The 115343-nt window shown below is 42.9% G+C and carries 91 protein-coding genes and 1 pseudogene (1 of these 92 running past the window's edge); 47 read left to right on the top strand and 45 right to left on the bottom strand.

Annotated features, from left to right (window positions below; genetic code table 11):
* The 8 genes from BM090_RS10850 to BM090_RS10815 form a co-directional block, all read right to left on the bottom strand.
* Positions 1 to 900: the 5' portion of a DUF4271 domain-containing protein gene (locus BM090_RS10850; RefSeq protein WP_091512399.1), read on the bottom strand. The gene continues 276 nt to the left of window position 1, outside the view; the window shows 900 of its 1176 coding nt (coding positions 1-900); it begins with the start codon at positions 898 to 900; the stop codon falls past the left edge of the window.
* Positions 900 to 1958 (bottom strand): MraY family glycosyltransferase, encoded by a 1059-nt coding sequence (locus tag BM090_RS10845; protein ID WP_245756716.1) that lies wholly within the window; start codon positions 1956 to 1958, stop codon positions 900 to 902. The genes BM090_RS10850 and BM090_RS10845 overlap by 1 nt, the downstream gene beginning before the upstream one ends.
* A gap of 124 nt (positions 1959 to 2082) precedes the next feature.
* Entirely contained in the window at positions 2083 to 3552 is a 1470-nt protein-coding gene (locus BM090_RS10840) for a BamA/TamA family outer membrane protein (protein WP_091512395.1), read from the bottom strand.
* 4 nt (positions 3553 to 3556) lie between these two features.
* Positions 3557 to 3886, bottom strand: a complete 330-nt coding sequence (locus BM090_RS10835) for an MGMT family protein (RefSeq protein ID WP_091512391.1) — start codon at positions 3884 to 3886, stop codon at positions 3557 to 3559.
* Positions 3887 to 3889: 3 nt separating this feature from the next.
* Positions 3890 to 4597 carry a type IX secretion system protein PorG gene (porG, locus tag BM090_RS10830; RefSeq protein ID WP_091512386.1) on the bottom strand — a complete coding sequence of 236 codons (708 nt, stop codon included), beginning with the start codon at positions 4595 to 4597 and terminating at the stop codon, positions 3890 to 3892.
* A gap of 29 nt (positions 4598 to 4626) precedes the next feature.
* Positions 4627 to 5676 carry a DUF6089 family protein gene (locus BM090_RS10825; RefSeq protein WP_177199910.1) on the bottom strand — a complete coding sequence of 350 codons (1050 nt, stop codon included), beginning with the start codon at positions 5674 to 5676 and terminating at the stop codon, positions 4627 to 4629.
* 120 nt (positions 5677 to 5796) lie between these two features.
* Complete coding sequence (locus tag BM090_RS10820) at positions 5797 to 6672, bottom strand: NAD kinase (protein ID WP_091512378.1); 876 nt, start codon at positions 6670 to 6672, stop codon at positions 5797 to 5799.
* Between the two features lie 127 nt (positions 6673 to 6799).
* Positions 6800 to 7933: a DegT/DnrJ/EryC1/StrS family aminotransferase gene (locus tag BM090_RS10815; RefSeq protein ID WP_091512375.1), complete on the bottom strand. Its 1134-nt coding sequence runs from the start codon at positions 7931 to 7933 to the stop codon at positions 6800 to 6802.
* Between the two features lie 223 nt (positions 7934 to 8156).
* On the opposite strand from BM090_RS10815, the gene paaA reads away from it, so the two are divergent.
* The 4 genes from paaA to BM090_RS10795 all read left to right on the top strand — a co-directional run bounded on the left by paaA (position 8157) and on the right by BM090_RS10795 (position 11934).
* Complete coding sequence (gene paaA / locus BM090_RS10810; RefSeq protein WP_091512370.1) at positions 8157 to 9146, top strand: 1,2-phenylacetyl-CoA epoxidase subunit PaaA; 990 nt, start codon at positions 8157 to 8159, stop codon at positions 9144 to 9146.
* 95 nt (positions 9147 to 9241) lie between these two features.
* Entirely contained in the window at positions 9242 to 9733 is a 492-nt protein-coding gene (locus BM090_RS10805; protein ID WP_091512367.1) for a YkgJ family cysteine cluster protein, read from the top strand.
* A 185-nt stretch (positions 9734 to 9918) separates the two neighbouring features.
* A complete protein-coding gene (locus BM090_RS10800) occupies positions 9919 to 10488 on the top strand; it encodes a hypothetical protein (RefSeq protein ID WP_091512363.1) in 570 nt (189 codons plus the stop codon).
* Between the two features lie 15 nt (positions 10489 to 10503).
* Positions 10504 to 11934, top strand: a complete 1431-nt coding sequence (locus BM090_RS10795) for a T9SS type A sorting domain-containing protein (RefSeq protein ID WP_091512359.1) — start codon at positions 10504 to 10506, stop codon at positions 11932 to 11934.
* Between the two features lie 221 nt (positions 11935 to 12155).
* Here the strand turns inward: BM090_RS10795 and prfA are convergent, their stop codons facing one another.
* A complete protein-coding gene (gene prfA, locus BM090_RS10790; protein ID WP_091512355.1) occupies positions 12156 to 13232 on the bottom strand; it encodes a peptide chain release factor 1 in 1077 nt (358 codons plus the stop codon).
* Between the two features lie 247 nt (positions 13233 to 13479).
* On the opposite strand from prfA, the gene pyrR reads away from it, so the two are divergent.
* On the top strand, positions 13480 to 14031 hold the full coding sequence (pyrR, locus tag BM090_RS10785) for a bifunctional pyr operon transcriptional regulator/uracil phosphoribosyltransferase PyrR (RefSeq protein WP_091512351.1): 552 nt from the start codon (positions 13480 to 13482) through the stop codon (positions 14029 to 14031).
* Between the two features lie 128 nt (positions 14032 to 14159).
* Here pyrR and BM090_RS10780 read toward each other — a convergent pair whose 3' ends face one another.
* From BM090_RS10780 to rsmI, 3 genes are all read right to left on the bottom strand, one after another.
* Positions 14160 to 14735: a thioredoxin family protein gene (locus tag BM090_RS10780; protein ID WP_091512348.1), complete on the bottom strand. Its 576-nt coding sequence runs from the start codon at positions 14733 to 14735 to the stop codon at positions 14160 to 14162.
* A 191-nt stretch (positions 14736 to 14926) separates the two neighbouring features.
* Positions 14927 to 15100, bottom strand: a complete 174-nt coding sequence (locus BM090_RS18395) for a hypothetical protein (protein ID WP_177199909.1) — start codon at positions 15098 to 15100, stop codon at positions 14927 to 14929.
* 546 nt (positions 15101 to 15646) lie between these two features.
* Complete coding sequence (gene rsmI / locus BM090_RS10770; RefSeq protein ID WP_091512341.1) at positions 15647 to 16327, bottom strand: 16S rRNA (cytidine(1402)-2'-O)-methyltransferase; 681 nt, start codon at positions 16325 to 16327, stop codon at positions 15647 to 15649.
* 176 nt (positions 16328 to 16503) lie between these two features.
* On the opposite strand from rsmI, the pseudogene BM090_RS18915 reads away from it, so the two are divergent.
* The 7 genes and pseudogenes from BM090_RS18915 to BM090_RS10740 form a co-directional block, all read left to right on the top strand.
* Positions 16504 to 17301, top strand: a pseudogene (locus BM090_RS18915) (leucine-rich repeat domain-containing protein); the annotation flags it as partial.
* 111 nt (positions 17302 to 17412) lie between these two features.
* Entirely contained in the window at positions 17413 to 19473 is a 2061-nt protein-coding gene (locus BM090_RS10765) for a COR domain-containing protein (RefSeq protein ID WP_245756715.1), read from the top strand.
* 245 nt (positions 19474 to 19718) lie between these two features.
* Positions 19719 to 20216, top strand: a complete 498-nt coding sequence (locus tag BM090_RS10760; RefSeq protein WP_091512334.1) for a TlpA family protein disulfide reductase — start codon at positions 19719 to 19721, stop codon at positions 20214 to 20216.
* Positions 20217 to 20247: 31 nt separating this feature from the next.
* Entirely contained in the window at positions 20248 to 20871 is a 624-nt protein-coding gene (locus BM090_RS10755) for a thioredoxin family protein (protein WP_091512331.1), read from the top strand.
* Positions 20872 to 21260: 389 nt separating this feature from the next.
* Positions 21261 to 25610: a DNA-directed RNA polymerase subunit beta' gene (gene rpoC, locus BM090_RS10750; RefSeq protein ID WP_091512327.1), complete on the top strand. Its 4350-nt coding sequence runs from the start codon at positions 21261 to 21263 to the stop codon at positions 25608 to 25610.
* A gap of 123 nt (positions 25611 to 25733) precedes the next feature.
* Positions 25734 to 26045, top strand: a complete 312-nt coding sequence (locus BM090_RS10745; protein WP_091512323.1) for a DUF3467 domain-containing protein — start codon at positions 25734 to 25736, stop codon at positions 26043 to 26045.
* Positions 26046 to 26269: 224 nt separating this feature from the next.
* Positions 26270 to 27388: a pyridoxal phosphate-dependent aminotransferase gene (locus BM090_RS10740; protein WP_091512320.1), complete on the top strand. Its 1119-nt coding sequence runs from the start codon at positions 26270 to 26272 to the stop codon at positions 27386 to 27388.
* A gap of 49 nt (positions 27389 to 27437) precedes the next feature.
* Here BM090_RS10740 and BM090_RS10735 read toward each other — a convergent pair whose 3' ends face one another.
* The 3 genes from BM090_RS10735 to BM090_RS10725 form a co-directional block, all read right to left on the bottom strand.
* Positions 27438 to 28184 carry an acyl-CoA desaturase gene (locus BM090_RS10735; protein WP_091512316.1) on the bottom strand — a complete coding sequence of 249 codons (747 nt, stop codon included), beginning with the start codon at positions 28182 to 28184 and terminating at the stop codon, positions 27438 to 27440.
* Between the two features lie 208 nt (positions 28185 to 28392).
* Positions 28393 to 29055 (bottom strand): hypothetical protein, encoded by a 663-nt coding sequence (locus BM090_RS10730; protein ID WP_091512312.1) that lies wholly within the window; start codon positions 29053 to 29055, stop codon positions 28393 to 28395.
* Between the two features lie 140 nt (positions 29056 to 29195).
* Positions 29196 to 30086, bottom strand: coding sequence for a Ppx/GppA phosphatase family protein (locus tag BM090_RS10725; RefSeq protein WP_091512308.1), 891 nt, complete (start codon positions 30084 to 30086; stop codon positions 29196 to 29198).
* Positions 30087 to 30338: 252 nt separating this feature from the next.
* Here BM090_RS10725 and BM090_RS10720 point away from each other — a divergent pair, with 252 nt between their 5' ends.
* The 9 genes from BM090_RS10720 to BM090_RS10680 all read left to right on the top strand — a co-directional run bounded on the left by BM090_RS10720 (position 30339) and on the right by BM090_RS10680 (position 38970).
* Positions 30339 to 32462 (top strand): S9 family peptidase, encoded by a 2124-nt coding sequence (locus BM090_RS10720; RefSeq protein ID WP_221405382.1) that lies wholly within the window; start codon positions 30339 to 30341, stop codon positions 32460 to 32462.
* Positions 32463 to 32567: 105 nt separating this feature from the next.
* On the top strand, positions 32568 to 33560 hold the full coding sequence (locus tag BM090_RS10715) for an acyltransferase family protein (protein ID WP_091512301.1): 993 nt from the start codon (positions 32568 to 32570) through the stop codon (positions 33558 to 33560).
* A gap of 255 nt (positions 33561 to 33815) precedes the next feature.
* A complete protein-coding gene (locus BM090_RS10710; RefSeq protein ID WP_245756714.1) occupies positions 33816 to 34670 on the top strand; it encodes a serine hydrolase domain-containing protein in 855 nt (284 codons plus the stop codon).
* 41 nt (positions 34671 to 34711) lie between these two features.
* The gene (locus BM090_RS10705; protein ID WP_091512293.1) at positions 34712 to 35437 is read left to right on the top strand and encodes an ABC transporter ATP-binding protein; all 726 of its coding nucleotides are present in this window, start codon (positions 34712 to 34714) and stop codon (positions 35435 to 35437) included.
* 10 nt (positions 35438 to 35447) lie between these two features.
* Positions 35448 to 36212 (top strand): alpha/beta fold hydrolase, encoded by a 765-nt coding sequence (locus tag BM090_RS10700; protein ID WP_091512289.1) that lies wholly within the window; start codon positions 35448 to 35450, stop codon positions 36210 to 36212.
* Between the two features lie 33 nt (positions 36213 to 36245).
* Positions 36246 to 37031: a YwqG family protein gene (locus tag BM090_RS10695; RefSeq protein ID WP_091512286.1), complete on the top strand. Its 786-nt coding sequence runs from the start codon at positions 36246 to 36248 to the stop codon at positions 37029 to 37031.
* Between the two features lie 55 nt (positions 37032 to 37086).
* A complete protein-coding gene (locus tag BM090_RS10690; RefSeq protein ID WP_091512856.1) occupies positions 37087 to 37881 on the top strand; it encodes a thymidylate synthase in 795 nt (264 codons plus the stop codon).
* Positions 37882 to 37907: 26 nt separating this feature from the next.
* Positions 37908 to 38456 (top strand): GtrA family protein, encoded by a 549-nt coding sequence (locus BM090_RS10685; RefSeq protein WP_091512282.1) that lies wholly within the window; start codon positions 37908 to 37910, stop codon positions 38454 to 38456.
* Between the two features lie 163 nt (positions 38457 to 38619).
* On the top strand, positions 38620 to 38970 hold the full coding sequence (locus tag BM090_RS10680) for an Hpt domain-containing protein (protein WP_091512279.1): 351 nt from the start codon (positions 38620 to 38622) through the stop codon (positions 38968 to 38970).
* On the opposite strand, the gene BM090_RS10675 is transcribed toward BM090_RS10680, so the two are convergent.
* The 9 genes from BM090_RS10675 to BM090_RS10635 form a co-directional block, all read right to left on the bottom strand.
* Entirely contained in the window at positions 38962 to 39618 is a 657-nt protein-coding gene (locus tag BM090_RS10675) for a 3-hydroxyacyl-CoA dehydrogenase family protein (protein WP_091512276.1), read from the bottom strand. The genes BM090_RS10680 and BM090_RS10675 overlap by 9 nt on opposite strands.
* Positions 39615 to 40649: a glycosyltransferase family 9 protein gene (locus BM090_RS10670; protein ID WP_091512273.1), complete on the bottom strand. Its 1035-nt coding sequence runs from the start codon at positions 40647 to 40649 to the stop codon at positions 39615 to 39617. Before BM090_RS10670 ends, BM090_RS10675 begins: the two co-directional genes overlap by 4 nt.
* 43 nt (positions 40650 to 40692) lie before the next feature.
* Entirely contained in the window at positions 40693 to 41445 is a 753-nt protein-coding gene (locus tag BM090_RS10665; protein WP_091512269.1) for a DUF6089 family protein, read from the bottom strand.
* 75 nt (positions 41446 to 41520) lie between these two features.
* The gene (locus BM090_RS10660) at positions 41521 to 42033 is read right to left on the bottom strand and encodes an SPOR domain-containing protein (protein ID WP_091512265.1); all 513 of its coding nucleotides are present in this window, start codon (positions 42031 to 42033) and stop codon (positions 41521 to 41523) included.
* Positions 42034 to 42187: 154 nt separating this feature from the next.
* Positions 42188 to 47131: a T9SS type A sorting domain-containing protein gene (locus BM090_RS10655; protein WP_091512263.1), complete on the bottom strand. Its 4944-nt coding sequence runs from the start codon at positions 47129 to 47131 to the stop codon at positions 42188 to 42190.
* Between the two features lie 372 nt (positions 47132 to 47503).
* Positions 47504 to 48613 (bottom strand): complex I subunit 1/NuoH family protein, encoded by a 1110-nt coding sequence (locus BM090_RS10650; RefSeq protein WP_091512260.1) that lies wholly within the window; start codon positions 48611 to 48613, stop codon positions 47504 to 47506.
* A gap of 126 nt (positions 48614 to 48739) precedes the next feature.
* Complete coding sequence (locus BM090_RS10645; protein ID WP_091512257.1) at positions 48740 to 50995, bottom strand: S46 family peptidase; 2256 nt, start codon at positions 50993 to 50995, stop codon at positions 48740 to 48742.
* 213 nt (positions 50996 to 51208) lie between these two features.
* Entirely contained in the window at positions 51209 to 52621 is a 1413-nt protein-coding gene (locus BM090_RS10640) for an APC family permease (RefSeq protein ID WP_221405381.1), read from the bottom strand.
* 41 nt (positions 52622 to 52662) lie between these two features.
* The gene (locus BM090_RS10635) at positions 52663 to 53067 is read right to left on the bottom strand and encodes an OsmC family protein (RefSeq protein ID WP_091512254.1); all 405 of its coding nucleotides are present in this window, start codon (positions 53065 to 53067) and stop codon (positions 52663 to 52665) included.
* A gap of 199 nt (positions 53068 to 53266) precedes the next feature.
* Between BM090_RS10635 and BM090_RS10630 the strand changes: the two genes are divergently transcribed.
* Together BM090_RS10630 and BM090_RS10625 are read left to right on the top strand one after the other, a co-directional pair.
* Entirely contained in the window at positions 53267 to 54022 is a 756-nt protein-coding gene (locus tag BM090_RS10630; RefSeq protein WP_143083945.1) for a hypothetical protein, read from the top strand.
* Between the two features lie 60 nt (positions 54023 to 54082).
* The gene (locus tag BM090_RS10625) at positions 54083 to 55162 is read left to right on the top strand and encodes an LptF/LptG family permease (RefSeq protein WP_091512247.1); all 1080 of its coding nucleotides are present in this window, start codon (positions 54083 to 54085) and stop codon (positions 55160 to 55162) included.
* A gap of 75 nt (positions 55163 to 55237) precedes the next feature.
* Here the strand turns inward: BM090_RS10625 and BM090_RS10620 are convergent, their stop codons facing one another.
* The gene (locus tag BM090_RS10620; RefSeq protein ID WP_091512244.1) at positions 55238 to 55816 is read right to left on the bottom strand and encodes a hypothetical protein; all 579 of its coding nucleotides are present in this window, start codon (positions 55814 to 55816) and stop codon (positions 55238 to 55240) included.
* Between the two features lie 247 nt (positions 55817 to 56063).
* On the opposite strand from BM090_RS10620, the gene rpoB reads away from it, so the two are divergent.
* Positions 56064 to 59936, top strand: a complete 3873-nt coding sequence (rpoB, locus tag BM090_RS10615) for a DNA-directed RNA polymerase subunit beta (RefSeq protein ID WP_091512240.1) — start codon at positions 56064 to 56066, stop codon at positions 59934 to 59936.
* A 118-nt stretch (positions 59937 to 60054) separates the two neighbouring features.
* Here the strand turns inward: rpoB and BM090_RS10610 are convergent, their stop codons facing one another.
* From BM090_RS10610 to BM090_RS10600, 3 genes are read right to left on the bottom strand one after another with little or no spacing between them, the layout of a single operon-like run.
* The gene (locus tag BM090_RS10610) at positions 60055 to 60513 is read right to left on the bottom strand and encodes a MarR family winged helix-turn-helix transcriptional regulator (protein ID WP_091512236.1); all 459 of its coding nucleotides are present in this window, start codon (positions 60511 to 60513) and stop codon (positions 60055 to 60057) included.
* Positions 60506 to 60949 (bottom strand): EVE domain-containing protein, encoded by a 444-nt coding sequence (locus BM090_RS10605; RefSeq protein ID WP_091512233.1) that lies wholly within the window; start codon positions 60947 to 60949, stop codon positions 60506 to 60508. Before BM090_RS10605 ends, BM090_RS10610 begins: the two co-directional genes overlap by 8 nt.
* Complete coding sequence (locus BM090_RS10600) at positions 60946 to 61365, bottom strand: SRPBCC family protein (RefSeq protein ID WP_091512849.1); 420 nt, start codon at positions 61363 to 61365, stop codon at positions 60946 to 60948. Before BM090_RS10600 ends, BM090_RS10605 begins: the two co-directional genes overlap by 4 nt.
* 298 nt (positions 61366 to 61663) lie before the next feature.
* Between BM090_RS10600 and BM090_RS10595 the strand changes: the two genes are divergently transcribed.
* Positions 61664 to 63721 (top strand): M13 family metallopeptidase, encoded by a 2058-nt coding sequence (locus tag BM090_RS10595; RefSeq protein ID WP_091512229.1) that lies wholly within the window; start codon positions 61664 to 61666, stop codon positions 63719 to 63721.
* Between the two features lie 212 nt (positions 63722 to 63933).
* Here the strand turns inward: BM090_RS10595 and BM090_RS10590 are convergent, their stop codons facing one another.
* On the bottom strand, positions 63934 to 65259 hold the full coding sequence (locus BM090_RS10590) for a glycosyltransferase (RefSeq protein WP_091512226.1): 1326 nt from the start codon (positions 65257 to 65259) through the stop codon (positions 63934 to 63936).
* Between the two features lie 247 nt (positions 65260 to 65506).
* On the opposite strand from BM090_RS10590, the gene BM090_RS10585 reads away from it, so the two are divergent.
* Together BM090_RS10585 and aspS are read left to right on the top strand one after the other, a co-directional pair.
* Positions 65507 to 67786: a TonB-dependent receptor gene (locus BM090_RS10585; RefSeq protein WP_091512223.1), complete on the top strand. Its 2280-nt coding sequence runs from the start codon at positions 65507 to 65509 to the stop codon at positions 67784 to 67786.
* Between the two features lie 213 nt (positions 67787 to 67999).
* On the top strand, positions 68000 to 69787 hold the full coding sequence (aspS, locus tag BM090_RS10580; protein WP_091512220.1) for an aspartate--tRNA ligase: 1788 nt from the start codon (positions 68000 to 68002) through the stop codon (positions 69785 to 69787).
* 72 nt (positions 69788 to 69859) lie between these two features.
* On the opposite strand, the gene BM090_RS10575 is transcribed toward aspS, so the two are convergent.
* The 4 genes from BM090_RS10575 to BM090_RS18390 form a co-directional block, all read right to left on the bottom strand.
* Positions 69860 to 70834 (bottom strand): polysaccharide deacetylase family protein, encoded by a 975-nt coding sequence (locus BM090_RS10575; protein ID WP_091512219.1) that lies wholly within the window; start codon positions 70832 to 70834, stop codon positions 69860 to 69862.
* A 234-nt stretch (positions 70835 to 71068) separates the two neighbouring features.
* Entirely contained in the window at positions 71069 to 71800 is a 732-nt protein-coding gene (locus BM090_RS10570; RefSeq protein ID WP_091512216.1) for a LytR/AlgR family response regulator transcription factor, read from the bottom strand.
* Positions 71797 to 72855 carry a sensor histidine kinase gene (locus BM090_RS10565; protein WP_091512213.1) on the bottom strand — a complete coding sequence of 353 codons (1059 nt, stop codon included), beginning with the start codon at positions 72853 to 72855 and terminating at the stop codon, positions 71797 to 71799. The genes BM090_RS10570 and BM090_RS10565 overlap by 4 nt, the downstream gene beginning before the upstream one ends.
* Positions 72856 to 72991: 136 nt before the next feature.
* A complete protein-coding gene (locus BM090_RS18390; RefSeq protein ID WP_177199907.1) occupies positions 72992 to 73138 on the bottom strand; it encodes a hypothetical protein in 147 nt (48 codons plus the stop codon).
* Between the two features lie 42 nt (positions 73139 to 73180).
* On the opposite strand from BM090_RS18390, the gene BM090_RS10560 reads away from it, so the two are divergent.
* The 5 genes from BM090_RS10560 (at position 73181) to purD (ending at position 81052) form a co-directional block, all read left to right on the top strand.
* Positions 73181 to 74356 (top strand): efflux RND transporter periplasmic adaptor subunit, encoded by a 1176-nt coding sequence (locus BM090_RS10560; RefSeq protein ID WP_091512211.1) that lies wholly within the window; start codon positions 73181 to 73183, stop codon positions 74354 to 74356.
* 3 nt (positions 74357 to 74359) lie between these two features.
* A complete protein-coding gene (locus BM090_RS10555; RefSeq protein WP_091512209.1) occupies positions 74360 to 77521 on the top strand; it encodes an efflux RND transporter permease subunit in 3162 nt (1053 codons plus the stop codon).
* Positions 77522 to 77551: 30 nt separating this feature from the next.
* Positions 77552 to 78967 (top strand): efflux transporter outer membrane subunit, encoded by a 1416-nt coding sequence (locus BM090_RS10550; RefSeq protein WP_091512205.1) that lies wholly within the window; start codon positions 77552 to 77554, stop codon positions 78965 to 78967.
* Positions 78968 to 79139: 172 nt separating this feature from the next.
* Positions 79140 to 79568 carry an FKBP-type peptidyl-prolyl cis-trans isomerase gene (locus BM090_RS10545; RefSeq protein WP_091512202.1) on the top strand — a complete coding sequence of 143 codons (429 nt, stop codon included), beginning with the start codon at positions 79140 to 79142 and terminating at the stop codon, positions 79566 to 79568.
* Positions 79569 to 79729: 161 nt separating this feature from the next.
* On the top strand, positions 79730 to 81052 hold the full coding sequence (purD, locus tag BM090_RS10540; protein WP_091512845.1) for a phosphoribosylamine--glycine ligase: 1323 nt from the start codon (positions 79730 to 79732) through the stop codon (positions 81050 to 81052).
* On the opposite strand, the gene BM090_RS10535 is transcribed toward purD, so the two are convergent.
* Both BM090_RS10535 and BM090_RS10530 read right to left on the bottom strand, forming a co-directional pair.
* Positions 81049 to 82062, bottom strand: coding sequence for a glycosyltransferase family protein (locus tag BM090_RS10535; RefSeq protein ID WP_091512198.1), 1014 nt, complete (start codon positions 82060 to 82062; stop codon positions 81049 to 81051). The two genes, purD and BM090_RS10535, sit on opposite strands and share 4 nt — an antisense overlap.
* 38 nt (positions 82063 to 82100) lie before the next feature.
* Positions 82101 to 82925, bottom strand: coding sequence for a UDP-2,3-diacylglucosamine diphosphatase (locus BM090_RS10530; protein ID WP_091512195.1), 825 nt, complete (start codon positions 82923 to 82925; stop codon positions 82101 to 82103).
* A gap of 288 nt (positions 82926 to 83213) precedes the next feature.
* Between BM090_RS10530 and BM090_RS10525 the strand changes: the two genes are divergently transcribed.
* Both BM090_RS10525 and BM090_RS10520 read left to right on the top strand, forming a co-directional pair.
* Positions 83214 to 84638: a hypothetical protein gene (locus BM090_RS10525; RefSeq protein ID WP_091512191.1), complete on the top strand. Its 1425-nt coding sequence runs from the start codon at positions 83214 to 83216 to the stop codon at positions 84636 to 84638.
* Positions 84619 to 85161: a WcaF family extracellular polysaccharide biosynthesis acetyltransferase gene (locus BM090_RS10520; RefSeq protein WP_091512188.1), complete on the top strand. Its 543-nt coding sequence runs from the start codon at positions 84619 to 84621 to the stop codon at positions 85159 to 85161. The genes BM090_RS10525 and BM090_RS10520 overlap by 20 nt, the downstream gene beginning before the upstream one ends.
* On the opposite strand, the gene BM090_RS10515 is transcribed toward BM090_RS10520, so the two are convergent.
* Positions 85158 to 86366: an S-adenosylmethionine:tRNA ribosyltransferase-isomerase gene (locus BM090_RS10515; protein WP_091512185.1), complete on the bottom strand. Its 1209-nt coding sequence runs from the start codon at positions 86364 to 86366 to the stop codon at positions 85158 to 85160. The genes BM090_RS10520 and BM090_RS10515 overlap by 4 nt on opposite strands.
* Positions 86367 to 86499: 133 nt before the next feature.
* On the opposite strand from BM090_RS10515, the gene BM090_RS10510 reads away from it, so the two are divergent.
* The 5 genes from BM090_RS10510 (at position 86500) to BM090_RS10490 (ending at position 89942) form a co-directional block, all read left to right on the top strand.
* Positions 86500 to 86955 (top strand): GNAT family N-acetyltransferase, encoded by a 456-nt coding sequence (locus tag BM090_RS10510; protein ID WP_091512181.1) that lies wholly within the window; start codon positions 86500 to 86502, stop codon positions 86953 to 86955.
* Between the two features lie 213 nt (positions 86956 to 87168).
* Positions 87169 to 87561 (top strand): type III secretion system chaperone family protein, encoded by a 393-nt coding sequence (locus BM090_RS10505; protein WP_091512178.1) that lies wholly within the window; start codon positions 87169 to 87171, stop codon positions 87559 to 87561.
* 55 nt (positions 87562 to 87616) lie between these two features.
* Complete coding sequence (locus BM090_RS10500) at positions 87617 to 88816, top strand: M20 metallopeptidase family protein (RefSeq protein WP_091512175.1); 1200 nt, start codon at positions 87617 to 87619, stop codon at positions 88814 to 88816.
* Positions 88816 to 89268, top strand: a complete 453-nt coding sequence (dtd, locus tag BM090_RS10495; protein WP_091512172.1) for a D-aminoacyl-tRNA deacylase — start codon at positions 88816 to 88818, stop codon at positions 89266 to 89268. The genes BM090_RS10500 and dtd overlap by 1 nt, the downstream gene beginning before the upstream one ends.
* Positions 89269 to 89273: 5 nt before the next feature.
* Entirely contained in the window at positions 89274 to 89942 is a 669-nt protein-coding gene (locus BM090_RS10490; protein ID WP_091512169.1) for a class I SAM-dependent methyltransferase, read from the top strand.
* A 79-nt stretch (positions 89943 to 90021) separates the two neighbouring features.
* Here BM090_RS10490 and BM090_RS10485 read toward each other — a convergent pair whose 3' ends face one another.
* The 7 genes from BM090_RS10485 to BM090_RS10455 all read right to left on the bottom strand — a co-directional run bounded on the left by BM090_RS10485 (position 90022) and on the right by BM090_RS10455 (position 98502).
* Positions 90022 to 91500, bottom strand: a complete 1479-nt coding sequence (locus tag BM090_RS10485) for a Do family serine endopeptidase (RefSeq protein WP_091512165.1) — start codon at positions 91498 to 91500, stop codon at positions 90022 to 90024.
* A gap of 229 nt (positions 91501 to 91729) precedes the next feature.
* On the bottom strand, positions 91730 to 92308 hold the full coding sequence (gene scpB / locus BM090_RS10480; protein ID WP_091512842.1) for an SMC-Scp complex subunit ScpB: 579 nt from the start codon (positions 92306 to 92308) through the stop codon (positions 91730 to 91732).
* Positions 92309 to 92450: 142 nt separating this feature from the next.
* Complete coding sequence (locus tag BM090_RS10475; protein WP_143083944.1) at positions 92451 to 93293, bottom strand: hypothetical protein; 843 nt, start codon at positions 93291 to 93293, stop codon at positions 92451 to 92453.
* A 558-nt stretch (positions 93294 to 93851) separates the two neighbouring features.
* Positions 93852 to 94799, bottom strand: coding sequence for a bifunctional riboflavin kinase/FAD synthetase (locus BM090_RS10470; RefSeq protein ID WP_091512839.1), 948 nt, complete (start codon positions 94797 to 94799; stop codon positions 93852 to 93854).
* Positions 94800 to 94824: 25 nt separating this feature from the next.
* Positions 94825 to 95331, bottom strand: coding sequence for a dihydrofolate reductase (locus tag BM090_RS10465; protein ID WP_091512159.1), 507 nt, complete (start codon positions 95329 to 95331; stop codon positions 94825 to 94827).
* Between the two features lie 64 nt (positions 95332 to 95395).
* A complete protein-coding gene (locus BM090_RS10460; protein ID WP_091512155.1) occupies positions 95396 to 97300 on the bottom strand; it encodes an AAA domain-containing protein in 1905 nt (634 codons plus the stop codon).
* Positions 97301 to 97320: 20 nt separating this feature from the next.
* The gene (locus BM090_RS10455) at positions 97321 to 98502 is read right to left on the bottom strand and encodes a class I SAM-dependent methyltransferase (protein ID WP_091512152.1); all 1182 of its coding nucleotides are present in this window, start codon (positions 98500 to 98502) and stop codon (positions 97321 to 97323) included.
* Between the two features lie 164 nt (positions 98503 to 98666).
* Between BM090_RS10455 and BM090_RS10450 the strand changes: the two genes are divergently transcribed.
* The 7 genes from BM090_RS10450 to tamL all read left to right on the top strand — a co-directional run bounded on the left by BM090_RS10450 (position 98667) and on the right by tamL (position 108961).
* Positions 98667 to 99557 carry a hypothetical protein gene (locus BM090_RS10450; RefSeq protein ID WP_091512149.1) on the top strand — a complete coding sequence of 297 codons (891 nt, stop codon included), beginning with the start codon at positions 98667 to 98669 and terminating at the stop codon, positions 99555 to 99557.
* Between the two features lie 178 nt (positions 99558 to 99735).
* On the top strand, positions 99736 to 102774 hold the full coding sequence (locus tag BM090_RS10445) for an ATP-binding cassette domain-containing protein (RefSeq protein ID WP_091512145.1): 3039 nt from the start codon (positions 99736 to 99738) through the stop codon (positions 102772 to 102774).
* 52 nt (positions 102775 to 102826) lie between these two features.
* On the top strand, positions 102827 to 104023 hold the full coding sequence (locus tag BM090_RS10440; RefSeq protein WP_091512141.1) for a class I SAM-dependent rRNA methyltransferase: 1197 nt from the start codon (positions 102827 to 102829) through the stop codon (positions 104021 to 104023).
* Between the two features lie 155 nt (positions 104024 to 104178).
* Entirely contained in the window at positions 104179 to 104961 is a 783-nt protein-coding gene (locus BM090_RS10435; RefSeq protein WP_221405380.1) for an outer membrane protein assembly factor BamD, read from the top strand.
* Positions 104962 to 104992: 31 nt separating this feature from the next.
* Positions 104993 to 105373, top strand: coding sequence for a DNA-directed RNA polymerase subunit omega (locus BM090_RS10430; protein ID WP_091512134.1), 381 nt, complete (start codon positions 104993 to 104995; stop codon positions 105371 to 105373).
* Between the two features lie 136 nt (positions 105374 to 105509).
* The gene (rfbA, locus tag BM090_RS10425; RefSeq protein ID WP_091512131.1) at positions 105510 to 106376 is read left to right on the top strand and encodes a glucose-1-phosphate thymidylyltransferase RfbA; all 867 of its coding nucleotides are present in this window, start codon (positions 105510 to 105512) and stop codon (positions 106374 to 106376) included.
* A gap of 134 nt (positions 106377 to 106510) precedes the next feature.
* On the top strand, positions 106511 to 108961 hold the full coding sequence (gene tamL, locus BM090_RS10420) for a translocation and assembly module lipoprotein TamL (RefSeq protein ID WP_091512127.1): 2451 nt from the start codon (positions 106511 to 106513) through the stop codon (positions 108959 to 108961).
* Positions 108962 to 109011: 50 nt separating this feature from the next.
* Here tamL and BM090_RS10415 read toward each other — a convergent pair whose 3' ends face one another.
* Positions 109012 to 110301 (bottom strand): aminopeptidase P family protein, encoded by a 1290-nt coding sequence (locus tag BM090_RS10415; RefSeq protein ID WP_091512836.1) that lies wholly within the window; start codon positions 110299 to 110301, stop codon positions 109012 to 109014.
* Between the two features lie 443 nt (positions 110302 to 110744).
* Here BM090_RS10415 and BM090_RS10410 point away from each other — a divergent pair, with 443 nt between their 5' ends.
* Positions 110745 to 112586: a glycosyltransferase gene (locus tag BM090_RS10410; RefSeq protein ID WP_091512123.1), complete on the top strand. Its 1842-nt coding sequence runs from the start codon at positions 110745 to 110747 to the stop codon at positions 112584 to 112586.
* A gap of 73 nt (positions 112587 to 112659) precedes the next feature.
* Here BM090_RS10410 and BM090_RS18835 read toward each other — a convergent pair whose 3' ends face one another.
* Entirely contained in the window at positions 112660 to 114873 is a 2214-nt protein-coding gene (locus BM090_RS18835; RefSeq protein ID WP_091512120.1) for a TonB-dependent receptor plug domain-containing protein, read from the bottom strand.
* Positions 114874 to 115343: the final 470 nt, after the last annotated feature.

Genomic DNA, 115343 nt, shown 5'->3' with positions numbered 1-115343 from the left:
ACCACTAACTTTAGACAAATTAAAAATATAACCTATAATATTGATTAACAAATATTTAGACACAAAATATAAGAAAGCAACCAACCAATAGTACGGTATGCGAAAAAAGTACCACTCATTGGTAGCCAAGCCTAATCCTTCTGCCGAAAATGAAAGAATTTGGCTTTGATGTTCATTTTGTACGACAAAAAAACTAAACCCGATACACAAACTATCCACCACAATCACCAACAAATTGAATAGTGTCCAGGCCTTACGAATAGCAGTATTGTATTCATCCATATTGCTTATTATCAATGCTTTAACATCAATAAATTTCACAAAATCTTTGGCCAAAACATTTTTCACAAAAACCAACAAACCGATTACCACCAAAAAACCAATCACATACACTTCCATGAAAGATTCTTTGCGCATGGCCAAATTATAAGTGTCTTGGTTGTTTTTGGCTAATGTTTGCCGTTGGGTCGGTGCTTCTTGCATTTGCTTAGGATTAACCAAAACAAGTGAAAGAGATTGCCGCAAGCCCTCAGGCTGATAAAATGTTACAAATGATTTTTTTGATTTATTCCGAAAAATTTCTGAAAAAGAAAGATATACCGTATCCTGTTTGTCGAATACCTGATATAATTTTTGGTCAAAATAAATACAAAGTTTGGGTTGGGTAATGACGCGCAACTGATAAGAACTATCGCGGTCGGCATACAGCCATAAGTTTGCAGTATTCACAATGCCATGTTCGCGCAATACATACGGAACGTAACCATCATATTCTTTGTCAAAAACCAGCCAATCCGCCGATAAATTGCGTACAACATACGGCTGTTGGCCAGCCTTTGCCCCAAAAACAGCTAAAAACACCCACAGGCCTACCAAAAATATCCCTCTAATTCCGCTCATTATTCTTGTGGCTGTTGTATAGGTTGGGCAACGCGATGTTTTCGGTCAATCATTTCTAAAGTAACACTGCTCAACACAAAGAAAAGCACCAACATCATCAGTAAAATATTATCGCCCACGGAAGCAAAATACACCGTTACCAATACTGATATAACATTGACAAAGCCCAGCGTAATTACGGTTTGTAACTGCGTGAGTCCCATGCGCATCAGAATATGATGAATGTGATTTTTGTCTGGAGAAAAAGGCGAACGACCGCTCAAAATTCTGATAGCAAACACACGTGCCGTATCAAAAACAGGCACAACCAACGTAGCCACCGCCACAGAAGGCGAAGATTCTACGCTGTGCATTTCTATAAACTGAATGGACAATACCGCCACCAAAAAGCCGCAAACCAATGACCCAGTATCACCCATAAAAATAATGGCTTTGTGCATATTATAACGCAAAAACCCAATAATACCGCCTACCAAGCATACTGCAAGTTTCGCGTATGGGTGAAAATTCACGGAATCCGATTTATAAAAATAATAGCCAAAAACAACGGAAATAATCGTAATAATCGTGCCAGCCAAACCGTCCAAGCCATCTATCAAATTAATGGCGTTCGTAATGCCGACCACCACCAAAAAGGTAATTCCGTAGCTAATGCCAGCCTCCAATTCATAAATTCCCATAAAACCCTGAAAACTGGTGATACGCACATCTCCAATAAACATGATAATACCAGTGGCTAAGATTTGTACAAAAAATTTCTTAAAAACAGAAATAGAAACGATATCATCTTTTAGACCAATAAAAAATAACACGATACAACCTGCCAAAACACGTTGGATAGAGTCGCTCACATCGCCAAAAATGGTAATGGCCGACATAAAACCTGCAAAAATCGCAAGGCCTCCCAAACGCGGTGTAAGCGACGCGTGAACTGTTCTGAAATTCGGTTCGTCAAGTAAGTTCTTGACGTGAGCCACGCGCACAATAGACGGTATGCCAAACACCGAAATCATAAAAGCCCACAAAAAAGAAAGTATTATATCTATTTCCAATATCATAAAAACGTGTTTCTGTATTCTGGCAAACGTAATTTCAATACATTATTCCGCAACAATCCAAATTTTATGCCGCGTTCCTGCCTTTCAATGAAAAGGCTGCAATTTATGACAATTATCCACAAATTTAAAACCTTGCCACATAACCAAAATGTATTTTTGCATTGTTAAAACTCAAAGGCTGGTCCGCAGAATTGCCTAACGCGTAAGTGAGACTAAACAAACCGCCTTGCGTAGTGAAACAAATGCCCGTCCCCACGCCCCAAGGATTGGCAGACCATTGGCCATCTACCACTTTATACGACAATGCCCCTTGTTCGTAAAAGGCAAATAAATACGATTTTTCTTCCCAAAAATACCGATACTCCGAAGTAAAAACGCCGTAAGTGCTGGCATAAAATCTATTTTCGTTAAAACCGCGCAACGACAACAAGCCCCCTACCCTACTCAACTCATTTATATACAAAATATTAGCATCTAAATACGACATTTTCAGTCTGAACAAAAGCACATTTTTGCGATAAAAATGCGTATAAAATTCACCCAATAATTTACCTGAAACCTGAAAAGAATTGGCTTCTACGGCATATCTCCGATATGTTTTATTGCCCGCCGTTGCTTCCGTTTGTACGCGCCAACCTTTGTGAGGATAATTAAAATCATCTAAAAAAGCCCACTCATATTGTAAGCCATACGCCCAATAATTCGTTGCTCCAACAGGTACGGCAGTGTTTGCATTGGTTGGTGCTTGCGCAAAAGACCTAACAGACTTCACCAAAAAACCTATTTTTTGCGAAGATGTAAGCGCGTATTTTATCGAAAATTCGATGTTACGATTCAGAAACGAAGTATCTTCTTTGAGCAAATTCAAGCCAAATTGCCACTCCAACGGCGCACGCTTCCAGCCCAACGGATTGGTATAAAGAATATTCATTTGCTGCGTGGCCTTCCGAATACGTTGCCAGTCTGCCGTCAAGGACTTGCCTCTTTTAAATAAATTATTGATTTTCAGGTTAAATTGACCCGTAAGCGTTAGTTTATTACTGGCCTCTTCGTTGGGCAAAAAGCCAACAACTCCATCTGTTTGGTTCGCATTCTGCTTTTGCAAATGCAGGCTTACCACAGCCTTACCATCTTTGAAAATAACAGCAGGCTGCTGCGCCAAATGAGCATAAGGCAATTGATTTATTTTTGCTTCGATTTCATTTACTCGTTTCTGCGAAAATGGTTCATCTTTCAGAATGCGTAAATAATTGGCCAAAAACTTTGTATTAATCGGAACATTTCCAGCAACTTGTATCGTGTCAAACGCAATATATAAGTTTGGAGAAAAAGTGATTGTAGCCGAAATAAGAACCGAATCGCCCGCAAGCGAATCCAAACGCAAGGAAGCAAACGGATAACCATTATTTTCAGCATAGGTTATCCATTGTTTTTGTATTTTTTGCCAATCGGCTACCGAAACATTGAGGGGTGCGGAATAGCCCAAACCTTCAAGCCATTCTTTGTGCTGATAAATGTGTAGTCGTAAAGTCTGGGCATTAGCCACCGAAAAACTCCAAAGACACAAGCCTAACAAGACTTTACGCCACTTCATATTTTTATAATGCTAATTCCGTTACTGGATTCCAATATACTTTCTCAAAATCTTGTACGGCTTCATTTTTCACTATAATTCCTTCTTTTTCAAGCAATTGCTGCATCAAGTCGGGTGTTGCGAAATGCGCTTTCCCTGTTAATAACCCCTTAGTATTCACCACCCTATGCGCTGGAACATCTGGCAAAGTGTGCGCCGCGTTCATTGCCCAGCCGACCATTCGGGCACTCAATCCATTACCCAAATACCGCGCAATTGCACCGTAACTCGTTACGCGTCCGTGCGGAATGAGTTTCACTACCTCATAAACCTGCGAAAAAAAGTCAGTTTTCATGGTTTAATATTGGTAGCTGCTAAAGTTAGGGCACTCTATAGTATAAATAGTATAGCTCAACGAAAGTCCCGTAAACATATACCAATCCTTGTCTTGGATAAAGCCGCGTTGCAAGCCTGTACTTGCGTCTTTGTCGCTTACATTGTCAAGGTAGTCTGTAAAAGTGCAACGTGCACCAAACTCTGCACCCAAATTCCAATTCTTGGACAACTTATACTTTACACCAATACCAATGGGAATGGCAGGTTGTATCGGAGAAACGCCCCCACCTGATTCAGCGGATTTTGGTTGAAAATAAAAAGCTGTAATCCCGCCAAACAAATACGGAGTCCAACGAATACGCTCTTTAGGGTCTCTAAAATTCAAAAAATTATATTCGCCCATTACCGACAAATCCAACAACATGGTTTTGAAAGAATTAGGCTGAACATTCGCAATGTAACGGTTATTAGACGAAGAACCATTTGCCGCAAGTCTGCCCGCTGCAAAATTAAAACGCATAGCCACCGCAGGACTGAAATTTCTTCTATAAAAAATTTCGCCAGCAGGACGCACAAATTTAAAATTGTATCCAGAAGAAATATCTCCTTTATACAAATGCGTACCAAGCCCCAACCCAAATTCATTTTTTTGAGCCAAAGCATTAAAGCAAACAGCTATCAAAAAAACAGGAAAGAAACATAGTTCTTTCCTGAATCTGCATTTTATCATGCGCTTAAAATTTATTGTCCGAAAACCTATTATCTGAATTTAGGCGCACGCGAGCGAGCATCTAAAATATAAGTCAAATGGAAAGCTGTAACAATATAATAATCTTTTCCACCAGAGTTGCCACGAGGTGAAGAACCATGCTCATTTCCTTGTACATAAGGCAGACCACTATTAGGATCTGTTACAATTGGATAAGGGCTTATTTGGTCAATATTTCTATTCTTACCTGCACTTGCCGCAGTGGCTTCAGCCGAACGATTTGCCATTACACGAGCAAGATCATTTTTCAATGTGGATGTGTTTTCTACATATTCAGTACTTACGTCATCCAAGTAATCAGTGAACGTCCAACGATAGCCAACTTCAAAAGATAAATCAAGTTTATCACCCAAACGATAACGAGCACCAATACCCATTGGAATACCAAGCTGAATAGTTGAATATTTCTTACCTTCTGTTTGGAGAGGCTGAAGGGCAACCCATTTACCAGCAGAACCTTCACAACCAGGACAAACATCTGGGGCTTTGGCTTTAGGATTATTTGTAAACACCGAAAGACCAATAAAACCGTACCCATTCAAGAAGTTACGACGCATATAGCCTTTTTCAGTTGGAAGCAAATCGCCAATAGCTGTGATGCTAAACTCTTTTACGTCATTTCTAAACGAAAGGCCACGAATATAACGTCCTCTCTCCTCCTCGCTTCTCGAAGGCTTGGCCGAATAATCATCTCCTCTCAAACGCGCCCAAGCTAAACTTGCTCTAAACGACAAATAAGGAGAATAACGGCGCGTAATCACACCACTAACGAAAGTGCGTGTCATTTTAATATCCGAACTAAAACGATTGAGGCGCGGAGCCAAATCGCCAAAATAGTTCGCAGCACCAATACCACCGCCCACAGAAATATATTTCATGTGTTTAGGGAATTTCTTTTTTAATGTATAATGCGTAATTGGCCTGCTTTTGCTTCTGTCCGCAGCTCGTTTGGCTCGTTTGCCAATAGGGGACTGTGCCAGTACATCATTGGATACACTAAGCGTTACAACTAAAAGTAACAGAGATAAGACTTTTTTCATACACCTTGATTTTTAGCAACGATACACTGAGTTATTACATACAAATGCAACGTAATATATGCCTCTTTCGTAACATTCGGACAAAAATAAAAATTTTATCAGAAAATCGAAAAAAAACTTTTAATTTCTTGAATCTAAGCCCCAATTTAATTTCGCTCTTAACGTATGAAGGAAATTTTGACCTGCCAATTTTATTAGCCTAGCCTTAAAATGTTCCTTGCGAACTGTAAGTTTGATAGTAGCATCCACCACTTTTGATCGAGAATCCAACGACACCAAAAAGTTTTTACTTCGCCCTTCTATCTGAAACGACAAAACACTGTTATCTGATACAATCATTGGCCTTACGTTCAAATTATGTGGACTTACTGGCGAAATAATAAAATTGCCTGAATCTGGCATCACCAACGGCCCACCGCAACTCAAAGAATATCCCGTCGAACCTGTCGGCGTAGCAACTATCAGACCATCAGCCCAATAAGAGTTTAAATATTCTCCATCAATATAAGTATTTACCACAATCATCGACGAAGTATCGCGCTTGGTAATCGTAAATTCGTTGAGTGCAAAATTCACTCCTCCGAAAAGTTCACGGTTCGCGTCTAAGTGCAAAAGTGTGCGGTCATCGTAGCGGTATTCGCCCGCAAACAACTGATTGAGTGCAATATCAATATCCGAACACAGCGTACCCGCCAAAAAACCCAACCGTCCCGCATTGATGCCCAATATCGGAATTTGCCTGTCACCCACAAACGTAAGCGTTTCCAGTAGCGTTCCGTCTCCGCCAATGCTAAAGAAAAAATCCACGTCCGTAATTTGTTCGGGGCGATTGAAAACCGAAAAATCTTCGGGTGCAATACCTAAGCGAGTAACAAAATGCCCAAAAGGTTCGTACACCTGAACGGACACGCCACGACGTTTTAATTCACTGAATATATGTTGAACACAAGGTATTGCCGCTTCTTTTAGCGGCCTTCCGTGAAGTGCAATTTTCATTTGTAACGGCTATTAAGGTGTAGAAAAGATATTGCCATGAAAAAATATTTTTCCACAGACTTCAATCCTAACCAAAGATATAAAAATTAGTCAATAAACGCGATAATATTCCTATATTTTATTTGTGTTACGACTTTAAAGCCAATTTTAACTGTTCCACAATATAGGCTTGTTGCTCTTCTGTCAGTTCCGTATGCATTGGCAAAGCAAGCACTCTTTCGCAAAAACTTTCCGACAAAGGCAACGAACCCTTCTCATAACCTAAATAACTGTACGCCTGTTGCAAATGCAGCGGCGAAGGATAATAACTCATACTCGGAACACCCACTTCGGCCAAAGTCGCTTTCACGCGGTCGCGGACTGTTTTATTTTCCAATAACAAGGTGTATTGATGAAAAACGTGCGTGCTTCCTGTACGCCTTGCAGGGATTTGCACATTCGGAACATTGCTCAAATGCTCATCATAAAAATCTGCTGCCTTTTGGCGTGCTGCCGTATAAGCTGTCAAATATTTGAGTTTCACCCGCAAAATAGCCGCCTGAATCGTGTCCAAGCGTGAATTAATACCAACAATTTGGTACGTGTATTTTTGCTTTTGTCCGTGATTAGCAATCATTTGCATTTGAGTGGCCAAAGCATCATCGTTGGTAAAAATCGCGCCACCGTCACCCATACAACCCAAATTTTTGGAAGGAAAAAATGACGTAGTTCCCACGTGGCCAATACCGCCCAAAGGCTGCGCTGTCCCGTCCGAAAACGTAAATTTCGCGCCAATAGATTGCGCCGTATCTTCTATTACTACAAGTTGATGACGCGAGGCAATTTGCATTACTTGTTCCAGGTCTGCGCCTTGTCCGAACAAATGCACTGGCAAAATGGCAACGGTTTTTGGGGTAATCAAAGCCTCAATTTGTGCCGTATCCAAACAAAAATAATTGGGTTCAACTTCCACAAAAACAGGCACTAAGCCCATCAGCGCAATTACTTCCACAGCCGCCACGTAGTTAAACGACGGCACAATAATTTCGCTGCCCTTCGGGAAATTGTAGGCCATCAGCACGATTTGCAAAGCATCCGTACCGTTGGCGCACGGAATCACGTGTTTGATGCCCAAATAGGCCGCCAATTCTTGCGCAAACTGCTTTACTTGCGCACCACCAATAAACGCCGCGCTTTCCAACACTTCGGCAATGGCCGTATCTATTTCAGATTTGATTTGCTGATATTGTGCCTGCAAATCAACCATTTGTATTTTATTCATTCTTCAAAATTATTTCTATAAAAGCTCAACAATAGCCATCTGTAAGCACTAACGCAAAAGTGTTACTTTTTTGATAGGAATACTTACTTAAAAGCAAAAATTTAATCACAATCCCGTTGAGTTATTTTACAAAAGTCTGCCCGCAAATGGCTACCTTTGTTGTAGCTTAACACAAGCTCCAATACACATACCAAATTAACATTTAACCAAAAAAATTACGACCATGTACGGAGGAGGCAATACCTTTGAAGCTCCCAAACCTGAGGAGTTAGAAACCAACGAAGACCCCCAACTTTTGGCGGCTTTTGAAGCACGCATCGCCAGAGGTGAGAAAATAGAGCCGCACGACTGGATGCCCGCCCTTTATCGCAAACAACTGATTCGCATGATAGAGCAACACGCTCATTCTGAAATCATTGGAGCTTTGCCAGAAGGTACGTGGATTACGCGCGCGCCGAGTTTCAAACGCAAAATGGCTTTGATGGCCAAAGTACAAGACGAAGTAGGACACGCGCAACTGCTTTACGGGGCAGCCGAAACACTCGGCAAAAGCCGCGAAGCAATGCTCCACGACCTAATTACGGGCAAGTCCAAATATTCCAACATTTTCAATTATCCTGCGTTTACGTGGGCAGACTCGACGGTCATTTCTTGGCTCGTGGACGCGGGGGCTATCGTGAACCAAACGGCCAATGCCAAAGGCAGTTACGCACCTTATTGTAGAGCTTTGGAGCGTATTTGCGCCGAAGAATCCTTTCACCTAAAATACGGCCACGATGCCGTCGTACATTTGGCCACAGGCACACCCCTACAACGCCAAATGGTGCAGGAAGCCCTTAATCGTTGGTGGCCACCGATTATGCACTTTTTTGGCCCTCCCGACAAAATGTCGGTACACACGGAAGTGCTCGTGCGCTGGAAAGTAAAAATGGCTACCAACGACGAATGCCGTCAGCAGTTTATGGACATGTACGTGCCGAAAATTTGGGAGCTGGGACTTACGCTACCAGACCCGAATTTGCGCAAAAACGCCGAAACAGGCGTTTGGGAATATACCGAACCCGATTGGGAGGAATTTAAACGCGTAATCAATGGCGACGGCCCTTGTAACAAAGAACGTTTGGCCGTGCGCAGAACCGCCGAAGAACGCGGGGCATGGGTAAGAAAAGCATTGTTATCGCCAAAAATGCAATACGTTGCGCCTTTGGCTTAAATTTTAGTAACAGATTTTAGAACACTTGATTTTGTAAAACACAGAAACAGTCTGCAACTTTGCGGGCTGTTTTCTTATTTTTTATATTCCTGAAAATGAACGAGATATTTAAAGCATGGCGCAATTTGGGTCAGAAACAAAAAGATAAAACATTGCTTTTTCTGAAAAGACTCAAAACCAAAGACGAGAAAAAAATAGACAAACTCGTAGTAAAGCTCAACGACGAAGTTTTTGAAAAAGTAGATTGTTTGCAATGTGCCAACTGCTGCAAAACATTGAGTCCTATTGTGAAAACGCCTGATATAGAACGCATTTCCTCGCATCTGAAAATGCGCCAGTCGGTTTTTATTGACAAATACATGAAAATAGACGAAGACGGCGATTATGTGTTCAACTCCACGCCTTGCCCGTTTCTGGACGCAGAAAATTACTGTCTCATTTATGACGTTCGGCCACGCGACTGCCGCGACTATCCACACACTGACCGACAAGGTTTTACGCGCCGTGTGTACGTCAATACCGAAAATACCGTGAGTTGCCCCGCAGTTTTTCAAATTGTGGAAGAATTAAAAAAAGTACAATTATAAGGAAACAAGAGAAAAGAAATAGTCATATCCAAATCATATTCTATTCATTACAAATAAAACAAAATATAATTTGGATAGTTTAATTTTTTTTAATTAAAATGATATAAGCATTGGTTTTATACAAATGTTATAACTACATTTGAGAGTAAATTTCTTTTTATAACCAATTGTAAATCCTTTTAATAATGAAAAAACACTTCCCTCTGCTGGCAGGGATACTACTAAGTATTCCTTTAGTAACTAATGCCCAAATTTATACAGGGCACAACAAAGCGAAAATTAGTTTGGCTGGCCAACAGCAAGCACTCGAATACGAAAGCAATAGCATCACCTCGTATTTGAACATGAACAGCCACAGCCTTAACTTTTATGCAAAAGCCTATACGTTTGTGATGGACAGGCCAGATAATACTGAAAAAACATTGCTCATCAATGCCTTGCAGATGAATAATGATAATGCGTCTGTTCTTGAGTTTACCGCACAACTTCCCCAAAACTTTAAAGTACCTACCGCTGGACAAACGCAAAAAATAAGCATAAATGGCCTTATGCAATTGGCGGGTGTGCGCAAAAGCCTACAACTTCCTGTAGAAGTACGCGCCGACAAAAACGGAGATTTGAGCTATACGGCTTCTGCTGTCATTGACCTGAACCAATGGAATGGAGAACTAAGCGCAGAAATCAAAACCCAAACTACTGGCCTTATGCGCCTTGAACTAACCAATGCTCCTATTCATCTTATCAACTATCGCTAAAACTATTCTCTCTTTATGAAAAAGTCATTACTTCTATTAGCCTCGCTTTTAGGCTTCATAACTACCAACGTAAATGCACAATGTGGATCAGGCAATACGTTGAAACCTTCTCAAAATTGTCGTGGGGCTATTCCTATTTGCCAATTATCCATCACCTACCCCAGTGGCTATATTTGTGGGCCAGGGGAAATACCTGGCGAAATTCCTTCGAGTTCTTGCTTGGCAAGCAACGAAAAAAACACAACTTGGTTTGTTTTTAAAGTATATAAATCAGGTAAATTAAAATTTAAAATTAGGCCACTTGACGTTATAGGTACAAATAATGGCGGAACTGATTATGATTGGGCTTTATTCAAATTACCTGCTGGACAACAAAATACACCTACCATTTGTGAGCAACTGAAAAACAATTTTTCTTGGCAATTTAGCTGTAATTATGCCGCAGGACAAGGAGTAACAGGAATGTATGATACAACAGGAACACAGCAGTTAGACGTACAGAACGCAGGCGGGACAAAATTTAACAAAACTAAAAATGTAAGTATTGGTGAATATTATGTGCTAGCGATAGACAATTTCAGTGGCGGTACTTTAACTGGTTATACGATCAATTTTGCAGATCCATCTAATCTTTTACACTTAGACGCAGCCGACATTAGTCCATCCGAAGACACTATCGTAATGTCATCTATATCGCAAGTACCTAATTGCACGAGCAATAGTCTAATCTTTAGTTTCAGTTCTCCAGTGAGATGTGACTCCGTGAATGCCTCCAAATTTGAAATTAAAGGCGCGAACCCTCCCTATACTATCCAAAGTGTTCTTCCCTTGAATGCAAGCACTTGCAGCCTTAATGGCCAGACCGAAACGTACAAACTTCTTTTCACGCCTGCGCTTGTAGATCCTAACTATAAGCTCATCCTCAAAAAAACAGTCAAAGATCTTTGCCAAAATGAAGTAAAGTTAGACAGTATTAATTTTGCTATTGTACCTTCGTTTACGGTCTCTATTAGCAGCGTCAATGGCTTATTAATAGGAACTTATATAGAAGGAGCAACTTATCAATGGTCATTAAATGGAATGCCTATCCAAGGGGCGACGCAGCCTAGCTACTCTCCTGTTACTAATGGAGTCTATGCTGTAACTGTTACTAAAGGAACTTGTGTACAAATGGGAAGCATAACATTTAACACAATTGGAGTCAAGGAGAATATTTCTAATTTAGTAAAAGTATATCCTAACCCAAGCAAAGGGGTTTTCCAGCTAAAAGTAACCGAAAAAACAAACTGTACGGTATCGGACATTACAGGTAAAGTCCTTTGGCAAAAAAATAGCGTGGAAACGGGGGAAACAATCGACCTTAGCAATCAACCAGAAGGTGTTTATTTCTTAAAAGTCAAAACCTTATCTGGCTCAGAAACCATAAAATTAATAGTCCAACAATAATCTTTACCAAACCTAACCCCTTCTTTTTCCTGCATCTAAACCCAAAAGCCGCTACCATAAAAAGTAGCGGCTTTCTTTAGGAAAATAAGCCAAAATAATATTTAATCATCTAGCGAATGGCTTACTTTCTCCGTACAGTAATTCTGTTCTGTACTTAAAAAAAGAAAAAGGACAAACCTTTGCGGGTTTGTCCTTTTCTTTTTTATTCCTCAAAGCGTGAATTATTCACTCATTACGCCTTCTTTGAGTCTTTCGGCGTTGTCGGCCAAACGTAATTGGTCGATAAAATCGCCAATATCGCCATCCATTACAGCAGGCAAGTTATAAACCGTCATGCCGATACGGTGGTCGGTTACGCGGCTTTGCGGATAGTTGTACGTGCGGATTTTGTCCGAACGGTCACCACTGCCCACCATTGAGCGGCGTTGTGCGCCTACTTCTTGGTTGTGCTTTTCCAACTCAATTTCATATAAGCGCGAACGCAATACTTTCAGGGCTTTATCAAAGTTTTTAATCTGCGATTTTTCGTCTTGGCATTGCACCACAAGTCCCGTAGGAATGTGCGTAAGACGAATGGCCGAGTAAGTCGTGTTTACCGACTGACCACCAGGTCCCGACGAACAGAATGTATCTTTACGAATATCGTTCATATTGATTTCCACGTCCACTTCTTCCATTTCTGGGAGCACGGCCACCGAAGCCACCGACGTGTGAATACGGCCTTGTGTTTCGGTGGCTGGTACGCGTTGCACACGATGAACGCCCGATTCGTATTTCATCATGCCGTACACGTCTTCGCCCGAAACCGAACAAATAATCTCTTTATAGCCACCCGAAGTACCGTCTGTATAGTCAATCAATTCCATGCGCCAACCTTTCACCTCCGCAAAACGTTGGTACATACGATGCAAATCGCCTGCAAAAATACTGGCCTCGTCGCCACCTGCACCCGCTCTGATTTCCAAAATGATGTTTTTGCTGTCGTTCGGGTCTTTGGGGATAAGCATGGTTCTGATTTCCTCTTCCATGGCTTCTTTGGCTGGATACAAGTCGTCCAACTCGGCTTTGGCCATGTCGCGAAAATCGGGATCTTTTTCCGTTTCCAACAAACTTTTGGCACTGTCGATGTTTTCGAGTAAGTGCTTGTATTCGTTGTATTTCTCTACGATTTTGTTAAGTTCTTTGTATTCTTTGTTTAATTTAGAATAGCGTTTCATGTCGCCCATAGTTTCAGGCAAAATGATTAGCTGTGCAACCTCATCAAATCGTTCTTTGATGGCTTCTAATTTATCTATCATATAGGATTGGAAATTACAAAGTGAGAATCAAAATGGAACGTAATTAGTTCCGTTTTGCAAAGTTACGAAAAATATTAGGGGCAATGCAATGCCCTAAGCCACCAGTTTTTGCAATACTTGTATGATTGCTTTATATCTATACGAATTTAGCGACACAAAACCCACGAAATCCCCGAAATATTTTGTAGCATTGCACAAGCTATGAGCGAGTTTTTTTCTTAGAATATCCAACATAGATTTTTTTGCCGTGAATCGTCGTATTTTGCTTTCCAACAAGGATTTAGAAATTACTTTATTGCGTTTGTGTCATCAACTTGTCGAAAATCATGAAGATTTCGATAACACTGTACTGATTGGTATGCAGCCTCGCGGCTCCTATTTGGCCAAACGTATTCATGCACTTTTGGGCAATATTTTGGGCAAAGATATTCCGTTGGGTTTGCTGGACAGCACCTTTCATCGCGACGACTTCCGCCGCCGCAATATGCCTTTGCAAGCCAATGCCACACAAGTGCCTTTTCTTATCGAAAATAAAAAAGTAGTGCTCGTGGACGATGTGCTTTATACGGGGCGTTCGGTGCGAGCGGCACTTGATGCCATGACTGCTTTTGGTCGCCCACAATCCGTTGAACTGCTGGTGCTTATAGACCGAAAATATACCCGCGAATTGCCCATTGCGGCGCGTTATGTGGGCAAAAGTATTGACTCGGTGCAGTCCCAACGCGTAAAAGTAGAATGGACAAACGAGGCCGACAATATATCCGAAGATGCCGTTTGGCTCATTTCCGACCAAGCCTAAAAGCGCATTTTACGAATGTAAAAAATCTTAGAAGCAACTCAACCCTTATAGATTTTGAACACCTATAAGGGTTGGAGTATGCAATGCCTGCACGTTGTGGGGTATTTTGGGCTAGTTACCCGTAAAGCCTATTTAATTTCAGATTTGAATTCGACTTTGAACTCTTCCCATTTTTCTTTCTTGTACTTGTTTTCGGCAAAGAAATGCAAGATGGCATCGTATTCTTTGGCCTCATGGAAACCTGGTACGGCCTGAATCACCTTTAATTTTTCATCCAAATATACTACTGACGGATAACTCATTTGCCCAGAAAGTAGCGTAATGGCCAAATTATGCGAACGCCCTTGCTCGTTGAACGTATAAACTTGGTCGTTAAAAATGATGTTGTCACGCTTTTCGGCGTTCATTTTTACGGCATAAAAGTTTTCGTTAATGTACTCAGCAATAGCAGGATGCGAGAATGTTTTTTTGTCCATTACCTTGCACCAGCCACACCAATCCGTATAGATATCTATCAAGATTTTCTTACGTTTTTTCTTGGCGCGTTTCACGGCCTCCTCAATGTCAAGCCATTCGATTTTGGCTTCATCTTTGGCGTTTAGCTCTGCAACAGGGCGTTTGGCGGCTGTCGTCGGTTTGGTTTTGGCCTCTACACTCACGCAGGCAAGCCATAGCCCTAAGCCCAACAAAATTATTTTTTTCATGTCAAAATCAAATTTTAGGAAAACAAAATAATCACGAATATAACTTGTATTTGTACACAACAAAATACACAAGTCTTTGAGTTTAGTGAAGCTAACAAAAACCGTACAGTTTTCTATCCAACAAAACGAAAGGCTTTCCTATTTTTTTAAGATACGGACGGACGGCCGTATTTACTTGGCGGAAGAAATGGCTAGAAGGATATGTGGTTTGTGAGGACACAAAACCATGGAGGAGTCGCAGGTCGGATAACAGAAGTCGCAGGTCGAATAACAGAAGTCGCAGGTCGGATAACAGAAGTCGCAGGTCGGATAACAGAAGTCGCAGGTCGGATAACAGAAATCACAGGTCGGATAACAGAAATCACAGGTCGGATAACAGAAATCGCAGGTTGGATAACAGAAATCGCAGGTTGGATAACAGAAATCGCAGGTCGGATAACAGAAGTCGCGGATCAGATAACAGAAGTCGCAGGTCGGATAACAGAAGTCGCAGGTCGGATAACAGAAGTCGCGGGTCGGATAACAGAAGTCGCAGGTCAGATAACAGAAGTCGCAGGTCGGATAACAGAAGTCGCAGGTCGGATAACAGAAGTCGCGGGTCGGATAACAGAAGTCGCAGGATAGAAATATTAAAAACCCCTCCTAAATCCTCCCCTTGGGGAGGACTTGAACATAAATCAGTTATGGATATGTGGTTTGTAAGGACACAAACCACGGAGGAGGAGGACACAAACGAAGTCGCGGGGTAGAAATATTAAAAACCCCTCCTAAATCCTCCCCAAGGGGAGGACTTGAACATAAATCAGTTATGGGTATGTGGTTTGTGTCCTTACAAACCACGTAGAACAATGTGGGTGTGGAGAGAGATACGCACAATAGTGCGTATCTAAAATGTTTGTATCAGCCTTTTATTATTCCGACCCTTCCACGATAAGCACAATTTCGCCTTTAGCGGGCTTGGTGGTGTAGTGCGCCAACAAATTGATTAGCGTATCGTTGCGGGTTTCTTCAAACATTTTGGTCAGCTCGCGCGAAACGGAAGCCTGACGTTCTGCCCCAAAAATACCCACGAACTGTTCCAGTGTCTTGTTGAGGCGGTGCGGCGATTCGTAAAAAACCATAGTGCGCGATTCGGTGGCTAAGGCTTGCAGGCGCGTTTGGCGGCCTTTTTTCACGGGCAAAAATCCCTCGAAAACGAAGCGGTCGGACGGCAGCCCCGATTTGACCAAGGCAGGCACAAAGGCCGTCGGGCCGGGCAGACATTCCACACTAAGTTCGTGTTTGAGGCACTCGCGCACCAACAAAAACCCAGGGTCGGAAATGGCAGGCGTACCCGCATCGGACACCAGCGCGAAACGCTCGCCCGTCTGCATTCGCTTAATGATTTGGGCTAAGGCGTGATGCTCATTGAAGGCGTGGTAGCTCTGCAAAGGCTTGTTGATTTGGAGGTGTTTGAGCAAGATGCCCGACGTGCGCGTGTCTTCGGCCAAAATGGTATCAGCTTCGCGCAGTACCCGAATGGCACGCAAAGTAATGTCTTCTAAATTGCCGATGGGCGTCGGGACAAGGGTAAGGGCTGGCAATGGATTCATGGGGTATAAATGCGGCGGCTGTTGCGCCTTTAGATAAAAACCAACGATTAGGGCAACAAAGGTAAGATACCCCACCAATAACACAACGCCTTGCCTTGCAAAGCACTCGGAAAAGAGGAAAGAAACTGTATTTTTGCATACTTAATCGTTTCATTTTCTTCATTCCCAAACCCCCAATGCCAATGCCCATGACCACCGCCCCCCAACCACACCCCGCCGCTATCCTACAACTGGCCGAAATATTAAAGGTAGAACCCAAGAGAGTAAAAAATGTTGATGATGAATATTATTTAAAAGTTGAAGTTTTTGAGTATGAAACAAATTTTCAAGAAGAAGTAATTGGATTAAAAATAGTCCACATATCAATATCAGTACAAACATTAAGTTTTATCTGTTATAGATTTCAGAAATTACAAAAAATAAATTTTAGTTATAATTTGATTTTTGGTATATATCCTGTCCAAAAACTAACCCATTTGGAGCTGGTTAATTTTAGTCATAACCGAATATCTGACATATCCTATATTCAAAATTTAACAAATTTACTACAAATTGATTTTAGTAATAATCAAATATCTGATATATCTCCAATTAAACAGTTAACAAATTTACTACAAATTGATTTTAGTGATAATCAAATATCAGATATATCTCCAATTAAACAGTTAACAAATTTACAAGAAATTGATTTTAGTAGTAATAAAATATCAGATATATCTCCAATTCAAAGTTTAACTAATTTAGAAGGAATTTATTTTGATTTTAATAAAATATCAAATATATCTCCAATTCAGCAGCTAACTAATTTACAAGTAATTTATTTTGGTTTTAATCAAATATCAAATATATCTCCTATTCAACAGTTAAATAATTTACAATATATTAATTTTAGTTATAATCAAATATCAGATATATCTCCTATTCAACTGCTAAGTAATTTACAAGAAATTCATTTCAATCATAATAAAATCAAAAAATTACCTGAATGGATTATTGATTCTCCTATTAATAATTTAGGTGTATTTATCGATGATAATCCCATCGAAAGCCCACCCGTCGAAATTATTCGGCAAGGCAAAGAGGCCATGCGGGCATGGTTTGAGGCCGATAAAAAAGCCCTCAAAGAAATAAAAGTGATTTTGATAGGCGATGCCGAAACGGGTAAAACGTCTTTGTTGCGCCGCCTCAAAGATGACACTTACAATGCCAAAGAGCCACAAACCGACGGCATTTTGATAGAAGAATTTGCCTTTGACAAACTCAAAACCTTTCAGAAACAAAAGCAATTGTTGGCACGAAAAGCGTATTTCTGGGACTTTGGCGGCCAAGAGATTATGAGCGCGACCCATCAGTTTTTCCTGACCAAACGCAGCGTGTATATGTTGCTGTTGGAGGCGCGGCGCGACAAAAATCCCGACCAACAAGCCCGCGAATGGTTGGAGCGAATCAACACGTCGGGCGGCAACTCGCCCGTGATTATCGTGGCGAATAAAATAGACCTCAATCACTCTTTTGGCTTCAATACCACAGACTTACAAAAAGATTTTCCGCAAATAGTGGGCATTGTGAATGTCTCGTGCAAAAGCCGTAAGGGGTTGCTGAAGCTCAAAACATTGTTGGCGGAAGCCATCGACAAAGCCGAATTATTCCAGACCGAAATAGACACGCGCTGGCACGGCATCAAAGACCATTTGCGCGAACTGACCGCCCAAAAACAATACATTCGGCAGGCCGATTTTGTGGAAATATGCGACAAGTGCCAGTTGCCAGACCACGAACAACAGCAGCAAGCCATTCGGTTTCTGAACGATTTGGGCATCGTGCTGCATTTCGATGATTTGCGCACCAGCGACTATTTTGTATTAGACCCGTATTGGGTGGTTACGGGCGTGTATCGGGTCATTACCTCCGAGCGAGCCGCCAAAAATAAAGGCAATATTAGTTACGAGGATTTGCATTATATTTTCCAAAAAGAAAAGCCGAAAGCCAAGGCTTACGCCTCCGAAAAACAAAAAAGTTTGCGGTACATCGGCCAAGAAATAGATTATATTGCGGAAATAATGGCGCGTTTTAAACTGTGTTATTTTATGGAAAATCGGGAAAGAATTTTAATTCCTGATTTGCTCGACCCTGATATGCCTGCCAAAATATTAGACTATTTTGAACAGAAACAACCGCTACAATTTATGTACTCGTATGGCTATTTGCCTACTTCTACGATTCATTTTCTGATGGTAGATATGCAAAAAGACATACAATCGCAATGGCGCACGGGTATGTATCTGAAATCCGATAATAATATCCAAGCGGAAGCCTTTGTATATGCCAGTGATAATAAAATTAAGATTTTGGTATTAGGCCACAATAAAGGAAAATATTTGTCGCTTATTCGGTATTTTCTGTCGAAAATTAACCAACGATTAAATACCAGAATAGAAGAATTTATTCCTGTAGAAGGTAAAAATATTTCTTATCATGAATTAGTAAATATGAAAGCTGATGGGGAGAAATCCTATAAAGATTATACGTCCAAACCGACTAAAGTGTATTCTATTGCTGAATTATTAGAAGGGATTTCGGATAGCGTTGTAATTGAAAAAATGATCCCCACAGTAGCCGACCAATATAAAGTTGATATTTCTTCCAAAACCATGAAAACACTTCCCGAAAATACCCGAAAAGTAAAAGTCTTTTTTTCGTATTCGCATAAAGATGAGGCTATTAAAGATGAACTATATAAGCACTTTAGTACACTTAGCCGTCTTGGAAAAACAGAGCCTTGGCATGACCGAAAACTAATGGGCGGCCAAGACTGGGACGCGACTATCAAAAAAGAACTGAAGGAAGCCGATGTTATTTTATTGATGATTAGTGCCAATTTTATTGCTTCCAATTACATCTGGGACATAGAGCTGAAAGAGGCCATCGCAAGACATCACAGCGGCGAGGCTGTAGTGATACCGATTTTTGCTAAACCCTGCGATTTTAGTGGCTTGCCGTTTGCGGGATTGCAGGGCTATCCGAGAGATGCCAAATTCATCTCCACGCAAACCAATAAAGATGCTGCCTATACTGAAGTAGCCAAAGAAGTTCGCAAAAACATAGAAACATTGTTTGACAAACTCAACCCTGAGCAAGGTTTATAAAATTTCCTAAGCCCTTATGGATTTTCGGCAATCTATAAGGGCTTTTTTAGTTGGTAAATCGCGTTTGGACGTAATGCTCGGTAGGCAAAAGCCGAAATATTGAATTCTTTTATATAATCAAATAAACTCTTTTGAATGTTTTCAGGAAATAGCAACAAGATGCGAATTATTTTCTTACGTTTTTTGTTGCTTTGGTACAAGTTTTGAGTTAAATTTAATGGACTAAAAACTAAAAATGACGGTTTATGCGTTTTATAATCAGAAAGTTAGTGTTTGTGGCTTTGTTATTAGGCGGGTTTGGAGCGCAAGCGCAGCATAACGTAAGAGTGGTGCGTTTTCCAGAACTTCAAAAGCTCCTCAAATCCAAACAAGACACGCTATTGGTCATAAACTTCTGGGCAACTTGGTGCAAACCTTGTGTACGTGAACTTCCTCATTTTCAGAAGGCTTACGACGGTTTCAAAGAAAAACCAGTACGTTTTTTGTTGGTAAGTCTCGATGATGCCAAAGAGCTGAAAACGCGCCTTGAGCCATTTGTCCAACGCCATAACATGACTACACCCGTTTGGCTGCTCAATGAGTCGGATTACAACTCGTTCATAGACAAAGTGGACGAAAGTTGGCAAGGTTCGTTGCCTGCCACACTTTTTCTGAACAATCACCGCGAGCAGCGCGTTTTTCACGAAAAAGAATTGACCGAAGCGCAGCTAAACCAAACAATTCGGAATCTTTTACCCAACTAATTACAAGTTTTAACCTTTAAAAATTTTTGCTATGAAAAAGAAATTATATGTATGGCTACCCGCTTTGTTGTTGGTATGCTCTTTGATGGCCATGAAAACATTGCGCACGCAAGGCTATCAGGTCGGCGATAAAGTCAAAGATTTTAGCCTAAAAAATATTGATGGCCAAATGGTTTCGCTCAAAACCAATGCGGCGGCAAAAGGCTTTATCGTAACATTTACTTGCAACCATTGCCCGTTTGCGGTCAAATACCAAGATCGCGTGGTGGCTTTACATAAAAAATACGCGCCGTTGGGCTATCCTGTTTTGGCCATTAATCCCAACGATCCCGCCAAAGAGCCAGAAGATAGTTTTGACAACATGAAAGCGCGTGCCAAAGAGAAAAATTTCACGTTCCCTTATGTGTTCGACGAAACGCAAGAAGTGGCCAAAGCGTTTGGCGCGGCTCGCACGCCACATATTTATATAGTGCGCAAAGTGGGTGCTGATTTTGTGGTAGAATACATCGGCGCGATAGACGACAACGCCAACGATGCAAGCAAAGTGCAGAAAAAATATGTAGAAGAGGCTATCAATGAGCTACTTGCAGGCAAGTCAGTGGCTACCAACCAAACCAAAGCGATTGGTTGTACAATTAAATGGAAAGATGCCTAATTGTCCATAAAGTATAAAATATAGAGAAGGAGATTTCTTCCGAAATCTCCTTTTTTGTTGTGTGCGGGTGGTGCATAAAAATAAATTTAGAAAAAACCAAATATTTTTTTTGTAAAATATAGTTTTATTGAAAATGATTCCATAGCTTTGCAGGCTGAATTTTACCCATCTGGCTTTTGCTGGACGAGGGTAGTTCTCGAAGTCAAAAATACGTTCACCGAGATACTTACGATGCCCCCAACGAAACAGTTTTCTGACTTGTTAGGTACAAGATTATAGCAATTATTGTCTAAATCTGTGTGTTTTAACAGGTCTTTTTTGTTTTGTGTTGAAATTGTAAATATAACGTGGACACTGTATCTGTAATGTGTAAACACTGTTCCTAAATTATGGCATTCAGAAAAAACAACAAGCCAAGTCAAGACTTTTCAAAAGTTACGATTAGCTTGGCTTCGCCAGAGTCTATTTTGGCGAATTCAAGGGGCGAAGTAAGGCAGCCCGAAACCATCAATTACCGCACCTATAAGCCCGAAACAGATGGTCTGTTTTGTGAGCGTATCTTTGGTCCTGTAAAAGATTGGGAATGTCACTGTGGTAAATACAAACGTATTCGTTATAAGGGTATTGTTTGCGACCACTGCGGCGTGGAAGTAACCGAAAAGAAAGTACGCCGTGAACGCATGGGACACATCGAATTGGTGGTTCCTGTGGCGCATATCTGGTACTTCAAATCGTTGCCTAACAAAATAGGCTACCTGTTGGGTATGCCAACCAAAAAACTCGACCAAGTTGTTTATTATGAACGCTTTGTCGTGATTCAGCCAGGTATTTGGGCTGAACAAGGAAGCGGAGCAGGAACAAAGGCCTTAGACCTTATCAGCGAAGATGAATACTTGGATATTATGGACAAGTTGCCGCGCGAAAACCAAATGCTCGACGACGAAGACCCTAATAAATTCCTCGCTAAGATGGGCGCAGAGGCTTTGATGATTTTGCTTGGCCGCACTAATCTTGATGACCTTTCTTACTCGCTTCGTCACTCTGCCGCTACCGATACGTCGCAGCAACGCAAAGCCGAAGCCCTCAAACGCTTAAAAGTAGTAGAAGCATTCCGTGAAGCGGAATCGCGTGGTGTGCCTAACAAACCAGAATGGATGATTATCCGTATGGTGCCTGTTATTCCGCCAGAATTGCGCCCACTTGTACCTTTGGACGGTGGCCGTTTTGCTACTTCTGACCTTAACGACTTGTACCGTCGCGTAATTATTCGTAACAACCGCCTAAAACGCCTTATCGAGATTAAAGCTCCTGAGGTGATTTTGCGTAACGAAAAGCGTATGTTGCAAGAGGCTGTGGACTCTTTGTTTGATAACTCACGCAAAGTAAACGCCGTTCGTGCCGAAGGTAACCGCGCCCTCAAATCCCTTTCGGATATGTTGAAAGGTAAACAAGGCCGTTTCCGTCAAAACTTGTTGGGTAAACGTGTGGACTACTCTGGCCGTTCGGTTATTGTGGTAGGTCCTGAGCTCAAATTGCATGAGTGCGGTTTGCCTAAAGATATGGCGGCAGAATTGTTTAAGCCGTTTATTATTCGCAAGCTGATTGAAAGAGGTATCGTGAAAACGGTAAAATCAGCCAAGAAAATTGTAGATAGAAAAGACCCTGTAGTTTGGGATATTTTGGAAAACGTATTGAAAGGACACCCTGTTCTTTTGAACCGTGCCCCTACGCTTCACCGTTTGGGTATTCAGGCTTTCCAACCAAAACTAATCGAAGGAAAAGCTATCCAATTGCACCCGTTAGTGTGTACGGCCTTCAACGCCGACTTTGACGGTGACCAAATGGCGGTTCACGTGCCACTCGGCCACGAAGCCATTTTGGAAGCCTCTATGTTGATGTTGGCTGCGCACAACATCTTGAACCCTGCTAACGGTGCGCCTATTACGGTACCTTCTCAAGACATGGTTTTGGGCTTGTACTATGTAACTAAAGGCCGTCGTAGCACGCCTAAACACCCGATTTTGGGTGAAGATATGTCGTTCTATTCGGCAGAAGAAGTTATCATTGCCATCAACGAAGGTCGCTTGTCGAAACACGCCTTTATTAAAGTGCGTACGACAGTGAAAAACGAAAAAGGCGAATTAGTACCGAAACTCGTAGAAACTGTAGCGGGTCGTGTGCTTTTCAACCAATTCGTTCCTGCGGAAGTTGGTTATGTAAACACGCTTTTGAGTAAGAAAGAACTTCAAAAAATCATCTCTTTGGTGTTCAAAACTTCGGGTATGGCTCGCGCCGCCCAATTCTTGGACGACATCAAAGAACTTGGTTTCAAGATGGCCTTCAAAGGTGGTTTGTCTATCGGCTTGGACGATGTGAAAATTCCAGACAACAAACACACACTCATCGCCAAAGCGAAAGAAGAAGTGGAAGTGGTTTGGCAAAACTACCAAATGGGTCTTATTACCGATAACGAACGTTATAACCAAATCATTGATATTTGGACTCGTATCACTTCGGAAATCACAGGTATTTTGATGAAAGAACTGGAAGAAGACGAACAGGGCTTTAACTCAATTTACATGATGATGCACTCTGGCGCACGTGGTTCTCGCGAACAAATCCGTCAGTTGGGTGGTATGCGTGGTTTGATGGCTAAACCTCAAAAGAACTTACAAGGTTCGGTAGGTGAAATCATCGAAAACCCAATTCTTTCGAACTTTAAAGAAGGTTTGGACGTGTTGGAGTACTTCATTTCTACACACGGTGCGCGTAAAGGTCTGGCCGATACGGCTCTTAAAACTGCCGATGCGGGTTATTTGACTCGTCGTTTGGTGGACGTGGCACAAGACGTAATTATTAATGAAGTGGATTGCGGTACGTTGCGCGGTTTGGCAGTTACTGCCCTCAAAGACAACGAAGACATCGTAGAACCTTTGTCTGAACGTATTTTGGGTCGCGTATCCGTACACGACGTGTACGACCCACGCACTAACGAATTGTTATTGTCTGCTGGTCAAGAAATTACAGAAGATATTGCTGCGGCGATTGATGCGACAAGCATTGAAGAAGTAGAGATTCGTTCGGTATTGACTTGTGAGTCGCGTCGTGGTGTGTGTGCTAAATGTTACGGACGTAACTTGGCTACAGGCCGCATGGTACAAAAAGGCGAATCGGTAGGGGTAATTGCAGCTCAGTCTATCGGTGAACCTGGTACACAGCTTACACTTCGTACCTTCCACGTGGGTGGTACGGCTTCTAACATCGCGGTAGAGGCAAGTGTAAGAGCTAAATTTGATGGTATCGTACAATACGACGAAATTCGTACTATCCCGACTGTAACTAACGACGGCAACGAAGTAGATGTAGTAATGGGTCGTTCGGGTGAAATCAAGATTGTAGAAGAAGGAACTCAAAAAGTATTGATTAGTAACCTTGCGCCTTACGGCTCTTTCTTGAAAGTAAAAGAAGGCCAAAAAGTAACAAAAGGCGACGAAATGTGCTATTGGGATCCATACAACGCCGTTATCTTGTCTGAATTTGAAGGTAAAGTATTCTTTGATTCGATTGAAGAAAACATTACTTACAAAGAAGAGTTTGACGACCAAACAGGTCACCGTGAGAAAGTTATTATTGAAACAAAAGACAAAGCGAAAAACCCTGCTATCCGCGTGGAAGGTCGCAATGGCGAAGTGAAAGTATATAGCTTACCTGTGGGAGCCCACTTGGCCGTAGAAGATGGCGTTTTGATTAAACAAGGTCAAATCCTTACCAAAATCCCTCGCGCTGTTGGTAAAACACGCGATATTACGGGTGGTTTGCCTCGTGTAACCGAATTGTTCGAAGCCCGTAACCCTTCAAATCCTGCCGTTGTGTCGGAGATTGACGGTGTAGTTACTTATGGCGGTATCAAACGCGGTAACCGTGAGGTATTCATTGAGTCGAAAGACGGCGTGAAGAAGAAATATCTTGTGCCACTTTCTAAACACATCTTGGTACAGGACAACGACTTCGTGCGTGCTGGTATGCCATTGTCGGACGGTGCGATTACGCCTTCAGACATCTTGGCTATCAAAGGGCCGACTTCGGTACAAGAATATTTGGTGAACGAAATCCAAGAGGTTTACCGCGTACAAGGGGTAAAAATCAACGATAAACACATCGAGTGTATCGTGCGCCAAATGATGCAAAAAGTGGATATCCTCGATGGAGGTGATACTAACTTCTTGCAAAATCAAATCGTAGATAAATTCACGTTCCGTAACGAAAACGATGAAATTATCGGCAAAAAAGTGGTTACGGACGCTGGCGACTCGGAAAACTTCAAGCCTGGCCAAATCGTAACAGCTCGACGCCTACGCGACGAAAACTCAAGCCTAAAACGCCGCGATTTGAAACTAGTACAAGTGCGTGATGCAGACCCTGCGGTTTCTCGTCCGATTTTGCAAGGTATCACACAAGCCTCATTGGGTACGGAAAGCTTTATTTCGGCTGCTTCGTTCCAAGAGACAACCAAAGTATTGAGCGAAGCCTCGATTCGTGGTAAAGTGGATTACTTGCTTGGTCTGAAAGAAAACGTAATCGTAGGACACTTGATCCCTGCGGGTACAGGTCAGCGCGAGTTTACCAACATTATCGTTGGCTCGAAAGAAGAATACGAAAGAATGGCGGCTGCGGAAGCGTCGGCATCGGCTCCATCTTCTGGCTCACGTCGTTCTAAAAAAGAAGCACAAAACTTATAATCAACTATTAGTTTTTGCTAAAAAATAAGAATAGAACTAATCAGCTTACCACATTGGTATTTTGATTAGTTCTATTTTTTTATTGTAACTTTACAACCTTAGAAATTTTAAAAACCTACAGTTATGGCAAACGAACCAAATCCTGAGAATCAGTTAAACATTGAACTTCCAGAAGAGATTGCAGAAGGAATTTATTCTAACTTGGTACTGATTGCGCATTCAAATACAGAATTTGTATTTGATTTTATCCGCATGATGCCTGGTGTACCCAAAGCAAAAGTAAAATCTCGTATCGTGATGACACCCGAACACGCACGCCGCCTTTTGGCTGCTTTGGCCGAAAACATAGAGCGTTACGAACAGGCTTTTGGCGGTATTCAAGAAGGCAAAACAAACATTCCTTTCAATTTTGGCGGCACGATGGGGCAAGCCTAAAATTTGAAAAAAGAACTTTATTTTTAAAAGGCTGATATTTTGTAACACTGCAAAGTATCAGCCTTTTATTTTGCTATCAAAAAAATATACAGGAAAAATATTTGCTTTGTGAGAAGAAAAAAAATGTATATGCCCAAGAAACCTTGTATTTTAGGCACACCAATTACCGACTATACCTGTTATACCAAAAGAATATTATTTTTTAGTAAGAAAACATTGTTGTAATGCAAACCATCGTAATGACTTTGGGCGAGCTTTCGGGCAAAACGTATCCGCCTATTATCCGTGCAGGAATAGAAGCCATCGAACAAGGCCTAACCCAATACTCGCCAGTAGAGGGGATTTATGAATTACGCGAAGCCATTGCGGCACATTATGCCCCGAATCAGGCCACGATTGGCCCGCAAAATGTGATGGTAACGGCTGGTGTGCGGCAGGCAGTTTTTAATGTCCTGACCAATATATTAAGCCCAGACGATGAGGTAATTTTGCCTGCGCCGTATTGGTTTGCATTTCCGAGCCTCGTGGAACGTGCTGGAGGTAAGTTAGTTACCTTGCCAACGCACGCCGCCGACAATTATACGCTGCACCCCAAGCAACTGGAAAAACTCATTACTCCCAAAACCCGACTTTTTATTTTTAATAATCCTTGCAACCCCAGTGGCAGGGTGTATAATGAAGCTGAAATAGATGCAATTGTGGCAGTTTTGGAGAAAAACCCGCACGTGTATGTGCTTTCAGACGAAATTTACGAATACATCAACTATTCCAAAGATTTTAGAAGTTTGGAAACGTGGCAATCCATTGCCGACCGCCTCATTACGGTAAGCGGATTTTCAAAGGCTTTTAGTATGTCGGGGTGGCGCGTGGGCTACATCGTGGCTGCCGAAAATTTGATTCTGACATTCCGCGAATATCAGCAAGTTACACTTTCGGGCGTGAGTATTTTTACGCAAAAAGCGGCCTTAGAAGCATTGCGTCAGCGCGATAATTATTTGCCGCCGCTGCTGGCCGAATTAGATGAAAAAGTAACGTTGGCCGCCGAGCTAATGAACACAGTTCCGAATATCGCTTGTCCCAAACCGCAAGGCGCGTATTACTTGTTCCCTGACGTGTCGGCGTATTTCGGGACGGTTTCGCCCAAAGGCCGCAACGTGGACAGTGCCGCCACCATGGTAGCGTATTTGTACATAGAGGCTGGCGTACAGGTATTTGCGGGCGATATGTTTGGCGAACCGCGTTGTTTGCGTATTTCGTTGGTGCTCGAAAAAGAGCAAATGCTCGAAGGTCTGAACCGCATCAAAAATGCGTTGTTGGAACTCAAACCCAAACAAACAGCATAAAAAAACGCATAAAAAAGCCTCTTACGTGATTGCAAGAGGCTTTTTTATTTTACATATAGTTCAAGTCATTATTGAGTTTGAGCTTAATTACGTGCGTCCAATTCAGGATTAAGATAATAGGATAAGTTGGGTCAAATTCATGCCAACGAATACCAAAATTAGCACGACCACCCAATTTGTGGTGGTTGTTGTGGTAAGATTCGCCCATCATCAAAAAGTCGAACGGAAGCAAATTTTTAGCTGTATCGTTTACTTTGAAATTGATGTAGCCGTATTTGTGTGCGTACCAGTTGATAATAGCACCGTGTACAGGCCCCATTAGGAAATGGATTGGCAAAAGCAAAAACATCCACCATTCGGTAGCAAAGTAAATGTAAAAAAGTGTATACGCTGTTCCCCAAGCCAAACGCGAAATCCACAAATCACCCAATTTCTCAATTGGAGCCCAATAAGGCACATTCTTTTTGAACTTTGGCTCGATGTCGGCGCGGTCGTTGAGAATGTCGTTGTAACGGTTTTTCGTTTTCCACATCATATCAAACAAATTGTCTGAGTAGCTTGGTGAATGTGGATCTTTTTCGGTGTCTGCGTAAGCGTGGTGCAGACGGTGCATAATGCCGTAAGCCTTCGGACTCAAGAAAGATGAGCCTTGAAATAAATAAGTCAGTACATAGAAGACCTTTTCGGCAGTAGGCGACATCGTAAACATCTGATGGGCAGCGTAACGATGTAAAAAGAATGTTTGCGCGAAAAGGGATAAGTACCAGTGTGCGACGAAGAAAATAAGAATAATCATGTAGGGTAGTGTTATTAGATAATTTACTAAAAAGATGCTTTTTCCATTCTTAAGCTCTACAAAAATATCAGTGCAAAATGGCTACCCGAATGACAAATATCACGCCGCGCCTTGATGTATTTACAGCCTTTTTGTTGAGTTTTTGGGAAGTAAAAAATCCTTAGTATAGGCATACTAAGGATTGACAATCTGTGTATTATAAATGAAATCACTTTTCGTCATCCGTAAATCCTATTAAAGCAACTCCGACTCCGACATAATAGCCCGAAAAATCGCGAGCTGTCCCGAAACGAGCATCCCCGAACGTCCAGCGATATTGCGCCTTAGAGGTAACATAAACATCGGGATAATGATTATGCGAATATACTTTCACAGCGGCCTCAAGCCCTGCTGCTAACATATAAAAGTAATTTGCCGCTACCTTTTTGGGGGACTTGCTGTAACCGTATTGTGTCCAGTATTTTTCTTGATTTGCATTATCGCCGAGTCGGCCAACGACTACACCGTTATTAAGATTAAAGCCTAACCTAAATTTATCTTTCTGCACCAAATCGTATTGGTTTGCCCACGCGATTTCGTAATAACCTAACACGGGTTTTTGGGCGGAATAGCCCGCAGGATTGCTGATTTTGTGTTGTGCTACCGAAAATGAAACGCCAGTAGCCCATTTTTGTTTGGGGTAATACTGAATATCAAAGTTTACGCCGTAGTAGTTTTTGGACATGATTGGCGTAGTGAAAGCACCCAAATCAAAGGCAATTTCGTGTTTGGGTTTGGCGGTTGGAGTGCTCACTTCTACGGAATTTTGCGCAAAAGTGAGTGTTTGAGTGGCAAGCAAAAGACTTGAAGCCAATAAGCATACCTTTTTCATGGAATAATAAGTTTTAATAGAATAAGTAAAATGTATGTTAACGAGAAGGAGATTAGGTAAAAACTAAGTTAATGCAAGTTAATTTTTATTTTGAATAAAACGAAAAATGCACCTGCGGTTTGCAAGTGCATTTCATTTATTTACAGCAATTTATGTTTGTTTTTCTCGAACAAAACTTCAATCATGCCGTCTTTGAGACCTACGTCTGGCACAATGATTTTCTTGGCTTTGGCGCGGCGCATAACGTGCAAATAAATCTCGGCAGCAGGAACAATCACGTCGGCGCGGTCGGGATTGAGCATCAGGTTATTGATACGCTCATCCATCGAAAGTTTGCTAATCATGCCTTGTACTTGCTCCACTTCCGCCAACGTCATGGTTTTGGCCTTTTTATTTTTCTTGTTGGCCAGCTCATAAATCTTGTTGATGTTGCCGCCTGTACCAACCGCCGTAATGTAGTGCATATCCGCCGAAATATGTTGCTGCACCCAATCTTCGATATTTTGCCAAATTTCAGGGGCAGTGTAGCTGTTCATGAGCCTTACCGAACCCATCGGGAACGATTCAGACGCAATTTTTTCATGATTTTTATAAATATTTAGTTCCGTACTGCCGCCGCCAACGTCGATGTGTAAGTAGGGTTTTTCGTCCAAATATTTAACAATGGCTTTGTTGATAAGGTCGGCTTCGGCTTGGCCGTCTATTACGTCAATGCTCAACCCTACGTTGTCGCGCACGTGTGCCACGATGTCGCGGCCATTCGAGGACTCGCGCAGCGCGGAAGTTGCACAAATCTTGTAGTCTTCTACTTCGTAAAGCTCTATGAGCAACTTAAACGCCTGCATGAGCTTCACAAATTTGGCTTCGAGTGCGGGCGTAATCGCGCCTTTATCAAAAACATCTTTGCCCAAACGAAGCGGAAAGCGCACATACTCTAACTTTTTGACCGTGAATTTACCTTCGTACAGCACTACGTTAGAAATCTGCATTCTGATGGCATTAGAGCCAATATCTACAACAGCAAGTTTCAAAGTGGATAACAGATATAGTTGAAAAAAAATAACCAGTAGATTAAATTGTTATGCAAGTTTACAAAAAACAAGGCACAGTATTTACAAATCGCTAAAAAGAGGGTTCTTTTTATGAAAAAAATATTACACAGCCCTTTTGTTGGCTCTTTCTCAAAAACGCGCATACAAAAGCCTTTTATCACAAAACACAACGCGATATAAACCAAACGATTTACTTTGCAGTTCGTTTCTATACATTTGAATCAAAGCGATATGATGAACAAAATTACTTTGGGGGCATTGTTGGCGTTGGGTTGTGTAAGCCTTGAGGCCACCGCCCAAACCAAAACCCTCAGCATAGAAGATGCCATGCTCAATCCGCAACTTGCACCCGCCAACTTGCGCCAATTGCAATGGATAAAAGCCTCTGATGCGTTTAGCTACGCTGCGCCATTTGGCAAAACAGAATATTTACTCAAAGGTACAGCCGCCAGCACGCACCGCGACACGTTGGCCAAAGCCTCTGCCCTACCCAACGCGCCGAAACGTTTGCCGTTTTTTAGTTGGATTTCGGAGCAAAAAGCATGGTACGCCGCAGGCAACGATTATTATTACTACGATGTGGCCAGCCAAAAAGCGACCGTTTTTAGTACACTGCCCGACGACGCCGACAACGCAGACGTAGCCGAAAACAACCAGTACATTGCTTACACTCGCGCCCAAAACTTGTTTGTGGCCATTGGCACAGAGCAAATACAAGTAACCAACGAACCAAACAAAGCTATAGTAAACGGACAGGCCGCACACCGCAACGAGTTCGGCATTACAAAAGGAACGTTTTGGTCGCCGAAAGCTAACTTATTGGCTTTCTATCGTTTAGACCAAACAATGGTAACGGATTATCCGCTCGTGAATACTACGCCGATTCCTGCCGAAGCCAATCTTATCAAATATCCGATGGCGGGCGACAAAAGCCACCATGCCACTGTAGGCGTTTTTGATTTGAAGAAAAAAACAACCGTGTTTTTGCAAACGGGCGAGCCTGCCGAACAATATTTAACCAACATTACGTGGAGTCCTGACGAGAAATCAATTTATATCGCGGTGCTAAATCGTGACCAAAACCACCTCAAACTCAATCAGTACGACGTGGCTACGGGCAAATTCTTGAAAACTTTGTTTGAAGAAAAACACGATAAATACGTAGAACCTGAGCATGAACTTTTGTTTTTACCCAACAATGCAAACCAATTTATTTGGCAGTCCGACCGCGACGGTTTCAGCCATTTGTATTTGTACAACACCGACGGCAAGCAACTGAAGCAACTCACCAAAGGCAATTTTGAGGTAACGGCCACACTCGGATTTGATGCCAAAGGCGAAAAGCTTTTCTTGCAAACCACAGGTAATCAGGGCTTAGACCGCCATTTGGCCAGTGTTACGGTGTCTGGCAAATTTGCGCAACTAACCCAAACGTCTGGCACGCACAATGTGAGCGTAAGCGAGAAAAGTAATTTTGTATTAGATAATTTCAGCAATTTAAGCACGCCGCGCCGCATCAGCGTATTGGCTTCATCGGGCAAAGAACAAAGTCTTTTGTTGGAAGCGGCCAACCCGCTCAAAGATTTTACGTTGGGTAAAATTGAATTTGTAACACTGCAAGCCCAAGACGGCACGCCGCTCAACGCACGCCTCATCACACCGCCCAATTTGGAAGCTGGCAAAAAATACAAAGCCGTGGTGTATGTTTACGGAGGCCCTCACGCACAGTTGGTTACAAACAACTGGCTCGGAGGCGCAAACCTTTGGATGCACTACATGGCGCAACAAGGCTACGTGATGTTTACGATAGACAATAGAGGTTCGGAACACAGGGGCCGCGCTTTTGAGCAAGCTACGTTCAGGCAATTGGGTACGGCGGAAATGGCCGACCAACTCGCAGGCCTTAAATATTTGAAAAATTTGGCTTTCGTGGATAGCTCGCGCGTAGGCGTACACGGTTGGAGTTTTGGCGGTTTTATGACTACCAGCCTGATGACACGCACGCCCAACGCCTTCAAAGTTGGCGTAGCGGGTGGCCCAGTGATTGACTGGCGTATGTACGAAATTATGTACACGGAACGCTACATGGATACGCCAGCCACCAACGAACAAGGTTACAAAACCAATAATCTGTTGGAATATGTGCCCAATCTGAAAGGTAAATTAATGCTGATTCATGGCACAGACGACGACGTGGTGGTATGGCAACACAGCCTCAAATACGTGCAAAAAGCCGTAGAAACAGGCAAACTCATCGATTATTTTGTGTACCCTGGCCACAAACACAACGTACAAGGGCGCGACCGCTTACACCTGATGCGGAAAATCACCCAGTATTTTGAAGATTATTTGTAAAAAACGCAAGTCCCCAATTTTCTACGGAAGGTTGGGGATTTTTATTAAAATATTTTGCTAATTTGAAACCAAGATTACACCATAACACTCAATAACAAGACAAACATGAAAAGAAGTTATACCATTGATTTAGTACGATTTATCGCCGCTTTTTGCGTAATGACTTTGCATACGCCGCTGCCCAGTATGGGGCATGATGTTGGCTCTATTGTGCGAATTGCGGGGCGTTGGGCTGTGCCGTTTTTTTTCATGGCAACAGGCTATTTTTTGGGCAAAAAAATTACGACAGACAACAAATTGCCGATGCAAAGCATTGAAAAAAACATGGTGAAATTATTCTCCGTCTTTTTTGTCTCGTCTCTGGTGTATATGGCTTATAGTTACTTAGTTACGCCTACCATTTCGTTTAATGATATTGCGCTTTTGGTCAAAGGCACTTACGGACATTTGTGGTTTGTGGGATCGATGATTGTGGCCTACATTTTCATTTGGTACATGTACGCCATCGGCCAAAGTAAAGTACTGCCAATCATTTCGTTAGCCTTGCTTGTGTTGGTGGTGTACGCTGATGCTTATGATTTAATATCGGGCAAAACCGTGATTTATCAGCAGTTGCCGCGATTTCTGAGTTCCATTCCGTTTATGTACATGGGGCTTTATTTGTCGGATAAAAAACTGCCTGAAAAAAGCCTGCCTCTTTGGATTGTGGTCTTTGTCGTGGGCTTTCTTTTACAATATGGAGAGGCATTTTATTTTGAGAAAATGTATAAATATTCGGCCTATCAACCGCAAACACTTATCGGAACTATTTTCGCAGCTATTGGCATATTTAATATTTGTTTATTGGTGCAAACCAATGAAAATAAATGTGCTATTTATGGTCAAAAATATTCGCTGTTCATTTATCTGTATCATTTAATTGGTTACTGGTTTGTTCAAAAACTAATGACTTGGCTCGATGTGGTTTCTACCGATTATATCAGATTGTTTTTGCCTGCGTATAGCTTCGGATTTATGCTTACGACTGCGATTCTGATAGATAAATTTTTGCCAAAAATATTTGCCATTCTTAATGGTGATATCAATACGTCAAAATAATATTTATATATGAAAAATATATTTAAAATATTACCTATTATATTCCTACTTAGTTCTTGCCAAATTGGGCGATTTGTTTTTTATAATTTTGCGGATATTCGAGACTATAAAAAATTTCCGAATAGAAAATTACAAGCAGATTCCACGCATAAGTATTTTTTTGCTAAAGCAGAAAAAGGGAAATTTCCTGTTTCCATAAAAAATAAGGAACAAAAGGAAATTAGCTTTGACACATTTTTGAAAAAAACAAAAACAGTGGCATTTCTGATTATTAAAAACGATACCATACAATACGAAAAATATTTTGGTAAATACAATCAAGAAAGCATAGTTCCTTCATTTTCAATGGCCAAATCCGTTACATCCATTTTAATTGGCTGTGCCATAGATGACAAACTGATTCAGTCTGTGGACGAACCTATTACTAATTATATTCCAGAATTAAAGAAAAATGGATTGGAAAAAGTAACGATTAAACAATTACTTCAGATGACCGCTGGCGTAAAATTTAATGAAAGTTACTATAGTCCTTTTTCGGATGCAGCGGGCTTTTATTATGGCCGAAATCTTCGCAAAAAAATCGCTAAAATGAAAACAAATAATCAATCTAAAGCTACATTTAAATACCTAAGTGGAAATACACAATTGTTGGGCTTGGTGCTGGAAAGAGCCTTAAAAAACAAAACAATTACAGCGTATTTACAAGAAAAAATCTGGACACCATTGGGCATGGAATATGACGCTTCTTGGAGTATTGATAAGAAAAATAATGGCATAGAAAAAACGTTTTGTTGCCTGAATGCACGCGCAAGAGATTTTGCAAAAATTGGCCGATTGTATCAGAATAAAGGCCGTTGGAATGGGCAGCAAATTGTTTCGGAAAAATGGGTGCAAGAGTCCACAAAAATAGATACAAGCAACGGGAGCGCGGCTTATTATCAGTATCAATGGTGGTTGCCGACACGCAACGGCGATTTTATGGCCGAAGGTTTTTTGGGACAATTTATTTACGTAAATCCTGCTAAAAATGTGGTTATTGTACGTTTGGGCAAACGTGAAGGCGATGCCAATTGGTGGGAAATTCTACCTTCGTTGGCTAATCAATATTGAACCATATTTTAACTTGTTATTGACCATCAAAAAAATAAAAATTGAATCTCCTCGAAGCCCAACATTTGACGGCTGGCTATGGCCAACGTTCCGTATTAGATAACATGTCGTTTTGTTGTCCGCCAACCCGATTTTTGGCGGTGTTGGGGCATAATGGCACAGGCAAATCCACTTTTTTTAAAATCCTGAGTCAAGCCCTTTCCTATACAGGAAGTTTGCGACTACTCGGCCAAGAAATACAGAAAATCAGCAACTTACCGCAGCAAGTGGCCATTTTGGAACAAAAAAACAATGTCGTTTTTTCGGTGAAGGTTGCCGATTTGGTACTGGCGGGAGCTTTTGCACGCAAAGCATTTTGGGAAGACTACTCCCCTACCGACCACGCGGAAGCCGCACAACTGCTCGCGCAACTAGACATCAGCCATTTAGCAGACAAAGATTTTACGCAACTCTCTGGCGGTGAGCAACAAATGGTTTGGCTGGCGCAAATGATGATGCAAAAAACACCTGTCTGCCTACTCGACGAGCCTACGCAACACCTCGATTTGCATAACCGTAAAAAAGTGTTTGAACTTATGCGCACTTGGACGCGCCACGACAAAACCGTAATTTGTATTACCCACGACATACAGTATTTGGGTATGATGGAGGGTTTTTTGCTAAATTTGTCCGCCCTTGAAGTGGGCATAGAACCGATTACGCCCCAAAACATTGCCAAACACACCGCATTGTTGGAAGCAATCAATCCATTTCATCTAACACAATAAACTGATTTACATGAAATTAGCATACAGAACCATTGGCGAAGGTCAGCCGCTTGTTATTTTGCACGGCTTGTTTGGTTCGGGCGACAACTGGCTCACGATTTCTAAGGTTTTAAGCGACAGGCATCAAATATTTTTGGTTGATCAGCGCAATCATGGCCGCTCGCCGCACAGCGACGAATGGACTTACAAGGCGATGGCCGACGATTTGTATGCGTTTTTGCAAGAACATAATCTCCAAAATCCGATACTAATCGGCCATTCGATGGGCGGAAAAACCGTGATGCAATTTGCGATTACTTACCCAAATGTTGCCCGCAAAATCGTGGTGGTGGACATTGCGCCAAAACTTTATCCTCCTCATCATCAGGATGTTTTGGCGGGACTTCACGCCGTAGATTTGGCCAATATCACCAGCCGCAACGATGCGGAAGCAGCCATGGCAACAGCCATCAAAGAAGCAGATGTACGACAATTTTTACTTAAAAACTTGTATCGCAACGAAAACGGACAGTTTGCTTGGCGCGTAAATTTGCCGCTCATTACCCAAAAAATTGAAGAAATTGGCGTAACCCAAACCAGCCCAACGCCTGTGCAAATTCCTGCGTTGTTTGTTCGTGGTGCGCTTTCAAAATACATAAAAGACGCAGATTTGGCTCTGATTCAGAACCTTTTCCCAAATAGCGAGCTAAAAACCATCGAAGGGGCAGGCCACTGGGTACAAGCCGAAAAACCTGCCGAATTTGTACAAGCTGTGCAACCTTTTCTTTACGAATAATTAATAATTTCATTTTCAGATATTTACAAAGTCATGGCAATTCAAGTTCCAAGTATTTTTGCGGCCTACGAGCAAGCGATACAGCAATCTGTACGGCCATTTGTACACATTACAGCCACGCCCGAAGCAAGCACTTCGGCCACTCAAAGCAAGTTTGGGGGTGTGCCTTATTTGCCCGTAGATGCAGCCTACCCGACCAATGCAGAAGGGCAGCCGTTGGCTTTTGTGGCGCAAATTAATTTGGAAGAAATGCCCGCATTGCCAGACTGGCCGAGCAAAGGAATTTTGTTGTTTTTCATAGACTCAAAAGATAATTTGTTGGGGCTAAATTTTGATAATCGTACCGACCAAAATGGCTTTAAGATTTTGTATTTTAATGAAATAGAACAAGATAGCGGTAAATTATTGGCCACTTTGCCTGCCGATGCACCTGTTTTTGTAGAAAAAGAAAGTCGCATTACTTTTGAACAAAAAGAAGCACCAGTAAGTACAGGAGATTGTCATTTTGAGCAGCTTATCGGCGAAAGTATTTATGACTTTGTGGACAAGTTTGAAGACCCCGACGAGGCCGAACAACAATACAAAGATTTGGCGCAGCAAGCAGGCCACAAGTTAGGCGGCTACCCAGATTTTGCGCAAGAAGACCCGCGTTATGAGTCGGAAGAAAGTGCAGAATATGTGCTTTTGTTTCAGGCAGATACAGACGGAAATATCGGCCTGATGTGGGGTGATATGGGTGTGGCTAACTTTTTTATTAAACCAGAAGATTTGAAAGCAGCCAATTTTACGGGTGTATATTACAACTGGGATTGCGCCTGATTTTTTTATTCAAGAAATTATAACGAATTTGCAACTTAATGTTGCTCAGTTTTTTATGAAACAATATCACGATTTACTCAATCATATTCTGGACAATGGTACGGCCAAAGAAGACCGCACAGGAACGGGAACTTTGAGTGTGTTTGGATACCAAATGCGATTTGATTTACAAGAAGGTTTCCCTCTTTTGACAACCAAAAAATTACATACAAAATCCATTATTCATGAGCTTTTGTGGTTTTTGAAAGGCGATACCAATATTAAATACCTGAAAGACAATGGTGTAAGCATTTGGGACGAATGGGCAGATGCCAGCGGAAACTTAGGCCCTGTGTACGGACACCAATGGCGTTCGTGGGCGGGAGCGGATGGCCAAACCATCGACCAAATTACAGAGGTGGTACGCACGATTCGCACCAACCCAGATTCGCGCCGAATGATTGTGAGTGCTTGGAACGTGGCCGACATCAACAAAATGAAATTGCCGCCTTGCCATGCTTTGTTTCAGTTTTATGTGGCCAATGGCAAACTTTCGTGCCAATTGTACCAACGTAGTGCCGACGTGTTTTTGGGCGTACCTTTCAATATTGCGTCTTATGCGTTGCTTACTTGCATGATGGCGCAGGTTTGTGGCCTAGAAGTGGGCGAATTTATTTGGACGGGAGGCGACACGCATTTGTACACCAATCACTTAGAACAAACACGTTTGCAACTCACGCGCACGCCGAAGCCTTTGCCGCGTTTGCAAATGAATGCGAATGTGAAAGAAATCTTTGATTTTGTTTTTGAAGATTTCCAAATACTTGATTACGAACCACATCCGAGCATAAAAGCTCCAGTAGCAGTCTAATTTTATCCGCGATTTATTTTATATTCATGTTCCAAAAATTAAAAAACTTTATCAAACACCCAGAGTTTAAGCATTTTGTTTTATACCTGATTATGGCCATTATTGGCTTTGCCACCAATGTTGGTTCTCGCGTTTTTTATCGGGAGACATTAGGCATTGATTTTGGTGTAAGTGTCGTGTTAGCCTATTTTACAGGTATGATTGTAGGCTTCGTATTGTCAAAATTATTTGTCTTTAAAGCCCAAGAAAACGGCAATATTTGGCGCGAAATGATAAAGTTTACGATGGTTTCTGTCGTAGCAATGCTTGTAACGCTGGCAGGTTCGCTGATTGCACTACGTGTATTTAACTGGTATTTTTTGGCAAATCCAGAACAACATCAATTAGCTTCAGATCTTATCGCCAATACATTTCATCTTAAAGCAATTAACCGAGAATTAGCCTCACATTTGTCAGGAACTTGCGTTGGTTTTTTTGCTAATTTCTTTGGTCATAAATTATTCACCTTCCGCACAACTGGCTATTGGGACAAAATAGTTGCAGCCAAAACCCAATATATTAGCAAGAAAGCATAATTTAATTACAAAAGTTATGTTATAGCAGTGGTATTTGATGTCTATAACATAACTTCTACTATAAAATGGGCTTGTAAGTAACAGTTTTCGGTAAGTATATATTTTATTATGATGAAATGATGTATTTTTGTAATAGAAACTCGCACTACTAATAAACATAAAAATGGCTAATACTCAATACATTAATCTCAATTATTTGCAAGACATCTCGGGCGGAGACGAGGAGTTTGTACGCGACCTGCTGGAGACTTTTGTAAGCAACAGCCCTCAAGACATTCAGATTATTACGGATGCTTTAGCGGCGCACCAATGGGATACTATTTGGAAAATGGGGCATAAATTAAAGTCTTCGTCCAAATTTATGGGTGCAGAACACATGGCTGAAGCTGCCGCAGAAATTGAATGTTATTGCAAGCAAGTCGACAAGATAGAAATCCCTCATATACAAATACTTATCAAAAATCTAGAACAGCAATTTGCTTTAGCCCAAACCGAAATACAAGGGTTATTGTAACAATAGCATTTCTGTTTTGAGCAAAGGGCAAATGCGATACCGCTCATCGTGTGTATCCTGATAGGCAGCTTCCAAAATTTGGTAAACATGATCCAAACCAATCTTTTTAGCCCACTCAAAAGGGCCATAAGGGTAGTTTGTGCCTAACTTCATACCCGTATCTATGTCCTGACGCGAAGCCGTACCTTCCTGAAGCGTATAATAAGCCTCATTGATAATCATGGCAATGACACGCGGTGTAACCATGCCTACGCGATCGGTAACCCATGCATAATCTTTTGTAAAATGCGATAGTGTTTTATCCAAAATTTCTTTGTCTGTATCGCGCATAACCGATAATTCCATTACCGAATTTTCCCAAAAAGCAGGCAAACCATTAAATCCACCCAACGCAAAATGTGTTGGGTGAGGAGCTATGCTAGCCAACTGTTTTAATGGGCTGTTTATCAAAACATTGAGGTGTACGTACTGATTGTAAAAGCGTAGATTTTGCTCTAAATCATTGGTTTCAAAATCAAAAATGAGGTTAATTTCTTGCCAGTTACCTGTAAAAAAATGAGGGCTTGGTGTGGTAAATACAGTCAGATTAGGGAATTTTTGGTTAAATAACTGTTGATAATGTGTAGAGGCAACAACTAGGATTTTCATGGTGTATTAGAGGAAATTGGTGTATTAAATTTATTGTGTAGCGATTGCGGCCATTTTTGAATAATAGCCAATACTTTTTGTTCTGATAAGGTTTGTAAGCATTGACAAGTAGCTCCATTCTGACATTTTGTACAATGTTTTTTCTCTACCAATACTGAAGCCTTATTGCCCGCAGGCTTTTGATTGGTCGGCGTATAAGGGTACGCATTATTATACAATCCTAGTGCTTTTTTTTGCAAGGCAGAAACTATTTGCAGCTCAATCGTATTGGTGGCTACGATCCCATCGGCAGCAGCGAGGAGCGTCATCGTGTCCGCCAAATCCAAACGCCCTGTCAGATTATGAATATAAGAAGGGAACTGAGACAATTCGTATTGTTTTTCTGCAATAATAATAACATTAAACGCCTTATTATCAAGGCATTTGCAAAGCGATTCAAATTTAGCCAAAGGCCATTGTAAGTTTGCAATAGGATTGGATAGTTGCAAAACCAAATTAAATTTTTGGGGGTCAATTTTATTGGCAATTTCTGGCGAGGGTAATGAAATTTTGCTTAGACCTGTTATGCCATTAAGCATCTCAGCAGAAAAATAAACGTTCGTTTTAAACACTTTAGCCAAAGCAACAATGCGTTGCATTTGGTGGCGCACAAGCTTTCCTTTCAGCACACTAATATTAACCAACTTATTGGCATTAAACCAATTACGCCAGTAATTTCTATCCCCTACACGCACAGGAATCTGTACTTTTTTGGCCAGCTTCGCAACCGAAACATCATTGTTGGCCGAAATAAATATTTGCGCTTTGTATTGTTGCAAAAGTGTGGGGTCTGCCAATACCATTTCTTTACTCAAAAAAAAATCTATCCACTCGCAGGCCTGCACCAAAGGGCGTGCTTGCTCATTAGCCACAAACACAATTTTACATTGATTTTCTTTGTGTTGGCGCATCACATACACCAACGGGAGTGTGAAGAATACTTCTAAAAGTGTTCCTGTTTGGCTAATTACAATGGTGGATAGTTGTTTCAATGATAATGAGAGTCTTATACTGATGATATTTGGCAAAAGGCTTTTATTTATTTCTCAAATAACTTTTGTATTTGAAGAAAGAGGTGATTTCTACATTTACTTTTAACCGAAAGGATACAAAACTATCATTTCCTCCTTTATTCTTAGGATCAGAGATTCCGTCTAAAAAATCTGTCTGCGTTAAATGATAAGTAGCTTCTGCACCTGCACTAATATTGTCGAAAAGATATGTATTAAATCCAACAGAAACAGGAATGAATACGGAAGTATTAGTAATTTTTTTTTGGCCTACGGGTTGAGGCAGCAAACGTAACTTCTCTTTTGTTTTTTGGTCGCGAGGCTCAAAATACATAAAACCTACTCCTGCAGTAACATAAGGATTTAGTTTATAATCCTGATAAGGCACATCTCCTTTGGGCAAAAAATAATGTACCAAAGAGAAGTTAGCCTGTCCGTTATGCGAATAAAAAGATACGTCTCCGTCTTTGGCATTGAGTTTAAAATACCCTACCCCTAGCCTAGCACTAATATATTCGGTAAGGTGATAATAACCATTGACATTGACCAATGGATTAAGTCCAAAACTCTGGTCTCCAAAGCCAGTAAATCCACTTAATTCTCCCGAATACATTGAAGTTCCTAGCCCTACATCATATGCCCAATTACTAAAGGTAGGCCGCGTATAGGGACGAAAATAACGCCACTTGCGTTTGGCAAAAACCTGAGTATCTGCCAAGAAAATAATCCCCAACAGCAATGCAAGTACGGCTATTTTTTTATTAAAATTCACGTTCATCAATCTAACGAAAGTTGTATAATTTAAAGTTGTATTCCGCAATGCACGCAGGCATCAGCACAGACGCTCAAAATATTAACGATGAATAATAATTTCGTCTTCGATCACTAACACATTCGGAAAATTATTACGCAATTGATTATACATTTTTTGCGCTTCCAAACGCGTAAAGAAATCGCCTACTTTTACTTTAAAGCTCGGCTGTTTGTAGGTGGTATAAACATCTATATCAGGAAAACGCTTATAGATCTTCTCCTTTACTTTGTTAGCATCTTCGCGATTAATGCCCGAATAAACAATTACCCGATAGCCCATTGCTTTATCTATAAATTTATTATAATAAGCAATACTATCTAATAAAGTATTGATTTGTAGGTTAATAGAATTAGTGGCAGGAATTTCGGAAGCACTTGACGATGCCGAAGCATTCGCCGCAGTTTCTGGAACAAAACGCGGTCTCCAAGTAGAGGAAACACTAGTATTGGTGTTTTTTTTGTTCGTAACCGTATTATTTCCAGCTTTACAGCCCACAATCAAGAACAATCCCATCAAAAAAACATAAAAATAAACACGTATTCTTGTATTCATGACTGCAAACAATTAGCTAATTAATAATCTCAATATTTTTTGATTAGAAGCAGCAAAGGTAACGAGAAATTATATTTCATAACACAAATATTACAAAAAAAGAAAAGCCGCTTTTAAGAATAAAAACGGCTTTTCTTTTGTATAATTTTAATTTCTACTGATAAAGAATTTTCTGCATTTGTGTATGTCCGTCTTCAAAATGTAGGACTACAAAATAAACGCCCTTGGCATGGCCTGCTACATTTAGCTCGATATCTTGACTATAAGTAGCATCTGTTACAACGATTTCCTTACCTTGTGCATTTTGTATCTGCACTTTTACAATCGCACTCTCTCCTACATAATGTACCGCAAATCGGCCTGTTTGTGTTGGATTTGGGTACAACTGAGCAGTGATTTGCGCTTTTGTTAGCGTCTGTTTCACTACCTCAATTGGAGAATAAGTGTGTGTGCCATCCACATCCATCATACGCAAACGATAGTAAGAAGTACCTTCTAGCGGGGCGAAATCAACAAAATTATAATTTAATTTTTGGTCGCTGAAATAGGCGGCTTTTACTTGCCCAATGTCTTCAAAATGCTTTCTGTCCGAAGAACGTTCGATTACAAAATAATCAGAATTGCGCTCCGAATAGGTTTGCCAAGTTACATTTACCGTTTTATCAGATTGCAATTTCGCTTTAAAATTATTGAGCGATACGGGAAGTACGCTACTGCCTGCGTGCAAGAACAAATAGCTAAAGCCTGGTACTAAGAAGTCGGCGTAATAAACGTTAGAAGTAGTTGTAATACCAGCAGGAATCACACCAGAGGCAATTTGTGTATGGAATGAAGCTCCAGAAACACTGCTAATATTTGGTGTGCCTACCCCATCTACCGAAACGTTGGCATCAGGAATACGTGTTAGGTTAATGTCTGCCACCGTTACGCTTTGTCCCATGGCCGAAGCAAGAGAATTTAGTTCTGTTTGCGTAAAATACACACGAACCTTTGCTGGGCCATTTACAGTCGGACTTACCTTAAAATAGCGTTGCAAAATTTTATAAGTATAAAAACTCTGAACCGTTGGAGCAATATATACGGTTGCACTAGTATTGCCTAAAGCATCCACATCACCTGCACCCGAATAGTCATTTAATCCCATAATCGGTAAATAACTAATGTCAGAGCCAATTGTAGCCATTGCATCGTTATTTTCAAAGTAACAAGAACCTGTAAGGCTATTCGTAGCCAACGGAGCGGCTGGGCGCACAAACAATGTTTGGGTAGCATCAGCACCAGTCGAGCCATTTACTAGCGTCTCGCAGTTGTATGACTTTACGGAAGTTATGGTATAAGTAGTTGTGGTAGAAGGATTTACCATATAGGTTTTAGGGCCTTCACCATCAGGCAAATCTACAATGTAAAAAGTACCATCCGAACCACTAACAGAAATCATATACGGGCCAGAGCCTAACGCATCAAAATTCAGTGGCGCAAATGCTCCCACACATATAGATTGGTCAGGACCAGCTGATACTGTAGGTGCAAGATAAGTCGTACGATTAAAAAACCACTGACCATTGGCACTGTTACTCACATTATCACTATTTCCACCCGTTACAAAACTAACGCCTGCCGCTGTAACATCCTGTACACGAATATAGTCAAAACAAAGGTTAGGGCCGCTCGTTTTAGTGATACGAGCCTTTGAGCCGTTGGCGGTGCTTTCTAATGTAATAAACGAACCCGCCAAACCTGTTGCAATCAACTTACCATTTGGGCTGCTAATCGCTTGAGTAGAGGTAGCTTGTAAATCATACGTTTTGCCAGGGAATAATTCTAAATAGTTATAAGTATTATTTCCATAAATTGCATTGTTTCCTCTTAACAATACACTATCTGCGGTATAATAACCAAGACTTGCGGTAGTCGTAGTTGGCGAAGAAAATTCGATGATATTAAAAATTTTATACCCCCCTCGGAATGAACCTCCAGTAGCACTATTGAATATGATTTTACCTTTGCTACTGCTCTGTGAAAAGGTCAGAGACGTAGTTGTTGTACTGCCAAAATCCAGACTGCTACTTAATGTTACCAAAGATTGGCCTAAAGCAATGCTACGCGTAAAGCCACTAGTCGAAGCAAAAGAGGACAAAGTCATTGTTTTGTTGTTGCTATTGAATGAGCCTTTATTAACCCTGAATGTAGTACCAGACCCACTTAAGTTATTAGCCAAAGTCCATGTACCGCCGTCGCCATCTAAAGCCATTACACAACTAATTGCTTTATTGCCTGGATCTATTACTTGGCTATTATTGGCCGTAAACGTCATTTGGCCAGAGTAGCCATTGATAGTAAAAGCCCCCGAACTTGGTAAAAGCAACGAGCCAGAGATTATTAAATTTTGATTACCAATAATATTATTCGATGAACTTGGATTAACTATAAAATTAGCACAAGCAGCTGTCGCATCAATGGTTACATTTTTACTTGCTCCACTCCATGAAAGGCTATCAAATACCACATTATCAAAAGCACTTGGAATGCATAAACTATCGCCTTGTAGTTTAGAACGACTATCCGCCCAAAAACCTCTATCGCTCCAATTACCTACATAAGTAGCTATCGAGCCTTTTTTCTTACGCCAATAATACGTTTTAGGAGCAGATGTAGAGAATACCCAATTGTCATTTCCGCCAGAATTGATGGAGTTTACAGCCACATAACTACCCGTCGTTTGGCCTTTTAGTCCAGATAAAATAGTATAAGCAACGTCTGTTGCCCCTGCTGTAACGTCTATTTGGTTACCATTTACAGCCGAAATATTGATTGGGCTTGCATCGCAAGTACTTTTTGCGGTAAATATTCCGCCCACTCTTAACCAACGAGGTGTAGTAGAAGCCGTCGTCATCATACCACTTGGCAATAGATAATTCTTACCAGAAGCCATTATAAGATTGCCGAGCACTCGCACAGAATCCACAAATACGGACAAACCTGTTCCTCCTTGTAAGCTCGCATGGCCATTCAATGTCAAATTTCCTAATACCCTAAATCCTCCAGCTCTATTCTCAACTGCCAAAGTAGTATTAGCTCCTTGTTGTACCAGTGGCGGAGTTACAACGGTCATTCTGTCACTGGTGTACATTGTAATTGTCCCTGATGTAGCCGTTAGGTTCATTACATTTGTTCCTGTCTGGATGTAGTTAGGAACAGCATATTGTGAATATGGCCCAGTACTTGACAAATTAATAGTTGTATTATTCATTTTCCAACGGACATTTGAGGCCGTAGTAAAAAGGTTTTGAGCGTATATGGTAATACCTGATGTTTTCAAGGAATCCGCACCCGCCAAACCAAATTGATTATATACCCTAAAATTATCATTTAATCGATAATTTGACTTTGGCATAAATGTGATGGTACGCGAAAAAGTTGCCCCATTGGTCGTAATACTGCTATTTAGTCCATAAAAGAATACATCTCTTGTGGTACTTGACGAATACGCACTGATCGTATTAGCGTTTTGTAATACGCAGTTCCCAAAAATATGTAAGTTGTTATCTATCTGCATTTTAGCAGCAGCATTGGCTCCAGACCAAGTAAGTGAGTTACATTGATAAGAGTCGCCTGATGTTGGGGTGTTTAATAGTGCTGTAAAGGCTACCCCTAATGGGCTACTACTGTTGGCATCAAAAATCACGTTATCGGCCATAGAGGGAATACAATCCGCTCCTATACTAGCTCCGCCAGAAGTATAAGACCAATGTGCCCTAGATTCCCAATCTCCATTTCCTCCAACCCAATACATTGTGCGTGGAGTAACTGTTGTTACATTCATGTTAGCCCCTGTAGGCCAATTATTTCCACCCAAATCCACATAATTAGTAATATTATAAATATTGGTAGCATTTGTTCTGGCAAATTTTATATCTCTAAGTGCTATTTTATCAATCGTAACATTGCTTGTACCTGTCGTAATAGTTCTTTGTGTATTAGCAGAAGTACTACTTACATACGCATAGCCACAAGAAGCAATTACCTGAATAGTGTCTATAAAAATATTGCCCGCAATCATATAATTACGGTTACCATAGATTATTAATTTATTGATTCTATAAGCGATAATAGAGGAAATTTCTGCTCCAGCTGAATTGGGGGCAATTGCTAATTTTTTGACCACAGTACCCGCAGAAGTAGAAAAACGAGCATTCACATTGGCCGTGCCAGCGGTATTTACAAAATTCACAAAATTAAAACTAGCTACTCCCACATTAGTAAAACCTCCCGTTACGCTCATCATCCGTATTTCAGAAGTCCCTGCCTCCAACTGCGTTACAACAGTAAAGTTAGAAAACCAAGGTTGTGAGTTAGTTTCTGCACTAGAAGTGGCAGCAGGCGCAAAGTTGGCAGTACCATACAATACCACTAATGAACTGCCTAACTTTAGCTTACGGCTTGTTTCGCTATTGTTCGAATAAAACATATAAGCAGTTACTTTTTGCCCATTAGTATTAAGAATCCCTTTACTTAAACGAATACGGCCTAACGTATTACTTGAGATGCTGGTACGCAACGAATCTTGGAATACCCATTCGGCAGAAGCTCCACCATTAAAGTTAATCTCATTTTTAAGAATCTGCCCTGTAAATTTAATATTATAAGTGCCCGCCGAAGCTGCCGCAAATGTCAAAATACCATTTACATCCCAAATAATATTAGGACGTAAAGACATTCCACCATACACATTCAGTGTATAAGTCGCAACACCAGTAAGTTTCGGAGTTTTGGTAAGGCTAAGCGTATCGTCCCAATACATATCCCTGCACACCGAGTTTTGGTCTAAAGTAATGACAGTGTTAGTTGCTGCGGCAATATTGGCATCAAGAAAATATACGTTATCAACTGTACGAGGAGACTGTAGCGGAATTGTGTCAGTTCCCGAAATTTGATAATCCGTTCCTAGTACACCGCCAGAAAAACGCCGCCACGAAAAACGGTCATTCCAATTGCCACTTTTCGTGGTCGTATTAGTCCCAACCCACTTAAGTGTAAGCTGTGCGTAACTATAATTCAAACAAAACAGTGATACAAAAAGAATAAGCAATCGTTTCATGACTTTCCTAGCAGAAGATTATTGTTATTTTAATATTATTTAGAGGCAAATAAATGGTGATAATATATGGATAGCATAATAAATACAGATGTCAAAAGAAACAAATCCTTCTTTGGTTTGAGCGACCTTTGATAGTTGTGAGATTGGATTCAAATGCGTTACTACTTAATTCGGATATAAAAGTAGTAAAACATAAGATTTCTTACAAGAGATTAGGTCAGTGTAAGTTTTTTCTCGGCAAAAGATATGTTCTATGCGATATAAATTTCGTCGAGGATACCATTTTAATAGGAATTCAAACGTCTTTCTGGCAGCGAATATACAATATATTAAAGAAATATATTTTTACGAATACGTTATTTTTTTGACAATCTACATTAATAATCGCCATATACCAGTAATTACTACCAGTACGAGACCTGCTGGTGTCAGTACTTTCCAGCACAAAAACATCAATTGATCTGTACGCAAACGTGGGTACGTCCAACGAACCCATATTTGCGAAAACGCCCAAAGTAACGTTTTGGAAATGAACCAAAATAAACCCCATATAATTCCTGCAAGCGTTGTAGGTGCGCCGCTGGTCATATAGGCCAAAGGTATATTTTCGCCTAAATTGGGCAAAGGAGTATTCCAACCACCCAAAAATAAAATCACGCCTACCGCCGAGACTAGTATCATCATAGCGTATTCGGCCAAGAAAAACACCGCCCAACGAAACCCAGAATACTCTGTGTGAAAACCACCTACCAACTCTGATTCGCCTTCGGGCAAGTCAAATGGCGCACGATTACACTCGGCTAAGGTAGCTATGTAATAAATCACTAATAACACGACAAAAAATGGCATTCTTACGATATTCCAAGTCAAAAAACCGCCAATTTGCGTTACATCGAAACCTAACGATTTTACTCCAAATAAATAATTACATTTTTCTATATTTTGTATGGAAGAAAAATGATTTATCCAAATACCTTGTTGGTAACAAATCTCCTGTAAATCAAGTGTTTGCGAAAACATCGTAACCGCCAGCACACTAAGTCCCACAGGTATTTCGTAAGATATTATTTGAGAAATAGCACGCATCGCCCCAATCATGGAGTACTTATTATTAGAACTCCAACCCGAAAGCATTATACCAATCACATCTGCCGATACAATTGAAAGCAGAAAAAACACACCTGTCGGCAACTGCACAGGCTGCCAGTCTGGCGCAACTGGCACCACAGAAAAGCCCGCGAAAATGACGATAAAAATAATAAGTGGTGCCATACGATACAGCTTGGCATCTGCTCCTATGGGCATCAAATCTTCTTTCTGCAAAAGTTTTAGTAAATCTGCAAAAGCCTGTAAAACACCGTAATATCCTACTTCCATCGGCCCTAAGCGGTCTTGCATGAACGCCGCTAATTTACGTTCGGCATAAAAAACAATTAGCACGCACAAAAGCAAACCCAAAAGGTATCCGATGAGGTATAACATTACGCTGTTTATTCGTTAGATGAAAAATTGAATGGCACAAAAATAGCGTATAAACCACACAAAACTCATAAAAGTTAAATGTGATTTATACGCTATGTTATTTTAACTAAAAAGACTAGCCGTTAATTACTTTTTAGCAGCAGCTTTCTTAGCTGGCGCAGCGGCCTTTTTCGGTGCTGCAGCTTTCGCTGGCGTATCGCGTACCAAAGTCATTTCTTTGATAAGGTGCGTAGCTCCCGCGTATTTGTCGATGATAAACAAAATGTAACGAATGTCCACGCTGATTGTACGTTGCAATGCTGGTTCGAAAGCAATATCTCCGCTCATTGCTTCCCAGTTGCCATCAAAAGCACAACCGATTAGTTCGCCTTTGGCGTTAATCACAGGGCTACCAGAGTTGCCGCCCGTAATGTCATTGTTAGAAATAAAACCAACTTTCAACACACCATTTTCGGCATATTGGCCGTAGTCTTTTTTCTCGTAAAGCTCACGCAAACGCGCAGGTACTACAAACTCATCGTTGGTATTGTCTTCTTTTTCCATGATGCCGTCGATGGTCGTGAAATATTTGTAAGAAACCGCATCGCGAGGCACGTAAGCCAACACATTACCGTAAGTCATACGCATGGTAGAGTTAGCGTTCGGATAGAATTTGCGTGTATCTTTTTCCATTTCCATCGTGCCGCCTACATACAAACGGTTTCCGCGTTCGACTACGGCACTAGCCGCACGCAACGCAGGCACGATGTTTCCGCGATAGTTGTCCACTACGGAAGTAATAAGCTGGTAAACAGGATCTTTTGTGATACTGTCCGCGCTATTGAAGGCAAGCAACGCTTTTACTTTGTCTTTAGATGTAAAGCGAGATTTGGTATAAACGTAGTCCGCGAATTTCGAGAAATCTTTGTTATACTTATCTGCAATTGTTTTTAAAGCGGCTGGTTGCTGGTCGGCTGGTACGTTTTGGTAAAACATTTTCAACATTTCTGCAAAAAGTTTCTTGTCTGTACCTAAGTTAAAATCTTTGAAAAGCTCGTCCAAACCTGCTTCGATTTCTTCTTTAGCAGCTTTTACGGCTTCGTCTTTGCGCGGCGTAGCGGCCAATGCGTCAACCAATGGTTTTGTGCTCATAGCCAAACCGTTTACTTCAGCAGCCATCGCGGCTTCTTGCATGTACACTTCCGACATTTTGTATTTGTTGGCATCTTCAAAAGCCTTTGCAATGTCGGCGAGAGCTTGGCCGTATTTGGCTTTGCGTGCTTCGTCTTTGTTTACCCAAGCCGTGAAAGCTGCTTCTTCCGCCGCTTTTTTGTCAGCAACTTTAAGGCGTTTTAGCCCTTGCGATTGGCCAATAAAATATTTCCAGTAGTTGCTGATAGAAGCGTATTTAGAAGCGTATTGGATACGAACTGCGTCCGAAGCGTCCATGTCTTCTTTCATAATATCCAATTTACGACCTCTGATTTTCACGCGGTTAGGGTTCACCAAATCCAAGGCTTGTTTCACGCCAAACGAAGTAAGGTAACGATTTGTGCGACCTGGGTAACCAAAAATCATTGAGAAATCGCCTTCTTTCACGCCGCTCAACGACACTGGCAAATAATGACGTGGCGTAAGTGGTACGTTGTCTTTAGAATAATCGGCTGGCTTGCCATCTTTGCCCATGTACACACGGAACATCGAGAAATCGCCCGTATGACGTGGCCACATCCAATTGTCTGTATCGCCACCAAATTTGCCGATAGACGAAGGCGGCGCACCTACTAAGCGTACATCTCGGAACGTCTCGTAAACGAACAAATAATATTCGTTGCCATCAAAAAACGCTTTTACGTTTGCGTTGTAGTGTGTTCCTTTTTCGGCTTCTTCTTTGATTTGCTTCATTACTTCCGCAATTTTCTTGGCGCGCTCAGGCTCAGACATTCCGTCGTTTACGGCTGCCAATACTTTTGCGGTTACGTCTTCCATGCGCACCAAAAACGCAGCCGTCAGGCCTTTGTTCGGAAGTTCGTCTTCGCGTTTCATTGCCCAAAAACCATCGGTCAAATAATCGTGCTCCACGCTGCTGTGCGTCTGGATCGCGTCATAGCCGCAGTGGTGATTGGTGAGCATCAAACCTTCTTTAGAAATAATTTCGCCTGTACAGAAGCCACCCAAAGAAACGATAGCGTCTTTCAGGCTGGAATTATTGATACTGTAAAGTTCTTCGGCAGAAAGTTTAAGGCCTGCTTTCTTCATATCCGCGTGATTAAGGCGTTTGATATGGAGAGGAAGCCACATACCTTCGTCTGGTGTAGGAACGGGTTTGCTCGCTATCGCACTAAAACTCAATGAAATAGCCGCAACAGCACCCATCAAAAATTGTTTGTTAAATGTAAACATAAATAATAGGGTTAAAATTATGTGCGGCCAAAAGTACGGAAAAAATAAAAAGAGGGCTTTTTTATCCAGATAAAAGGTTGGGCAACCAGATGGGCGGCTGATTATTTGGGTCGTCGTCTGAAAGCCTCCAAGCAATGTTATATTTAAACAAAAAAATCCTTGCCGTTTTGCAGCAAGGATTTAGATATAAACTATGTTTTCAGCAATAATTAATTACTTATGGTCTTTTTTCCACCACCAATAAAACGGCAATCCAGCCAATATTAGCAACAGTCCAACGCCACATTCTTTGGGGCGTTCGAAGAGCGAAACCACCACCAACGTAACGCAAAATACAATAAACAAAGCTGGAATATACGGATAACCAAAAGCTTTGTAAGGGCGTGGCACTTCCTTAAATTTTTTGCGCAACACAAAAACGCCATACGCACCCGCTCCATAAAATAAGAACGAAGCAAAAATAAGCATATCGGTTAGTTGGTCGAAAGTTCCCGAAATGACAAGCACTGTCGCCCATACGGCCTGCATAATCAGCGCATTGCTGGGTGTGCGATAAGTATCGTGGCAAACGGCGGCACGTTCAAAAAATAGCTTGTCTTTGGCCATCGCAAAATAAATGCGTGCCGCGGACATAATCGTATTGTTAGTGCTGCCAAACGTAGCCATCAAGATCAAACCCGTAATAAATAGTACGCCACCTTGTCCCATAAATTCTTTCACGACGGCAATAGCCGCAATGGTGTTTTGTTGTTCGTGTACCTCTATGAGTTTGTCTATCGGCAACACATACAAGTATGTAAAATTAATGCACACGTACACGAGCATCACGAAACCAACACCAAACATCAGTCCTAACGGAATATTACGATGCGGGTTTTTGATTTCTCCACCCATAAAACCCAAGTTGTTCCAGCCTTCGTACGCCCAAAAAGCACTCATCATGGCCGTAAACATTGCCCCGAAAAGGCTCATGCTTTCTAATGGTGGCCGTGTAGTGGATACAGTCCGAATATTTTCTACGCTGCCATTACTCCAAAACAAACCCAGAAAAATAATGCAGAAAATACACACCACCACCGCCGACGAAAATATATTACCAACGCTACTGCCATATTCTACACCCCTGTAATTCAGTGTTGTAAGTAGTGTTATCAATGCAATTGCCGTGAGTTTTACACCAAAATTATCAAAGGGCTGCAAACCAAGTAGGGAGATTTGCGTCCAAGATTCGGGCAAAGTTGGCAGTGTATAAAGCGTATTGACGGATTCGGCAAAAACGTAAGCCACTGAAGCAATCGTAGCCGATTGAATCACGGCAAAACTCGTCCAGCCATACAAAAACGAAAACATTCGCCCGTACATTTGTCGGAAATACGCGTATTGTCCGCCTGGTTCGGCGATAATACCCGCTACTTCTGCATTGGTCAGCGCACCAAACAAACTAATCACACCCGCAATTCCCCAAGCCAATAACACCCAATACGGCGCGTGCAAATCCGCAGACATCGGAGCTACTTTCTTAAAAACGCCAGAGCCAATCATGGCACTGACCACGAGCATCACCGCCGAGAATAATCCCAAGCGACGCACCAGTCCAGATGTATGCAATTCGTAATCTTTTTTCATAGGCGGCATCTCCCAATCAATGACTATTGGCTCTTAATTTCTTAGAACAAAAATTTAGTATCTACAATGACATCTTCGCTCAAAGTCAAAGCGACAGGGCACGTTTTGGCCGTATTGCGCAAGATAGTTTGCTGACGTTCTGTTAGATTAAGCGCAGGAAAACGAAATATGATTTCGATTTTAGCAATTTTACGTGGGTCTGCCTGCATAAATTTAGTAATTTCGTATTCAGTTCCTTCTAAGGCGATATTGTCGCGATTGGCCGCAATCCCCATCAAAGTCATCATGCAATTGGCTAAAGCGGCACAAACCAAATCTGTGGGCGAAAATGCTTCTCCTTTGCCGTTGTTGTCGGTAGGAGCGTCGGTAATAATAACATTTCCAGATTGTAAGTGTTTAGCTTCCGTGCGCAAGCCGCCCAAGTATTTTGCGTGTATTGTTGGCATTTTTTATGCTATATTTACGTTGTAGTTCTGATTTCGTAGGAATGAGGGCGTAAGGTAAAAGATTTTTTGCTAAAAATAAGCGAGTACTTTCACTAAATTCGTTTGAGATACCAAACAAATGCGCCTTTATTCAAAGATAAAAAATGACTATCCTAATCTAACCAATAAGTACAAATTACATTTGCTCATGTCAAAAAAAATGAAAAACAGTAGGCTAGCTTGTGGCATTATCATTTTGTTAATCAGCTCATTGACAAGTGCTTTTGCCCAAAAAAAAGACAAAGATGACGAGTTTGACTACAAAACAGAGTTTGACTACGGCATCAATTTCAATACCAATGCAGGACTTATTGGTGGCGGCTACCTCAAATACAGCAAGCAAGGAAAGAAAGAAAACGTCTATAGATGTTATGCTTTGGAAATTGTGAAAGTAAAGCACCCCAAAGAAATTCGATACGTGAGTCGCGCCACAGGCAACTCCTATATTTATAACAAAATCAATTACTTATTTGTAGTGCGTCCGCAATATGGCCGCGAATACATATTGTTCCGCAAAGCACCCGAACAAGGCGTACACTTAAATGCGATTGTAGCTGGCGGCCTGTCTTTAGGCCTGACCAAACCGTATTATATTCTATGGTCAGAAAATCCGAATAACATAACCAACACCGTAAGCGTGCCTTACGACCCAAATTTGTACAGCGACCAAAGCAAAATACAAGGTACAGGTTCTTTTACGGACGGGCTAAGCGACATCCAAGTTAAAGCAGGGGCGCATCTCAAAGCTGGCCTTAGTTTTGAATTTGGGCGTTTTAACAATAGCGTGATTGGGATTGAAGCCGGAGTTTTGGCCGAAGTTTTCCCCAAAGACATCGTGATTATGCCTTCGCAAAACAAAAACGTTTTTACGTCGGCTTATCTGACTTGGTATTATGGTATCAAACGCAGCGAATAAATTTGTGAAGATTTTCGCTAAATTGCCGCCCCCTAAGCGGTGGGTATTCTTTTTATATCAATGAAAATATTAGATAAGTTTATTATCAAAAAGTTCTTAGTAACTTTTTTGTTTGTGGTGCTTTTGCTTTGTGCCGTGATTTGTGTCATTGATTTTACCGAAAAAAATGACGATTTTATCAAGACACAACCTGGCCTACACGCCATTCTTTTTGATTATTATCTGAATTATATCCCGTATTTGGCTAACATGATTAGCCCAATTACGATTTTTATAGCCACCGTCTTCGTAACCGCTCGCATGGCGGCACGTACCGAAATTATCGCGATTTTGAGCAGTGGCGTGAGCTTCGTCCGAATGTTAGTACCCTATATTATGGGTTCGGCATTGGTGGCTGTTATTACGTTTTTCCTGACGGGCTGGGTTATTCCTAATGCCAACAAAACCCGCGTAGCTTTTGAGGTTCAATACATTAAAAATAAATTTTATTTTAATGGCCGCAACGTACACATCAAAATTGGCCCAGAAACCTTTGTGTACATGGAAAGCTACAATAACACCATACACACTGGTTATCAGTTTACCATCGAAAATATCAAGAATCGCCAACTGCTCAAGAAAGTAAAAGCTGAAAAAATCATTTGGCAAGATTCGACCAAATCTTGGCGTTTGGAAAACTGCGATATTCGTTTCTGGGACACGAAAGGCAAAGAACACGTTGGGGCGGTGGCAAAAATGGATACGGTTTTAAATCTTTATCCCAAAGACTTTGAAAGCCAACACCATTTGTACGAGACTTTTACCAACCCAGAGCTTAACGACTATATCGCCGAAGCCAAAAGCAGAGGAGCAGACGATTTGGAGATTTATATTATCGAAAAATATATTCGCTTCACTTACCCATTTGCCATCATTATCCTGACGATGATAGGTGTAATCCTCTCAGCACGAAAAACCCGCGAAGGTGCTGGGCTACAAATTGCATTGGGCTTTTTGCTGGCATTTATCTACATCATTTTCTTTATTATGAGCCGCAGTATTGCCCAAACTGGCTCAATAGACCCGCTTTTGGCTACTTGGTTGCCCAATATTGTGTTCTCACTTATTGGCGTATTTCTTTACAAAACTGTGCCGCGCTAACATATCTTGGCCTAAAAATATACTTCAAGCCTTATGGGATTTCAAAGCCTGTAAGGCTTGAGCTATTTTAATACACTAAAAAACAAAACCTGCACGCACTACAAAAGAACTATTATAAGGCGAATAAGTTGGTTTGAAGTTGAGGTTATAAAGTCCCACAAAAGTTATGGCCGCTCCATCACTAACAGGCAGCGAATAGCCAAGCCCAAGCATTGGCGCACCCACCCATTTATAGCGATAAGTTTGCTGCGACTCATTATAATAAGGGCTGCGGAGCGTTTCATATTCAGCATGACCAAAAAGCGTTTGCATAAAATAATAGCGCGAAAAAAGCCTGCCGCCCAGCACGCTACTAGTTTCCTTTTTTGCCCCAGTACCTTGACTGTAATACATATAGGTCAGGCCTACACCAGCCGAAAGCTTGGCAGAAAACCGATAACCCAACAGTGGTGATACATCTATATAAGTAGGGTCTCCGACTCTTACGGTCAGGTTTCCACCCTTATACCAACGCGACAACGCCACTTCCTCATGCAATATGGAGTCTTGCTCTGCCACATAGATGGTATCCGAAGCATTTTGAGCAAATAGCACGGACATCGGCAAAAAGGCCAATAAGCCACACAATATACATTTCACATAGCGATAAGACATACACACAAAAGATTTCGATGACGGTTAATAAACTGTTACGAGTAACAAAGATACGAATTGATTTTTAGGTATTTACTTAAAATTTTAGGATTTATCTTGCTTTAAATAAAAAGTAATCAACTTAACATTGTGCATAATACGTCTCGCGAGGAGCATTTAACATTTTTTTTGAAATATTAAATCTTTTCTTGCAAAAAACTATTATATTTGCGTCCTTTTATAATTTCAACTTAAATGTCAAAGAGCCTTGGCTACGAAAAATAAAACTGACAGAAGAAGTTTCGCATCAGTAAAGTCGGCGTTGGAATACCCAGACTTTTTAGATGTTCAGTTGCAGTCCTTTATGGACTTTTTTCAGTTGGAAACACCAGCCGAAAATCGTACAAAAGAAGGACTCTACAAAGTTTTCGAGGAGAACTTTCCTATCACAGATTCCCGTGAGAACTTCAAACTTGAATTCATTGACTACTTAGTAGATCCGCCAAAATATTCAGTTGATGAATGTATTGACCGCGGCCTTACTTACTCTGTGCCATTGAAAGCTAAGTTGCGTTTGGAGTGCAATGATACAGACAACGAAGATTTCCAAACCATTGAGCAAGAGGTTTTCTTGGGAAATATCCCATACATGACACCTCGTGGCTCTTTCGTTATTAATGGTGCGGAACGTGTGATTGTATCGCAGTTGCACCGTTCGCCGGGTGTGTTTTTTGCGCAAAGCAAACATACAAACGGTACGAAACTTTACTCGGCGCGTATCATTCCATTCAAAGGCTCTTGGATAGAATTTGCCACCGACGTAAACAACGTAATGCACGCTTACATTGACCGTAAGAAAAAATTGCCTGTAACTACCTTGTTACGTGCAATCGGTTTTGGTACGGATAAAGACATTCTTGACTTGTTCGGGTTGTCGGAAGAAGTAGCTGCTACAAAAGCAAATCTTAAAAAATCAGTTGGCCGCAAGTTAGCCGCCCGCGTACTTAAGTCGTGGATGGAAGACTTCGTGGATGAAGATACTGGCGAAGTAGTATCGTTGGAACGTAACACCGTAGTGATGGAACGTGATTCTATCATCAACGAAGAAGATATTCAAGTAATCTTGGATTCGGGTGCAAAATCTGTGATTCTTCACCGCGACGAGGCCAACACCAACGAATACGACATCGTTTATAGTACGCTCAACAAAGATAGTACAAACTCAACGAAAGAAGCGGCAGAATACATCTATAAGCAATTGCGCGGCTCGGATGCTCCAGACGAACAAACCGCTCGTGACAGTATTCACAGCTTGTTCTTCAGTGAAAAACGCTACGATTTGGGTGATGTGGGTCGTTACCGTATCAACAAAAAACTCAATCTTTCTATCAGTATGGACACACGTGTTCTTACGGAAGAAGACATCGTGAGCATCGTTAAATATCTCATCGGGCTTATTAACTCAAAAGCAATCGTCGATGATATTGACCACTTGAGCAACCGTCGTGTGCGTACCGTAGGCGAACAACTTTACGCCAACTTTGGTGTAGGTTTGGCGCGTATGGCGCGTACTATCAAAGAACGTATGAACGTTCGCGACAACGAAGACTTCAAACCAGTAGATTTGATTAATGCCCGTACGCTTTCGTCGGTAATTAACTCATTCTTTGGTACAAACCAGCTTTCGCAATTCATGGACCAAACCAACCCATTGGCAGAGATTACGCACAAACGTCGCTTGTCAGCTCTTGGGCCAGGCGGTCTGTCTCGCGAACGTGCAGGTTTTGAGGTTCGTGACGTTCACTATACGCACTACGGTCGTCTGTGTACTATCGAAACGCCAGAAGGGCCAAACATCGGTCTTATTTCTTCGCTTTGCGTACACGCCAAAGTAAATAGCATGGGCTTTATCGAAACGCCTTACCGCACGGTAGAAGAAGGTAAAGTAAAAGTAGCTCAAGATGTTGTTTATTTGACTGCTGAAGAAGAAGACGGTTACTATATCGCTCAATCTAACGCGCCATTCGACGAGACTGGTAAGTTCTTGGTAGAAAGAGTTAAATCTCGTTACGAAGGCGACTTCCCATTGGCTGAGCCAACAGAACTTAAATACATGGACGTTGCGCCAAACCAAATCGTTTCGGTGGCTGCTTCTTTGATTCCTTTCTTGGAACATGATGATGCCAACCGTGCGTTGATGGGTTCGAACATGCAACGCCAAGCCGTACCACTTTTGCGCCCTCAAGCTCCAATCGTAGGTACTGGTTTGGAACACCGTGTAGCAATGGACTCTCGTACTTTGGTAGCTGCCGAAGAAGATGGTGTAATTGATTATGTAGATGCCAACAAAATCGTGGTTCGTTATGACCTTACAGACGACCAATTATTGGTTGATTTTGATAACGAATTAAGAACATACAACCTTATCAAGTTCCGCCGTACCAACCAAGACACTTGTATCAACTTGCGCCCAATCGTACGTAAAGGACAACGTGTGGTAAAAGGCGAACCACTTTGCGAAGGTTACGCAACCAACAACGGCGAGTTAGCTCTTGGCCGTAACTTGCAAGTGGCGTTCATGCCTTGGCAAGGGTACAACTTCGAAGATGCGATTGTGATTTCTGAGCGTGTTGTACGCGACGATATTTTCACGTCTATTCACATCGAAGAGTTTGAATTGGAAGTGCGTGATACCAAACGCGGCGAAGAAGAACTTACTTCTGAAATCCCGAACGTAAGCGAGGAAGCTGTAAAACATCTCGACGAAAACGGTATTATCCGCGTAGGTGCTGATGTTCGCGAAGGTGATATTCTGATTGGTAAAGTAACGCCTAAAGGTGAAACCGACCCAACACCAGAAGAAAAACTATTGCGTGCCATCTTCGGCGACAAAGCTGGCGATGTGAAAGATGCTTCGATGAAGGCACCGCCATCGCTTAAAGGTGTGGTAATTGATACCAAACTTTTCTCGCGTCCGAAAAAAGACAAAGACTTACGTTCTAAATCGAAACAAGAAGTAGAGCGTTTGAAAAATAAATACAGCAAAGACTTGACCGTAGTGCGCAACGTGGCGATAGACAAACTCGCAACATTGCTCGACGGCAAAACAAGTCAAGGTGTAAAACATAAATTCGGTGATGAGTTGATTTCTAAAGGCGTGAAATTCAACCGTCGTAATATTTCCGAAAACTTGTTCCCAGAAACAAGCCGCTATCGCGACGAAAGTTCTTACAACGTACCTGAAGAAGTAAACCTTATTTCGGACGTGGTATTGGACAACTGGACAGACGATGCCCGCATCAATGGAATGGTTACGGAACTTGTGAAAAACTACAACAAGAAACGTAACGAGATTACTGGCCGCTTCAAACGCGACCGTTTCACGTTGGAAGTAGGTGATGAGTTACCAGCAGGTATTGTGAAAATGGCTAAAGTTTACATCGCTAAGAAACGTAAACTTAAAGTGGGTGATAAGATGGCGGGTCGCCACGGTAACAAAGGGGTTGTTGCCCGTATTGTACGTGACGAAGATATGCCATTCTTGGAAGACGGAACGCCAATGGACATCGTGTTGAACCCTCTGGGTGTACCTTCACGTATGAACTTGGGACAAATTTACGAAACCGTGTTAGGTTGGGCAGGTTTGAGATTAGGTCGCAAATACGCTACACCAATTTTTGATGGTGCAACGGAAGAACAAGTAGTGGCCGAACTCAACGAAGCTGGCTTGCCTGCATTCGGACGTACTTATTTGTTCGATGGTTTGTCTGGCGAACGTTTCGACCAACCAGTTACAGTAGGTGTAATTTACATGCTGAAACTGGGCCACTTGGTGGACGACAAGATGCACGCGCGTTCTATCGGGCCATACTCGCTTATTACACAACAACCGTTGGGTGGTAAAGCGCAGTTCGGTGGTCAGCGTTTCGGGGAAATGGAAGTGTGGGCGTTGGAAGCATTCGGCGCGTCGCATATCCTCCAAGAAATCTTGACTGTGAAGTCCGATGACGTAGTAGGCCGTGCCAAAGCCTACGAAGCTATCGTTAAAGGCGAGAATATGCCGAAACCAAACATTCCAGAATCATTCAACGTATTGGTTCACGAATTACGCGGTTTGGCTCTCGAAATTACGATGGACTAATCACACAGAACAAATCAAAACTGTTCATAATACGCAGAAACCCAAGCAATTGCTTGGGTTTCTGCATTTTTACGGAATTGTAATATTGATTTTTTACCTCAATCAAAAAACGCTTGTTTTAGGATTCAAATTTGAGCAATGTTTTTAGTTTTTGATTAAAAAATTGCGCGTCCACGCCCAACGAAGCGAAAAATGTTCTATCAAAATTTTCGACCGTAACCACAGCCTCTTTTACGATTGCTGTGCCTTGCGCCGTCAGCCGAACCACTTTGGCACGTGTGTCGGTGCTGTGTTCGTGACGTTCTACCAAACCTTTCGTTTGTAGCGTGCGCAAAACAGTGGAAGTCGTCATCGGGTCAATTTTGGTGTTATTGGACAAAACAACTTGCGTAACTTCTTGATTGTGAAGCGTAAGCCAATGAATGCTGGCCATTAGCACAAATTGCGAATGCGTGAGTTGGTGCGGCTCTAAAGCTTTGCGAATTTCTCTTTGCCACAGATTCGTTACTTGCCAAAGCAAAAAACCTGCGCTATCTTCTGCCTCTTCAAAGCTAAATGTATTGTCGGAATTACTCATTTTCTAACATTTTTGAGGCAATAAAAGTAAAGTCTTTCTCCGAAATCTCAAAGAAACCAAAACGGAACGGATAACCCCACGATTTTTTGTTTTGAATAAAATCCAGCTCCGCAATCAGTGGCGCAATGGCTACTTGTTGGCATGGCTCAAAGCGAATATTTCTGCGAAACGGAATAAAGTCTTCCGACATTTGGAACTGATAAACTGCGCCGTCGGCGGCTTGCCCGATGGCCGTAAAGGCTTGGCATTTTTCGTCGCCTTCCATTTGTATTTTGGGCGAATAAACCAAAAGCCAATCCCCTTCGCGCATTCGTTGCAAAGGGGATTTTTTGCCATGACAGACTTGCATAAAACCGCCTGCCACGCCGCGCATCGTGTGTTCTTGCGACACGACGGCTACCCAATATTTAGGGTTTTGTTTTTCGGTAGAAATCATAATTTACTGGCTGCTTTTGTCTGATTTTCAACATCTTTCGGCAAGTTATTCACAATATCTTGCGCCACTAATTTTATCCATAAGGCTTTGAGCAAACCTTCCACACGCATCGTAATCGTGATTTTCAGGCCTTCGGGCGTATCTTCAAACGTGTGCTCTCCGTACATTTTGGCCAACGGGAAACGCGTCAAATCCATAAAAACTTTATTTTCTTCTACCTGCACCAACTCAATTTTTACTTTCGGGCCTCCTTTTGGTTTCAAAGTAAAGAAAGTTCCTTCCTGAAATTGGCCATGAAGTTTGGCAAATTCTACGCCTTCGTCCCATGTGTGCCAGTTGTCCACGTCGGCAAACAATTTCCAAATTTGTTCTTTTGTTACGGCGTTCGTTACGGTGCTATACGATTTTGTCCACATAATTTTAGTTGTTTGTTTTTTTTGTTTTATCACTTATTATATATACAAATATATTATGTGTACTTATTATATTCAAATAATAAGTACACATATTTTAAATATTCTTATTAAATAAAATACAATACTTTGTGCAACAGGCGATTACAGAAAAACCAATTTCCCATGAAAAATGCCGCTTATACCCTTTTTTTGCCGCTAATGGCCAAATAATATTTTGCTGTGTGGGTTTTTCATTATTTTGCAAACTATTATCGAATAGTCTATTCAAAATAACAACAAAACCCTTTTCATTTCATAAATGAATCATAGCACAACTAATTACAAAATTTGGGTAGCGGCATTGGCCTTCGCCATGGCGGCTTGTAGCCCTTCGGAGAAAAAAGAGGAAACCGCAGCCACTACCAAAGGCGTTGCGCTGGCCAACATGGACACGACTGTTTCGCCTCGTACCGATTTTTATACGTTTGCCAACGGCGGTTGGGTAAAAAACAATCCTGTACCAAGCACCGAAAGTAGCTGGACGAGTTTCCACGCCATCGATGAATCGAACAAAACGCTTTTGCGTTCTATCCTTGAAGAAGCGGCAGCCGACAAAAACGCGGCGGCTGGTTCGGTTACGCAAAAAGTAGGCGATTTCTACAAAGCGTCTATGGACACAACTTTGCGCGAAAAATTAGGCATTAGCCCAATACAGCCACAACTTGACCAAATCGCGGCCATCAAAACGCCAGACGACGTGATGAATTGGTTGGCCTTTGCGCACTCGCACGGCATCGGCGGACTTTGGGGCGCGTATGTGGAGCAAGACGTAAAACAAAGCGACCGTTACATTACCTACATCGGTCAGGGCGGTTTGGGCTTACCCGAAAAGGATTATTATCTTAACCAAGATTCTGAATCCAAAAAATACCGCGCTGAATACGTGAAGCACATCGCCAAAATGTTTGAGTTGGCGGGTACAGATGCCAAAACCGCAGAAGCCAACGCCAAAACCGTTTTAGCGTTTGAAACAGAATTGGCCAAAGTGTCGATGGGTGCGGTAGAATTGCGCGACATCGAAAAACAATACAACAAAAAAACTTTCGCAGACTTTAAGAAAAGCACCCCAAATCTGAATTGGGATGCATATTTCAATGGTTTGGGATTGAAAAATTTGCAAGAAATCGTAGTAGCGCAGCCGCTTTTCATGGAGCATTTGAACAAAGCCGTGAAAACCGTTCCTGTGGCTGATTTGCAAACGTACTTGAAATGGCATTTGCTCGACGGCGCAGCCAACAAACTTACGGCAGCTTTAGAAAAGCAAAATTTCTATTTCTATGAAACCGTTCTTTCGGGTACAAAAGAAATGAAACCACGTTGGAAGCGTGTTATCAGCTCAGCGAACCACCAAATTGGCGAGTTGGTAGCGCAAGAATACGTGAAACGCGCCTTTACGCCAGAGTCTAAAAAACGCGTAAATGAGTTGGTGGACAACCTGACGGCAGCTTTCAAAGTGCGTATCGAGAAATTGGATTGGATGAGCGATTCGACCAAAGTCAAAGCACAAGAAAAATTGGCTTCGTTTACGCGCAAACTGGGCTACCCAGACAAATGGCGCGATTATTCGGATTTGCAAATCAAACCTGATGCGTATTGGGGCAACTACCTGAACACTGCTTACAAAGAGCATGAGTTCCAAGTAGCGAAATGGGGCAAGCCTATCGACCGCACCGAATGGGGCATGACACCGCAAACCGTAAACGCGTATTACAATCCGTTGTTGAACGAAATCGTGTTCCCTGCGGCCATCATGCAACCGCCATTCTTCGACCCACAAGCCGACGACGCAACCAACTACGGTGCTATCGGGGCGGTAATTGGTCACGAACTTTCGCACGGTTTTGACGACCAAGGTAGCCAATTCGACAAAGACGGCAACTTGAAAAACTGGTGGAATAAGTCTGACAACGAGAAGTTTAAAGCAAAAACAGCTATTTTGGTAAAACAATTTAACGACTTCAAAATATCGGATAGCTTGCACGTAAACGGCGAATTGACTTTGGGCGAAAACATTGCCGATTTGTGTGGCCTTACGGTTGCTTATGAAGCTTACCAACTTTCTTTGAAAGGTAAAGAACACAAAAAGATAGACGGTTTCACGCCTGAACAACGTTTCTTTATTGGTTTCGCGCAGGTGTGGGCAAACAATGCAACACCAGAATATTTGAGCCAACAGGTACGCACCGACCCACACTCACCAGGCAAATTCCGTGTGTTGGGGCCGTTGTCGAACATGAAGCAGTTTTATGATGCTTTCGGCGTAAAAGAAGGCGATGCCATGTTTAAGCCAGAAAAAGACCGCGCCGTTATTTGGTAATTGGCTGGTTTTTAGATAAATAAAACGGGGTTCGGTGCTTGATTGTACCGAACCCCGTTTTTATTCTGCTCCCGCCCTCCTCCTATTCAATCTGTGATTTTGCCACAAATAAGATTGTTGTTTTTCTTAATCATAGACTTACACACAATGAAATAATCAAAAATCACATTCACAACTTGTTGATTTTTGAAATAAATATAATATTACCAATTTCAACTCAATACTTCTGCATAAGCCCGTAACACATTATACGCGGCACGTTTCCAACTTAATTGGTTGGCATCAGCGGCAGAAGCTCTAGACAATTCCATACGCAATGCGCCATAGTTGAGCAACGCATAAATATAGTTGGCGAAACGGTCGGTATCCGAATAATCTGCTTGGAGCGTATGCGGCAATACTTCGGCCACGCCCGACTGCCGCGAAAGTACACTTGGAATGCCTGCTTGCACGGCTTCCAGTGCCGACAACCCAAACGGCTCAGAAACAGACGGCATAAAATATACATCGGTTTCGGCCAAGACTTCGGCTACTTTTTCTTTGGGTAAAAAACCCGTAAAAACAAAGCGGTCGGCGATACCACAAGTTTCCGTGATTTGTTTTAACTCGTCTAATTTGTCGCCGATACCCGCCACCACAAACCGCACATTTTGGTATTTTTGTAATACTTTCATCGCGGTTTCTGCCATGAAAACAGGGCCTTTCTGGTAAGTAATTCGCCCCAAAAACAGCACTGTTTTTTCTTTGGTAGAATGATTATTGCCGCTTCGAGTAGGGAATGTGTGCGCATCTATGCCGTTATAAACCACACGAAATTTGTCAGTAGGAACGTCATAATGTGCCATAGCGCATTGTTTTGTGTAATTGCTGACAGGAAATATAAGCGTCGCTTTGTGCATGGCTTGGCGTTCGATGTCATAAACGGCATTAAGGCCGTACTCGTATTTGGCTTGCGTGCCGATGCGGTCGGTTTCTAAAGAATGTACGTGCAAAAATAAGGGCTTGCCTGTTGCCTCGTGTATCTGCATAGCGGCGGGATAAGTAATCCAGTCGTGGGCGTGTATCACGTCAAACTGCTTGTCTGCGGCCAACTGCGTAACGATTTCTGTATAAGTGGCGACTTTCTCCATAATGTTGGCTCCGTAAGGTTCGGGTGTATTGTAAAGCGCACGTACCTGCGAAAAGTCGGTGAAAGGCAGTGCTTCGGGCTGTACTATTTCCGTGTAACCAATACTTACGGGATACGGATTCAGGTCGTCGGGGGCAGCAGCATAATATACTTCTTGAGTAATTTCTTCGTAACAAATAGGATTTGTTGGCGTAGCTTCAGGCGCAAGCCCAATAGTATTAAGCCCAATAATATCTACGTGAGAAGGGGTAGGCATTACAATTTCTTTGCGCGGCAGAATTAGGGTAATGTGTACGTACTGGCTCAAGGCTTTGGTAAGGCCATAACACGCCATACCCAAACCTCCAGCCACAATGGGCGGATATTCCCAACCCAACATTAAAACGCGTAACGGGTTTGTCTGCTGCATAGCAATCGGAAGGTTAGTAGGAGATTGTATTAACCAAAAATTTGATTCTCCAAAGATAGCCGAACTGCGCTATTTTCAAAAAATATTTATAAAATACAAAATATAGCTAACCAACCACTTCTTTTTTAATCTATTTTTATTATTTGAGTATTCTTGCAACGTTTTAAAATGCGCAGATTAAAATAACATTTATATTTTTTGGTTAACTTTGTAGCTAAGTTTATTTACTAACACCTTCTCATTTACAATGTTGATTCAAAAACTACGATTGCTTGGCTTCGGCTTAGTAGCGATGATAATGTTTGGCCAAACATTATCTGCTCAAAATGCTGAAGTACGCGGCTTTTTGCTCGACGCAGCCAGCGAAGAGCCAATTCTTTTTACTAATGTGTATCTGAAAGGCACACGTTATGGCGCAACTACCGACGTAAACGGCTTTTATTCTATCAATAAAATTCCTGCGGGAAACTATGTGCTCATGGCTACTGCATTAAATTATGATACTGTCCAAATTCCCATTACGCTTAAAGCTGGTGAGATTTTGACAAAAAAACTCCGTATCAAAGAGCACATCAAAGAGCTTACTGCCGTAGAAGTAGTCGTAAACAAGCAAAAACAAGCGCGTCAGACTACTATTAATACTTCTGTAACCAAAGTTACACCGCGCGAAATCAAGATTTTGCCATCAGTTGGCGCAGAGCCTGACCTGGCACAATACCTCCAAACGCTCCCTGGTGTAGTTTCGACGGGTGACCAAGGTGGCCAATTGTATATTCGAGGCGGCTCGCCCGTGCAAAATTTGGTACTACTTGACGGTATGGTTATCTACAATCCTTTCCATTCCATTGGTTTGTTTTCGGTTTTTGATACAGACATTATCAAAAACGCCGACATTTATACTGGCGGTTTTGGCGCAGACTATGGCGGAAGAGCTTCTGCCGTAATGGACGTGCGCACCAACGACGGTAACAAAAAGCGTTTTGGCGGAAAAGCGTCGCTCAACCCCTTTACAGCTAAGTTGATGCTCGAAGGCCCGATTGTAAAAGCGAAAGACAATGCCACCGAAGAAGGCGGAAGCTCTTCTTTTGTGCTCAGTGCCCGTACTTCTTATTTAGATAAAAGCTCTAAAGCTCTTTACCCTTACGCAGGCGACAAAAACGAAGGCTTGCCTTTCGGATTTACAGATATTTACGGAAAAACGACTTTTGCCGCAGGCAATGGTAGCAAAATCAGTTTGTTTGGATTCAATTTCACGGATAAATCATCTTTGGGAAACAATGCTGACTACAACTGGAACTCATCGGGAGGCGGTACAAACTTTATCCTTTTACCTCCAGGTACTTCTACGCTTATCAGCGGTAATTTTGCTTATTCTCAATACAAAGTAAAACAAACAGGTGCGCTCACGCGCGAAAGTACGGTTGGTGGTTTTAATGGCGGCCTTGATTTTTCGTATTTCATTGACCGCAGTGAGATGAAGTATGGTTTCGGGGTGTTGGGAAATAACACAACACTTACGGGCTTGGATACCGAATACAATACCGAAATGTTTGGCTATGCCAAGTATCGCTTCGTAAAGACACGCTATGTAATAGACATGGGTTTCCGTGTACAATATTATTCATCGCTTAATACGATTTCGCCAGAACCGCGCTTGGGTGTGAAGTATAATTTCACGGATAAAATTCGCTTGAAAGCAGCCACAGGTTTGTATAGCCAAAACTTATTTTCGGCACAATCTGACCGCGACGTAGTGAATTTGTTCTATGGCTTCATCTCCTCTCCGACTACTGTGGTGGACGGCAACGGCAATACCATCAACAAAAATTTGCAGTTGGCCAGACATCTTATTGGTGGTGTAGAAATTGACTTGAATGAAAACTTAACCGTTGATATTGAGCCTTATATCAAAGATTTTAACCAATATATCAACGTAAACCGCAACAAACTTTATACCTCTGATCCTGACTTTATCATGGAAAAAAGTAAAGCGCGTGGTATAGACGTAATGGTAAAATACGACTACGATAGGTTTTATTTTCAAGGTGCTTACTCCTATGCCAAAGTGGATAGAACTTTTGGTAACGTAACCTACAATCCGAACTTTGACCGCCGCCACAACATCAACTTGTTGGCTTCGTACACCACTGGCCGCAAAAAAGATTTGGAGTTTGATGTACGCTGGAATTTCGGTTCGGGCTTCCCCTTCACCCAAACACAAGCCTACTATGAAAACCAAAGTATGCCAGACGGTATCAATACCAATATTGGTACAAGCAATGGCAACTTAGGTATTTATTATGGTACGATGGCCGATTTCAACAAAGGCCGTTTGCCGTATTATCATCGCTTAGACGTTTCGGCCAAAAAGAAATTTGAGTTCTCGAAAAATACTAACTTAGAAGTTGTGGCCAGCATTACCAACGTGTACGACCGCAAAAATTTGTTCTATTTTGACCGCGTAAGCTATTCGCGCAAAAACCAATTGCCGATTTTGCCAGCCATTGGCGCGAACTTTACGTTCTAAAAACAACAGCTTTTAAATGCTATCCTATTGAGCGCAGATACTTTCGGGTGTCTGCGCTTTTTTGTTGGCCAAAAATCTCTGTTTTAGAAAGCAATTCAACATTAAACTTTCTTCAGGATTTTATTATATTTGCAGCCCTTTGGAAACTAAATTCAAACTTCCAAAGCTCACATTTTCAGTTACTTTTATTCTAACAAAAAATACATACATTCGATGCTACGCACTCATACTTGCGGCCAGTTGCGCCCCGAACATATCGGCCAGTCCGTTACGCTTTGTGGTTGGGTTCAGAAAATACGCGACAAAGGCGGCTTGATTTGGATAGACTTACGCGACCGCTACGGGATTACTCAAATTATTTTAGATGAAAGCTACACACCTACTCCCATCGTGGAGGCGGCTCGCCAACTTGGACGCGAGTTTGTGGTAGCGGTTTCGGGTAAAGTAGTGGAACGCGCTTCCAAAAACGACAAAATTCCGACAGGCCATATCGAGATACAAGCACAAGAAATCAATGTGCTGAATCCTGCCAAATTGCCCCCTTTCCTTATCGAAGACGAGACAGACGGCGGCGACGATATTCGCATGAAATACAGATACTTAGATTTGCGTCGTGGTGTGGTACGTCGTAACCTTGAGCTTCGTCACAAAATGGCGCAAGCCGTGCGCAGCTACTTGGACAGCCAAAACTTTTTGGAAGTAGAAACGCCTGTACTTATCAAATCTACGCCAGAAGGCGCACGCGATTTTGTTGTGCCGAGCCGTATGCAAGCAGGGGAATTTTACGCTTTGCCACAGTCGCCCCAAACTTTCAAACAATTGTTGATGGTGTCGGGCTTCGACCGTTATTTCCAAATCGTGAAATGTTTCCGCGACGAAGATTTACGCGCCGACCGCCAACCAGAATTTACACAAATAGACTGCGAAATGTCTTTCATTACACAAGAAGACATTTTAAATACGTTTGAAGGACTTACACGCCATTTATTCAAACAAATCAAAGGCATTGATTTAGAAAGTGTTCAACGCATTTCTTACGATTATGCCATGAAGTTTTACGGTTCGGACAAACCAGATTTGCGTTTTGAAATGAAATTCGTAGAGCTAAAATCGCCTGTGCGTTATGGCCAAGAATTGAGCGATTTGGTTTCGGGCAAAAACTTTCAAGTGTTTGAAGATGCGCAAATTGTGGTGGGTATTTGTGCCAAAGGTTGTGCCGAATACACACGCAAGCAACTCGACGAACTAACCGACTTTGTGAAACGTCCGCAAATCGGCGCAAAAGGCTTGATTTATGTGCGTTATGGTGCAGACGGAACATTAAAATCTTCGGTAGATAAATTTTATAGCGAAGCCGACTTGAAAGCATGGGCAGAACGCATGGGCGCAGAACCTGGCGATTTGATGCTCGTTCTTTCGGGCGAAACCGACAAAGCACGCAAGCAACTCAACGAATTGCGTTTGGAAATGGGCAACCGTTTAGGCCTTCGCGACAAAAATAAATATGCGGTGTTGTGGGTGTTGGACTTCCCGTTGTTGGAATGGAACGAAGACGAAAACCGTTGGTTTGCCATGCACCACCCGTTCACCTCGCCTAAGCCTGAAGATATGCAGTTCTTGGAAACTGACCCAGGCGCGATTCGTGCCAACGCTTACGATTTGGTAATCAATGGCGTAGAAGTGGGCGGCGGTTCTATTCGTATTCACGACCGCAAAGTACAAGAGTTGATGTTTGACCGTTTGGGTTTTACGCCAGAGGAAGCACGCAAACAGTTTGGTTTCTTGATGGAAGCCTTCGAGTACGGTGCGCCGCCACACGGTGGTATTGCGTTTGGTTTCGACCGTTTGTGTTCGTTGTTTGGCGGTTCGGATTCTATCCGCGACTTTATCGCCTTCCCAAAAAACAACGCAGGCCGCGACGTGATGATAGATACGCCTTCGCCAATCGCAGAGCAACAACTCAACGAATTGGCCATCGCCGTAAAATTGCCAGTGGCCTAAGTTGCAACTACGATTTTATAATACCAAAAGAGCACGTTCAAGCGATTGGACGTGCTCTTTTGGTTACGTGGTTTATTGTTCAAATTCCTGTTCCAGATTTTGGCGCAAATCGTACAGAAGCCATTGCTTTTGAAGTACTTTCTTTTTTTCGGTTTGAAGCAATTTGATAAAATCCTTTACGCCTACGGGTTCGTTACCGTTGCCGTGTATGAGCACGATGCTGCCGTTGTGAATGGCTTGGCCTTTGGCTAACCACGCGTCACTACCCACTGGAATTAATCCGTAAGAAATCACTTTATCCAAAACCTTTTGGTCGGAAACCAGCCCAGGGAATCGGAAAAAAGCCGACGGCAACAAACCCGCCTGAATCATGGCGACTTCTGTACCTAATATTTCAAAATTTACGTCGGTGTTGGGTTCTAACAAAAAGTTTTCGCGCAAAGGAATGTTTGGGCTGCACCGATGATTATAGGTGTGGTTTATCCACGTGATGTTGATATCTCCCATTTTTTCCAAATTTTTGAGCCACGCGATGTCTTCGCTGTGCGTGAGCAAAAAGCGTCCCGTAAGCGAAAGGGCTACGGGAACAGGTTTTTGTATATTTTTAAACTCATTGATGAGAGAAGAAAAAATCACGCGGTCTAATGGCTTGTGCGAAGGACACAAATCTATGGTAAGCGAAATGCCTTTGTCTTGTTGGTCGCCGTGTTTTACGCCCGCATCTTGCAACATCTTCGCGTTGTTGTAGGCGGCTTCAATGGCTTGGATATACGCGCTTTGTTTGAAGGTTTGTACTAATAGCGGCCATGTGGAGGCTTGTTGGTTGGTTAATTGTTGGGCTGGGAGAATGTATGTATCAATGTTTTGGGGGTTGATGCAGACATAAAAAAGGCTGTCGTTGCGCTGAAATTGGCGCGTGAGAATTAGTTGTTTGGTGGCGTAAGTGGCCGTCCCGAAATATTTGACATAATTACTCAGCAATGTCTGAGCCGTAAGGCTTTGGCCATAAATCAACAGCCCAATAAGGAGCAAATTCCACTTTTTCATAAAGATTTTAGGCGAAAGATATTGAATATTTGGATAGAGGATACAGCTAACAGCACGTACGTTCCTTTACAAATGAAAGATTGTTCGTTGCAATAACCTAATTGTTTGTTTCAAATAGTAGATTGTTCGATGCAATAGCCTAATTGTTCATTACAAATGATAGATTGTTCGATGCAATAGCCTAATTGTTTGTTGCAAATAGTAAAAGATACACACCGCCGTGCGGATCTGTGTTTATATCAACCATTTTTGCATAATGGCTTTGAAGGCCTCGCGGTATTGTTCGCCCACCACGATTTCATCTTTTCCCACAAACAAAGAATTTTTACTGATGGCCGTGATGCTGTCCAGCGACACAATAAACGAACGATGCACGCGCAAAAACTTAGTCGTGGGCAAGCGTTCTTCCAGTTGTTTGAGCGAGGTAAGCGACAAAATCGCTTTTTCGGGGGTGTTGAGGTGAATGCGGACGTAATCTTTTAGCCCTTCTATAAAAAGAATGTCTTTGTAGTTGATGCGCACCCATTGGTATTCTACCTTAATGAAAATATAGTCGTCTTCGGGTTGCGTGTTGGGAACGGAAGAGGCGGCGGCTTGCGTGAGTTGCAGGGCGTTGGCGGCGGCGCGGAGAAACTCCTCGTAATTGAAGGGTTTGAGCAAATAATCCACTGCATTTACTTTATAACCCTCTATGGCAAAATGGTTGTAGGCGGTGGTAAAGATGATTTTGGGCATGGGTGTGTTTTGTTGGTGCATCCAGCGTGCCAGCTCCATGCCGCTAAAATTGGGCATATTGATGTCCAGAAAAAGCAAATCGGCGGGTTGCTCTTGCAATAAATTCATGGCATTGACGGCACTGTCGCAAGTACCGACCAATTCCAAAAAAGGCGTTTGTTGGACAAAGGTCTCAACGAGTTTGAGTGCCAGCGGTTCGTCGTCGATGGCTATACATTTGAGGCGCATCATACTAAATCAAGTTGTAGTGAAACTTCGTATTTGCCCGCGTGGTTTGTACCTGCGGCCAACTCGTGTCTGTTCGGGTAAAGCAGTTGCAAGCGGCGGCGCGTGTTGGTAAGGCCTATGCCTCCTTCGGCGGTTTCGGAGTTGTTGTTATTTTCTACAAAAATAGAATTAACTACCTCAAAATGAAGTTTTTCATTTCGCTGATAGAGTTGTATATCGATACTGGAAGTTTGGGTAGCATTGACCCCATGTTTGAAGGCGTTTTCCACGAAAGGCAAAAGCAACATCGGCGCGATGGGCATATCTTGCAGGTTTTCGTGAATAAACGTATTGATTTTGAGTTTGTCGGTGGAGCGCAGGCGCATGAGAGCAATGTAATCTTTGAGGAAATTCACCTCTTTGAACAAGGTTGTATTTTCGTCTTCGGTGCTGTAAAGCAAATAACGCATCATGCGGCTGAGCGTGTGCAAGGCTTGGCGCGAATCCTCGACGTTTAGGTACGTGAGTGCGTAAATGCTGTTGAGGGAGTTAAAGAAAAAGTGCGGATTGATTTGGGTTTTGAGCAAAGCCAATTCGGTCATGGTCTTGTCGTGTTCGAGTTGTTGGCGGTAGTTGGCGGTGCGCTGCCAATGCTGAAGCATCGCCCAACTCGTGCTTAAAGCCAGCACCAAAAGCATCGCCGTAAAAACAAATTGGTTGAAATTGGTTGCTTTTTTGGCTTTGAAATAAAGTACTGTGGCCATTTTGGCGTGCAGCCCCGTATAAGAATGATAGACGTAAGAAAGCAGTTGCGTAAGAACCAGCACGGCGATTATCCAGCCCACAAAAAGGCTGAATTTTCCTTTGAAAATAGTTTGCGGAACAATGATTTTGGCGTTTCCATAAAACAGCGCGACCATGACAAACAGGTTCAGGGTTTGCCACGCCCAAAACTCATACGGAAGTTTTACATCCCAACTCAGCGGAATGTAGAGCAATATCATAAAACCCAACAGCGACCAGCCGAGCAGGTGTAACAGAAAATTGAGGTATGGATTAAATGATAAAGAATTTTGCATGAGACAAATGTTTTTAGGTGTGCTTTATCGTAAAATGAGGGGCATAGCCATAGGGTTTTAAATCAATATTACGAAAAAGCCTTACAAGTTTAGTCTGCTGGCGCGTATGTTGCACAATACAATCTTTCAACCCGCCCTAAGAATCTATGAACAGTACTTTTTGACCGACCAAGCCCTCAAATGGCATTCGTAGATAGAAATGTGGGGGTTGGTCGGTTGTAAAATGGAATTTGTCGGCTGCCTTTTTTACTCTGTCTATTGCTTTATTTTCGGAAAGATTCATTTCTTTTTTTTGTACGTGAATAAAAGAAACAACGCATCGTATATGACACGTACAATCAGAATACTAAGCTCCGCCTCTATGTGTGCCATCGGTATTGCCGCTATGCTCGGAGGCTGCAAAGGCAAACAAGGACAAATGCCTCCGATGGGGGCGGCTGCCATTCAAGAATACAATGTATTGCCACTAAGCCCGCAAACGGTAAGCGTTTACACGGATTATCCCGCGCAATTGCAGGGGCAAGAGGTCATAGAAATTCGTCCGAAAATAGAAGGCTATTTGGAAGAATTGTACGTGGATGAAGGGGCAAGTGTTCGTCGTGGTCAAAAACTTTTCCGTATTAGCAGCCCGCAATACGCCCAAGAGTTACGGAGTGCGGAAGCAGGTATCAAAACGGCCCAAGCCGACATCAAAACCGCCGAAATCGCCGTAACGAAGGCAAAGGCTTTGGTAGAAAAAGAAATTGTGAGTCAGTTTGAATTGGAGTCGGCAGAATACACTCTCGAAGCCCGCAAAGCGACTTTAGCCCAAGCCCAAGCCACGTTGGCCAACGCTCGCGCCAATATGGGTTATACGTTGGTAAGCAGTCCCGCCGATGGCGTGATAGGCACTATTCCATACAAAAAAGGAAGTTTGGTCAGTGGCTCATCGGCCAATCCGCTTACTACGTTGGCCGCCGACAAAAGTATGTACGCGTATTTTGCCCTCAACGAAAAGCAATTGTTAGACTTTAGTCGCACTTACAAAGGCCGCACGCTTCAGGAAAAACTCAAACAACTGCCAGCCGTGCAACTCGTGTTGGCCGATGGTTCGCTATACGACCAAACGGGCAAAGTAGAAACGGCAAGCGGCTTGCTTACCACCGCGACGGGTTCTTCTAACCTGCGTGCCACTTTCCCCAACCCCGAAAATTTGTTGCAAAGTGGGGCGAGTGCTTCGGTACGTGTGCCGCGCAATGAAACGAATGCTTTGTCTATTCCTCAAAATGCCACGTATGAGTTGCAAGACAAACGCTTGGTGTATGTACTCACCCAAGACAACAAGGTAGTGAGCCGCGCCATCAAGACGACACCGACCAACGACGGCCAATTTTTTATTGTAAATCAAGGACTTAATGCAGGTGATAAAGTGGTGGTCAGTGGCATTATTAACCTAAAAGATAGCATGGCGATTAAGCCCGTGTTAGTAAGTCCGCAGACTGTTTACCATACCCAACGATAAGTTATGCAAAAGGGAAGCACATTTTTAAAAGTCTTTATCGACAGACCCGTACTCAGTACGGTGATTTCTGTCATCATCGTATTGCTGGGTATTTTGGGCATGGTTTCGTTGCCAGTAGCCCAATATCCAGACATTACGCCGCCCACCGTGCAAGTATCCACTTCTTATACGGGAGCAAATGCCGATGTGGTGCTCAAAAGTGTTATTGTGCCGTTGGAAGAGCAAATCAACGGAGTAGAAGGCATGACCTACATGACTTCGACGGCCACCAACGAAGGCGGCGCAACGATTAGCGTATTTTTTGAAGTAGGAACAGACCCCGACATGGCGGCGGTCAATGTCCAGAACCGCGTTTCGACGGCTACGAGTTTGTTGCCGCAAGAAGTAACCAAAGCAGGCGTTACGGTGCGCAAAAGACAGAGTAGTAACTTGCTCATCACGGCGGTTTATAGCGATAACCCCGCTTACGACCAGAATTTTCTACAAAACTATGCCGAAATCAATATTATTCCGCGCCTGAAACGCATCAAAGGCGTGGGCGATGCGTCGGCGTTTGGTCAGCGCAATTATTCGATGCGTATTTGGCTCAAACCCAACGTAATGTCGGTGTACGGTTTAGTGCCGCAAGACATTACCGCCGCCCTCGACCAACAAAATATTGAGGCTGCACCAGGGAAATTTGGGGAAAATGGCGGACAAAGTTTTCAGTACGTAATCAAATACAGAGGTAAGTTGCAGTCGGTTACCGAATTTGAAAACATCATTATCAAATCCGTAGGCAAAGGGCAATTGTTGCGCCTGAAAGATGTGGCACGTGTGGAACTTGGCGCACAAAGTTATAATTCCAAAACCGTGATTAATGGCAAACCGACTGTAAACATTGCCGTCAATCAGGTGGCGGGAGCTAACGCCCAAGAAGTAATTGCAGAAGCGCAAAAGGTGTTTGACGAAATATCGCAAAGCTACCCTACGGGTTTGCATAATGCCACTTTGGTAAACGTAAACAAGTTTTTGGACGCATCCATTAGTAAAGTAATTCATACGCTGATAGAATGTTTCTTGTTGGTGTTCTTGGTGATTTTCATCTTCTTACAAGATTTTCGTAGTACGATTATTCACGGGATTTCCGTGCCAGTGGCGATTTGTGGTACGTTTTTCTTCCTCTACGTTTTTGGTTTTAGTATCAATTTGCTCACGCTGTTTGCGTTGGTGCTGGCCATCGGGATTGTGGTGGATGATGCGATTGTGGTGGTGGAAGCCGTACACGCCAAACTGGAAAGCGGCTACACGTCTCCGCGCAAAGCGGCCATAGATGCCATGTCCGAAATCTCGACGGCTATCGTGTCTATTACGTTGGTGATGTCGGCGGTGTTCGTGCCTGTGGCGTTTATTGGTGGCTCTACGGGGGTTTTCTACCAACAATTTGGTATTACGCTTGCCATTGCCATTATTATTTCGGCAGTAAATGCACTTACGCTTTGTCCTGCGTTGGCTGCCTTGTTTTTGCTACCACCCGCACACGCCAACGAACACGCCGCCGCTCAAGGCAACAAAGGTTTTATGTATCGTTTTGGGGTGGCGTTCAATGCTTCTTATGATGGACTTTTGGGCAAATACAAACGCATTGTAAACTTTTTGGCGGTGCGCAAATGGATTACGGTGGCCGCGATTGCCATGTTTAGTGGCGGGTTTTATTATATGATGAAAACCACGCCATCGAGCTTTGTGCCAAACGAAGACATGGGAGCTCTTTTTATCAACATTAGCCTTCCGCCTGCCACTTCCATGGAAAGAACCACCGAAGTGGCCAACCGCATCGACAGTATTGCCCGAACCATTCCAGAAGTAAATAACGCTTTGCGCATGGTGGGTCAAAACTTTATTGCGGGAAGCGGTAGTGCTTACGCGATGGAAATACTCGAACTCAAACATTGGGACGACCGCAAAGGTGTAACCAATGAAGACGTTGTAAAAAAACTTCGCCAAAAATTTGCACCCATTACCGATGCGCGTGTGATGATTATATCCTTGCCTACGATTACGGGCTTTGGTATGAGTGGCGGTTTTGAATTCCAGTTGCAAGACAAGGGCGGCCACTCAGTAGATGAGTTTTATAAAGTTTCCCAAAACTTTTTGGCTGCCCTTAATCAACGCCCCGAAATTCAGTTTGCGGCCACGTCTTTCAACCCCAATTTCCCACAATACCAAATGGATGTGAATGTGGCCAAATGTCAGGAAGCTGGCATTAGTATTAGTTCTTTGCTCAACACGATGCAAGTATATTATGGAGCATCGTATGCGAGTAATTTCAATCAGTTTGGGAAACAATACCGCGTAATGGTGCAAGCCGACACGAATTACAGGGCCAACATCGAAGGCCTCAACTCGATATATGTGCGCACCGACGACGGCCAAAATATGGCTCCGATTACCGAGTTTATCAGCCTGAAAAGAGTCTATGGCCCCGAAAGTATTTCGCGCTTCAACTTGTTTAGCTCTATGGCCGTGAACGGTTCGCCAGACCCCGCCTACAGTTCGGGCGAAGCCCTCAACGCCATCAAAGAAGTAGCCGCGCAAACGCTGCCTGCGGGTTATGGCTATGAGTTTTCGGGCATTAGCCGCGAGGAACAAAAAAGCGGAACGCAGTCGGTGTATATTTTCGGTTTGTGTTTGGTGTTTGTGTATTTCTTGTTGAGTGCGCAATATGAAAGTTATTTGTTGCCGTTGGCCGTGATTGCCTCTTTGCCGATTGGTTTGAGTGGTGTGTTTTTGTTCGTGAATCTGTGGGGTTTGGACAATAATATTTATGTACAAATCACGCTGGTAATGCTCATTGGTTTGTTGGCCAAAAATGCCATTCTGATTGTCGAGTTTGCTTTGCAGCGGCGCGTACATGGGTTGTCGCTTTTGGAGGCGGCCATCGAAGGAGCGGAAGCGCGTTTGCGTCCGATTCTGATGACTTCGTTAGCGTTTGTGTTTGGCCTCATGCCGCTCATGTTTTCGACGGGCGCAGGAGCAAACGGAAACATTGCCATTGGCGTTGGGGCGATTGGTGGCATGCTAACGGGTACGCTGTTGGGTGTATTTTTCATTCCTATTCTGTTTGTGATTTTCCAAGGTTTGCAAGAAAAAGTAAGCGGCCCACCCAAAGTCATCGAAGACTAAAATCATTTGCAGCAAAATTCAATCAAAATCATGAGACCATTTATCAAAAATATAGTCATTACGGGTTTGGGGGCGTGGTTAATTACGGCTTGCGGCATTACGCGCAAATACGAGAGTCCACTCAAAGACCAACAAACCAGCAAGTTGTATCGGGGGCAAACTACCTCCGATACGGCCAGCATGGCGGCTTTGCCTTGGCAACAGCTTTTTGCTGATGAGGCTTTGCGCAACCTGATTCAGAAAGGTTTGGCGCAAAACTATGACCTCAAAATTGCCGTAACGCGTATGAACAGTGCTTCGGCCAACCTGCAACAAAGCAAATTAGCTTTGCTACCAACCGTGTCGGCTACCGCGCAGGTAACGCACTCCAAGCCTTCTACGGCCAACGCACGCGCCAACGGTATCAATGTTACGAGCATTCCGTCCAATGACATTTACGCATTGTTTGGCAGTGCCAGTTGGGAGTTGGATGTGTGGGGCAAATTGCGCAGCAGTAAGCGTTCGTATGTGGCGGCCTATTTGCAAAGTGAGGCCTACAAACGCGCCGTTCAGACGCAATTGGTAGCCCAAATCGCCACGAATTATTATCAATTATTGGCCTACGACGAACAACTTCGCATTGTGGAGGAAACCGTAGCGATTCGGAAAAAAGAAATAGAAACGGCCAAAGTACTGAAAGCCAACGGCGTACTGAACAAAGCGGATTTGGCCAACAGCGAAGCGAATTTGTACGCGGCACAGTTGCAAATACCCGTGATTAAGCAGAGCCGCCGCGAGTCGGAAAATGCCTTGAGTACCTTGTTGGCTTTGCCTTCGGATAGTATTTTGCGGGGTAATTTTGCTGCTCAACAAATCAGTGTGGAACTGAAAACGGGAGTTTCTGCGCAATTGCTGGCCAACCGCCCAGACGTGCAGCAAGCCGAACACGGTTTTCGCAATGCCTTTGAGCTGACCAATATGGCGCGCACGTATTTTTATCCGTCCCTGACCATTTCGGCAACGGCGGGCTGGAATACGGCCAATAGCGTACAGAATTTTTTCACGAATACATTTTACGGAAATATCATCGGCGGACTTACCCAACCGATTTTTAATCAGGGAATTAACAAGCAGCGTTTGCGCAAAGCCAAAGCCACACAAGAGGAAATGTATTTTACTTTCCAAAAAACAGTGCTCACGGCAGGCCAAGAAGTAAGCAATGCGTTGTACTCGTATCAGGTGGCCATCGAAAAAGAGCAAATGCGCAAAACGCAAATAGAGTCGTTGCAAAAGGCTTCGGATTTTACCAAAGAATTGCTCAAATACACGTCCAGCACCAACTACACCGACGTACTGACCGCCGAGCAAAATTTGCTTACCGCGCAGCTCAACGGCGTTTCGGATAAGTTGCAGCAGTTGCAAGCCACTGTGGAACTGTACAGAGCTTTGGGCGGTGGTTGGAAATAAAAATAGGCGGCAGTATCCAAACAAATGTTTTATAAGTATAATGTTTGGTGGTTTGGATATTTCCTTACCTTTGTCCATCAGAACCAACGAATAATATAAAATACTCTTTTCCAGTATTTTATCTTTTCTTTGGTTGCAAAAATTTATTCTAACCAAAAAATAAAAAATTAAGATGACTGCCAAGAAAGGAGATTTCGTACAGGTTCATTATACAGGTCGTTTGCGCGATGGTTCTACGTTCGACAGCTCAGAAGGCCGCGAGCCTTTGGCTTTCGAGTTGGGAAGCGGACAAATGATTCCGGGTTTTGATGCTGCCGTGCATGGCATGAACATCGGCGACAAAAAAGAAGCCGTAATTGATGCAAATGAGGCCTATGGCCAACGTAGCGAAGAAATGTTCATTACTTTCCGTTTGGACGAAGTACCAGCCGACCTTAACCCAGAAGTTGGGATGCAATTGATGTTGCAACAGCCTGACGGTTCGCCTTTGCCTGTGGTAGTGGCGCAAGTAACGGACGAGGTTTTGGTATTGGACGCAAACCACCCATTGGCAGGCCAAGACCTTATTTTTGAAATAGAATTAGTGGCTATCGGTCAATAATTTATTTTGAAATAATTCAATTGTGTGCGGCGCAGCCCCAACGGGGCTGCGCCGCTTTGTTTTACTTGCTCAAAAATACCTTCAAAATCAGGCTTTTTTTGTATAGCTTGCAGCTTCAAACAATATTATCTTCCTTACAACTCATTGAGCAAAAAGATATTATGGAAAATCTAAAGCAAAATATCCTTATCGTCGGCAACGGCGGACGCGAACACGCTTTTACGTGGCATTTGAGCCAAAGCCCACTTTGTAACCGTTTGTTTGTCGCCCCCGGCAACGCAGGAACGGCCAGCCTCGCCACCAATTTGCCTATTGCCGTGACGGATTTCGAGGCTTTGGGAGCGGCCTGCCTTCAGCACCAAATTTCGTTGGTGGTCGTGGGGCCAGAAGTGCCATTGGTGGAAGGAATTGTAGATTATTTTGCGGCACAACCTGCACTCTCTCAGATTCTTATCGTGGGGCCTTCGGCCAAAGGCGCACAACTGGAAGGAAGCAAAGATTTTTCTAAAAACTTTATGCAAAAATACGCTATCCCGACGGCTACTTACCAGACTTTCACGGCGGAGCAATGGCCGCAAGCCCTCGAATACGTGGCCGCGCACAGCTTGCCCGTAGTGCTCAAAGCCGATGGTTTGGCCGCAGGCAAAGGCGTAATTATTGCCCAAACACACGAAGAAGCCACCGAAGCATTGCGCCAAATGTTGCTCGAACAACAATTTGGGGCGGCCAGTAGCAAAGTGGTCATTGAACAATATTTGGATGGAATCGAAGTATCAGTTTTTGTGCTGACCGATGGCAAAAACTACAAGATTTTGCCCGAAGCCAAAGACTACAAACGCATTGGCGAAGGAGACACTGGCCTGAATACGGGCGGCATGGGGGCGGTTTCGCCTGTGCCTTTCGTAGATGCGGCCTTTATGGAGCAAGTCGAGAAAACAATTATAGAGCCAACCATCGCGGGACTTGCGGCGGAAGGCATCGACTACAAAGGTTTTATTTTTATTGGATTAATGAATGTGGCGGGCAAACCCTACGTGATAGAATACAATGTACGCATGGGCGACCCCGAAACCGAAGCCGTAGTGCCGCGCATTACCTCAGATTTGGTAGAAGTGTTCACGGCTACTGCGCAAGGACGTTTGCAGGAAGTGGATTTTAAACTCAACCCGCAAACCGCCGTAACGGTGGTGTTGGCGGCTGGCGGCTACCCCGTGCAGCACCAAACAGGTCATGTGATTTCGGGGATTGAGCAGGCTGCACAGCAAGCCGATGTGTTGGTGTTTCAGGCAGGAACAAAAGCCGCCGAAGGACAAACCTTAACCAACGGAGGCCGCGTAATTGCGGTTACGGCCTTAGCCGACTCGTTGCCAGAAGCGCAAGCCAAAGCCATGAAAGCCGCCGAAACGATTCAGTGGCAAGACCGTTATTTCCGCCGCGATGTAGCCAACGACCTCAAAAAATACCTGAGCCACAGTGCCTACTAAGCCATTGGGCGGCGCGTTTTGGCATACGGATATGTATCGAATAAATAAGCGAGTGTTTCGGCGATGTTATTGGCCGCAACACTCGTTTGCGTTTGAGGGCTGGCATACCATTTGGCTATTTTGTGAGCAAACAAATCATCTATTTTCTTGACTACACAAACGCCCATGCGCTGCATGGCTGCCGCGTTGCATTCTTGCTCATAATGTTTCTGAATTGGCACGGCCAACACTTTTTTGTTCATGTACAAAGCCTCCGAAGGCGTTTCAAATCCTGCCCCCGTGATGATGCCTTTGCAAGTGCGCAAACTTTCGTTGAAAAGTTGTTGATTGACTGGATAATAACTAATATTTTTTTCCGTAAACGGCTGTTTTATTTCGGGTAAAAACCAATGAAAACGAATGTGCGGCAGTTGCGAAAAATTGGCCAGTAACTTTTCGCGCATGAAAGCGGGCAGATATACGGTTACGTGGCCTTCGTCGGTGATGTCGGCTTGGATAAATTCCTGCTTGACGATGGGCGGAAAAATAAATTTGTCGTATTGCTCGAAATGCAGGCCAATGTATTGGTTGGCGCGTGCAAAATTCTGCAAAATCATTTCTCCTAATAAATTCGTGCTGTCGGGGCGTGGAGTGTGTTTGCTCTGGAAACTGGCCTGATGCCCAAATTGCACGGAGCTAACACCTTGCGTTTGGCAAGCCAGCGAGGTAATAAAATCAAAATCGTTAATGACCACGTCGTATTGCTTGAGTGGCAGTGCCGCCGCGTCCTTGTACATTTGGCGCGGGCTGGTATGTTTGAAAATGTCCCAATAGTCCAAACCGCCCGTTTTGCTGTAGTGCAAGCTCCAACCCCGACTTTTGTATTTGACGGGAAAGGCATAATCAATATTTGAATTACAGCCACTTACAAAAAAATCAACATCACCGTATTTTTTCAGAAACGGATACAATTGCGAAGCGCGGCTCAAATGCCCGTTGCCAGTGGCCTGCACAGCATAAAAGATTTTCATAAGTTTGGGAGCGTTTGTAGTAAGTGTGTTGGAGAAATTTAGGAAGCTAATATTTTGCTCAAAAAGTCAAGTTCTACCTCTTCGGCAGACACCGCAAACGGTGCTACTTCTTGGTAATCAAGCGTATGTTCGTAAATGCTCCACTGGCCATTGTCGAACTCTAAGGCCGTGAGATTTTCGACCCAATCGCCGCTGTTCAGGTACTGAACTTTGCCTTTTTCGGTCTGGATTTCGCGAATTTGTTGTTTGTGAATATGGCCGCAAATCACGTAGTCGTAACCTTTTTCGATAGCCAATTCTGCCGCCGTCGTTTCAAAATTATTGACCCACGTTACGGCCTTTTTTACGCTATCTTTTACGCGTTTCGAGAAACTCATTTTTTCTTTGCCCAATCGCTCCAAAATCCAGTTGATGAGGCGATTCAGTAAAATAAGCCAGTCGTAACCTTTGCCGCCGAGTTTGGCCAAAAATTTAGCCCAACCTTTGGTAGTGTTGTCGAACACATCGCCATGAAAAAACCACGCTTTTTTGCCGTTGATGCGCAACAGATATTTGTCCACAATTTCCAGATTTCCCATTTCCAAATCCGTGTATTTTCGCAACATATCATCATGATTGCCAGTGATATAGACTACTTTTGTGCCTTTGCTGGCCATTTTCATAATGCGGCGCAGCACGTCCATGTGCGAGGCAGGAAAATAACTTTTACTCAAATTCCAAATGTCGATAATGTCGCCGTTGAGAATCAACAACTCAGGCTGAACGGATTTGAGATATTGCAGTAACTCTTTGGCATGGCAGCCGTAAGTACCTAAGTGTGTGTCGCTGATAACAACGATTTGAGGTTTTCTCTTGAAATCCATGTGTCGTTCTTTTTCTGCTAAGTTACTTTTGGTGTATTACCTGATAGTCAAGCGGTTTTTGTGAAAGAATTAAATTGTTTTGTTAGAAAAATGAAATTTGTGCTGCTGATTTTATCTTTAAATAAGAAAAGTTTATTTCTCTAACTTTTGGCTAACAATTTGGCTACACCAAAGCCCACTAACCCACTGACAAATAACTTTTTATAAAACTCTCCGTAACATTTTAGAGCCAGAAAAAGGCCTCTTTGCAGCCCCAAAAATTTATTTACCTTTGCCCTTCATTTCAAAATGGCCTGCCGTGAGGGTGAAGGCCTTTTGTTTATCATCTACCTGACAGAAATTTTTGACCTTATCGTAATGGAGTGGTTTGTACACTTGGCATTTGGGGCACTGGCCATCATGTTTATTTTCAATCTCTTGCAAGTGCTTCGTTGGGGAGGTGTTTCGCGGCATTTGGCGTATTGCTTTTCGCTGTTCGTTTACTTTTTTTATGTGGGCGTTACGCCAGCTATCAATTTTTATACGGGCGTAAATAGTCTATACGGAATAGATTATGGCGCGTATTTCCCCGAAGCAATGGGCGTGTATGTGGTCGGTTTGGCTGCTTTTACGTTCGGGTATTGGAGCAGCGTGCATTTGCGCCCAACTCGTCCGTATCGCAAACTCTTGACCTATGATGACTGGCGTAGTCCGTTGGTAGTGCTTTCGGTGTTGTTTGTATTGTGTTGGGTAGCAATTGTTTACAATTTATACAAGGCTGGTTTTATGAATTGGATGCTCTTATTCGACTTTAGTAATACAACAGGAGAAGAACAAGGTGTTGTTTTTTTATATTCCCTTACAGCTCCACACCCTGAGTATAGGTATTTGGAAGCCTTAATCAATACGCTCATTAGCATACTTATCATGTTTTTGGTGTACCGAATGCCGCGCCTTTGGTGGTGGGCTTTGGTGGTGGTTTGCGGCTATTTTTTCTTGCTGTCGGGCTGGCGATACCGAATTATTATGCTGATGGTGGGTGCGGCTGGCTATTTTTGGTATAATTTGCGTTGGCGACCACAAGACTATTGGAAGGCTTTGTTAGTAATTATTGTTTGTGTGTTGGGAATAATGTTGCTTACGCTGAATCGTATGGCCATCGCCAAACGCATCGGCTCAGAAACAACACTGGATTTGCGCCGCTTCGACGAAAAACTACTCACCGAACAAACTATCAACAGCCAAGTATTTATGTTAATGTTGCGCTATCGCGACGAACATCAAATGCCGCTGGATTGGGGACGTACCATGTTCTTGCAAACCTATTACCGCGCTATTCCTTCGCAATTTTTCCCAAATAACAAAAAACCTTTTCCTCCATTATTAGAATGGCAGTGGGCAGCACAAGGCACGCCCGAAGCAGGGCAACCGCCGCGCACGGGAGCAATTACGGACTGGGAAGAATATTATTTGTCGTTTGGTTGGATTGGGCTGATTGTGTTGGCTGCGCTGGTGGGTTGGCTGTTGGGCAGGCTCGCACATTTGCCCGAAGGCGATTTTTATTTGGCTTGGAAACTCTGCTGCACGGCGTTTATGTTTCAGATTATTACGCGCGGATATTTGCCGCAACAAGTCGAACTATTTGTGTATCTGATGTTTCCGTTTGCGCTGGTGCGCTTGCTGAGCCATTACAAACTAAAAGAAGTTTTTTGGTATGAACGTAAATCTAAGTAAATTTAATAACGACTGGTATAGCCCGAAGGCTTCCGCGCCGAAGCGTTTGCTTTGGTATTTCTGCAATGCTTTGTTTTTTATTAATCCCCTGAATCCTGTCAGCGGCCTGAAAGTGCGATTGCTCCGACTTTTTGGCGCAAAAGTGGGCGCGGGTGTCGTGATAAAACCTTCGGTAAATATCAAATATCCTTGGCTTTTGGAAGTAGGCAACCATGTTTGGATTGGCGAAGAGGTTTGGATAGATAATTTGGTGATGGTGCGGCTGGCCGATAATTCGTGCGTTTCGCAAGGCGCGATGTTATTGACGGGAAGCCACGACTACAAACGAGAAACTTTCGATTTGCTCACAGGCGAAATCACGCTCGAAGAAGGCGCGTGGGTTGGGGCAAAAGCCGTCGTTTGCCCCAATGTGGTTTGCAAATCGCATAGCGTTTTGGCGGCTGGCTCGGTGGCTACGCATTCGCTCGAAGCCTACACCGTGTATCAGGGCAACCCCGCACAACCCAAACGCCAACGCGTTTAGGGCAGCAGCAACGACGAATCTCCGAAGCTCAAAAAGCGATAATCGTTGTTAAGGGCTTCGTCGTAGATTTTGCGCCAATTTTCGCCCACAAAAGCCGCTACCAACAAAATTAGCGTGCTTTCGGGTTGGTGATAATTCGTAACAATGCCTTTGCAAATCTTAAATTCGTAGCTGGGCACGATGTAAATTTGTGTTTGGCCGCCCAACTCCTCCAAATTATTTTCTTTCATAAAATCCAAAACAGCCGTAAGCGATTGCGCACGTGTGGGCAGGCTTGCGGCCTCGAATTGGTAGGGCAAATATTGGTCTATTCTAAAATCTTTATCGTTGGTTTTCAAGAGCTTTACTCCAAACCAATACAAACTTTCCAGTGCACGCATGGACGTAGTCCCGACAGCAATAATGCGTTCGTTGGCCAGCAGATTTTCCAAATTTTTGACCGAAAAAATAAGCTGCTCGGCGTGCATTTCGTGTTCGAGTACGTTGTCGGCTTGTAGGGGCCTGAACGTGCCCGCACTTACGTGCAACGTAACATAATCGTGCGCCATGCCGCGCTGCTGCAAATCCTCAAAAACCGCAGGCGTAAAATGCAGCCCCGCCGTAGGAGCAGCTACCGCGCCTTCATTTTGGGCATAAACAGTCTGGTAACGCAATTTGTCGGCGGCTTCCTCGCTGCGTTTCAGGTAAGGCGGCAATGGCATTTGGCCAGCTTGTTCCACTACTTGTGCAAACGAAATATCGGCAGGCGACCACTCAAAACGCACCAACATATTTTCTAAATCAATGAGTTGGGCGCGAAGTTGGAGGCTCTGGCCTGTTTCGGTTTGGATATTTTTGGTTAAAATTTCGTTGGTTTTGAGGCGTTTTTTGTTGCCAATCATGCAATGCCAAACGCAAAAACCTGTTTGCTGCATGGCCAAAGCCACCACAGGCGTAGGTTCTGTGGGATTGAGCAAAAATATTTCGACGTGTGCGCCTGTGTCGCGTTGGAAAGCCATACGCGCCGCAATTACTTTCGTATTATTAAAAAACAAAAAACTATCTGGCGGCAAAAACTCGCCCAAATGCCTGAATTGACTGTGTTGGATTTGGCCCTGACGATACACCAACAATTTGGCGGTATCGCGTTGGGGCAGCGGAAAACGAGCTATTTTTTCGTCGGGCAGCGTGTAAAGAAAATCCTCTTTACGAATGGGGTCTAACATAATTACAAACCGCTTTTTTAGTAAAATTCGGGAAAAATAATACGTTTGTAGCAAAACAAACGGCCTGCAAACTTAGCCAAAACCAACTGAAAACGGCATTTTTGCGGCGTTTTTTCAAATTTCAAAACAAAATATGAGCAAGATTGAAATTCGTAAAGGTCAAATCGGGGATTTGCCGCAAGTTTTAGAATTGGTAAAAGAGTTGGCCGAATATGAGCGAGCCGCCCACGAAGTAGAAAATACGGTCGAGCAAATGGAAATAGACGGCTTCGGCGCAAATCCGATTTTTGGTTTTTTTGTGGCCGAGCAAGAAAATAAAATTGTGGGCATTTCCTTGTATTATTATCGGTATTCGACTTGGAAAGGCAAGGTTTTATATTTGGAAGATATTATCGTTACCGAAAAAATGCGCGGACAAAATATTGGTTATCAGCTTTTTGAAAGAACCATACAACACGCCAAAGACGAAGGTTGTAAGCGCATGACTTGGCAAGTACTCGAATGGAACGAACCCGCGTTAAACTTTTACCGCAAATTTGGCGCACAATTCGACCCTGAATGGGTAAACGGCATACTTACTTTTTCTTAAAAGCAGATATTAAGTAATAAAAGAGTAGAAAATTGTCTGTAACCAATAATTGTATTTTAAAAAATATTGTTACTTGTGGCTATTTTCATCTTTGGGCTTGGAATAATTATTTTAGCTTCAAAACTTTTGCTATCTTTACAACAAGCCAAACCGCTCCATTTTTACATAAACAACTAACTAAACTATTCGTATCACCTTTAATTTAGTTTAGCCATGAATCTCCAACAATTCTTACGGGACTACGCGGAGCGTACTCGTAACTCCTTCATCGAATACACCGACACAGTAGATGTGGTTACGGTGAGTTTGGGTGCCAGTCGTTTTCAGAACGTAGGCGTGTATCAAGTGGTACGCAACGGACGCTCAGTAATTGAGTTTTTGTCCAAAGTGTGCCCAGCCAACGAATACATAGACCATGTCGCCTTGTTAGAACTTAATCACGAGCTTTGTTATTGCAAAGTGGTGATACATGAAGGCATTGTGCAAGTGGCCGCCGCTATTCCTGCCGCCAGAGCCACCGACGAAGAGCTTTCCGACATTATGAGCGAAGTGGCACAAGTGGCCGACCAGCTCGAATTTGAACTTACGGGGCAAGATGTGAACTAACAAAAGTTCTAATGCTTATCTTTGGCGAACTGTTCACAATGCTTTTGCATGATTTATGGAATATTCGCTTAAAGAAAAATTGCAACAAATGGCTACGGCCATTGCTCCACAAGTAGTGGCGGCACGCCGCCAGATTCACGCAAATCCTGAGCTTTCTTTTCAGGAATTTGAAACTGCTAAATTTATTGCCAATTATTTGCGCCAAATCGGGATAGAACCCCAAGAAGGCGTTGCCAATACGGGATTGGTTGCCCTCATCAAAGGCCGCAATCCTGATAGTAGAGTGGTGGCTTTGCGTGCCGACATGGACGCGCTGCCCATCGTAGAAGCGAATGACGTACCGTATAAATCCACCAAAGAAGGAGTTATGCACGCTTGCGGCCATGATGCACACACGGCATCGTTGCTTGGGGCTGCACAACTCCTTTTTGCACATAAAGACGAGTTTGAGGGTACGGTGAAACTCATTTTTCAACCTGGAGAAGAAGTAATTCCGGGTGGTGCTTCGCTGATGATTAAAGATGGCGCACTGGAAAATCCAAGTCCTAACTCCATTATTGGCCAGCACGTAATGCCGATGCTGCCAGCGGGTATGGTTGGTTTTCGGGAAGGTTTGTACATGGCCAGCACCGACGAAATTTATGTAACCGTGCGCGGCAAAGGTGGACACGGTGCCATGCCCGAAATGTTCATTGACCCTGTTCTAATTTCTTCGCATATCATTGTAGCATTGCAGCAAGTAGTGAGCCGCATGGCTAATCCGCGTATTCCCAGCGTTTTATCTTTCGGAAAAGTAATTGCCAATGGCGCAACCAACGTTATTCCGAATGAAGTAAAATTGGAAGGAACATTCCGTACTTTAGACGAAAAATGGCGCGGCGAAGCACACGCCCGCATGAAAAAACTTGCCGAAGGCATCGCCGAAAGTATGGGCGGTTCGTGCGAGTTTACGATTATGCACGGCTATCCATTTCTGAAAAATGCCCCAGAACTCACGCAGCGTATGCGCTCGGCGGCTGTGGAATATTTGGGAGAAGAAAAAGTAGTGGACTTGGATATTTGGATGGCTGCCGAAGATTTTTCGTATTACACGCAACAAATGGACGGCTGTTTTTACAGACTCGGCACACGCAACGAAACGCGCGGCATTACGTCGGGCGTACATACGCCGACGTTCGACATAGATGAAGCCGCTTTGGAAATAGGAGCGGGACTAATGGCTTGGTTGGCTGTAACAGAACTTAGTAGCAAATAATGGTAGCTGTAATTCAACGCGTTACGGAAGCCGCCGTGCGCATAGATGGCCACGTAAACGGCCAAATTGAGGCGGGTTTGTTGGTGCTGCTTGGCATTGCCACTATTGACACTGCCGACGATGTACAGTGGCTTGCCGCCAAAATTGCGGCCATGCGTATTTTTTCTGACGAAGAAGGCAAAATGAATAAATCTGTACAAGACATAAACGGCAATATTTTGCTTATCAGTCAATTTACGCTGTTGGCTTCTACCAAAAAAGGAAATAGGCCTTCGTTTATAGAAGCGGCGCGGCCAGAAATTGCCATTTCTTTGTACGAACAAATGATACAAGAACTTGGCGGTTTGCTCGGCAAGCCTGTACAAACAGGTGTTTTTGGGGCAGACATGAAAGTTTCTTTGCTCAATGATGGCCCCGTAACTATTGTTATTGATTCTCAAAATAAAAAATAAACCTAATGGCGCAGCAACTTTCCGAAGAACAACTCAAGGCATTAGCCCAACAACTTAGCCACCCCAAAGGAGAGGACGGCGTACAGTTGGGCAAGCGTATGAATGTTACCAATGATAACATGATTCGGAAAACTATCGAGTCTTTGCCGATTACAGACGGTGCGCAAGTGCTGGAAATTGGACATGGAAATGCACATCATCTGCCCGAATTTCTCCACAAAGCAGCTAATATTCAGTATGTTGGCTTGGAAGTATCCCAAACAATGTACGAGGAAGCTCAAAAAGAAAACGCGCAAACCATTGCCGCAGGGCAAGCGCGTTTTTTGCTCACCGACGGCACTCACATTCCTGCGCCAGATGCACATTTTGACATTATTTTTTCGGTGAATACGGTTTATTTTTGGCAAAATCCTGTGAACTATATTCGTGAAATTGGCCGTGTATTAAAAAGTGGAGGCTATTTGTGTTTGAGTTTTGTTGAAAAAGACTCGATGCAAAAACTGGCTTTCACGCAATACGGTTTTTCGCTTTATGACACCGAAGGTATTTTGAATTTGGTTAAAAATATTCCGCATCAACATCTTGAACAAAAGCATTATACCGAAGAAACATTTAGTAACATCGGCCAAAAAGTAGAACGCACTTTTGGCGTGCTGCTGCTTCAAAAATTGTAATTTATGAATGGTTGTAAAAAGGTTGCGCCTCTGTCAGAATTGACAGAGGCGCAACCTTTTTTATTTACTCAACCCAATATTATAAACCAAATGCGTAGTAATACGTACCAGGGTAATCAGGATAAACGCCTTCCATCATTACGCCGCCTGTTTTGCTGTTGAGCAAGTCGGTTACGTCTTTCACAGACTTAACAGGTGTTTTGTCTATTTTGGTAATAATAAATCCTTCGCGAACATCGGTTTGTTGGCGCAATTTGCCTGCAAGTAACTTGCTGATTTTCACGCCTGACTCGACACCAGCTTTTTTGCATTCTTTGCTACTGGCTTGTTCCAACTCCAACCCCAACGACGACAACACTTCTTGTTTTTCTTTTTTCACAATTTCTTTGTTGCCTGCTTGGTTTTTGAGTGTTACGGTCAAATCTTTTTCTTTGCCTTCGCGATTTACCACCAAAGCCACTTTATCTCCTGGGCGGTGGCGGCCAATGGCTTCTTGCAATTGCGCACTGCTTTTCACCTCGTGGCCATCTACTTTCACGATTACGTCACCCGCTTTTACGCCGCCTTCTTTGGCTGCGCTTTCTTTGGTGAGGCTGTCCACTAACACACCTTCCGTAATTTCGAGGTCGTGTTCTTTGGCCAAAGTGCTGTTCAGGTCACGAATCGTAATACCCAAAAATCCGCGTTGCACTACGCCATAACGAATCAGGTCTTCGGTTACTTTTTCAACAATCTTGGACGGAACGGCAAAAGCATATCCCGCATAAGAGCCTGTTTGTGAATAAATTGCAGTATTGATTCCCACCAAACCGCCATCCAAACTCACCAACGCGCCGCCGCTGTTGCCAGGGTTTACGGCTGCATCGGTTTGGATAAACGACTCAATGGCGGCTTTGTCTTTTACGATGCGTAAGTTACGGCCTTTGGCACTTACTACGCCCGCCGTTACGGTCGAAGAAAGGTTAAACGGGTTGCCGACGGCCAAAACCCATTGGCCTACGCGCACGGCATCAGAGTTTCCAAAACCCAATGTCGGCAAATCTTTTTCTTTTATCTGAATCACGGCCAAATCCGTAGAAGGGTCTGTACCAATGACTTTGGCTTTGTAAGTGCGGTTGTCGTGGAGTGTTACTTCCAACTCGTCGGCGTGGTCAATTACGTGATTGTTGGTTACGATGTAGCCATCTGAGCTAATAATTACACCCGAACCCGTGCTTTGTTGTGGGGCTTGCTGCATCGGTTCGCCAAAGAAAAACGGATTGCCGCCACCGCCAAAAAAGTCGCGGAAAGCATCAGGAATTTGTTGGGCTGAAGCCTGTGGCTTTTGTACGCCAATCGTGGATTTGATGTGAACTACCGCAGGGGTTACGCGCTCGGCTGTGGCCGAAAAATCCAGCGGCGCAGCTTCGGCAGTGCCGTGTGCGGAAGTGAGTATCGGCGCAGATGTTTGGGTTTCGCGAATCACCACACCTGTGCGCTGTGGCATGAATTGATACGCTCCTAAAGTGATGGCACTCCCTACTATAGCAGAAGCCACCAAAGGCAAGTGTTTTTTCATAAACTTAAAGTTCTAATGTTTTTTTGACGATTTCAGAAAAGCCTCAATCAAGTGCTTTTGGCTTATTAACCGCAATAATTGTGCATTTATTGAATATTCGCCTGTTTTTTTCTGTTAAAAAATGTTAAAACAATCGTTTAATCTATCTTTTTGCCTAAAAACAAAAACAATGCCTACACTTTTTCAAAACCCAGAATCCGACAAAATGTCAGTTGTCTATGTCAAAAGTTTAGTTTTCGGTATTGTCTGTGGCCGTCCCGATTTCGTTGTCGTTTTGTTCGGCGGCAATGTCTTTGAGTTGCGGCAAATCGCGCAAGGAATTAAGGCCAAAATGTTCCATAAACTTCGTACCTGTGCCATACAGCAACGGGCGGCCAACTGTGTCGGCTTTGCCCTGAATGGCTACCAATTCTTTATCCAGCAATTTTTGGAGTGCATAATCGCAGTTTACGCCCCTGATTTGTTCGATTTGGGCTTTGGTAACGGGCTGTTTGTAGGCGATAATGGCCAACGTTTCGAGTGCCGACGTAGAAAGCCGTTTTTTCGATTTTTGTTGTAATAAAATATTGATGCTCGTCTGATATGCGGGTTTGGTCAGGAACTGATAGCCGCCCGAAAGTTTGGCAATCGCAAAGACGTATTCGTCGGCCTGATATTTTTCGGTAAGCACTGCAATGGCCTTATTGATGTGGGCTTCGGGCACGTCGGTGTTGAGCATTTCCGACAGACAACGGCGCATATCGGCCACGCTGAGCGGCTCGGCACTACAAAAAATCAGGGCTTCGATGTGTTTGTGAAGAAAATCCATGCGGCAAAAATAAAAAAAAAGGAGCTCAATTGTTTTGGGTTTAAAACAATAAACGCACACAAGCAAAAACTAATTTACTTTAGCAATTTCCCATTGAAAATCTTTGGGGTTAAATACAAACAAGTAACTGTCAGTAAGCACTTTAATTCAAAAATAATACCCAAGCTGGAAACAAAAACACGGCATCAGCAGCAAACCTATACCGCGAAGCCCTTCTAAAAAGTTTGGGTTGATACATGACCAATACAAGCCATAATGCCATTGCCATTTCTGTCATTTCTACCCAAAGCCAAATATGAGGCGTATGCTTTTGCCACATAAGCATAACCACGGATAACAATATTATTACTGCTAAAACATTAAAAATTAGCTTTATTTTTTTCTTCCCCCACCGATGAAACAATGCAGCTTGTTGCTGTTTGAGGTCGCGGTCGTACTCATAGTAAGTAAACAACAATAGATTGAGCAAGGCTATAAGCCCAAACACACTAGCAGCCCAATACCATGCCATAGAAGTTTGTGCGCCTTGCGCTTTCACGCTGCCCCAAATACCAGCACAATAAACAAAAGCAGTGAGAACTTCCTTAGGAAAATATATTTTGATGGGTTTGGGTAAAATTTGTACCAAAAGCAAGTATGCTACCACCGCTGCGGAAAGACGTAAGCCAAAAATCCAAACCGTATTGGGCAAAGATTGCCAAGCCACTACCCCACCAACCCAAATAGCCTGCGCCGTCAGTAGAGCCAATCCCCCAAAATGCTTAAAATAAAAACGGTGGCGTGTTGTAAGAATATCTGATTCTTTATTACCAAATACATCTAAAAGACGATCCGTACTATACACCACAAACACTGCCAATGCCAAACACACCGATACACTCAACTGCGGCAATACGTCCGATAAATGCTGAACCATTAACAGACTTAGGATTGCACCCAGTACGACATCAAAGTTAAGGTATTGGAGGATTTTCAGTAATGACATTCGCTAACAAATTGAAATAGGATAAACTATGCCACTTTTTGCTCATAGTTTTACAAAGGTAGTAAATCCACGCTACGATACCGAAGACTTTACCACAGCAGAGGCAAGAAAAAAGTGTACCACTCTTACTGTAATAGTTAAAAAACATAAGTCACAACTACTTACACTGCAAGCAAATGCAAAATGAATGTCGCTTCAAAAAACAATACACTACTTTACTATAAATCAACCATTTACAACAAAATGTATCTTATTTATTTCGAGCATTACCAATAAATATACTCCGCTGTTTCCTACTTTGCAGGCAAAAACATCGGTCATCATTTGGGCTAAAAGATTGACCTTCTTCATTTTGAACTGGCGCAAATTTACCAACAGACAACATCTCGACCACCAATCCAACAACGAACTGCACGTATTTTAGTTTATTTTGAATAAGGTAAAAGTCATTTTATAAAATCGCAACAATCTGAAAATCAGACAAGCCAATTCTCTCAGGCTTCTAAAACCTGCAAGAATTGGCTTGTATAAAAAGTAAAATATCTGTACTTCTATTATTTATTTGCTAATCGCCGCCAAAATTTCGAGCGCATTTTCTTTGTCGGCATAAAGAGCCACTTGCAAAGCCGCCAAATTGGCAAATTTTTCTTCCCAGCGCATAAACGCAATAACTTCCACCGTCACCGATTGGCCGTAAATGTCTTCTGCAAAATCAAAAATATTTACCTCAATGCTTTGCACGCCACTATTGTCCACCGTCGGGCGAACCCCAATACTCATCATTCCCCCAAACAAACGTCCGTCAGGGAGCATCAGACGCACCGCATAAACGCCCCTTGCAGGAATAAGTTTGTACGGGTCGGCAATGGCAATATTTGCAGTCGGGAAGCCAATAACGCGGCCAATTTGTTGGCCGTGCACCACTTCGCCCACAAACAGATACGGCGCACCCAAATAATGATTGGCCGTGTCCGTGTCACCCGCTTCGAGGGCTTTGCGGATGCGCGTAGAACTTACGCCCACTTCGTCCACATCTTGACGCGGAATCTCCTCTACCTCAAAGCCATACGCGGCGGCATTGGCCTGCAAATGCTCAAACGAACCTTCGCGATTTTTGCCAAAACGATGGTCGTAACCAATCACTAACTTGCGCGTGTGGAGCTTTTCGATGAGTATTTGTTGAATAAAATCTTGCGAACTTAAGGCCGCAAATTCTTTCGTAAAAGGCAATACAATTAGATAATCAAGCCCGAATTGCTCCAGACGATGTATTTTCTCTTCGTAAGAAGAAAGCAAACGCAAACCCGTATCCGTGCCGCCACTCAACACAATGCGCGGGTGTGGCCAGTAAGTAATCAACACGGTTTGTCCTCCGCAAGCGTCGGCAATTTCGCGCAAGCGTTTCAATATTTTCTGATGCCCCAGATGCACGCCATCAAACGTGCCAGCCGTTACGACGGCATACGGAATGGGCTGTATTTCCTCTAAACCATTGATGATTTTCACGATACTACGGGCTGGTTTATAGTAGTTATAATTGTTCTTGTTTTCTTCTTTGGTAGCACACAAACGCAAAAGGAATAGTGTTTTGTTCGTCTGCCTCAAAACTTTCTTCCGAAACCTGCTCCCACTGCACAGCGTCGGGCTGTTCCAAAAACGCATCGCCTTGTACGTGGGTTTTTACTTTTGTCCAATAAATGGTTTCCACCAAAGGCAACACTTGTCTGAAAATATCTGCGCCACCAATTACAAAAAGTTCGGTTTCGCCTTTTTGTTTGGCCAGCTCAATGGCTTGCGCCAAACTATGCACCACTTCCACGCCTTCGGCTTGCCAATTGGCGTTGGTAGTCAGCACGATATTCGTGCGTTTGGGCAAAGGTTTGCCGATAGACTCGTAAGTTTTGCGCCCCATCACGATACAGTGATTCAGGGTTTTTTGCTTAAAAAACTTCAAATCGGCAGGCAAGTGCCACGGCAAACGATTTTCGTGGCCAATCACGCCATTGCTGGACACGGCCACTATCATGGATATTTTCACAAGTCAATTTCAAATTTAAGGGCTGCGAAGGTAAGAACAAAGCCACAGATTACCAACGCGATATTTAATCGGCCACAAACTCCCACGCGCTGCGGTACGCTGCTTGTGCTTCGGAATATGCCAATAAGCCACCATAAAACGCGTCTGCTGCAAAAGTAGCACTGTCGCCCAGCACGATGAGTTTATGGCGTGCACGGGTTAGGGCTACGTTCATGCGTCGATAGTCGGCCAAAAAGCCAATTTCTTGGCGGTCGTTGCTGCGCACCAAACTAATCAGAATAATGTCGCGTTCTTGTCCCTGAAAACCGTCTATCGTGTTTACTGTCAGTTTTTTATTGCTTAACAAATCGTCTGCAAACACTTGCCGCAAATGCTCTACCTGCGCCCGATACGGTGAGATAACGCCCACAGAACATTGTCCAATATTGGGAATTTCGTTTTGGAGATTTCGCCAAATCTTGTGGAGCAATTGCGCTTCTTCGGGGTTGAAAATACCGCTTCCTTCGGGTGTATTTTTTTCCTCAAATCCACAACCTGCCGTATCTATTAGCTCAAAAGGTTGGGCGGCTAATGGCTTGCGTTGCTGCACCGATGGCGCACACGCCAATTTATTTTGATAAAAATATTCGCCCGAAAAACCCATAATCATTTGGTGCATACGGTATTGCGTATCGAGCATCACGGCGGCTTGCGGCTGCAAAGCAATGGCTTTTTCAAACAGCGTAATGCTCAAACCTTGCCTTGCTTCAGGTTGGTCGGTTTTGACGGTTGGCGGCAGTTGCTTGTGGTCGCCCGCCAGCACTACGCGTTGGGCTTTTTGTATCGGAATCCAGCACAACGGCTCTAAGGCTTGGGCGGCTTCGTCCACAAAAACCCAGTCAAACATCTTGTCCGACAGCGATTTGTGTGTACTGCCTACGGGCGTGCAAGTAATAATTTGCGCTTTTTCCGTCAGGTTGCCCACGATGTATTCTTCCGTTTTCTGAACCTCGTTCAGGAGTTTATACGCCTCATCAAACAACAATTTGCGTTGGTTTCGCTCATCGCGGCCAAAGTTGCGTTTGTAGCGCGAAGCCATGTTCCGAAACGCAGCAGCTTGTTTTTTGTATTCGTTAATTCGCTTGTATTCTGGGTGTTGTGTGATTTTTTGATCGAGTGTGTGCTGAATCGTTTGCTCGCTGATGCGGGCAGGATTGCCCAAACGCAACACGCGCAAGCCTTTTTCGTGGAGCTTGGCCGTTAGCAAATCTACCGCGTTGTTGCTGGGTGCACATACCAAAATTTGCGCGTCGGGCTTGGCAGCCAAACACAGCGCAATGGCTTCGGTGATGGTCGTGGTTTTGCCAGTACCAGGAGGGCCGTGTACGATGGCTATGTCTTTGGCCTGCAAAATTTTCTGCACAGCCTGCGCCTGCGCCGCGTTGAGGTTGGCAGGAACTACAAAGTTATTATCTTTCTCAAATTCAGGCATTTTATCGCCCAAAAGCACGTCGCGCAAATGTGCCAAACGGTTACTTTTGGCTTCAGTTACGGCTTTGAGCGTCTGGCGCATTTCCTTAAAACTCACTTCATCGAACAGCGCATCAATGCCCAATTTGCCGTTTTCTGCCCATTCGGGAAGTTCGTCGGCCTGCAACGTAATGCGCAATTGGTTGTCGCGCACCGCCGACACGATGCCCCGAATCCTGTGGCTTGGGTCGTTTTCGCGCGTACTGAACAGCATTGCCGCTTGTCCGTTTTGGAATTGGTGGCTTACGTCGCGGTTTTGTGGGCGTTCTACTTCCAAAGTGAGCCGCTCGGCGCGGTCGTAATAGCTTTCCCGAATCTGAATCGGATACCACGAAATACCTGTTTTACGGCGTTCCGAAAGCGGTACTTTTTGTAAAGTTTCTTCGTGTTGGGCGCGTTCGGAGGCTTCTTCGGCTTCGAGCCACTGGAGCAATTGGGTTATAGCAGGAAAAGAGGACATTCTTTATTTTGTTCAAAAAATTAAATCAAGTTCAAAAGTTTTTCTAATTGGTGAAATTCTATCCCAAAATAACTTTTGAGCTGTTGTATTTTGTGTAAAACTTCTGGATTTCGGGCTGTTGCGTCTTGGCGTTTTTCGGCGGTAATCATCACGTTTTTGGCGGTGTGTTCGGCAGAAATAAACTGAAAAACTTTGGTTTTGTAACCAAAATATTCCAGCACCAACGCCCTGATAGTGTCGGTTACCATTTCCGATTCGCGTTCCAAAAATATACCGTGTCGGAGCACGCTTTCCAGTGCGTTTTGGGGCTTGGCCGCTTCTATTTGTCGGCGGATTTGTTTGTGACAACACGGCGCAACTACTATCAAATTCGCTGCGGCTTCAATGCCTTTTTGGATAGCATCGTCGGTGGCCGTGTCGCAGGCGTGCAGAGCCACAAGCATATTTATTCCCTCACTGTCAAAGTCTTGTATTGTTCCTTGTACAAATTCCAGCCCCGCAAAACCGACATTTTGCGAAATCTGGTTGCAGAGTGTTACCATGTCTGGCCTGTATTCTACGCCTGTTACGTGGCTGTTTTGGTGCAGCGTGTTTTGCAAATAATCGTACAGCGCAAACGTGAGATAACCTTTACCCGAACCCATGTCTGCCACCCTAAAAGTAGGGTGTTTTGGGGTAGCCTCCAGCAACGGACGCAAGATTTCGATGTAATGGTTTATTTGCTTGTATTTGTCTTGGCTATTTTTGAAAACATTGCCTTGCTCATCGGCGAGTTTTAACTCAAACAAATAGCTGTTGGCTTGTGGCGTGATGAGGCGTTTTTTCTCGCGGTTGTGCGCCACCGAAATGCTGTTGGTTTGGCTCGCAGGCGTTTGTTTTAAAGTCGTTTTCTTGGCTATATCCAATTGCCAATCGGCTTGGGTGGTGGCCAAGTGTGCCGCTCGAAAACCATCAGTAAACCATTCTTGCAGCAGCTGGGCGGCTTGAGCGGTTTCGTAGTTTTTTACAATATCTCTGGTCTGGTACCGAAACGTAAAACTGAGTTTTTCGGCGGATTTGATAAGAATTTTTTTGATATAAATATTTTTCAAATCGGGCGTAGTGCCTTTGTAGTTTCCCAAAGAAGCCTTGACGAAGTGGTTTTCTGTAAGGCTTTTTTCGAGATTCTGTATAAATTTAGAAATGTTATTGTCGGGTTGCATTAGAAGAATAATATGTTGGCACAGAAGGCACAAAGGTAGTCAAATTGTGGGCAGCAAGCAGCACGGCCAAAATTAACGAGGTCGTTTTTTGGCAGATTGTTATTTTTAGGTAGATTTGTTTTCCAAAAAATTACTATCAAGTCAAAAATATTAAACCTTTCGATATGATTAAGCCAACAGTAAAATGGTTTGCAGTCGTAGCCATTGCAGCCACTTTCAGTGCGTGTGGAGACAGTGCTACGAAAAGTGCTGAAACAACAACGCCAACGGATACGGCCAGCCAAGCTGCCACTTACGAAAAAAATGTAGAAACTGTTATTGACGAGTTGCCGACGGCTTCGGAAATCCCTGCATTATTGGAAAGCACAGGCGCGGAGTATAACGCTACATTAGCCAATCCTTTGTCGAAAGAGTCGAGCTATACGACTACTACGGGCAAAGCAGCCTTGAATTTGGGTGTTTATGCGGCAGATTTATCGTATTTGTGTGTGTACGACAAGGCGCAAGATGCGTTATCGTACATCAAAACAGCTCAAAAATTGGCGCAACACATCGGCGTAGTTACGCCTAACGTGGAAGCGGTACAAAAACGCGTAGAATCAAATTTATCGAATAAAGATTCTTTGATTAGTATTGTAAATCAGACGATTGCAGTTTCTGATAAATATTTGAAAGAAAACCAACAACACAACGTAGCGGCGTTGGTGGTTGTGGGCGGATTTGTAGAAGGCCTTTATGTGGCGACAAGTGTTGCCGAAAAATATCCGAAAGATTTGCCTAAAGAAGTACGCAGCGGTGTGCTTACGCAATTGGTGCGCACGGTTGCCGACCAAGAAAAACCATTGGCCGACCTTGTAAAACTATTGGGTACTGTGCCAGCTTCGGCGGAAATTGATGATCTAAAAAAACAATTGGAAGAGCTTCAACAAGCCTATACTTCTTTGAATTTGTCTCAAAAAATTAAAGAAAATAAAGGCGATATGGTACTCGACGATACTACCATCGCGCCGATTGCAGCCAAAGTAAAAGAAATTCGTAACAAAATCGTAAGCTAACTATTTGTTGCATTTTAAATCCCTTACAAAAGGCCGAATGTCTATGTTATTATAGATTTTCGGCCTTTTTTATTGGATAAAATACGAAAACACATAATTTATGTATAAATTGCATCTTTTTAGAAAATTCCTGTCTGAAATAACTCTAATTACTGATTTGCTTTTTTAATCGTACGATATGAATGCACAAATACTACAAGCCATTATCAAATTACTGGCCATCATTGCAAGAGTAGATGGTGTGTCGGAAAAAGAAAGGCAGTTGATTCAGAAATTCCTGAACGACAACCTCAACGATACGGCAGTAGGTGCATATTTGAAGCTATTTGATGAGTTTTCGTCGGCGAATAATTTGGGTGGCGAAGAAATAGTACGCATTTGCACGCAAATCAATCAGGAACTTTCTATCAAGCAAAAAACCGTTATTCTGCTGCGCCTGACGGAATTGGTACTTTCTGACCATAGTTTGAGCGAAGGCGAAGAAGATTTTATGCAATTGATTTGCAAATCGTTCAACATTCACGAAAGCAAATACGAGGCTATTAAAGAATTTATGATGGCCGATAGTTTTCGCTCAATTTCATCGCCAAATTTGCTGCTTATAGATGGAGATGAACGTCGCCCAGAAACAGATATTAAACATTTTTATAAACCTCATTTGCGAAGCGAAATAGCTGTTTTGCACCTGACGGGAATAGAAATGTACTTTTTGCGCGTGATAGATCCTTACGCTTACGAAGATCTTTATCTCAACGGCGATATTCTGCGCGAAGATCATTTGTATTTGCTCAACAACGGGAGTGTAATACGTGGCGACAAACTCGAACCAATCTATTACAGCGAAGTAATCAACTGCTTCCTGAAAGGCGATAATAGTCAGCGGATTACATTTGAGGCTTGCGATATTTCTTATTATTTTAATAACGGAAAAAGAGGCCTAAGACACGTAAATATTGCCGAAGAATCGGGGACACTTATTGCCCTGATGGGTGCGAGTGGTTCGGGCAAATCCACGCTACTCAACGCCCTGAACGGCACGGTACGTCCGCAACAAGGCCAAGTGCTTATCAATGGCATAGACATTTACGAAAATAGTGAAGAAGTACAAGGCGTAATCGGCTATGTACCTCAGGACGACTTACTTATAGAAGAACTTTCGGTTTATCAAAACCTTTATTACGCAGCCAAACTCTGCTTTGGCAAAGCCACTGAAGGCGAGTTGAACCAATTGGTTTTGCAAACACTCAACAATTTGGGTCTTTACGAAATCAAGGATTTGAAAGTGGGGAATGTGTTGGAAAAAACCATCAGCGGTGGGCAACGCAAACGCCTCAATATCGGTTTGGAGCTTTTACGCGAGCCTTCCATTATGTTTGTGGACGAGCCGACATCTGGGCTTTCTTCCCGCGATTCAGAAAATATTTTGGACTTATTGCGCGAACTAACACTGACGGGCAAGCTGATTTTTGTAGTAATACATCAGCCTTCTTCGGATTTGTTCAAAATGTTCGACAAGTTAATTATCTTAGATTCAGGAGGTTATCAGATTTACTACGGCAACCCAGTAGAAGCCGTAGTGTATTTTAAGAAATTGGCCAACCAAATAACCAAGGAAGAAGGCGCGTGTAGTGCCTGCGGTAACGTAAACCCCGAACAGATTTTTAATATTATCGAAAATAAAGTCGTTGATGAGTTTGGCAACATGACCAACTTGCGACGCACTTCGCCCGAAAAATGGTATCAATCTTTTTTAGAAAATATAAAAACACCTACGGTTCAGCGAGTTATAGAAAAACCTGACAACACGCTAGATGTACCCAATCACCTGAAACAATGGTTAATTTTTGTTACACGTGACCTAAAAGCCAAGCTAAACAATACGCAATATTTGACGATTAATTTGCTGGAAGCTCCTGCGTTGGCTATTATTTTGTCGTTTATCGTGCGCTTTTATCGCCCCGACCAAGAGAACGGCTATCTGTTCGGCGAAAACGTAAACATTCCGTCCTACTTGTTTATGAGTGTGATTATCGCACTCTTTATGGGCTTGACTATCAGTGCCGAAGAAATTATTCGCGATGCCAAAATCCTGAAACGCGAACGCTTCCTGAATTTGAGCAAACACAGTTATTTTCTTTCCAAAACAGCCATTTTATTTACATTTTCAGCCATTCAAACGCTATGTTATATATGGATAGGCAACTGGGTGGTGGGTATTTCGGATACAGAAATAATTATTTCGCACTGGCTAGTGCTGTTTTCGGCTTCTTGCTTTGCTAATATGCTGGGTCTCAACATTTCTGCTACGTTCAATTCGGTCGTTACCATTTACATTTTGATTCCAATTTTACTCATTCCACAACTGATTTTGGGTGGAATCGTAGTGAAATTTGATGAAATAAATCCAAGCGTTGCTGGACAAGGAAAAGTGCCAATTGTAGGCGAGTTGATGGCTTCGCGTTGGGCTTTTGAGGCTTTAGCCGTTACTACTTTTAAAGAAAATCCTTACGAAGAACTTTTTTATAACGTAGAACAAAAACTCTATTCTGCTGAATATAAGAAGACGTATTATATACCTGAGCTGGTGAGTTATTTGGAAATGTGCCACAATTGGGCGCAAGAAGGCAAATGCAAAAGCCCTGAATATCTGGATAAATTGGCGGTTTTGCGTACAGAATTACAATTAGAACAGCCCTTACACCCAAGTATTAAAATGCCTGATTTGGTGTTGCTTGATGCGGATAAATTCGGAGAAAATTCGGTAGTGGCATTTAAAACCTATCTGGACGAGGTGCGCAAAAATTATGTAAAAGAATATAACACAGCCACTTCGCAGCGCGATGCCCTGATTTATGAACGTACCAAAACCGATGAGTTACGCGCCCAATTCATTGCTTTACAGCAAAAAAACCATAACGAAACGGTTAAAACCTTGGTTACAGGTTCTAGCATCGAAAAACGCATTGTGGAGTACAATGGCCGTTTGGTACAAAAAATTTATCCTGTGTACGTAAATCCCAAAGAACACACACATTTCTTTGATTTTAGCTCTCATTTCTTTGCCCCAACAAAGTATTTTGCAGGTCGTTATTTCCCAACGCTATATTTTAATATTGTGGCAATTTGGTCAATGTCGCTATTTTTGTACTGGGCTTTGTATTTTGGTTGGTTGCGCAAGCTCATCAACTTGAGACTTTTCCGCAAAGAAAAATATTAATAAGAGCCTGACATACAAGCCTTTTTTAGCATTCTTTTCAATAAAAAATAAAGTGGAGTATCCCAAACTTATCTTAAAATCTGGCCGCGACCGCGCCATGATATTGCGTCACCCTTGGATTTTTTCGGGGGCAATCAAAACGTTACCACAAGCCGAAAACGGAGACATTGTAGCCGTTTGCGACAACGACCACAAATTGTTGGGCTACGGGTTTTTCTCTTCTCAAAGCCAAATTAGTTGCCGTGTTTTTGAATATACTACACAGCCCAAAAGCTTTGATACAGCCGATTACTGGATAGAAAAAGTGCAAAATGCTTATACACTTCGCCAGAAATTTGTGCTGGAAACCAGCCCAAAACCAACTGACTGTTTCAGGTTATTGCACGCGGAAGGCGACTTTTTGCCTGGTGTGATTGCCGACGTGTACGGCTCGGTGGTGGTGTTGCAAGTACTTATCAAAGGCACGGAAAAAATCAAAGATTATTTGATTGAAGGCATTCGCCGCATCGGTTACGACAAAATTTATTTGAAAAATAAACAAAATACCGAGTGGCTCGAAGACGTGCAATTGTCTAACGGCTGGCTTTCGGACGATAAAAATCCTGAGCAAAAAATCGAGGTGTTGGAAAATGGCGTTAAGTTTTTGATTGATTTTGAAAAAGGTCAAAAAACAGGCTTTTTCCTCGACCAACGCGACAACCGCGAGTTGTTGCGCTATTATTCGGCTGGCAAAAAAGTATTGAATGCGTTTTGTTATACTGGCGGTTTTAGTGTGTATGCGTTGGCTGGCGGAGCTACGAAAGTAGATTCGGTGGATATTTCCAAAGATGCCGTAGCCGTTTGCGACCAAAACGTAATGCTTAATTTTGGAGAAAATGCGCCGCACGCTTCGTTTGCCGAAGATTGCTTTGACTACCTCAAACGTTGCACCGAGCAATACGACATTATGGTACTCGACCCGCCCGCATTTGCCAAAAATGCCCGTTCTGTACCGAACGCCACACGCGGCTACAAAGAACTTAACTTAATGGGATTCAGGAAGATAAAAAGCGGAGGTTTGATTTTTACGTTCTCATGCTCGCAACACATCGACACGGATTTGTTCCGCAAAATCGTGTTTGGGGCAGCCGCCGACGCGCGTCGCAACGTGCGTATTTTGCACCAATTGCACCAGCCTTCCGACCACCCCGTCAATATTTATCACCCCGAAAGCGAATACTTGAAAGGTTTGGTTTTGTACGTGGAATAAAGCCCACACAATAAACTGACCATCGATTTCGATATAATGTAGCCAAGAAACCCAACATACGGCAGATAATTGCGGTGTTGGGTTCTTGATTTTGTATTAAAAATCGTACCTTTGTCCTCATTATGCTTAATCCGAAAAAAATAAGTAGTTTTTTCATGGCTTTGCTCCTGCTTGTGGTGCTGGGAGCTTGTAGTAAATTTCAGAAGTTGCAACGCGAAGGCTCTGTGGAAGAGAAATACGATGCGGCTATGAAATATTACGAAAAAGATGACTTTTTCAGGGCTTCTGTGCTGTTGGAAGAGTTAATTCCTGTACTCAAAGGAACAGAACGCGCCGAACAAGCTCAATTGACGTTTGCGTACTGTAATTATTATCAGGGCGATTTGATTTTGAGTGCGTTTTACTTCAAGAGCTTTGTGGAAACTTATCCGCGTAGCCAGTTTGTAGAAGAAGCGGCATTTATGCAGGCACTTTCTGAGTATCAAGATTCTGCGCCTTACAACCTCGACCAAACGTCCACGTATTCGGCTATCGAGAATTTGCATAACTTTATGATGCAGTATCCAGAATCTTCGTACAAAGATACTTGCAGCGTACTGACCGAGAATTTGCGTCAGAAATTAGAGCGCAAAGCCTACGAAAATGCTAAATTGTACCTGAAAAAAGAAGATTTTAAGGCGGCTATCATTACGTTTGATAACTTCAAAAAAGATTTCCCTGAATCAGCTCATAACGAAGAAGTTACCTACTTAAAAGTGGAATCGGCATACTTGTTGGCGCGTAATAGCGTGGCGGCCAAGCAGCCAGAACGTTATGCCCAAGTAATAAAATTTTACCAAAATTTCGTAGATAGCTATCCGAAGAGTAAATTTGTGCGCGATGCCGAACGAATGTACGACAACGCAACGGCCAGAACCGCCCCTACAGAGAAGAAATAATTAGGTTTTTAATATAAATTTCACATAAAAAATGGCAGCTACTGCACGTTCTAACAATTCCAAAACAAAAAGCGTTGGCGACGCTGTGCCTTCGTCTATCGTTACCCGCAACATGGTAAAGTTTAGCGAACCAACAGGCAACGTTTATGAGTCTTTGAACATCATCGGCAAACGCGCTCGTCAGATTTCTTCTGCGATGAAAGATGAGCTTAACTCTAAGTTAGCTGATTTTGCTTCTACGGTGGACAACTTGGAAGAAGTATTTGAGAACCGCGAGCAAATCGAAATCTCGAAATACTACGAAAAACTTCCAAAACCAACGTTGGTTGCTATTGAAGAATTTTTGGACGGCAAGGTGTATTTCCGTCATCCAGAACCTGACGCAGAAGCAGCCCCAACAGCAAAGAAATAATTGTAAGTTTTTCTTTTAGTGAAAAGCCGTTCAAATTTATACTTGAGCGGCTTTTTTTTATGCTAAATATTCGCTCATAGTCTGTGAAAAGCATTTTAGATTACTTAGTTTTGCAAAAAACGATATTGTATTATTTATGAAAGGAATTATTCTGGCTGGCGGCTCGGGTACGCGCCTACACCCGCTTACGTTAGCGGTAAGTAAACAGCTTATGCCTGTTTATGATAAACCCATGATTTATTACCCTTTGTCGGTACTGATGCTTTCTGGCATTCGCGAAATCCTGATTATTTCTACACCGCACGATTTGCCACATTTCCAAAAATTGTTGGGCGACGGTAAAAATTTGGGCTGTTCGTTTAGCTATGCCGTCCAACCAAGTCCAGACGGTTTGGCGCAGGCCTTTGTCATTGGAGAAGAGTTCATTGGCAACGATAAAGTAGCCTTGATTTTGGGCGATAATATTTTTTATGGTTCGGGTATGCCCAAGCTACTGCAAGCCAATAGCGACCCAGACGGTGGCGTAGTGTTTGCTTACCACGTACAAGACCCCGAACGCTATGGCGTAGTAGAATTTAATGAAGATAATCAAGCGATTTCTATTGAAGAAAAACCGCTGAATCCGAAATCAAATTTTGCTGTACCAGGCCTTTATTTTTATGATAATGAGGTAGTAAATATTGCCAAAAACCTCAAGCCAAGTCCACGCGGCGAACTTGAAATCACCGACGTAAACAAGGTATATCTCGAACGCGGCAAACTCAAAGTAGGCGTGTTGGATAGAGGTACGGCATGGCTCGACACTGGTACTTTTACTTCTTTGATGCAGGCTGGCAACTTTGTACAGGTAATCGAAGAGCGTCAGGGGCTGAAAATCGGCTGTATCGAAGAAGTGGCGTTCCGTATGGGCTACATTGATGCCGACCAATTGCGCAAAATTGCGCAACCTCTCGTAAAAAGTGGCTATGGCAAATATTTGGTAGAATTGGCCGAGGGCAAGTAATTTGCTGCACGAAATTTGATACAAAACCCCAAACCGCAATAATGGCTTGGGGTTTTTTTCGTTAATCGAATAGAAAAACACTTGTAATCCTGCCAATTTTGTAGCTAATTCGTTCATCTGAAAAAATATTCTTGATGCGCCATTTTTGTTGTATTTATATTTGGGTAAACCGTCTGGGCAAAAATCCGCTGACCCACGTGTGTGTACTGGCTTGTTTTTTGTCGGGTTGTGTGAGTGCTACTTTTTTGGAGAAAGATAAATATTTGCTCACGCGGCAAGTAGTGAAAGGCAACAAACACAACTCACAAGAAGAAATAGAAATGCTTTTTCAACAAAAAGGCAACCGTAAGGTATTGGAGTCTATGCCTTATCTGTACGCTTATTTTGCGGGGAAAAAATTCTACAAACCCGAAAAAATCAAGGAAGACATCGAAAAAACAAAGTTGCGCTATGCCACCAAAATTCATGCCGACACCCAAAACGTAAAGCGTGTAACGAAGCTGGAGGCCAAACGAGACAAGAAACTACAAAAGCTCCAAACCAAACTCGACGAAGGCAACTGGATGATGCGCGTAGTAGGCGAACCGCCCGTAGTGTTGGATACGCTCCAAACCCAAAAAACGGCGCACGAAATCCAAACATATTTGTTCAATCAAGGATATTTTGACGCGCGGGTTTCGTACAGCTTCAAAGAGCGATTTCGCAAAATCACGATTACTTACCAGATTACAGAAAACGAACCCCACAAGATTTATAAAGTTCAGTACGTTACCGACGACGCACGCATACAACATTTGTTGGACAGTACAGCCAAGCAAGTGTCCGTAAAGCCCGACGAAATTTATAAACAAAATAACCTTATCTCCGAACGCGACCGCATCGACAGACTACTTCGTAATTCGGGCTATTTTGCTTTTAGCCGCAAATACATCAGTGTGGTAGCTGATACGGCTTTGCCTGATACTTTGCGCCAGAAATTTTACGGAACAAGTCTTAAATTTTTGATTCAAAACCCCGCCAACGGCCGACATAAGCCATACAGGATCAATAATATACGATTTTTTATAGACAACGACAGAGGCACAGCCCCCGACACGACGTGGACGTATAATCAGGTTTTTTATAAAACAAACGAAAGAGATTTTTCGGATAAAATAGTAGATACCAAGATTTTGCAGCACCCGCCCGAATGGTACAGCTATTCCAAAATCCAAAATTCGCAGGCACAATTGGCCAGCATGGACATTTACAAATTCGTGAATTTTAATTTTGACAGTACAGGCGGCAAACTCAAACTAAACATCTTTACGAGCCGTTTGCCTCGTTACCAAGTCTCGGACGAATTGGGTTTGGTGGTGAGTCAGGGTGCGCCAGGCCCGTTTGTAAATGGGACGTTTAAAGTACGTAATGTTTTTCGATATTTAGGAATTTTTGAATTGGGCGGACGCTATTCGCAAGAAGGGCAACTCAGTGCCTTTCAGTCAGATAGGATTTACAGAGCAACGGAATGGGGCTTTAATGCATCTCTTTCGTTCCCTAATGCGCTTTTGCCTTCCAAGCTCAGTCAAGAACTAAATCCGTATTCGCCGCGCACGCGTTTTATTGGTGGTTATACCTCTGTTACGCGCCCCGAATATGCTCGTAACATTATTAAAGCCTCGCTTACTTATACCATTCAAACTACACCTTATTCACAGATTGGTGTTACGCCCATAGATGTAAGCGTGAACCATACCAGAAACATTGATACAGATTTTCGAGATTTTCTGATAACACAGGCCATTAATGGCAACAGCCTGATAATGAGCTTCAATAATTCGCTAGTTACTAGTTTCGGGGCGTATTATATGCACAATACCAACCAAACAGGTTCGCACAAGCGTTCTAAATATTTTAGAGTAAATGCTGAAATTGGTGGTTTGCTGCCCAGTTTTCTGAACAAAACAATTTTGAAGAATAATAGCGAAGAACTTTTCAAGTTGCAATACTATCGCTATGTAAAAGTGAATGCGGACTTCCGATTTTATCAGCCTGCCTCCAAATCTACTATGATTGCCGCCCGCCTCAATGCAGGGGCTGCCGTTCCTATTGGACAGTTTGCGGGTAGCTCTACCGCTACTTTGCCTTGGGAAAAATATTTTTTTAGTGGAGGAAGTAACAGTGTGCGTGCTTGGGCTCCGCGCCGTTTGGGGCTGGGTTCGTACACCTACCGCGACGCTTCGGGCAAAGCTACTTATCAGTACGAACAAGCAGGCAATATCATCATGGAAGCCAATATCGAATTGCGTCAAAAGCTGTTTGGTTTTGTGGAAACGGCTTTGTTTGCGGACGCTGGCAACACATGGGCACTGACGGAATCAGAACAAAATGCGGGAGCGCAATTTCGTGCTACGCGTTTCTGGGAACAAATCGCATTGGGTGTTGGGGCTGGCTTGCGCCTGAATTTCTCGTTTATGATTGTGCGCTTCGATGTAAGTGCAAAAACCTACGACCCTGCCGAGACGCTCAACAAACGTTGGGTGCTGCACAAATGGCGCGACAAAGGCCAAACGTTGCTTAACGTGGGGATTGGTTATCCATTTTAAACAAAATGCCGATACGCAACATTTACGCGTATCGGCATTTTTGTTTCAGATTAACGATTCATCAAATCTTCGATTTCGTCCACTTCCACAGGAATAGAAGCCATCAAATCGCGGTTGCCGTCTGGCGTAATCAGGATATTGTTTTCGATGCGAACGCCTAAGCCTTCTTCACGAATATAAATGCCTGGTTCGCAAGTAAACACCATGCCTGCTTCGAACGTGTGGTATTTGCTGCCCACGTCGTGCACGTCTAAGCCCAAATGGTGCGACGCGCCATGCATAAAATATTTTTTGTAGGCGGGCACGTCAGGGTTTTGGTTTTTGATGTCTTGCAAACTAATCAAGCCCAAATTCACTAATTCTTCTTCCATAAACGCGCCTACTTCTTTGTGATAATCAATCCAATTGTTACCCACCACGAGGCGTTGGATAGACTTGCGCATCACACGCAACACGGCGTTATACACTTCTTTTTGGCGTGGCGAAAAACGACCGTTCGCAGGTACGCAACGCGTTAGGTCTGAAGCGTAATTGGCATATTCGGCGGCTACGTCCAACAAAATCAAATCGCCATCTTTACAAATCTGATTGTTTTCGATGTAATGAAGCACGCAAGCATTCGCGCCCGAAGCGATAATCGGCGAATACGCAAAACCTTTGGAACGGTTGCGTACAAACTCGTGGATAAGTTCGGCTTCGATTTCGTATTCGGTTACGTTTGGTTTTACGAAACCCAGCAAGCGGCGGAAACCTTTTTCCGTGATGTTGCAAGCCTGCTGAATCAATCCCACTTCTATATCCGATTTGATGGCTCTGAGGCGGTGCATAATCGGTGCGCTGCGTTCGTAGCGGTGCAACGGATAACGTGCTTGGCACGATTTGATAAAACGGGCATCACGTGTTTCTACTTCTATCACCGCACGCGTGTGTTCGTTGGTGTTGAGGTACACATTTTCGGCCTCACTCATCAGAATTGGCAATATTTTTTCAAAGTCCGAAAGCCAGTAGATCGTCTGAATACCAGAAGTTTCGCGGGCTTCTGGTTTGGTGAATTTATGGCCTTCCCAAACGGCGATGTATTCGTTGGTTTCGCGCAAAAAAAGCATTTCGCGGTATTGCGGCTCGTGCGCGTCGGGGAACAACACCAAAATAGATTCTTCTTGGTCGATGCCCGAAAGGTAAAGCAAATCGTTGTTTTGGCGGAAAAGCATCGTGCCGTCGGCGTTGGTCGGCATGATGTCGTTAGAATGGAAAAAGGCAACGGATTTGGGCTTGAGTTGCGCCGCAAAGCGTTTACGATTATCTATAAATAACTTGGAGTCAATTGGTAAATATTTCATTGCTACGAAAAGAAAGATTAACAAAATAGTATTTGTGCCAATGGCAACTATTTGCAAATCTTAGAAATTTTCTCGTAAAAAAAAGCCTTTGGCCTAAGCAGATGAAAAAGTTTTGTAAAAACACAGCACTCCACCCCGCAACATTATGTACACAAAGCAATTACTGCGGCATTGGTATATTGTACATATTACCGAAACAGTGTTTTTGTTTTCTGTTTGGATAAGCTAACATTTTTTTGATATATTGCCACTACACACCATCCAAACTTGTAATTTCAGATTACGTTTTGCGGTGTCTGCCAGACAGCAGTTTATTCATTAAAAAAAGTTATCCAATAAAAAGAAACGTTATGTATTTGACGTACAAATCATTATTGGAAAAGCATTTAAACTAAATTGATATTTATCAAAAGACACAATAGCTCAACAGTTTACCATACAATATGCAAAACAGCCTTACACCAACCACCCAAACCAACTCGCGTCGCAACTTGCTTGTAGAAGTGGCGTGGGAAGTTTGCAACCAACTCGGCGGCATTTATACCGTTATTCGCTCTAAAGCTCCTACGATGATGGAAAAATGGGGCGATGACTATTGCCTTATCGGGACTTATTTACATAAAAACGTTTCGGCAGAATTTGAACCAACCGACGATTTGAGCGGCGTGTATGGCCAAGCCGTACAACGTATGCGCGAGGCTGGTTTTGAGGTACATTACGGCACTTGGTTAGTAACGGGGCGGCCTCGTGTGGTACTTTTCAATCCATTTAGTATTTATAACAAACTCGGCGCACTCAAATACGAACTTTGGGAGCATCACGATATTGCATCGCCCGAAGGCGACGACTTGTTCAGTCAGGTGGTGGCTTTTGGGTATTTGACCAAAGTCTTTTTGCAAACCCTCGAACATTCGCCGTTGGCCGCCGACTGCAATATTTTAGCGCATTTCCATGAATGGATGGCCGCCATGCCAATCCCTGACCTACGCCGCCAAAATACGCGTATGGGTTTGCTATTCACCACACACGCCACACTATTGGGGCGTTATGTGGCCATGAACGATCCGTTTTTTTACGACCGACTATCTCATATTAATTGGTACGAAGAAGCGCAACGCTTCAACGTAATAGCCATTGCCAAAACCGAACGCGCCGCCGCACATGGTGCGCACGTCTTCACGACTGTAAGCGAGGTAACAGCGCAAGAATGTATTCATTTCTTAGGAAGAAAACCCGACGTAATATTACCAAATGGCCTTAATATTGAGCGGTTTACAGCTTTACATGAATTTCAGGTATTGCATCAGCGTTTCAAAGAGCAAATCAATCAGTTTGTGATGGGGCATTTTTTCCAAAGCTATTCTTTTGATTTGGACAATACGCTTTACTTTTTCACATCTGGCCGTTTTGAGTACCGTAATAAAGGTTATGACCTCACGCTCGAAGCTCTCGCGCGGCTCAACTGGAAAATGAAACACGCGGGCATAGACACGACTGTCGTAATGTTTTTTATTACCAAACAGCCGTTCCGTTCTATCAATTCGCAGGCTTTGCACTCTCGCGCCGTGATGGAGGAAATACGCCAAGATTGCGAGGCGATTGTAAAACAAGTGGGTACAAAATTATTTCATACGGCGGCGGCCAGCCAAGAAACCAAGCTGCCCGACCTTAATGAGTTTGTGGACGATTACTGGAAACTGCGTTTGCGCCGTACGATTCAGTCTTGGAAGTCGCAGCAGTTGCCCTCAGTGGTTACGCACGATTTGGAGAATAGCGATCATGACGAAATTTTGCAGTTTTTGCGCAAATCCAATCTGGTGAATCACTACGACGACCGCGTAAAAATCGTCTATCACCCCGATTTTATTGCTCCAACCAATCCACTTTTTGCCATGGAATACGGCCAGTTTGTGCGCGGTTGCCATTTGGGTGTTTTCCCAAGTTACTACGAGCCATGGGGTTATACGCCACTCGAATGTATTGCCAGTGGTGTACCAACCATTACCAGCGATTTGGCGGGTTTCGGGGATTATGTAGAAAAAGCCATGCCCGACCACGACGACAAAGGCATTTATATGATTCATCGCCGCGACAGGGGTTTCTATGAAGCCGCCGAGCAAATGGCCGAAATCATGTTTGATTTTGTGCAACTCTCGCGCCGCGACCGCATTGAGCTGCGCAACCGCGTAGAGCGTTCGTCCAGTGATTTTGATTGGCAAAACTTAGTAACTTATTATAACAAAGCCTACGATGTGGCATTGGAGCGCGTCGGCGCAAAGAATTAACTCCCAAAAAGAAACCCTATAAGGCTCATCACTTTATAGGGTTTCTTTTTATGGAAAAATTGTGCGTGGAAAATTACTGTCCCATGCGGTCGAAAGTATAACTTATCGAAAACATAATTTGGCGGCCACCACGCGCAGGCATTGAATTGATTCCAAATTGAGGGTCCGCCATCATGACTTTTTCATTCAAAAGATTCTTGCCATAAACGCCTAATTGTAAGCCTTCTAAGGCTTTGCCATTCAATATTCGGTACAAATCTAATTGCACTTGCGCCGAAAGCCAATGAAACGACTGGATAGCAGGATTCAGGCGAGGCATTAGAGCCGTGCCGTATTGGTTTGTGCGCAATGTTCCTTGAAAGAAGCTATCAAAAATACCAACCATTATACCATTTCCATTGTAAGTAATACCCGCTTTGGCCATGCTTTGTGGCGTAGCCTGATAGTCGCTTACTTCATAAATAGTGTCCGTATGAGCCGCTGTTTTTGCATTTACCTTGTCGAGGCTGCTCATGGCCGTAAACGAACCTTGCATATTAAAATAACGGTTCAAATTATACACAAAATCAAACTCTAAACCCTGCGAAATACGCTTACCCGTATTGATAATCAGTTCACTTGTAGGCAAATGGGCATCTATGGCCGCTTGTGCCGAGCGGTTGATCAGGTTGTTTTGGTCGCTATGGAAATAGGTCAGCGATGAGTTAAATTTATTGTTTTTATCTTTGAAGAAAAGCATTATTTCCGTTGTACGAATTTTTTCGGGTTTCAAATTTTTATCTCCAAAAACAAAATCAACCTTAATAAATCGCTCCGAGGATGAGCCTACCCGAAAAGCTTCTCCATACAAAATTTTAGTCCCGATTTCGTCCGAAAAATTATAAATCGCACCCAAACGCGGCACAAAATCGGCTTTGATTTTGGGGACTTTATTCACTTGGCCACCTGCCACTAATTTAAGTTCGGGCAATACTTTGTAGTCGGCTTGCACGTAGCCCGAATACCAAACTTCCTCGTAAGGCTCAATGATATACGGCGCGTCAGGGTTTTTGCCCAAATGATCGTTGTAGATATTAAAACTACCAAATCCAACGGCTTGATAAGGCGCGGCAGTTGTTTTGTCTTTTTTGAGGCTAATCGGAAAAGTTTGTTCGCCGCTAATGCCGTTGGCGAGGCCGCCAACCAACAAATTACCTTTTGTGCCAAGTTTGAAGGTGTTAGTAAATTCGCCAATCCAGTCGGTAGAAGTCGAAACGGCAATATCATCGTTGGCGTCTTCGCTGGCTTCGGTGAGTTTGGTGCGGTTGAAAGTGCCGTTTACAGCCAAGTTCCAGTTTTTGGTAATGTCTTTGCGGTAGCCCAAATCCCCAAAAAACACTTCGTTGATGGCGTTATAATCTTTGTACACTTGTGACGTATCGCCATTTTTGGTAATGCTTGTGTAGCTCGACCACGATTGCGGGAAGTACATGGCGCGTTGCTTACTGTTGCCATAATATGCACTGGCTGTCAGGTCTTTGTATTTCATATTCAAATCTGCCCCGATACCTTCTTGTAGCATTTTGATGGTGCGCGTAACACGTGGAGACGAACCAAAATAGCCATTGTCGGAAGCTGTAAAATCCCAACCTTTTTCTTGTAACGCATTAACGCCGCCACTAATGGCAAAATGACCAAACTTTTTGCCTGTTACAGCCGAAATCTGCGAACGACCAAAGCCGCCCACCGATGCGGAAACCGTCGAATTTTGTTTGTCGGCTTCTTTAGTAATAATATTAATTACGCCCGTATAAGCCCCCGTTCCGTATAGCACCGAACCTGGTCCGCGAATGATTTCGATGCGAGTAATACGCGCCAACGGGTACATCAAGTACAAGGCCATGCGGATACCACCACCAATGTTATCGCGAAAAGGTCGGCCATTGATAAGCACCAACACATGGTTATTGTAATGCGTAGTAGCATCGCCGCGTATCGAAACCACATTGTCGGGCAGCAAAGCCGAACCCATAGAATAAACACTCGTTACGCGGTCAAGCAAATCCAAAATATTGTTTGCCCCATAGCTTTGAATATCGTTTTGGGTGATAATGGAAAAAATGGCGGGCGCATCGCCCAATTTTTCATTGTTTTTGGATGCGGTAGAGACCTCTATATTCATGAGCTCTTCCAGCGATAGCATTAACAAGTTCTCATAACGCATCGTGTCTTCGGCTGTAGGAACAATTTGTGCAAGTGCCGAAACAGACATCATGCTAATAAAAACAAAAAGTAAGATTTTTTTCATAAGAAGATTCAAAAACAGTACGTTATACAAATAGATTATTCTATAATCGCCAAATATATGTTTTTGATTTTGTGGTTATATTAAGCCTAAATTATGCTTCGTAATCGCCTTACTATCAATAATATTGGATGATTTTTTTTGGCACACTTTACATTTATCCATCAGATAAATATAAGAAGTTATTTTATAATGATATAAAAGCAATCAATGAGTATTGGATGTGCAGGCACTAAAAATCACTGCTTTACCACAAACATTAAAATTGCCTTGGTGCGTATCATTTATTTTATTTCCCATAGACACGTATTTCAATGCGTGTCTTTTTTGCGTGTATCTTTTTCATCAGCGCGTCTCTGTTTTCTTCCCCTCCCCACTGGGGAGGGGTCGGGGGTGGGGTTTTGTGTCGGGGTGGGGTTTTTGTGTCGGGGTGGGGTTTTTGTGTCGGGGTGGGGTTTTGTGTCGGGGTGGGG

Origin of the sequence: Flexibacter flexilis DSM 6793 (genome assembly GCF_900112255.1) — a bacterium.
Classification (GTDB): domain Bacteria; phylum Bacteroidota; class Bacteroidia; order Cytophagales; family Flexibacteraceae; genus Flexibacter; species Flexibacter flexilis.
This window is presented reverse-complemented; position numbering and strand designations above follow the sequence as displayed.

Coding starts and splice junctions, on each gene's coding strand:
- BM090_RS10530 (WP_091512195.1), bottom strand. CDS start 82,925: ATGGATTTCAAGAGAAAACCTCAAATCGTTGTTATCAGCGACACACAC.
- BM090_RS10675 (WP_091512276.1), bottom strand. CDS start 39,618: ATGAAAATCCTAGTTGTTGCCTCTACACATTATCAACAGTTATTTAAC.
- BM090_RS10840 (WP_091512395.1), bottom strand. CDS start 3,552: ATGAAGTGGCGTAAAGTCTTGTTAGGCTTGTGTCTTTGGAGTTTTTCG.
- BM090_RS10700 (WP_091512289.1), top strand. CDS start 35,448: ATGAAATTAGCATACAGAACCATTGGCGAAGGTCAGCCGCTTGTTATT.
- BM090_RS10455 (WP_091512152.1), bottom strand. CDS start 98,502: ATGCAACCCGACAATAACATTTCTAAATTTATACAGAATCTCGAAAAA.
- BM090_RS10720 (WP_221405382.1), top strand. CDS start 30,339: ATGATGAACAAAATTACTTTGGGGGCATTGTTGGCGTTGGGTTGTGTA.
- BM090_RS10845 (WP_245756716.1), bottom strand. CDS start 1,958: ATGATATTGGAAATAGATATAATACTTTCTTTTTTGTGGGCTTTTATG.
- BM090_RS10415 (WP_091512836.1), bottom strand. CDS start 110,301: ATGAAATATTTACCAATTGACTCCAAGTTATTTATAGATAATCGTAAA.
- BM090_RS10595 (WP_091512229.1), top strand. CDS start 61,664: ATGAATCATAGCACAACTAATTACAAAATTTGGGTAGCGGCATTGGCC.
- BM090_RS10410 (WP_091512123.1), top strand. CDS start 110,745: ATGCAAAACAGCCTTACACCAACCACCCAAACCAACTCGCGTCGCAAC.
- BM090_RS10745 (WP_091512323.1), top strand. CDS start 25,734: ATGGCAAACGAACCAAATCCTGAGAATCAGTTAAACATTGAACTTCCA.
- BM090_RS10735 (WP_091512316.1), bottom strand. CDS start 28,184: ATGATTATTCTTATTTTCTTCGTCGCACACTGGTACTTATCCCTTTTC.
- BM090_RS10795 (WP_091512359.1), top strand. CDS start 10,504: ATGAAAAAGTCATTACTTCTATTAGCCTCGCTTTTAGGCTTCATAACT.
- BM090_RS10490 (WP_091512169.1), top strand. CDS start 89,274: ATGGCGCAGCAACTTTCCGAAGAACAACTCAAGGCATTAGCCCAACAA.
- BM090_RS10730 (WP_091512312.1), bottom strand. CDS start 29,055: ATGAAAAAGGTATGCTTATTGGCTTCAAGTCTTTTGCTTGCCACTCAA.
- BM090_RS10835 (WP_091512391.1), bottom strand. CDS start 3,886: ATGAAAACTGACTTTTTTTCGCAGGTTTATGAGGTAGTGAAACTCATT.
- BM090_RS10640 (WP_221405381.1), bottom strand. CDS start 52,621: ATGAAAAAAGATTACGAATTGCATACATCTGGACTGGTGCGTCGCTTG.
- BM090_RS10525 (WP_091512191.1), top strand. CDS start 83,214: ATGGCCTGCCGTGAGGGTGAAGGCCTTTTGTTTATCATCTACCTGACA.
- BM090_RS10610 (WP_091512236.1), bottom strand. CDS start 60,513: ATGAGTAATTCCGACAATACATTTAGCTTTGAAGAGGCAGAAGATAGC.
- BM090_RS10695 (WP_091512286.1), top strand. CDS start 36,246: ATGGCAATTCAAGTTCCAAGTATTTTTGCGGCCTACGAGCAAGCGATA.
- BM090_RS10550 (WP_091512205.1), top strand. CDS start 77,552: ATGAGACCATTTATCAAAAATATAGTCATTACGGGTTTGGGGGCGTGG.
- aspS (WP_091512220.1), top strand. CDS start 68,000: ATGCTACGCACTCATACTTGCGGCCAGTTGCGCCCCGAACATATCGGC.
- BM090_RS10560 (WP_091512211.1), top strand. CDS start 73,181: ATGACACGTACAATCAGAATACTAAGCTCCGCCTCTATGTGTGCCATC.
- BM090_RS10680 (WP_091512279.1), top strand. CDS start 38,620: ATGGCTAATACTCAATACATTAATCTCAATTATTTGCAAGACATCTCG.
- rsmI (WP_091512341.1), bottom strand. CDS start 16,327: ATGAATCCATTGCCAGCCCTTACCCTTGTCCCGACGCCCATCGGCAAT.
- BM090_RS10460 (WP_091512155.1), bottom strand. CDS start 97,300: ATGTCCTCTTTTCCTGCTATAACCCAATTGCTCCAGTGGCTCGAAGCC.
- BM090_RS10715 (WP_091512301.1), top strand. CDS start 32,568: ATGAAAAGAAGTTATACCATTGATTTAGTACGATTTATCGCCGCTTTT.
- BM090_RS10545 (WP_091512202.1), top strand. CDS start 79,140: ATGACTGCCAAGAAAGGAGATTTCGTACAGGTTCATTATACAGGTCGT.
- BM090_RS10565 (WP_091512213.1), bottom strand. CDS start 72,855: ATGCAAAATTCTTTATCATTTAATCCATACCTCAATTTTCTGTTACAC.
- BM090_RS10805 (WP_091512367.1), top strand. CDS start 9,242: ATGAACGAGATATTTAAAGCATGGCGCAATTTGGGTCAGAAACAAAAA.
- paaA (WP_091512370.1), top strand. CDS start 8,157: ATGTACGGAGGAGGCAATACCTTTGAAGCTCCCAAACCTGAGGAGTTA.
- BM090_RS10485 (WP_091512165.1), bottom strand. CDS start 91,500: ATGAAAAAACACTTGCCTTTGGTGGCTTCTGCTATAGTAGGGAGTGCC.
- BM090_RS10520 (WP_091512188.1), top strand. CDS start 84,619: ATGAACGTAAATCTAAGTAAATTTAATAACGACTGGTATAGCCCGAAG.
- BM090_RS10760 (WP_091512334.1), top strand. CDS start 19,719: ATGCGTTTTATAATCAGAAAGTTAGTGTTTGTGGCTTTGTTATTAGGC.
- BM090_RS10620 (WP_091512244.1), bottom strand. CDS start 55,816: ATGTCTTATCGCTATGTGAAATGTATATTGTGTGGCTTATTGGCCTTT.
- BM090_RS10555 (WP_091512209.1), top strand. CDS start 74,360: ATGCAAAAGGGAAGCACATTTTTAAAAGTCTTTATCGACAGACCCGTA.
- BM090_RS10765 (WP_245756715.1), top strand. CDS start 17,413: ATGCGGGCATGGTTTGAGGCCGATAAAAAAGCCCTCAAAGAAATAAAA.
- BM090_RS10660 (WP_091512265.1), bottom strand. CDS start 42,033: ATGAATACAAGAATACGTGTTTATTTTTATGTTTTTTTGATGGGATTG.
- BM090_RS10625 (WP_091512247.1), top strand. CDS start 54,083: ATGAAAATATTAGATAAGTTTATTATCAAAAAGTTCTTAGTAACTTTT.
- BM090_RS10825 (WP_177199910.1), bottom strand. CDS start 5,676: ATGAAAAAAGTCTTATCTCTGTTACTTTTAGTTGTAACGCTTAGTGTA.
- BM090_RS10585 (WP_091512223.1), top strand. CDS start 65,507: ATGTTGATTCAAAAACTACGATTGCTTGGCTTCGGCTTAGTAGCGATG.
- BM090_RS10645 (WP_091512257.1), bottom strand. CDS start 50,995: ATGTTTACATTTAACAAACAATTTTTGATGGGTGCTGTTGCGGCTATT.
- rfbA (WP_091512131.1), top strand. CDS start 105,510: ATGAAAGGAATTATTCTGGCTGGCGGCTCGGGTACGCGCCTACACCCG.
- BM090_RS10655 (WP_091512263.1), bottom strand. CDS start 47,131: ATGAAACGATTGCTTATTCTTTTTGTATCACTGTTTTGTTTGAATTAT.
- BM090_RS10685 (WP_091512282.1), top strand. CDS start 37,908: ATGTTCCAAAAATTAAAAAACTTTATCAAACACCCAGAGTTTAAGCAT.
- BM090_RS10570 (WP_091512216.1), bottom strand. CDS start 71,800: ATGATGCGCCTCAAATGTATAGCCATCGACGACGAACCGCTGGCACTC.
- BM090_RS10590 (WP_091512226.1), bottom strand. CDS start 65,259: ATGCAGCAGACAAACCCGTTACGCGTTTTAATGTTGGGTTGGGAATAT.
- dtd (WP_091512172.1), top strand. CDS start 88,816: ATGGTAGCTGTAATTCAACGCGTTACGGAAGCCGCCGTGCGCATAGAT.
- porG (WP_091512386.1), bottom strand. CDS start 4,597: ATGATAAAATGCAGATTCAGGAAAGAACTATGTTTCTTTCCTGTTTTT.
- BM090_RS10575 (WP_091512219.1), bottom strand. CDS start 70,834: ATGAAAAAGTGGAATTTGCTCCTTATTGGGCTGTTGATTTATGGCCAA.
- scpB (WP_091512842.1), bottom strand. CDS start 92,308: ATGGATTTTCTTCACAAACACATCGAAGCCCTGATTTTTTGTAGTGCC.
- BM090_RS10650 (WP_091512260.1), bottom strand. CDS start 48,613: ATGTTATACCTCATCGGATACCTTTTGGGTTTGCTTTTGTGCGTGCTA.
- BM090_RS10815 (WP_091512375.1), bottom strand. CDS start 7,933: ATGAATAAAATACAAATGGTTGATTTGCAGGCACAATATCAGCAAATC.
- BM090_RS10430 (WP_091512134.1), top strand. CDS start 104,993: ATGGCAGCTACTGCACGTTCTAACAATTCCAAAACAAAAAGCGTTGGC.
- BM090_RS10505 (WP_091512178.1), top strand. CDS start 87,169: ATGAATCTCCAACAATTCTTACGGGACTACGCGGAGCGTACTCGTAAC.
- BM090_RS10755 (WP_091512331.1), top strand. CDS start 20,248: ATGAAAAAGAAATTATATGTATGGCTACCCGCTTTGTTGTTGGTATGC.
- BM090_RS10800 (WP_091512363.1), top strand. CDS start 9,919: ATGAAAAAACACTTCCCTCTGCTGGCAGGGATACTACTAAGTATTCCT.
- BM090_RS10605 (WP_091512233.1), bottom strand. CDS start 60,949: ATGATTTCTACCGAAAAACAAAACCCTAAATATTGGGTAGCCGTCGTG.
- BM090_RS10690 (WP_091512856.1), top strand. CDS start 37,087: ATGAAACAATATCACGATTTACTCAATCATATTCTGGACAATGGTACG.
- BM090_RS10510 (WP_091512181.1), top strand. CDS start 86,500: ATGAGCAAGATTGAAATTCGTAAAGGTCAAATCGGGGATTTGCCGCAA.
- rpoC (WP_091512327.1), top strand. CDS start 21,261: ATGGCATTCAGAAAAAACAACAAGCCAAGTCAAGACTTTTCAAAAGTT.
- BM090_RS10475 (WP_143083944.1), bottom strand. CDS start 93,293: ATGTCATTACTGAAAATCCTCCAATACCTTAACTTTGATGTCGTACTG.
- prfA (WP_091512355.1), bottom strand. CDS start 13,232: ATGATAGATAAATTAGAAGCCATCAAAGAACGATTTGATGAGGTTGCA.
- BM090_RS10435 (WP_221405380.1), top strand. CDS start 104,179: ATGGCTTTGCTCCTGCTTGTGGTGCTGGGAGCTTGTAGTAAATTTCAG.
- BM090_RS10515 (WP_091512185.1), bottom strand. CDS start 86,366: ATGTTAGACCCCATTCGTAAAGAGGATTTTCTTTACACGCTGCCCGAC.
- BM090_RS10450 (WP_091512149.1), top strand. CDS start 98,667: ATGATTAAGCCAACAGTAAAATGGTTTGCAGTCGTAGCCATTGCAGCC.
- BM090_RS18835 (WP_091512120.1), bottom strand. CDS start 114,873: ATGAAAAAAATCTTACTTTTTGTTTTTATTAGCATGATGTCTGTTTCG.
- BM090_RS10600 (WP_091512849.1), bottom strand. CDS start 61,365: ATGTGGACAAAATCGTATAGCACCGTAACGAACGCCGTAACAAAAGAA.
- BM090_RS10820 (WP_091512378.1), bottom strand. CDS start 6,672: ATGAAAATTGCACTTCACGGAAGGCCGCTAAAAGAAGCGGCAATACCT.
- BM090_RS10780 (WP_091512348.1), bottom strand. CDS start 14,735: ATGAAAAAAATAATTTTGTTGGGCTTAGGGCTATGGCTTGCCTGCGTG.
- BM090_RS10535 (WP_091512198.1), bottom strand. CDS start 82,062: ATGAAAATCTTTTATGCTGTGCAGGCCACTGGCAACGGGCATTTGAGC.
- purD (WP_091512845.1), top strand. CDS start 79,730: ATGGAAAATCTAAAGCAAAATATCCTTATCGTCGGCAACGGCGGACGC.
- BM090_RS10635 (WP_091512254.1), bottom strand. CDS start 53,067: ATGCCAACAATACACGCAAAATACTTGGGCGGCTTGCGCACGGAAGCT.
- BM090_RS10500 (WP_091512175.1), top strand. CDS start 87,617: ATGGAATATTCGCTTAAAGAAAAATTGCAACAAATGGCTACGGCCATT.
- BM090_RS10665 (WP_091512269.1), bottom strand. CDS start 41,445: ATGAACGTGAATTTTAATAAAAAAATAGCCGTACTTGCATTGCTGTTG.
- BM090_RS10630 (WP_143083945.1), top strand. CDS start 53,267: ATGAAAAACAGTAGGCTAGCTTGTGGCATTATCATTTTGTTAATCAGC.
- BM090_RS10740 (WP_091512320.1), top strand. CDS start 26,270: ATGCAAACCATCGTAATGACTTTGGGCGAGCTTTCGGGCAAAACGTAT.
- tamL (WP_091512127.1), top strand. CDS start 106,511: ATGCGCCATTTTTGTTGTATTTATATTTGGGTAAACCGTCTGGGCAAA.
- BM090_RS18390 (WP_177199907.1), bottom strand. CDS start 73,138: ATGAATCTTTCCGAAAATAAAGCAATAGACAGAGTAAAAAAGGCAGCC.
- BM090_RS10445 (WP_091512145.1), top strand. CDS start 99,736: ATGAATGCACAAATACTACAAGCCATTATCAAATTACTGGCCATCATT.